This is a genomic window from Pseudomonas sp. FBF18 (genome assembly GCF_024261405.1).
In the GTDB taxonomy this organism is placed as follows: Bacteria; Pseudomonadota; Gammaproteobacteria; order Pseudomonadales; family Pseudomonadaceae; genus Aquipseudomonas; species Aquipseudomonas palmensis.
On the sequence record NZ_QKRS01000004.1, the window covers coordinates 115,344 to 229,176 of the forward strand.

The 113,833-nt window shown below is 65.8% G+C and carries 102 protein-coding genes and 1 tRNA gene (2 of these 103 only partly in view); 49 read left to right on the plus strand and 54 right to left on the minus strand.

Going from position 1 to position 113,833, the window contains the following annotated elements:
* The 8 genes from DN387_RS08520 to DN387_RS08555 form a co-directional block, all read left to right on the plus strand.
* Positions 1-774, plus strand: partial view of a LysR family transcriptional regulator gene (locus tag DN387_RS08520; protein WP_054914362.1) — the 3' portion only. The gene continues 45 nt to the left of window position 1, outside the view; only the last 774 of its 819 coding nucleotides appear in the window; its start codon lies beyond the left edge, outside the window; it ends in the stop codon at positions 772-774.
* 119 nt (positions 775-893) lie between these two features.
* Complete coding sequence (locus tag DN387_RS08525) at positions 894-1,571, plus strand: thermostable hemolysin (RefSeq protein WP_054914361.1); 678 nt, start codon at positions 894-896, stop codon at positions 1,569-1,571.
* Positions 1,561-3,042, plus strand: a complete 1,482-nt coding sequence (locus tag DN387_RS08530; protein ID WP_054914360.1) for an AMP-binding protein — start codon at positions 1,561-1,563, stop codon at positions 3,040-3,042. The genes DN387_RS08525 and DN387_RS08530 overlap by 11 nt, the downstream gene beginning before the upstream one ends.
* The gene (locus tag DN387_RS08535) at positions 3,039-3,710 is read left to right on the plus strand and encodes a TenA family transcriptional regulator (RefSeq protein WP_054914359.1); all 672 of its coding nucleotides are present in this window, start codon (positions 3,039-3,041) and stop codon (positions 3,708-3,710) included. The genes DN387_RS08530 and DN387_RS08535 overlap by 4 nt, the downstream gene beginning before the upstream one ends.
* The gene (locus DN387_RS08540; RefSeq protein WP_054914358.1) at positions 3,697-4,506 is read left to right on the plus strand and encodes an SDR family oxidoreductase; all 810 of its coding nucleotides are present in this window, start codon (positions 3,697-3,699) and stop codon (positions 4,504-4,506) included. The genes DN387_RS08535 and DN387_RS08540 overlap by 14 nt, the downstream gene beginning before the upstream one ends.
* Positions 4,503-5,147 carry a tetratricopeptide repeat protein gene (locus DN387_RS08545; RefSeq protein ID WP_054914357.1) on the plus strand — a complete coding sequence of 215 codons (645 nt, stop codon included), beginning with the start codon at positions 4,503-4,505 and terminating at the stop codon, positions 5,145-5,147. Before DN387_RS08540 ends, DN387_RS08545 begins: the two co-directional genes overlap by 4 nt.
* Positions 5,148-5,158: 11 nt before the next feature.
* Positions 5,159-5,821, plus strand: coding sequence for a response regulator (locus tag DN387_RS08550; protein ID WP_054914356.1), 663 nt, complete (start codon positions 5,159-5,161; stop codon positions 5,819-5,821).
* A complete protein-coding gene (locus DN387_RS08555; protein WP_054914355.1) occupies positions 5,818-7,185 on the plus strand; it encodes a sensor histidine kinase in 1,368 nt (455 codons plus the stop codon). Before DN387_RS08550 ends, DN387_RS08555 begins: the two co-directional genes overlap by 4 nt.
* 34 nt (positions 7,186-7,219) lie before the next feature.
* Here DN387_RS08555 and mqo read toward each other — a convergent pair whose 3' ends face one another.
* Positions 7,220-8,866 (minus strand): malate dehydrogenase (quinone), encoded by a 1,647-nt coding sequence (mqo, locus tag DN387_RS08560; protein ID WP_043864029.1) that lies wholly within the window; start codon positions 8,864-8,866, stop codon positions 7,220-7,222.
* 295 nt (positions 8,867-9,161) lie between these two features.
* Here mqo and DN387_RS08565 point away from each other — a divergent pair, with 295 nt between their 5' ends.
* The 4 genes from DN387_RS08565 (at position 9,162) to DN387_RS08580 (ending at position 15,286) form a co-directional block, all read left to right on the plus strand.
* The gene (locus tag DN387_RS08565) at positions 9,162-11,417 is read left to right on the plus strand and encodes an ATP-binding protein (protein WP_054914354.1); all 2,256 of its coding nucleotides are present in this window, start codon (positions 9,162-9,164) and stop codon (positions 11,415-11,417) included.
* A gap of 18 nt (positions 11,418-11,435) precedes the next feature.
* Positions 11,436-11,897: a response regulator gene (locus DN387_RS08570; RefSeq protein WP_043864031.1), complete on the plus strand. Its 462-nt coding sequence runs from the start codon at positions 11,436-11,438 to the stop codon at positions 11,895-11,897.
* Between the two features lie 9 nt (positions 11,898-11,906).
* Positions 11,907-14,306 (plus strand): hybrid sensor histidine kinase/response regulator, encoded by a 2,400-nt coding sequence (locus DN387_RS08575; RefSeq protein WP_054914353.1) that lies wholly within the window; start codon positions 11,907-11,909, stop codon positions 14,304-14,306.
* Positions 14,307-14,395: 89 nt separating this feature from the next.
* The gene (locus DN387_RS08580) at positions 14,396-15,286 is read left to right on the plus strand and encodes a LysR family transcriptional regulator (RefSeq protein ID WP_054914352.1); all 891 of its coding nucleotides are present in this window, start codon (positions 14,396-14,398) and stop codon (positions 15,284-15,286) included.
* A gap of 39 nt (positions 15,287-15,325) precedes the next feature.
* Here DN387_RS08580 and DN387_RS08585 read toward each other — a convergent pair whose 3' ends face one another.
* The 4 genes from DN387_RS08585 to DN387_RS08600 all read right to left on the minus strand — a co-directional run bounded on the left by DN387_RS08585 (position 15,326) and on the right by DN387_RS08600 (position 19,516).
* On the minus strand, positions 15,326-16,300 hold the full coding sequence (locus tag DN387_RS08585) for a tripartite tricarboxylate transporter substrate binding protein (RefSeq protein WP_054914351.1): 975 nt from the start codon (positions 16,298-16,300) through the stop codon (positions 15,326-15,328).
* Positions 16,301-16,336: 36 nt separating this feature from the next.
* Positions 16,337-17,839 carry a tripartite tricarboxylate transporter permease gene (locus DN387_RS08590; RefSeq protein ID WP_043864035.1) on the minus strand — a complete coding sequence of 501 codons (1,503 nt, stop codon included), beginning with the start codon at positions 17,837-17,839 and terminating at the stop codon, positions 16,337-16,339.
* 10 nt (positions 17,840-17,849) lie between these two features.
* Entirely contained in the window at positions 17,850-18,350 is a 501-nt protein-coding gene (locus DN387_RS08595) for a tripartite tricarboxylate transporter TctB family protein (protein ID WP_236171895.1), read from the minus strand.
* Between the two features lie 83 nt (positions 18,351-18,433).
* Positions 18,434-19,516, minus strand: coding sequence for an LLM class flavin-dependent oxidoreductase (locus DN387_RS08600; protein ID WP_054914350.1), 1,083 nt, complete (start codon positions 19,514-19,516; stop codon positions 18,434-18,436).
* 253 nt (positions 19,517-19,769) lie between these two features.
* On the opposite strand from DN387_RS08600, the gene DN387_RS08605 reads away from it, so the two are divergent.
* Together DN387_RS08605 and DN387_RS08610 are read left to right on the plus strand one after the other, a co-directional pair.
* On the plus strand, positions 19,770-20,378 hold the full coding sequence (locus DN387_RS08605) for a cysteine dioxygenase (RefSeq protein WP_054914349.1): 609 nt from the start codon (positions 19,770-19,772) through the stop codon (positions 20,376-20,378).
* On the plus strand, positions 20,375-21,958 hold the full coding sequence (locus tag DN387_RS08610) for a rhodanese-related sulfurtransferase (RefSeq protein WP_054914348.1): 1,584 nt from the start codon (positions 20,375-20,377) through the stop codon (positions 21,956-21,958). Before DN387_RS08605 ends, DN387_RS08610 begins: the two co-directional genes overlap by 4 nt.
* Positions 21,959-22,147: 189 nt before the next feature.
* Here DN387_RS08610 and DN387_RS08615 read toward each other — a convergent pair whose 3' ends face one another.
* Both DN387_RS08615 and DN387_RS08620 read right to left on the minus strand, forming a co-directional pair.
* Entirely contained in the window at positions 22,148-23,110 is a 963-nt protein-coding gene (locus tag DN387_RS08615; protein ID WP_054914347.1) for an aliphatic sulfonate ABC transporter substrate-binding protein, read from the minus strand.
* Positions 23,111-23,124: 14 nt separating this feature from the next.
* The gene (locus tag DN387_RS08620) at positions 23,125-24,081 is read right to left on the minus strand and encodes an ABC transporter substrate-binding protein (protein ID WP_156326199.1); all 957 of its coding nucleotides are present in this window, start codon (positions 24,079-24,081) and stop codon (positions 23,125-23,127) included.
* A gap of 255 nt (positions 24,082-24,336) precedes the next feature.
* Between DN387_RS08620 and DN387_RS08625 the strand changes: the two genes are divergently transcribed.
* Together DN387_RS08625 and DN387_RS08630 are read left to right on the plus strand one after the other, a co-directional pair.
* Entirely contained in the window at positions 24,337-25,521 is a 1,185-nt protein-coding gene (locus DN387_RS08625; protein ID WP_054914345.1) for an acyl-CoA dehydrogenase family protein, read from the plus strand.
* Positions 25,522-25,613: 92 nt separating this feature from the next.
* Positions 25,614-26,288, plus strand: a complete 675-nt coding sequence (locus tag DN387_RS08630) for an SOS response-associated peptidase (RefSeq protein WP_043864042.1) — start codon at positions 25,614-25,616, stop codon at positions 26,286-26,288.
* A 7-nt stretch (positions 26,289-26,295) separates the two neighbouring features.
* On the opposite strand, the gene DN387_RS08635 is transcribed toward DN387_RS08630, so the two are convergent.
* The 5 genes from DN387_RS08635 to DN387_RS08655 all read right to left on the minus strand — a co-directional run bounded on the left by DN387_RS08635 (position 26,296) and on the right by DN387_RS08655 (position 31,269).
* Positions 26,296-27,012: an ABC transporter ATP-binding protein gene (locus DN387_RS08635; protein ID WP_043864043.1), complete on the minus strand. Its 717-nt coding sequence runs from the start codon at positions 27,010-27,012 to the stop codon at positions 26,296-26,298.
* A 2-nt stretch (positions 27,013-27,014) separates the two neighbouring features.
* Complete coding sequence (locus tag DN387_RS08640) at positions 27,015-27,788, minus strand: ABC transporter ATP-binding protein (protein ID WP_054914344.1); 774 nt, start codon at positions 27,786-27,788, stop codon at positions 27,015-27,017.
* Positions 27,785-29,026: an ABC transporter ATP-binding protein gene (locus DN387_RS08645; RefSeq protein WP_043864045.1), complete on the minus strand. Its 1,242-nt coding sequence runs from the start codon at positions 29,024-29,026 to the stop codon at positions 27,785-27,787. The genes DN387_RS08640 and DN387_RS08645 overlap by 4 nt, the downstream gene beginning before the upstream one ends.
* Positions 29,027-29,038: 12 nt before the next feature.
* On the minus strand, positions 29,039-29,977 hold the full coding sequence (locus tag DN387_RS08650; protein WP_043864046.1) for a branched-chain amino acid ABC transporter permease: 939 nt from the start codon (positions 29,975-29,977) through the stop codon (positions 29,039-29,041).
* Between the two features lie 143 nt (positions 29,978-30,120).
* Complete coding sequence (locus DN387_RS08655; RefSeq protein ID WP_052504315.1) at positions 30,121-31,269, minus strand: branched-chain amino acid ABC transporter substrate-binding protein; 1,149 nt, start codon at positions 31,267-31,269, stop codon at positions 30,121-30,123.
* A gap of 363 nt (positions 31,270-31,632) precedes the next feature.
* On the opposite strand from DN387_RS08655, the gene DN387_RS08660 reads away from it, so the two are divergent.
* Entirely contained in the window at positions 31,633-32,358 is a 726-nt protein-coding gene (locus DN387_RS08660) for a FadR/GntR family transcriptional regulator (protein WP_043864047.1), read from the plus strand.
* A gap of 27 nt (positions 32,359-32,385) precedes the next feature.
* On the opposite strand, the gene DN387_RS08665 is transcribed toward DN387_RS08660, so the two are convergent.
* The 9 genes from DN387_RS08665 to DN387_RS08705 form a co-directional block, all read right to left on the minus strand.
* Entirely contained in the window at positions 32,386-33,837 is a 1,452-nt protein-coding gene (locus tag DN387_RS08665; protein WP_043864048.1) for an NAD-dependent succinate-semialdehyde dehydrogenase, read from the minus strand.
* Positions 33,838-33,901: 64 nt separating this feature from the next.
* Positions 33,902-35,587 carry a thiamine pyrophosphate-binding protein gene (locus DN387_RS08670; protein WP_156326189.1) on the minus strand — a complete coding sequence of 562 codons (1,686 nt, stop codon included), beginning with the start codon at positions 35,585-35,587 and terminating at the stop codon, positions 33,902-33,904.
* 27 nt (positions 35,588-35,614) lie between these two features.
* Entirely contained in the window at positions 35,615-36,811 is a 1,197-nt protein-coding gene (locus tag DN387_RS08675) for an FAD-binding oxidoreductase (protein WP_054914341.1), read from the minus strand.
* A gap of 33 nt (positions 36,812-36,844) precedes the next feature.
* Entirely contained in the window at positions 36,845-37,657 is an 813-nt protein-coding gene (locus tag DN387_RS08680) for an NAD(P)-dependent oxidoreductase (RefSeq protein ID WP_054914340.1), read from the minus strand.
* 33 nt (positions 37,658-37,690) lie between these two features.
* Positions 37,691-38,893, minus strand: a complete 1,203-nt coding sequence (locus DN387_RS08685) for an aminotransferase class I/II-fold pyridoxal phosphate-dependent enzyme (protein WP_054914339.1) — start codon at positions 38,891-38,893, stop codon at positions 37,691-37,693.
* A 3-nt stretch (positions 38,894-38,896) separates the two neighbouring features.
* On the minus strand, positions 38,897-40,549 hold the full coding sequence (locus tag DN387_RS08690) for a hydantoinase B/oxoprolinase family protein (RefSeq protein ID WP_236171901.1): 1,653 nt from the start codon (positions 40,547-40,549) through the stop codon (positions 38,897-38,899).
* A gap of 40 nt (positions 40,550-40,589) precedes the next feature.
* Entirely contained in the window at positions 40,590-42,665 is a 2,076-nt protein-coding gene (locus DN387_RS08695; RefSeq protein ID WP_054914337.1) for a hydantoinase/oxoprolinase family protein, read from the minus strand.
* 160 nt (positions 42,666-42,825) lie between these two features.
* Positions 42,826-43,584, minus strand: coding sequence for an SDR family oxidoreductase (locus DN387_RS08700; RefSeq protein ID WP_054914336.1), 759 nt, complete (start codon positions 43,582-43,584; stop codon positions 42,826-42,828).
* Positions 43,577-44,326, minus strand: a complete 750-nt coding sequence (locus DN387_RS08705) for an SDR family NAD(P)-dependent oxidoreductase (protein ID WP_043864056.1) — start codon at positions 44,324-44,326, stop codon at positions 43,577-43,579. The genes DN387_RS08700 and DN387_RS08705 overlap by 8 nt, the downstream gene beginning before the upstream one ends.
* Before the next feature lie 97 nt (positions 44,327-44,423).
* Here DN387_RS08705 and DN387_RS08710 point away from each other — a divergent pair, with 97 nt between their 5' ends.
* A complete protein-coding gene (locus tag DN387_RS08710; protein ID WP_054914335.1) occupies positions 44,424-45,026 on the plus strand; it encodes a TetR/AcrR family transcriptional regulator in 603 nt (200 codons plus the stop codon).
* Between the two features lie 5 nt (positions 45,027-45,031).
* Positions 45,032-46,261: a DUF3422 domain-containing protein gene (locus DN387_RS08715; protein ID WP_054914334.1), complete on the plus strand. Its 1,230-nt coding sequence runs from the start codon at positions 45,032-45,034 to the stop codon at positions 46,259-46,261.
* Between the two features lie 155 nt (positions 46,262-46,416).
* On the opposite strand, the gene DN387_RS08720 is transcribed toward DN387_RS08715, so the two are convergent.
* Both DN387_RS08720 and DN387_RS08725 read right to left on the minus strand, forming a co-directional pair.
* A tRNA-Gln gene (locus DN387_RS08720) sits at positions 46,417-46,491 on the minus strand.
* Positions 46,492-46,614: 123 nt separating this feature from the next.
* On the minus strand, positions 46,615-47,655 hold the full coding sequence (locus tag DN387_RS08725; RefSeq protein WP_236171907.1) for a GlxA family transcriptional regulator: 1,041 nt from the start codon (positions 47,653-47,655) through the stop codon (positions 46,615-46,617).
* Between the two features lie 176 nt (positions 47,656-47,831).
* Here DN387_RS08725 and DN387_RS08730 point away from each other — a divergent pair, with 176 nt between their 5' ends.
* The 6 genes from DN387_RS08730 (at position 47,832) to DN387_RS08755 (ending at position 53,602) form a co-directional block, all read left to right on the plus strand.
* Positions 47,832-49,622: a thiamine pyrophosphate-requiring protein gene (locus tag DN387_RS08730; protein WP_054914333.1), complete on the plus strand. Its 1,791-nt coding sequence runs from the start codon at positions 47,832-47,834 to the stop codon at positions 49,620-49,622.
* A gap of 225 nt (positions 49,623-49,847) precedes the next feature.
* The gene (locus DN387_RS08735; protein WP_043864060.1) at positions 49,848-50,321 is read left to right on the plus strand and encodes a hemerythrin domain-containing protein; all 474 of its coding nucleotides are present in this window, start codon (positions 49,848-49,850) and stop codon (positions 50,319-50,321) included.
* Between the two features lie 185 nt (positions 50,322-50,506).
* Positions 50,507-51,088, plus strand: a complete 582-nt coding sequence (locus tag DN387_RS08740; protein ID WP_156326188.1) for a hypothetical protein — start codon at positions 50,507-50,509, stop codon at positions 51,086-51,088.
* Positions 51,088-51,516 carry a phage holin family protein gene (locus DN387_RS08745; protein ID WP_078481157.1) on the plus strand — a complete coding sequence of 143 codons (429 nt, stop codon included), beginning with the start codon at positions 51,088-51,090 and terminating at the stop codon, positions 51,514-51,516. The genes DN387_RS08740 and DN387_RS08745 overlap by 1 nt, the downstream gene beginning before the upstream one ends.
* The gene (locus tag DN387_RS08750; RefSeq protein WP_054914331.1) at positions 51,513-52,307 is read left to right on the plus strand and encodes a DUF3618 domain-containing protein; all 795 of its coding nucleotides are present in this window, start codon (positions 51,513-51,515) and stop codon (positions 52,305-52,307) included. Before DN387_RS08745 ends, DN387_RS08750 begins: the two co-directional genes overlap by 4 nt.
* A gap of 74 nt (positions 52,308-52,381) precedes the next feature.
* A complete protein-coding gene (locus tag DN387_RS08755) occupies positions 52,382-53,602 on the plus strand; it encodes a zinc-dependent alcohol dehydrogenase (RefSeq protein WP_054914330.1) in 1,221 nt (406 codons plus the stop codon).
* 46 nt (positions 53,603-53,648) lie between these two features.
* Here the strand turns inward: DN387_RS08755 and DN387_RS08760 are convergent, their stop codons facing one another.
* From DN387_RS08760 to DN387_RS08795, 8 genes are all read right to left on the minus strand, one after another.
* Entirely contained in the window at positions 53,649-54,029 is a 381-nt protein-coding gene (locus DN387_RS08760) for a hypothetical protein (RefSeq protein ID WP_043864065.1), read from the minus strand.
* Between the two features lie 171 nt (positions 54,030-54,200).
* Positions 54,201-55,514: an MFS transporter gene (locus DN387_RS08765; protein ID WP_054914329.1), complete on the minus strand. Its 1,314-nt coding sequence runs from the start codon at positions 55,512-55,514 to the stop codon at positions 54,201-54,203.
* 86 nt (positions 55,515-55,600) lie between these two features.
* On the minus strand, positions 55,601-56,818 hold the full coding sequence (locus DN387_RS08770) for a fumarylacetoacetate hydrolase family protein (RefSeq protein WP_043864067.1): 1,218 nt from the start codon (positions 56,816-56,818) through the stop codon (positions 55,601-55,603).
* Positions 56,819-56,844: 26 nt separating this feature from the next.
* Positions 56,845-57,903, minus strand: coding sequence for an Ldh family oxidoreductase (locus DN387_RS08775; RefSeq protein WP_054914328.1), 1,059 nt, complete (start codon positions 57,901-57,903; stop codon positions 56,845-56,847).
* Complete coding sequence (locus DN387_RS08780; RefSeq protein WP_177332922.1) at positions 57,896-59,488, minus strand: aldehyde dehydrogenase (NADP(+)); 1,593 nt, start codon at positions 59,486-59,488, stop codon at positions 57,896-57,898. Before DN387_RS08780 ends, DN387_RS08775 begins: the two co-directional genes overlap by 8 nt.
* Before the next feature lie 30 nt (positions 59,489-59,518).
* Positions 59,519-61,069, minus strand: coding sequence for a UxaA family hydrolase (locus DN387_RS08785; protein WP_054914327.1), 1,551 nt, complete (start codon positions 61,067-61,069; stop codon positions 59,519-59,521).
* A 158-nt stretch (positions 61,070-61,227) separates the two neighbouring features.
* Positions 61,228-62,199 (minus strand): LysR family transcriptional regulator, encoded by a 972-nt coding sequence (locus tag DN387_RS08790; protein ID WP_054914326.1) that lies wholly within the window; start codon positions 62,197-62,199, stop codon positions 61,228-61,230.
* Positions 62,200-62,237: 38 nt separating this feature from the next.
* Positions 62,238-63,185, minus strand: a complete 948-nt coding sequence (locus tag DN387_RS08795; protein ID WP_054914325.1) for a LysR substrate-binding domain-containing protein — start codon at positions 63,183-63,185, stop codon at positions 62,238-62,240.
* A gap of 101 nt (positions 63,186-63,286) precedes the next feature.
* Here DN387_RS08795 and DN387_RS08800 point away from each other — a divergent pair, with 101 nt between their 5' ends.
* The 5 genes from DN387_RS08800 (at position 63,287) to DN387_RS08820 (ending at position 72,028) form a co-directional block, all read left to right on the plus strand.
* A complete protein-coding gene (locus DN387_RS08800; protein WP_043864071.1) occupies positions 63,287-64,597 on the plus strand; it encodes an L-fuconate dehydratase in 1,311 nt (436 codons plus the stop codon).
* Between the two features lie 70 nt (positions 64,598-64,667).
* Positions 64,668-65,981 (plus strand): MFS transporter, encoded by a 1,314-nt coding sequence (locus DN387_RS08805; protein ID WP_043864072.1) that lies wholly within the window; start codon positions 64,668-64,670, stop codon positions 65,979-65,981.
* 201 nt (positions 65,982-66,182) lie between these two features.
* Entirely contained in the window at positions 66,183-67,415 is a 1,233-nt protein-coding gene (mexE, locus tag DN387_RS08810; RefSeq protein WP_043864073.1) for a multidrug efflux RND transporter periplasmic adaptor subunit MexE, read from the plus strand.
* A gap of 12 nt (positions 67,416-67,427) precedes the next feature.
* Positions 67,428-70,607: an efflux RND transporter permease subunit gene (locus DN387_RS08815; protein ID WP_054914324.1), complete on the plus strand. Its 3,180-nt coding sequence runs from the start codon at positions 67,428-67,430 to the stop codon at positions 70,605-70,607.
* Positions 70,604-72,028, plus strand: coding sequence for an efflux transporter outer membrane subunit (locus tag DN387_RS08820; RefSeq protein ID WP_043864075.1), 1,425 nt, complete (start codon positions 70,604-70,606; stop codon positions 72,026-72,028). Before DN387_RS08815 ends, DN387_RS08820 begins: the two co-directional genes overlap by 4 nt.
* Before the next feature lie 180 nt (positions 72,029-72,208).
* Here the strand turns inward: DN387_RS08820 and nfuA are convergent, their stop codons facing one another.
* The 3 genes from nfuA to DN387_RS08835 all read right to left on the minus strand — a co-directional run bounded on the left by nfuA (position 72,209) and on the right by DN387_RS08835 (position 76,294).
* Positions 72,209-72,793, minus strand: coding sequence for a Fe-S biogenesis protein NfuA (gene nfuA / locus DN387_RS08825; protein ID WP_043864076.1), 585 nt, complete (start codon positions 72,791-72,793; stop codon positions 72,209-72,211).
* A 57-nt stretch (positions 72,794-72,850) separates the two neighbouring features.
* Positions 72,851-73,885: an acyltransferase gene (locus DN387_RS08830; RefSeq protein WP_054914323.1), complete on the minus strand. Its 1,035-nt coding sequence runs from the start codon at positions 73,883-73,885 to the stop codon at positions 72,851-72,853.
* A gap of 111 nt (positions 73,886-73,996) precedes the next feature.
* On the minus strand, positions 73,997-76,294 hold the full coding sequence (locus tag DN387_RS08835) for a fatty acid cis/trans isomerase (protein WP_054914322.1): 2,298 nt from the start codon (positions 76,292-76,294) through the stop codon (positions 73,997-73,999).
* A gap of 156 nt (positions 76,295-76,450) precedes the next feature.
* On the opposite strand from DN387_RS08835, the gene metH reads away from it, so the two are divergent.
* Positions 76,451-80,158 (plus strand): methionine synthase, encoded by a 3,708-nt coding sequence (metH, locus tag DN387_RS08840; RefSeq protein WP_236171903.1) that lies wholly within the window; start codon positions 76,451-76,453, stop codon positions 80,156-80,158.
* Positions 80,159-80,212: 54 nt separating this feature from the next.
* Complete coding sequence (locus DN387_RS08845; protein ID WP_043864080.1) at positions 80,213-80,431, plus strand: DUF2970 domain-containing protein; 219 nt, start codon at positions 80,213-80,215, stop codon at positions 80,429-80,431.
* Between the two features lie 97 nt (positions 80,432-80,528).
* Here DN387_RS08845 and DN387_RS08850 read toward each other — a convergent pair whose 3' ends face one another.
* Positions 80,529-81,149, minus strand: coding sequence for a TetR/AcrR family transcriptional regulator (locus DN387_RS08850; RefSeq protein WP_043864081.1), 621 nt, complete (start codon positions 81,147-81,149; stop codon positions 80,529-80,531).
* A gap of 159 nt (positions 81,150-81,308) precedes the next feature.
* On the opposite strand from DN387_RS08850, the gene dkgB reads away from it, so the two are divergent.
* Complete coding sequence (gene dkgB / locus DN387_RS08855) at positions 81,309-82,112, plus strand: 2,5-didehydrogluconate reductase DkgB (RefSeq protein WP_054914320.1); 804 nt, start codon at positions 81,309-81,311, stop codon at positions 82,110-82,112.
* Here dkgB and DN387_RS08860 read toward each other — a convergent pair whose 3' ends face one another.
* The 4 genes from DN387_RS08860 to DN387_RS08875 are packed head-to-tail and all read right to left on the minus strand — an operon-like array spanning position 82,113 to position 84,744.
* Positions 82,113-82,352 (minus strand): DUF2790 domain-containing protein, encoded by a 240-nt coding sequence (locus tag DN387_RS08860; protein ID WP_043864083.1) that lies wholly within the window; start codon positions 82,350-82,352, stop codon positions 82,113-82,115.
* A 55-nt stretch (positions 82,353-82,407) separates the two neighbouring features.
* Positions 82,408-83,625 carry a cyanate transporter gene (locus DN387_RS08865; RefSeq protein ID WP_054914319.1) on the minus strand — a complete coding sequence of 406 codons (1,218 nt, stop codon included), beginning with the start codon at positions 83,623-83,625 and terminating at the stop codon, positions 82,408-82,410.
* Positions 83,625-84,080: a nucleoside deaminase gene (locus DN387_RS08870; protein ID WP_054914318.1), complete on the minus strand. Its 456-nt coding sequence runs from the start codon at positions 84,078-84,080 to the stop codon at positions 83,625-83,627. Before DN387_RS08870 ends, DN387_RS08865 begins: the two co-directional genes overlap by 1 nt.
* Positions 84,081-84,099: 19 nt before the next feature.
* On the minus strand, positions 84,100-84,744 hold the full coding sequence (locus DN387_RS08875; protein ID WP_043864086.1) for an ankyrin repeat domain-containing protein: 645 nt from the start codon (positions 84,742-84,744) through the stop codon (positions 84,100-84,102).
* A 113-nt stretch (positions 84,745-84,857) separates the two neighbouring features.
* Here DN387_RS08875 and DN387_RS08880 point away from each other — a divergent pair, with 113 nt between their 5' ends.
* Entirely contained in the window at positions 84,858-85,781 is a 924-nt protein-coding gene (locus tag DN387_RS08880; RefSeq protein ID WP_082405691.1) for a LysR substrate-binding domain-containing protein, read from the plus strand.
* On the opposite strand, the gene DN387_RS08885 is transcribed toward DN387_RS08880, so the two are convergent.
* The gene (locus DN387_RS08885; protein WP_054914317.1) at positions 85,723-86,733 is read right to left on the minus strand and encodes an AraC family transcriptional regulator; all 1,011 of its coding nucleotides are present in this window, start codon (positions 86,731-86,733) and stop codon (positions 85,723-85,725) included. The two genes, DN387_RS08880 and DN387_RS08885, sit on opposite strands and share 59 nt — an antisense overlap.
* 180 nt (positions 86,734-86,913) lie before the next feature.
* Here DN387_RS08885 and DN387_RS08890 point away from each other — a divergent pair, with 180 nt between their 5' ends.
* The 3 genes from DN387_RS08890 to DN387_RS08900 are packed head-to-tail and all read left to right on the plus strand — an operon-like array spanning position 86,914 to position 89,575.
* Positions 86,914-88,098: an acetyl-CoA C-acyltransferase family protein gene (locus DN387_RS08890; protein ID WP_043861759.1), complete on the plus strand. Its 1,185-nt coding sequence runs from the start codon at positions 86,914-86,916 to the stop codon at positions 88,096-88,098.
* A 13-nt stretch (positions 88,099-88,111) separates the two neighbouring features.
* On the plus strand, positions 88,112-88,960 hold the full coding sequence (locus DN387_RS08895) for a 3-hydroxybutyryl-CoA dehydrogenase (protein ID WP_043861758.1): 849 nt from the start codon (positions 88,112-88,114) through the stop codon (positions 88,958-88,960).
* Positions 88,961-88,969: 9 nt separating this feature from the next.
* The gene (locus DN387_RS08900; protein WP_054914316.1) at positions 88,970-89,575 is read left to right on the plus strand and encodes a TetR/AcrR family transcriptional regulator; all 606 of its coding nucleotides are present in this window, start codon (positions 88,970-88,972) and stop codon (positions 89,573-89,575) included.
* 19 nt (positions 89,576-89,594) lie between these two features.
* Here DN387_RS08900 and DN387_RS08905 read toward each other — a convergent pair whose 3' ends face one another.
* From DN387_RS08905 to DN387_RS08925, 5 genes are read right to left on the minus strand one after another with little or no spacing between them, the layout of a single operon-like run.
* Positions 89,595-89,972: a response regulator gene (locus DN387_RS08905; RefSeq protein WP_043861756.1), complete on the minus strand. Its 378-nt coding sequence runs from the start codon at positions 89,970-89,972 to the stop codon at positions 89,595-89,597.
* Between the two features lie 55 nt (positions 89,973-90,027).
* Positions 90,028-91,254, minus strand: coding sequence for a hybrid sensor histidine kinase/response regulator (locus DN387_RS08910; protein WP_043861755.1), 1,227 nt, complete (start codon positions 91,252-91,254; stop codon positions 90,028-90,030).
* The gene (locus tag DN387_RS08915) at positions 91,248-91,823 is read right to left on the minus strand and encodes a chemotaxis protein CheB (RefSeq protein ID WP_043861754.1); all 576 of its coding nucleotides are present in this window, start codon (positions 91,821-91,823) and stop codon (positions 91,248-91,250) included. Before DN387_RS08915 ends, DN387_RS08910 begins: the two co-directional genes overlap by 7 nt.
* Positions 91,820-92,641 (minus strand): protein-glutamate O-methyltransferase CheR, encoded by an 822-nt coding sequence (locus tag DN387_RS08920; RefSeq protein ID WP_054914315.1) that lies wholly within the window; start codon positions 92,639-92,641, stop codon positions 91,820-91,822. The genes DN387_RS08915 and DN387_RS08920 overlap by 4 nt, the downstream gene beginning before the upstream one ends.
* On the minus strand, positions 92,638-96,129 hold the full coding sequence (locus DN387_RS08925; protein ID WP_054914314.1) for a response regulator: 3,492 nt from the start codon (positions 96,127-96,129) through the stop codon (positions 92,638-92,640). The genes DN387_RS08920 and DN387_RS08925 overlap by 4 nt, the downstream gene beginning before the upstream one ends.
* A 269-nt stretch (positions 96,130-96,398) precedes the next feature.
* On the opposite strand from DN387_RS08925, the gene DN387_RS08930 reads away from it, so the two are divergent.
* Both DN387_RS08930 and DN387_RS08935 read left to right on the plus strand, forming a co-directional pair.
* Positions 96,399-96,758 (plus strand): response regulator, encoded by a 360-nt coding sequence (locus tag DN387_RS08930; RefSeq protein WP_054914313.1) that lies wholly within the window; start codon positions 96,399-96,401, stop codon positions 96,756-96,758.
* Between the two features lie 118 nt (positions 96,759-96,876).
* On the plus strand, positions 96,877-98,190 hold the full coding sequence (locus DN387_RS08935) for a glycosyltransferase (protein ID WP_054914312.1): 1,314 nt from the start codon (positions 96,877-96,879) through the stop codon (positions 98,188-98,190).
* Here DN387_RS08935 and cobF read toward each other — a convergent pair.
* Together cobF and DN387_RS08945 are read right to left on the minus strand one after the other, a co-directional pair.
* Positions 98,159-98,896: a precorrin-6A synthase (deacetylating) gene (cobF, locus tag DN387_RS08940; RefSeq protein WP_043861749.1), complete on the minus strand. Its 738-nt coding sequence runs from the start codon at positions 98,894-98,896 to the stop codon at positions 98,159-98,161. The two genes, DN387_RS08935 and cobF, sit on opposite strands and share 32 nt — an antisense overlap.
* A gap of 65 nt (positions 98,897-98,961) precedes the next feature.
* Entirely contained in the window at positions 98,962-100,251 is a 1,290-nt protein-coding gene (locus DN387_RS08945) for an OprD family porin (RefSeq protein WP_054914311.1), read from the minus strand.
* Positions 100,252-100,609: 358 nt separating this feature from the next.
* Here DN387_RS08945 and DN387_RS08950 point away from each other — a divergent pair, with 358 nt between their 5' ends.
* The 3 genes from DN387_RS08950 (at position 100,610) to DN387_RS08960 (ending at position 102,062) form a co-directional block, all read left to right on the plus strand.
* Positions 100,610-100,969, plus strand: a complete 360-nt coding sequence (locus DN387_RS08950) for a histone-like nucleoid-structuring protein, MvaT/MvaU family (RefSeq protein ID WP_043861747.1) — start codon at positions 100,610-100,612, stop codon at positions 100,967-100,969.
* Positions 100,970-101,188: 219 nt separating this feature from the next.
* Positions 101,189-101,710: a lactoylglutathione lyase gene (gene gloA, locus DN387_RS08955; RefSeq protein ID WP_043861746.1), complete on the plus strand. Its 522-nt coding sequence runs from the start codon at positions 101,189-101,191 to the stop codon at positions 101,708-101,710.
* A gap of 103 nt (positions 101,711-101,813) precedes the next feature.
* Positions 101,814-102,062, plus strand: a complete 249-nt coding sequence (locus DN387_RS08960) for a hypothetical protein (protein ID WP_054914310.1) — start codon at positions 101,814-101,816, stop codon at positions 102,060-102,062.
* 84 nt (positions 102,063-102,146) lie between these two features.
* Here the strand turns inward: DN387_RS08960 and ahpF are convergent, their stop codons facing one another.
* The 7 genes from ahpF to DN387_RS08995 form a co-directional block, all read right to left on the minus strand.
* Positions 102,147-103,709 (minus strand): alkyl hydroperoxide reductase subunit F, encoded by a 1,563-nt coding sequence (gene ahpF / locus DN387_RS08965; protein ID WP_054914309.1) that lies wholly within the window; start codon positions 103,707-103,709, stop codon positions 102,147-102,149.
* A gap of 117 nt (positions 103,710-103,826) precedes the next feature.
* A complete protein-coding gene (ahpC, locus tag DN387_RS08970) occupies positions 103,827-104,390 on the minus strand; it encodes an alkyl hydroperoxide reductase subunit C (protein ID WP_043861743.1) in 564 nt (187 codons plus the stop codon).
* A gap of 218 nt (positions 104,391-104,608) precedes the next feature.
* Positions 104,609-105,964, minus strand: coding sequence for a glutathione-disulfide reductase (gene gorA, locus DN387_RS08975; protein WP_054914308.1), 1,356 nt, complete (start codon positions 105,962-105,964; stop codon positions 104,609-104,611).
* A gap of 98 nt (positions 105,965-106,062) precedes the next feature.
* On the minus strand, positions 106,063-106,902 hold the full coding sequence (gene galU / locus DN387_RS08980) for a UTP--glucose-1-phosphate uridylyltransferase GalU (protein WP_043861741.1): 840 nt from the start codon (positions 106,900-106,902) through the stop codon (positions 106,063-106,065).
* Positions 106,903-107,097: 195 nt separating this feature from the next.
* The gene (locus tag DN387_RS08985) at positions 107,098-108,012 is read right to left on the minus strand and encodes a c-type cytochrome (protein WP_043861740.1); all 915 of its coding nucleotides are present in this window, start codon (positions 108,010-108,012) and stop codon (positions 107,098-107,100) included.
* Positions 108,009-108,659, minus strand: a complete 651-nt coding sequence (locus tag DN387_RS08990) for a cytochrome c (RefSeq protein WP_054914307.1) — start codon at positions 108,657-108,659, stop codon at positions 108,009-108,011. The genes DN387_RS08985 and DN387_RS08990 overlap by 4 nt, the downstream gene beginning before the upstream one ends.
* 146 nt (positions 108,660-108,805) lie before the next feature.
* On the minus strand, positions 108,806-109,159 hold the full coding sequence (locus DN387_RS08995) for a hypothetical protein (RefSeq protein WP_043861738.1): 354 nt from the start codon (positions 109,157-109,159) through the stop codon (positions 108,806-108,808).
* 155 nt (positions 109,160-109,314) lie between these two features.
* Between DN387_RS08995 and DN387_RS09000 the strand changes: the two genes are divergently transcribed.
* The 7 genes from DN387_RS09000 to DN387_RS09030 all read left to right on the plus strand — a co-directional run.
* Positions 109,315-109,617, plus strand: a complete 303-nt coding sequence (locus tag DN387_RS09000; RefSeq protein ID WP_043861737.1) for a DUF1883 domain-containing protein — start codon at positions 109,315-109,317, stop codon at positions 109,615-109,617.
* A 4-nt stretch (positions 109,618-109,621) separates the two neighbouring features.
* The gene (locus DN387_RS09005; RefSeq protein ID WP_088514404.1) at positions 109,622-109,792 is read left to right on the plus strand and encodes a hypothetical protein; all 171 of its coding nucleotides are present in this window, start codon (positions 109,622-109,624) and stop codon (positions 109,790-109,792) included.
* Between the two features lie 26 nt (positions 109,793-109,818).
* Positions 109,819-110,892 carry a nitronate monooxygenase family protein gene (locus DN387_RS09010; RefSeq protein WP_054914306.1) on the plus strand — a complete coding sequence of 358 codons (1,074 nt, stop codon included), beginning with the start codon at positions 109,819-109,821 and terminating at the stop codon, positions 110,890-110,892.
* A 78-nt stretch (positions 110,893-110,970) separates the two neighbouring features.
* A complete protein-coding gene (gene modA, locus DN387_RS09015; RefSeq protein ID WP_054914305.1) occupies positions 110,971-111,729 on the plus strand; it encodes a molybdate ABC transporter substrate-binding protein in 759 nt (252 codons plus the stop codon).
* Positions 111,729-112,409, plus strand: coding sequence for a molybdate ABC transporter permease subunit (modB, locus tag DN387_RS09020; RefSeq protein ID WP_054914304.1), 681 nt, complete (start codon positions 111,729-111,731; stop codon positions 112,407-112,409). The genes modA and modB overlap by 1 nt, the downstream gene beginning before the upstream one ends.
* A gap of 3 nt (positions 112,410-112,412) precedes the next feature.
* On the plus strand, positions 112,413-113,501 hold the full coding sequence (gene modC / locus DN387_RS09025) for a molybdenum ABC transporter ATP-binding protein (protein ID WP_054914303.1): 1,089 nt from the start codon (positions 112,413-112,415) through the stop codon (positions 113,499-113,501).
* A gap of 52 nt (positions 113,502-113,553) precedes the next feature.
* Positions 113,554-113,833: the 5' end (the start) of a DNA topoisomerase IB gene (locus tag DN387_RS09030; protein WP_054914302.1), read on the plus strand. The gene runs 758 nt beyond the window's last position; the window shows 280 of its 1,038 coding nt (coding positions 1-280); its start codon is at positions 113,554-113,556; its stop codon lies off the right edge, out of view.

Here is a 113,833-nt window from a genome sequence, read left to right on the forward strand (position 1 = left end):
CGCAACATCACCAGCGCCGCCCAGCGCCTGTGCATCAGCCAGCCGACCTTGTCGGTGACCATCCGCCAGCTCGAAGAAGCCCTGGGCGCCACCCTGTTCAACCGCCAGTCGCGAGGGGTGGAGGTGAGCGAGGCGGCGCGTTCGCTGTACCCGCAGGCCTGCGCGCTGGTCAGCGAGGCCGAGGCCCTGCGCCAGCGCTTTCGCACCAGCGATGCGCGCCAGCACCTGAGCCTGGGCATCGAGCCGGACCTGAGCCCCGCGCAGGTCGCTGCGTTTCTGCGCTTTGCCCACCAGGTGGTGGCGCACCTGTACATCACGCTGCACGAGGGCTGTGCCGGCGATGCGCGCCTGGCGGTAGAAGAACAGTGCTGCGAAGACGAGCTGTTCCTGCCGGTGTGGGACGACCCGTTCGTGCTGGTGAGCGCAGCCGGCAGGCAGCCGGGCACGGTCACCAGCCTGTACCCCTGGGTCATCTGCCCCGAACACCCCTCCCACCAGCGCCTGATGGCGCTGTATGGCAACTCCACCGCGTCGGCGGTGGCCAGCAGCGGCTCGCTGCAGCAGTCTCTGCTGCTGGTGGCGGCCGGGGTCGGCGTGGCGGCGCTGCCGCACTCGCTGGTGAGCGCGGCACAAGGGGTGCAGGTGCATGCGCTCAACAGCCCGCTGCCCAGTCGCCGGGTGGGCCTGTGCTACAGCGGCACTGCGCTGGAGCACCCGGTGCTGCGCCTGCTGCACGCCGCGCTGCGCGACGCCCCGGCCGGTACCTGGCAATGATGCGACAGGCATCGAAAGCCGCGGTCTGAACGGACCGCTGGCTGTTTTCGCGATCTTCAGACTCCGTTAAGAATTGCCTCGGATACTCCTCCCGACACACACCCTGGGAGGCGTGATCGATGCCCGATTCTGACTGGAACATCCCCCTGCCCCTGCACTTCGCAGCCGCAGGCGGTTCGGTGATGAGCCTTGCCAGGGCCTTGCCCGGCGATAGCCTGCGCCCGGCCTACGAGGCCTTCATCCAGCAGCGCTTTCGCAAGGCCCATGGTGCGCATATCGCACAGTTCATGCCGCAGCTGTTCGGCATCAGCAATGCCTCTGGCGCGCTGTGCGCCGTGGCCGGTGTGCGGCTGGCCAGCAGTGAGGCGCTGTTTCTGGAGCGCTACCTGGACGAGCCGATCGCCCCCTTGATCAGCGCCACCGAGAACAACCCTGTCGATCGCAGCGCCATCGTCGAGGTCGGCAACCTGGCGGCCGCCGATACCGGCAGCGCGCGCCTGAGCATCATTGCCGTTACCTACCTGCTGGCCATGGGCGGTCTGGAGTGGGTAGCGTTCACCGGCAGCATCGGCCTGGTAAACAGCTTCCACCGCCTTGGGCTCAAGCCAGTGAGGCTGTGCACGGCCGACCCCCTGCGCCTGGGCGAAGAACGCCATAACTGGGGCAGCTACTACCAGAGCCAGCCCCAGGTGCATGTTGGCAACATCCGTGCAGGCTTCATCCATTTGCGCAACATGGGCGTGTTCACACGCCTGGGCCTGCCTACCGCCGTCGGGGAGGCCTGTCATGTCGCCTGAACTGCAGCATTTCGAACAGGTGCTGCGCAGGCACGCCGAACACACGCCCAACGCCATTGCGTTGTGGGGCGACCAGTTGAAGCTGGACTACGCCACGCTGCAGGCCGAGGTGCAGTACCGCCAGCAACGCCTGCGCGATGAGTCGGCCAGGGTCGTGGCACTGGCCCTGGATAACGGTGTGGAAGCCATGCTGTGGGATCTGGCATTGCTGTTTGCAGGCGTGACCTGCGTGCTGCTGCCGCCCTTTTTCAGCCCCGCACAGCGCAGCCATTGCCTGGCGCAGAGCCAGGCCAGCCTGGTGATTGCCGAGCCGGCCCTGGCCCCCGAACTGCTGGCGTGCGGCTATGTCGAAGACGGCGCGTTCTGGCGCAGGCAATGGTCGGGGCCCGACCTGATGCCCGAGGGCACCGCCAAGCTGACCTTCACCTCCGGCACCACCGGAACCCCCAAGGGCGTATGCCTGGGCGCCGAGAGCATGCTGCGCGTTGCCCGGGCGCTGGAGCAGGCCAGCCGAATCACCGCGCCACAGCACCACCTGACCCTGCTGCCGCTGGCGATCCTGCTGGAGAACCTGGGTGGCTACGCCGCGCTGATGGCCGGGGCCACGGTGAGTGTCCCCAGCCTGGCGGCTCTGGGCATCCAGGGCGCAAGTGGCGTCGATGCTGCGCGCCTGCTCGGCACCCTCGCCGACCGTGCGCCCCACAGCCTGATCCTGGTGCCGCAACTGCTGCTGGTGCTGGTCAGCGCCGCTGAACAGCGTGCCTTCGACCCGCGCACGTTGCGCTTTGCCGCGGTGGGCGGGGCCAGGGTCGCCACCGAACTGCTGATCCGCGCGCAGCGCATCGGCCTGCCGGTGTATGAAGGCTACGGCCTGTCGGAATGCGCCTCGGTGGTGTGCCTGAACCGGCCACAGGCCCATCGCCCCGGCAGCGTGGGTCAGCCACTGCCCCACCTGCAGGTCAGGCTGGCCGAAGACGGCGAGGTGCTGATCAAGGGCTCGGCCCTGCTCGGCTACCTGGGCCAACCGCCGCACACCGACGCCTGGTGGCCCAGCGGTGACCTGGGCGAGCTGGACGCCGAAGGGTTCCTGTACATCAAGGGGCGCAAGAAACACCAGTTCGTCACCAGCTTCGGCCGCAACATCAACCCCGAATGGGTCGAAGCCGAACTGACCCAGCGAGGGGTGTTCGCCCAGGCCTTCGTCTATGGCGAAGCCATGGCTTACAACCACGCATTGCTGTGGCCACATCAACCGGGCTGCACCGACACCGAACTGGCAGCGGCCGTGGCCCAGGCCAATCAGGCCCTGCCCGATTACGCCCAGGTGCATCGCTGGACGCGCCTGGAACAACCGTTCACGACCGCCAATGGCCTGCTCACGGCCAATGGCCGCCCGCGCCGCGATGCCATCGTCGAGCGCTACCGCTCCCAACTCACCGACCCCCTTGCCTGCGAGGCTACCCGACCATGAGCTTTTTCGACACGCTGCAACAAGCAACCCATCAGCAACGCCATGCGCTGTTCAGCCTGCCGGTGATTCGCGATGCCCTCGAAGGCAAGGTCAGCCTCGATAGCTACCAGGCCTTCCTGGCCCAGGCCTACTACCATGTGCGTCACACCGTACCCTTGATGATGGCATGCGGCGCCCGCCTGCCCTCGCGGCTGGAGTGGCTGCGCAAAGCCGTGTGCGAGTACATCGAAGAGGAGTATGGCCACGAGCAATGGATACTCAACGACATTGCTGCCTGCGGCGGTGACAGGGATGCCGTGCGCGAAGGTCGGCCTTCACTGCCGATCGAGCTGATGGTCGCCTACCTCTACGACCTGATCGCGCGGGGCAACCCGGTAGGGCTGTTCGGCATGGTCAATGTGCTGGAAGGTACCAGTATCGCCCTGGCCACCCATGCCGCGCACAGCATCCGCGCGCGCCTGGCGCTGCCGGAGGCCGCCTTCAGCTACCTCAGTTCCCATGGCTCGCTGGACCTCGAGCACATGCAGACCTATCGCCGTTTGATGAACGCCCTGCAGGCCCCTGATGACCAGGCCGCGGTGATCGATGCGTCGCGCGTGGTCTACCGCCTGTATGCCGACATGTTTCGCGGCCTGCCGCACGATGGAGCACAGCATGCGCCTGTCTGACGCCCGCGTGGTTCTGACCGGTGCCAGTGGCGGGATCGGCCTGGCCATAGCCGCCGCCCTTTGCGCCAACGGCGCCCGCGTGCTGGCGGTGGCCAGGCATGCCGAACCCCTGCAAACGCTGCTGCAGGAGTACCCCGCGCAACTGACCTGGATGGGCGCCGACCTGACCTTTCTCGTGGACAGGCGCAAGGTGCTCAACGCGGCCCAGGCCCTGGGCGGCGCGAACCTGCTGATCAATGCCGCGGGCGTGAACCATTTCGCCATGTTCGAGCAACTGGACGACAGTGACATCAATGCAATGCTGGCAGTGAACATCAGTGCCCCCATGTGTCTGACTAGGCTGTTGTTGCCGCTGCTCAAACAGGCCGACAGCGCCATGGTGGTCAATGTCGGGTCTACCTACGGCTCGATCGGCTACCCCGGCTACGCGGCCTACTGCGCGAGCAAATTCGCCCTGCGCGGGTTTTCCGAAGCGCTGCGCCGGGAACTGGCCGACACCCGGGTCAACGTTCTGTACGTCGCCCCGCGGGCCACCCGCACCCCCATGAACAGCCCGGCGGCGCAGGCCCTGAACGTTGCCCTCAAGGCCAATGTCGATGATCCGAAAACCGTGGCCAGCGCCGTGATTCACGCCATTGCCGGTGATCGGCGCGACCTTTACCTGGGTTGGCAGGAGCGTTTTTTCGTGCGCCTGAACAACCTGCTGCCGCACCTGGTGGACCGCGGTCTGCGCAAGCAGTTGCCACTGATCCGCCGCCTCAGCCACAAGACCGACCGCGAGCCGCCCAAACCATGAAAAAGATCGCCACCTGCCTGCTGGTCTGGGGCCTGAGCCAAGGCGCCTGGGCCCTGGACAATGCCGACCAGCAACGCCTGAACATGCTTCAGCAAAGCTGGGCACACATCCAATACCAATTGCCGCCAGACCAACGCGCGACAGCCTTCGAGCAATTGTCCAGCCAGGCCTCGGCGTTTACCCGGGAAAGTCCGACCACGGCTGAAGCCTGGATCTGGTCGGGCATCGTCACCAGCAGTTGGGCCGGTGCGCAGGGCGGGCTGGGCGCGCTGGGCAAGGCCAAGACGGCCAAGGCCGACCTCGAAAAGGCGCTGACGCTGGACCCCAGGGCGCTGCAGGGCTCCGCCTACACCAGCCTTGCAGCCCTGTATGATCGCGTACCAGGCTGGCCAATCGGCTTTGGTGACGCCGACAAGGCCGAACAGCTGCTCAAGCAGGCCTTGCTGATCAATCCCGATGGCATCGACAGCCTGTACTTCTGGGGCGATCACCTCTACCGTCAAAAGCGTTACCCCGAGGCCAGGGCAGCCTTGCTCAAGGCACTGCAAGCCACCCCGAGGCCAGGGCGTGAAATCGCCGATAGCGGACGTCGCCATGAAATCAACGCGCTGCTGGCGGACATCGACAAGAAACTCGACTGACAGGAGTCACCGTGCGCTTGCTGCTGATAGAAGATGACGTGGCCCTGGGTGAAGGCATTCATCAGGCCCTGGGGCGCGAAGGCTACACCGTCGACTGGCTCCGGGACGGCAGCAGCGCCCTGCATGCGCTGCTCAGTGAAACCTTCGACCTGGCGGTGCTCGACCTGGGGCTGCCGCGTATGGACGGCCTCCAGGTGCTGCGTCGCCTGCGTCATAGCGGCTCCACCCTGCCGGTGCTGATACTCACCGCGCGCGATGCCACCGAAGACCGCATTGCCGGGCTGGATGCAGGTGCCGACGACTACCTGATCAAACCCTTCGACCTGGCGGAGCTCAAGGCGCGCCTGCGGGCCCTGCTGCGCCGCAGCGCCGGGCGGGCCAAGGCAAGAATCGAGCATGCAGGCATCAGCCTGGACCCCGGCACTCAGCAGGTGTCCTTCCATGGGCAGAACGTGCCCCTGACGCCCAAGGAATATCAGCTGCTGCATGAGCTGCTTTCACCGCCGGGGCGTGTCATGACCCGCGAGCGGCTGACCCAGTTGCTTTACGGCTGGAACGAAGAAGCAGAAAGCAACACCCTGGAGGTGCACATCCATCACCTGCGCAGAAAATTCTCCGCCGACCTGATCCGAACCGTACGCGGCGTGGGTTATCTGGTGGAGGAGCGCCGATGATGTCGATCCGACGCCGTACCCTGACCCTGATCATCGGCCTGATGCTTACCGGCCTGATGATTCTCAGCGCCTTCAACCTGCATGACAGCAACCATGAAATAGCCGAGGTGTATGACGCACAACTGGCCCAGAACGCGCGGCTTCTGCAGGGCGTCATGCGCATGCCGCTGGCTGGCGACCAACACACCGAACTGTACCAGGCGTTCAACCAGGCCCTGAGCGAAGCCACACCCAGGCTTGACGGCCACCCTTATGAAAGCAAGATCGCGTTTCAGGTGTGGGATGCGCAGGGCCAGGTGCTGGTACATACCAACAGCGCCCCCGCCTTCACCTCGCCACCGTCGGCACCGGGCTTCAGTGACGTGCATGACCTGCATGGCCGGCAGTGGCGCGCCTTCCTGCTCGAAGACAAAATCAACCAGGTGCGGATCTGGGTGGGCGAGCGCGACGACGTACGCACTGACCTGGTCGACCGCATCGTACGCCACACCCTGTGGCCCAATATGCTCGGCAGCCTGATCCTGGCAGCAATGGTCTGGCTGGCCATTGGCTGGGGGCTCAAACCCCTGGCCAACATGGCAGTAACCCTGCGTGCCCGTCATTCAGGGTCGCTTGAACCTCTGCAACTGATGCCATTGCCTGCAGAACTCGAACCGATGCAGGCCGCGCTGAACCGCATGCTGGCGCAGATCCAGGAAGTGCTGGGACGCGAGCGCCGCTTCATTGCCGACGCGGCTCATGAAATGCGCACGCCCCTGGCGGTCCTGCGGGTGCACGCGCAAAACCTGCAGGAGGCCGGGACCGAACAGGAGCACCGTGAATCGCTGGCGCACCTGATACACGGGGTGGACCGCGCCAGCCGACTGGTCAACCAACTGCTCACCATGGCACGCCTGGAACCGCAGCCGGGTCATGCCCATGCCCCGCGAATCGACCTTGAACACACTGTGCGCGACAGCCTGGTGCAGATGACCCCATGGCTACTGGACCAGGGCCTTGAACTGGTGTTCGAGGCCGCCCCGGGCAACTACCTTGCCCGAGTGGATGGCGGGGCGATCGATATCGCACTCAACAACCTGGTGACCAATGCCGCGAACTTCTCCCCCGAGGGAGGGATCATCAGCGTTCGCCTGAGCCGCCAGCCGACGCATTTCGTGCTGTCGATACAGGACGAGGGGCCTGGTATCGACGAAGCCGAACGCGAGCGCCTGTTCGAGCGCTTCTACAGTCGTGGCAATGCACAGGGCGCCGGCCTTGGCCTGGCCATCGTCCAAGCGGTCGCCATGCGGCTGGGCGGTCAGGTCCGGCTGGAGAACATGGCCACCGGCGGGCTGTGCGCAACCCTGGAGATTGCGCTGGACTGAACCCGCCCCCCCGCTGACAGGTAGCCATCGACGGTCATGGCGCCAGGTCAGGGTCCGAGTCGCTGTGCTTCTGGCCGATCGGGTCGGTGGCCGGCGACTGCTGCGGCGCCTGGGTATCGATGCCCGGTGGCGGCGCAAGCTGCAGTATCTCGCTGGTGTAGGCCCACTCCTGCTGCACCCGGGCCGGGTCGTCGTTCAGGTGGGTGCCGTAGCTGGGCACGATCTGGTGCAGCTTCTGCTGCCAGGCCGGGCTGGCGACCTTGTCCTTGAACACCTTCTGCAGCACTTCGAGCATGATCGGCGCCGCCGTGGATGCGCCGGGCGATGCGCCCAGCAGCCCGGCAATGCTGCCATCGGCCGCGCTCACCACCTCGGTGCCCAGCTTGAGCACCCCGCCCTTTTCCTTGTCGCGCTTGATGATCTGCACCCGCTGCCCGGCCTGCCACAGGCGCCAGTCTTCCTTCTTGGCCTGGGGGAAGTAGGTCTGCAGCGCCTCGAAGCGGTCGTCGTCCGATTGCATCAGCTGGCCTGCCAGGTACTGCACCAGGTCGAACTGGTCGATCCCCACCTTGGTCATGGGCCACAGGTTATGGGTGGTCATGCTGGAGAACAGGTCCAGGTACGAGCCTTCCTTGAGAAACTTGGTGGAGAAGGTCGCGAACGGCCCGAACAGGATCACCCGCTTGCCATCGAGTACCCGGGTATCCAGGTGCGGCACCGACATCGGCGGCGCGCCCGTGGCGGCGATGCCGTAGGCCTTGGCCATGTGCTGCTGGGCGATGGTGGGGTTGTCGGTGACCAGGAACGAGCCGCCCACCGGGAAGCCCGCGTAGTCCTGGGCCTCGGGAATGCCGGACTTCTGCAGCAGCGGCAGCGCCGCGCCGCCGGCACCGATGAACAGGAACTTGGCATCGGCGGTCGACTTCTCGCCGCTCTTGAGGTTCTTGTACTCCACGTGCCAGGAGCCGTCGTCATTGCGACGGATGTCCTCGACCTCGCTGGACAGCTTGAGCGAGAAATTCTCCTGCTGCTGCAGGTGCGCCACGAACTGGCGGGTGATCTCGCCGAAGTTCACGTCGGTGCCGATCGGCGTCCAGGTGGCGGCGATCTTCTGGTTGGGGTCGCGGCCCTCCATCATCAGCGGCACCCACTTGCGGATCTGCGCCGGGTCTTCGGAATACTGCATCGGCCGGAACAGGGGGCTGGCCTGCAGCGCCTCGTAGCGGCGCTTGAGGAAACTGATGTTGTCGTCACCCCACACGAAGCTCATGTGCGGCGTGGAATTGATGAACGAGCGCGGGTTCTTCAGCACCCCGTTCTTGACCTGCCAGGCCAGGAACTGGCGCGTCACCTGGAACGCCTCGTTGATCTCCACCGCCTTGGTGATGTTGATATTGCCGTCCTTGTCCTCGGGCGTGTAGTTCAGTTCGGCCAGCGCCGAGTGCCCGGTGCCGGCGTTGTTCCAGCCGTTGGAGCTTTCCTCGGCCACCCCGTCCAGGCGCTCGACCATCTCCATCGACCAGCCCGGCTCCAGCTCGTTGAGCCAGATTGCCAGCGTGGCGCTCATGATGCCGCCTCCCACCAGCAGTACATCGACCTTCTTCGATTCCGCCCCCTGCGCCTGGCCGGCCGCCAGTGACACGGCCAGGCCCAATGTGGCCACGTTCCTTGCGAACTTCATGGCATATCCCCCCAATTGCATTACGAGACGATCCAGTGAGTGTGGCTCATGGATCGCGCATGACAAGCCGTACAAGCGACCCGGTGCAGTCAGTGGGGTTCCCTTGGATCGGGCCGCGGCGGCGCCAGGGCACGGGCAAAACGCTATCAAACTGAACCAATTCATCAGCTAAGGATCAGTTTTAGCATCGTGAAACCACAGGATTTGATACCTTGTCCGCGCTTTCTACACTTGGCCGGGATCGCTTGTGCCCTTCCCCTGCACGGCCTGCCAACACGCCTTCAGGAGGGATCTTGTGACCACCACCCACCCCAGCGACGCTTTCCAGATCGCCCTGGCCAACTGCGCCCGTGAACAGATCCGTACCCCCGGCAGCATTCAGCCCCAGGGGTTCATGGTCGTGGTGCAGGAGCCGGCCATGTTGATCCGCCAGGTCAGCGAGAACCTGCCGGACTGGCTGGGGGTGGAGATCGACGCCTTGCTGGGCGTGCATTTCGATGCGGTGGTGCAGGACGGTTGCAGTTTCGTCGAGCAGCTGGGCGAACTCGACGAAGACCAGTCCCAGCCCTATCACGTGGCCGACGTACAGTTTCTGATCGGCCAGCAGGCGCAGCGCCTGCCGATGATGCTGCACCGCCACGACCAGGTGCTGATCGCCGAATTCCAGCGCCCGGCCGCTGTGCCGGCGCCGAGCTCGCGCCTGTACCCGCTGGTGCGCTCCTTCGTTGGCGGCGCACCGGACAGCGAGAGCATCGACGAGCTGTGCGAGCGGGCGGTGCGCGTGATCAAGCGCCTGACCGGGTTCGGCCGGGTCAAGTCCTACCGCTTCGACACCGAGGGCAACGGGCTGGTCAACGCCGAGCTGGTCGACGACGACTACCCCAGCTACAAGGGCCTGTGCTTCCCTGCTTCGGACATCCCGGCGCAGGCCCGGGCGCTGTACTGTGCCAACCGCATCCGCGTGATCGAGGATGCCGACTACCAGCCGGCGCGCCTGCTGCCGGCCGCCAACCTGCTCACCGGCCAACCCCTGGACCTGAGCTTCTCGACCCTGCGCAGCGTCTCGCCCGTGCACCTGCAATACATGCGCAACATGCAGACCTGGGCCTCGATGTCGGTTTCCATCGTGGTCGAAGGCCGGTTATGGGGGCTGGTGTCGTGTCATCACCGCACGCCGCGCAGCGTGAGCTTTCAGGTGCGTACCGCCTGCGAACTGCTGGGCCGGGTGCTGTCGCTGCAGATCGAGACCCGCGAAGCCCACCTGCGCCACGCGCGCATGCTCGAGATCCGCCAGCGCATCGTGCAACTGCTGGGCGCCATCGCCGACCAGGACAGCGTGCGCCTGGGCCTGCGCGCCCTGCCCGACATCTTCACCGACTTCGTCGGCGCCGCCGGTGCCGCAGTGGTGTCCAGCACCGGCTGCGATACCTACGGGCACACCCCGCCCCAGGCGCGGATCATGGCCCTGGTGGGCTGGCTGACCGCCCGCGGCGACGCCGAGGTGTTCCATACCGACAACGCCGGGCGCGATATCCCGCACCTGGCAGGGCTGGCCGACATGGCCAGCGGCATCCTTGCCGTGTCCATTTCCGAACTGCACCCGCATTACCTGATCTGGTTCAAACCCCAGCAGTCCCAGGTGGTGCACTGGGCCGGCCGCCCGGAAAAAAGCATCGCCCAGAGCGGCTCGCTGAACCCGCGCGAAAGCTTCGAGCAGTGGCAGCAGATCGTCGAAGGCTTCTCGACCCCCTGGGACCCCAGCGAAATCGAGGGCGTGCAGGAGCTGCGCCAGGCCATCCTCGGCATCGTGCTGCGCAAGGCCGAAGAACTGGCGCAACTGTCCGAATCCCTGGAAAAGACCAACAAGGAACTGGAAGCCTTCTCCTACAGCGTCTCCCACGACCTGCGTGCGCCGCTGCGGCATATCGCCGGCTACGCCGAGCTGCTCAGCGATGCCGAAGGCGCCAACATGTCCGAGCGCAGCCTGCGCTTTCTGGGCACCATCGAGAACTCCGCCAAGTTCGCCGGCACCCTGGTGGACAACCTGCTGAGCTTCTCGCAGATGGGCCGGTGCGCCATGCACCTGTCCGACGTCAACCTGTCGGCGATGGTCGCCTCCATCAAGCTGGAGATGCTGCCCGACTACGAGGGCCGCGACATCCGCTGGACCTTCAACGCCCTGCCGATCGTGGTGGCCGACCCGGCCTTCCTGCACCTGGCCCTGCGCAACCTCATCGCCAACGCCATCAAGTACACCCGCGGCCGGCCGGTGGCGCTGATCGAGGTCGACGTGCAGGAACGCGACGACGCCCACGTGATCAGCGTGCGCGACAACGGCGTCGGCTTCGACATGCAGTACGCCAACAAGCTGTTCGGCGTGTTCCAGCGCCTGCACCGCATGGAGGAGTTCGAAGGCACCGGCATCGGCCTGGCCAATGTGCGGCGCATCATCGAGCGCCATGGCGGCACGGTATGGGCCCACGGTGTCCCGGACCAGGGCGCGACGTTCTATTTTTCACTTCCAAAGAAAACCCTCATGCCCACTGCATGACCCACACGAGGGCGCTCCATGCTCAAACCGATACTCCTGGTAGAAGACAACCCCAACGACCTCGAACTGACCCTGCTCGCGCTCGAGCGCAGCCAGCTGGCCAACGAGGTGATCGTGGTACGCGACGGCGCCGAGGCGCTGGACTACCTGTTCCGCAGGAACAGCCATGCCGACCGCCCGCAAGGCAACCCGGCAGTGCTGTTGCTCGACCTCAAGCTGCCCAAGGTCGATGGCCTGGAGGTGCTCGAACAGGTGCGCGACTCGGCCGACCTGCGCAGCATTCCGGTGGTGATGCTGACCTCGTCCCGCGAAGAGCCGGACCTGGACCGCGCCTATCAGCTGGGCGTGAATGCCTACGTGGTCAAACCCGTGGAGTTCAAGGAGTTCGTCGGCGCCATCTCCGACCTGGGGATTTTCTGGGCCGTGCTCAACGAGCCACCGCCCGGTTCCACCCGGGTCGTGCGTCGCCCCAAGTCATGATGACAAGACATGCCTAGACGAGAGCCCGGAGCGCCGACGCCGCTCCCCAGAATAAAGCTGCTGCTGATCGAAGACAGCACCCACGACGTCGAGCTCACGCTGTTGACGCTGGAGCGCTATGGCCTGCAGGTCGACCCGGTGGTGGTGCACGATCACATCGGCGCCTGCGAGGCCATGCAGCAGCACACCTTCGACGTGATCGTGTGCGACTACCTGCTGCCCTCCTCGTCGGGCATCCAGGTGCTCGAGGTGGCCCAGCGGGCGGCCCCGGAAACGCCGTTCATCTTCCTGTCCGGCATCTTCGGCGAACAGCAGGCGGTGGAGACCATGCGCCTGGGCGCGGTCGACTACGTGCTCAAGCAGAACCTCAAGGTGCTGCCCAAGGCCATCCGCCGCGCCGTGCTCGAAGTGCGCGAACGCGAGAAGCGCCGCGCTGCGGAAAACGCCCTCGAAGAGGTCGAGACCCGCGCCCGCCTGGCCATCCAGGCTGCGGAGATGGGCGTGTGGGAACTGAGCGTGCCCAGCGGCTCGGTGCTGTGGGACGAGCGCTGCCGCGCCCTGTACGAAGTCACGCCCAGCTGCAACCTGCACCTTGACCAGGTGCTGGAGCACTGCCACCCCGACGACCGGGCTATGCTGCGGGCCAAGGTCGAGCAGGCCCTGAGCTGCGAATCGGTGTTCCATGCCGAATACCGCGTGCAGTTGTCGGGCGGTCGCCTGCGCTGGATCAACTCCAACGGCCGTTCGCTGTTCAAGGATGGCCGTTGCGTGCGTTTCAGCGGGGTGATGCAGGACATCAGCGAGCGCAAGGTCGCCACCCAGGCCCTGGTGCAGTTGACCGAAACCCTGGGCGAGCGCGTGGAGCAACGCACCCGCGAGCGCGACCGCACCTGGGAGCTGTCGCGTGAACTGCTGGGGGTGCTGCGCTTCGACATGACCCCGATCAACTTCAACCCGGCCTGGGAGGCGGCACTGGGTTGGTCGCGGGACCAGATCGGCAGCCTGCGCCTGTGGGAGCTGATCCACCCCCTCGATCTGGACGCCACCATCAAGGAAACCCGCAGCATCGCCAGCGGCAACGTATCGACCCGCTTCGTCAACCGCATGCGCCACGCCAACGGCGACTACCGGTGGCTGTCCTGGACCATCGTGCCGGAGAACGGCCTGATGTACGCCGCCGTGCGCGACATCACCGATGAGCGTGCGGTGGTCGAGGAACTGGCCGCCACCAACAAGCGCCTGCGCGAACAGATCGACGAGAAGGAACGCGTGGAAGCCACGCTGCAGCAGATGCAGCGCCTGGAAGTGGTCGGCCAGCTGACGGCTGGAGTGGCCCACGACTTCAACAACCTGCTCACGGTGATCCTCACCAGCGCGACCTTTGCCACGCGCGACATTGCCCGCGGCAACCTGGACAAGGCCCGCACCCGGCTGGAACACATCACCGATGCCGGTGAACGTGGCGCCCGGCTCACGGCCCAGCTGCTGTCGTTCTCGCGCCGCCAGCGCCTGCAACCGCGCCCGGTGGACCTGAACGCCACCGTGCGCGGCATGCAGAGCCTGCTGAACAAGGCGCTGGGGGCCAATATCTGGGTAGAGATGTCGCTGGCCCCGGACCTGTGGACCGCCTCGGCGGACCTGACCCAGACCGAGATGATCATCCTCAACCTCATCATCAACGCCCGCGACGCCATGGCCAACGGGCCCGGCTCGGTGCTGCTGCGTACCCACAACGTCACCGTGGAGGCCGCGCCCCTGCGGCCCGAAGACCCGGAACCCGGCCACTACGTGGTGTTCTCCATCGTCGACTCGGGCAGCGGCATGAACGAGGACACCCTGCTCAGGGCGTTCGAGCCGTTCTTCACCACCAAGCCGGTGGGGTATGGATCGGGGCTGGGGCTGGCCCAGGTGTTCGGTTTCGCCAAGCAGTCCGGTGGTGGGGTGCGCATCGAAACCACCCTGGATGTCGGCACCACGGTCAGCGTGTACCTGCCGCGGATCCAGGGCGACGCGGTGGCCGTGCTGCCCAGCCCTGCGCCGGTGAGTGAACCGCATCAGCCGCTGGGCTCGACCATCCTGCTGGTGGACGATGACAGCACCGTGCGTACCCTCACGGCCACCTTGCTGGAATCGTTTGGCCTGAAGGTGGTGCAGGCGCGCAACGGCCCGGATGCACTGAACATGCTGAGCCCCGAGATCGACCTGCTGCTGACCGATTACGCCATGCCGGGCATGACCGGCGGCGAGCTGGCGGCCCTGGTCAAGCGCTCCTACCCGCAGTTGCCGATGGTGTTCGTGACTGGCTATGCCAATACCGACGTGCTGGGGCTGAGCCATTCGACGGTGATCCAGAAGCCGTTCAGCGAGCGCGACTTGCGCAGCAAGATCTGGGCAGCGCTGGCGCGTTGAAAAAACCTGTACACGCTTTCTACCTGGCCGAGCAAAAAAGATTATTCTTGAAAGACATTTTTCAACGCCAGACTATGTGAGAGCCGAATATGAAGATCGATGACATGGACGCCTTCGTCGCCGTCATCCGCTGCCAGTCGACCAACCTTGCGGCGCAGTCGCTGCAGTTGACGCAGCCGGCCATCACACGACGCGTGCAGAACTTCGAGGAAGACCTGGGCACCAACCTGCTCGACCGCAACACCAAGCCGCTCAAGCCCACGCCCATGGGCTGGCGCGTGTACGAACAGTGCAAGGCCATCCTGCGCGAGATCGACACCCTGCGCGAGCTGGTGGCCAGCCACGGCTCGCCCAGCGGCACCCTGCGCCTGGGCGTGCCGCAGACCATCGGCGATGTGGTGCTGCTCGATGCCCTGGCGCAGATTCGCCAGGCCTACCCCGAGCTGCGGACCCAGGTCGCCAGCGGCTGGGGCAGCGCGCTGATCGCCAGGATGGAAAACGGCGAGCTGGATGCGGCCGCCGCGCTGTTCCCCTCCGGCAAGATCTTCCCCGAAGGCATCGCCAGCCGTTCCATCGGCCGCATGCACCTGCGGGTGGTGGCCGCCAAGGGCAGCGCCAGCAAGCGCAGCTACAAGCTCAAGGACTGCTACAGCCAGGGCTGGGTGCTCAACCCCGACGGCTGCGGGTTTCGCGCCGGCCTGCAGCGCGCCTTGAGCGAACAGGGGCTGTCGCTGCAGATCAACCTGGAAACCTTCGGCACCGAACTGCAACTGGGCCTGGTCGCCAACGGCCAGGGCCTGGGGCTGGTGCCCGAGCCGCTGCTGGCCGCCAGCCGTCATCGCGACCTGCTTGAAGTGGTCAACGTCAGCGACTTCAAGCCCCAGGTCGACCTGTGGCTGTTTCACCCCAGCTACCTGGGCAACCTGCAGGAGCCGGTGGAGCTGTTCGGCAGCGTCACGGCGCAGCGGCTGGCGCTGTAGCAGCCCCGCCCTGCCCCGCATCAGCCAAGGCAGCGGGCCTCACTCCAGCGTGATGTTGCCCGCCCGGATCACCTCGCCCCACCGTGCGCCGTCATCGGCGATCAGCTTGGCAAACCCCGCCGGGGTACTGTGCTCGACGCTGATCCCGTTCTGCGCGAACCGCTCGGCGGTCTGCGGCGCCTGGGCAATCGCGGCAATCGCCGCGCTCAACTGCTCGACCAGCTGCGGCGAAGCGCCCTTGGGCAGCACCAGGCCGAACCAGCCCGATGCCTCGAACCCCGGCAGGCCTGCCTCGCTGGCACTCGGCACCCCTGGCAGCAACGGCGAGCGCTGCGCGCTGCTGAGCACCAGCCCCTTGAGCTTGCCGGCCTGGATCTGCGGGGCCAGCACGGTGAGGGTATCCACCGCTACATCCACCTCGCCGCCCAGCACCGCCGTGACCGCCGGCGCACTGCCCTTGTACGGCACGTGCAGCAGGTCGATGCCCGCCAGGTTCTTCAGCAACTCCCCGGACAGGTGGCACAGGGTGCCGTTGCCGCACGACGAATAGCTCAACGCGCCCGGGCGCGCCTTGGCCTGGTCGATCAGCGCCTGCAGCGTGTCGACCTTGCTGGCAGCCGGTACGGCCACCACGTTGGGCACCGAGGCCAGCACCGCCACGGGCGTGAAGTCCTGCAGCGGGTCGTAGCGCAGGCCCTTCTGCAGGTTGGGCAGTATGGTCAGCTGCCCGGCGGTGGCAAGCGACAGCGTGTAGCCATCGGGTTTGGCCTTGGCCACCGCCTCGGCGGCGATTGCGGTGCCGGCACCGGGCTTGTTGTCGACCACCACCGGCTGGCCCAGCGAGGCCGACAACTGCTCGGCGTAGTAGCGCCCCACGGTATCGGCAGCGCCGCCCGGCGGGAACGGCACCACCAGGGTCACGGCGCGGCTCGGGTAGGCATCGGCCTGAGCCAGTGCGGCAACGCCCAGGGCCAGTGCGGCCAGGGCAAACTTGAGCGGTAGGATGATTTTCATGCAAAGGTCCTGGAACAGTCAGGGTTGAAGCAGCCCTCAGTCTTCACTGAAGGCCACATGGCGCGTGGCGCGCACCCGCGGGATGAGCATCAGCCCCACCGCCAGCACGCACAGAATCAACAGGGTCAGGCTCAATGGCCGGGTGACGAACACCGTGGGGTCGCCCCGCGACAGCAGCATCGCCCGGCGCAGGTTCTCCTCCATCAACGGGCCGAGCAGATAACCCAGAAGCAGTGGCGCCGGCTCGCAGCGCAGCTTGATGAACAGGTAGCCCAGCAACCCGAACGCCACCGTGAGCAGCACGTCGAACAGGCTGTTGTTGACGCTGTACACGCCAATGCAGCAGAACAGCAGGATCGACGGGTACAGCAGGCGGTACGGCACCGACAGCAGCCGCACCCAGATCCCCACCAGCGGCAGGTTGAGCACCAGCAGCAACAGGTTGCCGATCCACATACTCACGATCAGCCCCCAGAACAGCTCGGGGCGCTCGTCGATCACCTGCGGGCCCGGCACGATGCCGTGGATCATCATGGCCCCGGCCATCAGCGCCATCACCGCGTTGGAAGGCAGGCCCAGCACCAGCATCGGGATGAACGAGGTCTGCGCCCCGGCGTTGTTGGCAGACTCCGGCCCGGCCACGCCCTCGATGGCGCCCTGGCCGAAGCGCTCGGGGTGCCTGGCGATACGCTTTTCGACCATGTACGAGGCAAACGCGCCCAGCATCGCCCCGCCCCCCGGCAGCACGCCCAGCACCGCGCCCAGGCCGGTGCCGCGCAGCATCGGCTTCCAGCTGCGCCGGTAGTCTTCGCGGGTCGGCATCAGGCTGCCGACCCGCGCTACCTGGGGCGGCTGGCCGCGGCTGCGCTCCAGGTTGGCGATGATTTCGGCGATGCCGAAGATGCCCATCGAGATCACCACGAAACTGATGCCGTCGCTCAACTGGGGCAGGCCGAAGGTAAAGCGCTCCACCCCGGAATTCACGTCGGTGCCCACCAGGCCCAGCAGCAGCCCCAGCAGGGTCATGGCCACGGCCTTGAGCACGTCGCCCTGGGCCAGCACCACGGCGGCCACCAGGCCCAGCAGCATCAGCGAGAAGTACTCGGCCGGGCCGAACTTCAGCGCCACCTCGGCCAGCGGTGCGGCAGCAGCGGCCAGCAGCAGGATCGACAGGCTGCCGGCGATGAACGAACCGATCGCGGCAATGGCCAGGGCCGCCCCGGCCCGGCCCTTGCGTGCCATGGCATGGCCGTCCAGGCAGGTCACCACCGAGGACGACTCGCCCGGCAGGTTGACCAGGATCGCCGTGGTCGAGCCGCCGTACTGGGCGCCGTAATAGATGCCCGACAGCATGATCAATGCCGCGGCCGGGCTCAGGCCGTAGGTGATCGGCAGCAGCATGGCGATGGTGGCCACCGGCCCCAGGCCGGGCAGCACCCCCACCAGCGTACCCAGGGTCACACCGATCAGGCAGTACAGCAGGTTGTTCAGGGTGAAGGCGGCTTCAAGGCCGATACCCAGGTGTGCCAACAGCTCCATGGGTCGCTCCTCAGACAGGCCAGGCCGGCAGGTTCAGGCCCAGCCCGTAGCCGAACACCAGCACGCTGAACAGCCCCAGCGCGCTGCCCACCGCCAGCAGTTCGCCCAGGTGCGCCTTGTGCCGGCCCAGGCCGCTGAGCAGCGTCATGCACAGGGTCGCCAGCGCCAGGCCAAGGCTGGGCAGCAGCAGCGCGAACGCCACCACGCTGGCACTGATGGCCAGCGCCGGGCGGACGATGAACAACCCGTCCAGCGTGACCTTCTCGCGGCCCAGCCACAGGCCGCGCACCAGCAAGGCGATGCCCAGCCCGCACAGGGCCAGGCTCACCAGCCAGGGAAAGTAGCCTGCGCCCATGCGCATCGCCGTGCCGCTGGCATAGGCGCTGCCCACCAGCAGCCCGGTCAGGCCGAAGCCCAGGAACAGGCAGCCGGCCAGCACTTCGCGGGCATCGAGGTTCAGGGTCAGGGAATGCGGGCGCGCAGTGGCGGCCCGTTGCAGAGCATCTCGCACGCAGGTCTCCAGGTGCCGGTACGGCACAAGGCAAGGCGATCCGCGCGTGCGGTCTCGGGGTGGGGTTGGGGTAGCTGCGCCGTTCAGGCGCTGCGTTGTGCCTGGCGCGCCGCGACCTTGGCGTGGGTCAGCGGGATCAGCTCGCGGCCGTAGTCGGCGGCGTCGTTGATCGGGTCGAACCCGCGAATCAGAAAGGTGGTCACGCCCAGGTCGTAGTACGCCAGCAAGGCATCGGCCACCTGCTCGGGGGTTCCCACCAGCGCGGTGGAGTTGTGCCCCCCGCCAACCAGTGCGGCCATTCCGGTCCACAGGCGCTCATCCACGCGCTCGCCTTGCGCCACGGTGTCCAGCAGGCGCTGCGCACCGACGCTCTGCGGCTTGTTGGCCACCACCGGGCCGGCGCGCTCCAGGCGCTGGCGAGCGGTATCGAGAATGGCATCGGCCTTGGCCCAGGCCGCAGCTTCGGTATCGGCGATGATCGGCCGGAACGACACGCTGAACTGCACCTGGCGCCCGTGCAAGGCCGCCTGGGCACGTACCGCCTGAATGGTTTCGCGGGTCTGCTCCAGCGACTCGCCCCACAGCGCGAACACATCGGCATGCTTGCCGGCCACTTCCAGGGCCGCCGCCGAAGAACCACCGAAGAACACCGGCAGGTGCGGCTTTTGCACAGGCTTGATGGCAGAGAAGGCGTTCTGCGCCTGGTAGAAGGTGCCGTGATGATCGAAGGGGGTGTCTTGGGTCCAGACCTTGCGCACCACCTCCAGAAACTCGTCGCTGCGCGCATAGCGTTGGTCGTGGTCGAGGTAGTCGCCGTCCTTGCGTTGCTCGCCGTCATTGCCGCCACTGATCACGTGCAGCGCCAGGCGTCCGTCGAGCAGGTGATCGAGGGTTGCCAGCTTGCGCGCGGCCAGGGTCGGCGCCACGAAGCCGGGGCGATGCGCCAGCAGAAAGCCGATACGCGGCGCCGCCAGCCCGGCCAGGGCCGTGACCAGAAAGCCGTCGGGCTGATCCGACCAGTAGCCCACCAGAATCCGGTCGAAGCCTGCCTGCTCGTGCACCTGGGCAAAACGGGTGATGTACGCCTTGTCGAAGATCGGGCCAGTCGGATCGAGGGTCTCCGAAGACAGGCGGTGGCCGATCATGCCGATGAATTGAACGCTCATGGGGGGCTCCTTGAAGAGGGCGAAGAAAGCTTATTGGTTATAGAAGGTTCTTTCTTCAAAACGAACGCTTATAAGCTACCGAGCCCGCCACCCCTTGTGAAATTCATTTTAGGCATAACCTAATATAAAAAATGATTTATATCGAAACAGCTTTAAAATTCACTTTGCGCATATTAGCTTATGCTCAATTTGAATTTTGAGAATCATCAGGCGGTTGCTAGGGTGATTCGAAAACGTAGCCAGAGCCCCGACCATGACCGACCCCCTTCGCCTGGACCGCTTGCGTCAGTTCATCGACGAACTGGCCAGCCTGCTCGACCGAGAAACCGATGAAGCGGCCCTTCTCGATGATGGCCAGCGCCTGTTGCAGCAACTGGTGGCCCATGACGACTGGCTGCCGCCAGAGCTGGCCCAGCCCAGCCCCGAACGCTATCAGCAGTACCTGCTGCACTGCGATTCGCGCCAGCGCTTCTCCATCGTCAGCTTCGTGTGGGGGCCTGGGCAGACCACGCCGGTCCACGACCACCGGGTATGGGGCCTGATCGGCATGCTGCGCGGCGCCGAATACGCCCAGGGTTTTGCCCGCAGCGAGCACGGCGCGCTGCTGCCGTCCGGCAACCCGGTGCGCCTCGAGCGCGGCCAGGTCGAGGCGGTGTCGCCGCGCATCGGCGACATCCATCAGGTCAGCAATGCCTTCGACGACCAGGTGTCGATCAGCATCCACGTGTACGGCGCCAACATCGGCGCGGTCAGGCGTGCCGTGTACCTGGCCGACGGCAGCGAGAAACCCTTCATTTCCGGTTATTCCAACACCCAACTGCCCAATCTGTGGGACCTGTCAAAAGAGAACCTTGCGCCATGAGCACCCCGACCACCCGCACCTACGCCCACCTGCGCCAGCACTTGCTGGCCAGGCATGAACTGGCCCTGATCGATGTGCGCGAAGAAGCGCCCTTCGCCGTGGAACATCCGCTGTTCGCGGCCAACATCCCGCTGTCCAGGCTTGAAATCGAAATCTACGCGCGAGTGCCGCGGCGCGATACACCGATCACCGTGTATGACGATGGCGAGGGCCTGGCGCAGATTGCGCTCCAGCGCCTGGGTCAACTTGGCTACAGCGACGTGGCCCTGCTCGAAGGCGGCCTGGCCGGCTGGCGCGAGGCCGGCGGCGAGCTGTTCCAGGATGTGAACGTACCGAGCAAGGCGTTTGGCGAACTGGTGGAAAGCCAGCGCCACACCCCTTCGCTGGCGGCCGAAGAAGTGCAGGCGCTGCTGAACGAAAAGGCCGACGTGGTGGTGCTGGATGCGCGTCGCTTCGACGAATACCAGACCATGAGCATTCCGGGCGGCATCAGCGTGCCGGGTGCCGAACTGGTGCTGCGGGTGGCCGAGCTGGCACCGAACCCGACCACCCGCGTGATCGTCAATTGCGCCGGGCGCACCCGCAGCATCATCGGCACCCAGTCGCTGGTCAACGCCGGCATTCCCAACCCGGTATCGGCTTTGCGCAACGGCACCATTGGCTGGACATTGGCGGGGCAGACCCTGGCCCATGGCCAATCGCGGCGCTTTGGCGACGTGAGCCCGGCCAACCGGCAGCGCGCCGCCGAACAGGCCCGCGCCGTGGCCGACAAGGCCGGCGTCGTGCGTGCGGACAGCCAGACGCTGGCGGCGTGGTGTGCCCAGGCCGATCGCAGTACTTATGTGTTCGATGTGCGCACCCCCGAGGAATTTGCCCGGGGCCACCTGCCAGGCAGCCGCTCGACGCCGGGTGGTCAGCTGGTGCAGGAAACCGACCATGTGGCCAGTGTGCGCGGGGCGCGCATCGTACTGATCGATGACGATGGCGTGCGTGCCAACATGAGTGCGTCGTGGTTGGCGCAGATGGGTTGGGAGGTGGCGGTGCTCGATGGCTTGGGCGCAGGCGACTTCAGCGAAACGGGTGATTGGCAGCCGCCGTTGCCGGCGTTGCCGCAGACTTCGACCATCGACCCCGAACAGTTGGTGCAGTGGCAGGCAGACGCCGACACGGTGCTGCTCGACTTCACCACCAGTGCCAATTACGTGCAGCGGCACATACCGGGTGCGCACTGGGCGATCAGGGCACAGCTGGAGCAGGCACTGGAGCGCTTGCCGGTGGCGGGACGTTACGTGCTGACCTGCGGCAGCAGCTTGCTGGCACGGTTTGCGGCGCAGGACCTGCAACGCCTGACCCGAGTGCCGGTGTTCGTGCTGGAGGGTGGTACGGGCCGCTGGATTGCCGAGGGGCGGCCGCTGGAGTCGGGCGAGACGCACCTGGCGGTGCCGCGCAGCGACCGTTACCGCCGGCCGTATGAAGGCACCGACAACCCGCGTGAGGCGATGCAGGGGTACCTGGATTGGGAGTTCGGGTTGGTGGCGCAGCTGGGGCGTGATGGCACCCATGGGTTCCGGGTGATCTGAACCTCTTGAGCAGACCGTATGGTCTGCCCCTGGCCGACAGGCCGCATACGCAGGTGCGGGCAAGGCCCGCTCCTGCGCCCTTCGGGCACAAGCACAGGAGGCGCCGGCCTTGCCGGCGAATCGAGCGCGAAGCGCTCGTACAACCTGAACCCACCGTGGATCAGGCAGCCCTCACCCGCCGAGCCGCAATCAACGCCCTGCCACCGGCTCGAACAAAGACACCGCCGCCGCATCCACCTTGCGCGGCAACAGGCCCTGGGCAAAGAACACATCGGCAATCTGCTGCTGTTCGGCCAGATGCTCCGGCTTCACCAACTGCACGTCGTAACTGCGCCGCGCATTGGCCTGCTCCACCGTGGCCACATCCAGGTTGCCCCACAACGGCCCCAGCACCTGCGCCGCCTGCGTGGGGTTGGCCTTGGTCCACTGCCCTGCCTTCTGCAACGCACCGAACACGGTCTCAAGCACCTGCGGATGCGCCTTGGCGTAATCGCTGCCCGCCAGGTAGTAACGCTGGTAACTGGCCAGCCCCTGCCCGTCGCTCAGCACCCGCGCATGCTGCTGGCGCTGGGCGCTGGCCACGAACGGGTCCCAGGTGACCCAGGCATCGACCTTGCGGTTCTCGAACGCCGCACGGCCATCGGCCGGGATCAGGTAGGCCGGCTGGATATCGCTGAAGGTCAACCCGGCCCTGGCCAGGGCCTGTATCAACAGGTAATGGCTCCCCGCGGCCTTGGTCACCGCCACCTTCTTGCCCTTGAGGTCCGCCAGGCTGTGCAGCGGCGAATCCGCCGGCACCAGAATGGCCTGGGCCAGTGGCGATGGTGTCTCGCGGGCAAAATAGGTCAGCCGCGCCCCCGCCGCCTGGGCGAACACCGGCACGGTGTCGGCCACATCCGCCGACACATCGACATTGCCCAGGTTCAGGGCCTCCAGCAGCGGCAGGCCGCTGGCGAACTCATGCCAGCTGACCTGTATGCCCTGCTGCGCCAGCTGCTGCTCCAACGTACCCTGGGCCTTGAGCAGAATCAGCAGCGTCGAGGATTTCTGGTAACCGATGCGCAGGGTTTGCCCCGCGCTGGCGCTACCGATCAGGCTGGCGCCAAGCAGCGCGCCGATGGCCAGTTGTCGCAGACGTTTGAACGGTTGCATGGGGTCAGCTCCTGTCAGTGGGCCTGGGTCACGGCGACGCTGGCGGGCAGCACGAAGCCGCCGGCAAAGGTCGGCGCCACGTCCAGACGTTGGGCAATCAGGCCGTGGGCCTGGTAGAAGTCGGCGGTTTCCTGCTGCTCGGCGATGGTGCCGGCGTCCACGACCTGCCAGCGCAACTGGCGACGCTCGAACTGCAGCCGGGCCGCGTCCTGTGGGAAGCCGATGATCTGCGCCAGGGTCTTGGAGTAGCTGTCCAGGTTCTGGTTGGCCCACACCTGGGCCTTGGCCAGGCGCGCCAGGTAGTCCTGCAGGGCCGCGCGCCGGGCCGGGTCGGCCAACGCCTTGTCAGTCGCCGCCAGAAAGCTGTTGCCACTGGACAAGCCGCGACCATTGACCAGCACCCGGCCCTGGCCGGTGGTTTCGGCCAGCGCGGTGTAGGGCTCCCACGTCGCCCAGGCATCCACCGAACCGCTGGCCAGGGCCATCCTGGCATCCACCGGGCCAAGGAAGCGGAACTCGACGTCCTTCTCGCTCAGCCCCGCGCTGGCCAGCGCCTTGAGCGCCACGTAATGGCCAATCGAGCCGCGCCCGGTGGCGATGCGCTTGCCCTTGAGGTCGGCCGCCGCGTGCAGCGCCGACCCGGGGTCCACCAGCACCGCTGTGCCATAGGCGTCGGACTTGTCCACGGCAATCGCCTTGACCTGCGCGCCGGACGCCAGGGCGAACAGCAGCGGCGCATCACCGATGATGCCGGCGTCCACCGCGCCGGCATTGAGCGCCTCGGCCAGCGGCGCGGCAGCCGGAAACTCCGCCCACTTGATGTCATACGGCAGGTCGCGCAGCCCGTCTGCGGCCTCCAGCTGGGCACGCATGTTGCCCTTCTGGTCGCCGATACGCAGTTCGATACGCGGTTCGGCCAGCACCTGCCCGGCCAGCAGCAAGGCGCCAGCGAGGGCGAGAAGTCGTGAAATGGGTGGCATGCAGTGCACTCCTGAAGGCGATTGTAGGGCGACTCTACCGGCTCGCCATAAATCAGTGAAGTGCATTTTATGAATATACTAATATGCAAATAACGTTTAATTATCGCCATTAGCTTATAACCATAAAGAATTTTACAGCAGAAAATTTAACGCATACGGTCATAAGCCCGCCGATCTGCACACACAACTCGGGGCGGGACGACGGCACCCCCGGGTGCTCCCTGGATTTTCTGCGATGAGTGCCTGATGAGCCTGTCTTCTATTGCCGCGCCGTACCGTTCGATCGAGTCGGCCCCTGCCCTGGCCGACCTGGACCCACTGCTGTTTACCCTGACCCGCGAGCTGGCCGCCAGCGCCGCCGAGGTGGACCGCAGCGGTGCCTTCCCCGCCGCCAACTTTGCCCTGCTGCAACGCCATGGCCTGCTCGCGCTCACCGTGCCGCGCGAGCTGGGCGGTGCCGGTGCCGACCTCGCCACCGCGCGCAAGGTGGTGGCCGCCGTGGCCAAGGGCGAGCCCTCCACCGCACTGATTCTGGTCATGCAGTACCTGCAGCACGTGCGCCTGCAGGATGACCAGCGCTGGCCGGTGTCGCTGCGCCAGCGCCTGGCCCGCGAAGCGGTGGAGCACGGCGCGCTGATCAATGCCTTCAGGGTCGAACCCGAGCTGGGCACCCCGGCCCGTGGCGGCCTGCCCGCGACCCTCGCGCGGCGTACCGCCGAAGGCTGGCGCCTGTCCGGCACCAAGCTCTACTCCACCGGCAGCCACGGCCTGAGCTGGTACCTGGTGTGGGCGCGCAGCGACGATGCCGACCCGCTGGTGGGCGGCTTTCTGGTGCACAAGGACAGCCCCGGCATCCGCATCGTCGATGAGTGGGATCACCTGGGCATGCGTGCCACCTGCAGCCACCGCGTCGAGTTCGACGATGTGCTGCTGCCGCTGGAGCATGCCGTGGCCGTCAGCCCGGCCAGCGCACCGCGCGCCGAGCTCGATGGCGAAGCTCAGCTGTGGATGGCGGTGCTGCTGGCCAGCCTCTACGACGGCGTGGCCCAGGCCGCACGCGACTGGCTGGTGAGCTTCCTGCGCGAGCGGGTGCCGTCCAACCTCGGCCAGCCGCTGGCCAGCCTGCCGCGCTTTCAGGAGCGGGTCGGGCGCATCGATACCCTGCTGTTCGCCAACCGCAACCTGCTCGACTCCGCGGCCAGCGGCCAGGTCACCGCGCAGCACGCCGGGCAGCTCAAGCAACTGGTCACGCACAACGCCATCCAGGCCGTGGAGCTGGCCATCGAGGCCAGCGGCAACCCAGGGCTTTCGCGGCACAACCCGCTGGAGCGGCACTACCGCAACGTGCTGTGCAGCCGCATCCACACCCCGCAGGATGACGTGGTGTTCCACAGTGCCGGGCGCTCGGCGCTGAGCCAGGAAGCGCCGTGACCCTCGCCCCCGGTTGACAGCGGCCGACCGGCCACGCACAGCCACTCTCCAAATCGGCCTATGCTCAAACAGGCCTGCCGGCGGAGGTGCACATGTGCGGACGACTGAGCCAGTACCACGGCATCCACGAGTTCGTGGACGCCCTGAGCATGCCCAACCCACTGGTCAACCGCGTGGGCGATGCGCCGCTTGGGCACTACAACGTGGCCCCCACCACCCAGCTGGCGGTACTCGGCCTGCAGCATGACACCCTGCACGCCGACCTGCTGCGCTGGGGCTGGCGGCCACACTGGGCGCAGGACAAGCCGGCACCGATCAATGCCCGCGTCGAGAAGGTGGCCCACGGCCCGTTCTTTCGCGCCATCTGGCCGCACCGGCTGATCGTGCCGGTCGACAACTGGTTCGAATGGGTCGATGAAGGTGGGCCGAAGAAGCAGCCCTACCTGATCCGCCGCCGCGATGGACGCCCTGCCCTGTGCGCGGCCATCGGCCAGCTGGGCGACCCACCCGGCGAACAGGACGGCTGCGTGATCATCACGGCCGACAGCCAGGGCGGCCTGCTGGATGTGCATGACCGGCGCCCGGTGGTGCTGGCTGCAGATGCGGCACGCCACTGGCTGGACCCCGCCACCTCCAAGGCATACGCCGAACAGCTGCTGCTGGACCTCGCCGAGCCCGCCCAGGTGTTCGAGTGGTACCCCGTGGACAGCGCCGTGGGCAACAGTCGCAACCAGGGCCCGGCCCTGGTGCAGCGCCGGCACCCCTGAACGGCGCCTACTCGCCCAGGTACGCCTTCTGCACCTGCTCGTTGTGCAGCAGGTCGCTGGCCTGGCCTTCCAGCGCGATGCGCCCGCCATCGATCACATAGGCGCGCTGGCAGGTCTGCAAGGCAAGCCTGGCGTTCTGCTCCACCAGCAGCAGGGTCACGCCGCCCTTGACCACCTCGACGATGGTTTCGAAGATCTTCTGCACGATGATCGGCGCCAGGCCCATCGACGGCTCGTCGAGCAACAGCAGCTTGGGCCTGCCCATCAATGCCCGGGAAATCGCCAGCATCTGCTGCTCCCCGCCCGACATGGTGCCGGCCAGCTGAAAGGCGCGCTCCTTGAGCCGCGGGAAGATGCCGAACATGCGTTCGATATCGGCCTGGATCGCGTCCTTGCCGTCGGTTCGCGAGAACGCGCCCATCTCCAGGTTCTCGTACACCGTCAGCTTGGGGAAGATCCCGCGGCCTTCCGGCACCAGCGCCAGGCCCTGGCGGATCAGGTCGTAGCTCTTGATCGCCGCATGCGCCTTGCCATCGAAGGTGATCTGCCCGGCCACCGGGCTGAGCAGGCCGGCCAGGGTCTTGAGGGTGGTGGTCTTGCCGGCGCCGTTGGCGCCGATCAACGCGACCATTTCGCCCTCGCGGATGTGCAGGTCGATGCCCTTGATCGCCTGGATGGCCCCGTAGGCCACCTGCAGGTCGCGTACTTCAAGAATGTTCTTCATGTTCAGGCCACCGCCTCCGAACCCAGATAGGCCTCGATTACCCGAGGGTCCCTTTGCACATCGGCCGGCAGGCCATCGGCGATCTTCCTGCCGAATTCCAGCACGGTGACGTGATCGCACAAGCCCATCACCAGCTTCACGTCATGCTCGATCAGCAGCACCGTCTTGCCGTCGGCCTTCATCTTGCACATCAGCTGGCGCAGGCCTTCGGTCTCGGAGGCGTTCATGCCGGCCGCCGGTTCGTCCAGGGCAATCAGCAAGGGTTCGGTGGCCAGCGAGCGGGCAATTTCCAGACGCCGCTGGTCGCCGTAGGAGAGGTTCTTGGCCAGCTCCCCGGCCAGGTGCCCGATGCCCACGTAGGCCAGCCAGTGCCGCGCAGCCTGGCGAATCTCGCGCTCTTCGCGCACGCAGGCCGGGGTGCGGAACACGGCCCCGAACACCCCGCAGCGGGTGCGTACATGGCGACCGATCATCACGTTTTCCAGCGCGGTCATGTTGTGGAACAGCCGGATGTTCTGGAAGGTGCGCGAGATACCCGCCTCTACCACCTTGTGCGGCTTGCTGATGTTCAGCGGCTTGCCGTCGAACTCGACCTTGCCCTCTTCGGCCCGGTACAGCCCGGTAAGCACGTTGAACAGGGTGGTCTTGCCCGCGCCGTTGGGGCCCAGCAGGCCGCGGATCTCGCCGCGCCGGATCGACAGGTCGATGCCGTGCAGGGCCTGCAGGCCGCCAAAGAACTTGCTGACCGAACGCAGCTCCAGTAATACGTCGCTCATACCTTGTCCGCCTGTTGGGCCGGGTGATCGAAGGCCGGCGTGCTCGCGGGCACCGTGGTGCTCAGCGCGGTCGCCGCCGGGGTGGGCTCGGGGTCGCCGTCATGCAGCTCGGCGCGGCGCCGGTTGGACGGCCACAGGCCCTCGGGCCGGTAGCGCATCACCAGAATCAGCGCCAGGCCGAACACCAGCATTCGCAGGGTCGAGGCATCCAGCACGTTGCGCAGCACCTCGCGGCTGACGAAGGTCACGTTGTCCATCACGAACGGCTGTATCCAGTTGACCAGGTCGCGGAACACCTCGGGCATCACCGACAGGATCAACGCCCCCAGCACCACGCCGCGAATCGAGCCCATGCCGCCGAGCACCACCATCGCCAGCACCATGATCGACTCCATCAGGGTGAACGACTCGGGGCTGACGAAGCCCTGGTAGCTGGAGAACAGCACCCCGGACACCCCGCCAAAGGTCGCGCCCATGGCAAATGCCAGCAGCTTGAGGTTGCGCTTGTTCAGGCCCATGGCCTCGGCCGCCACCTCGTCCTCGCGCAGGGCCATCCAGGCCCGCCCGATGCGCGAGACTTCGAGGCGCTTGGACAGCACGATGGCGAAGATCACCACCACCAGGAAGAACAGGTAGTAGCTGATCACCGGGGTGACCTTGAGCCCGAACAGGCTCCATGAGGTCTGCAGCGACAGCAGCGCCTCGGGCGCCTGCCCTGCGGCATGCGACCAGGCCCCGCCGTCGATGTGCAAGGGTGCGATGTTGCTGATGCCCTGCGGTCCGTTGGTGATGTTCACCGGCTGGTCGAGGTTGTTCATGAAGATGCGGATGATCTCGCCAAAGCCCAGGGTCACGATGGCCAGGTAGTCGCCGCGCAGCTTGAGCACCGGGGCGCCGATCAGCACCCCGCAGATGGCCGCGGCAATCGCTGCCAGCGGGATGATCACCCACAGCGGCCAGTTCAGCACGCCGTCCACCAGGCCGGCCATGTTCAGGTGCGGCGAGGCCAGCAAGGCATACAGGTAGGCGCCGATGGCGTAGAAGCCGATGTAGCCCATGTCGAGCAGGCCGGCGTAGCCGATCACGATGTTCAGGCCCAGTGCCAGCAGCACATAGAGCATGGCAAAGCCGAGGATGCGTACCCAGGTGGGCCCCAGGAACGGAATGCTGTCGACGACGAAGGGCAAGGCCACGAACGCCAGGATCAGCAGCAGGTACTGTGCGGTTTGGTTTTTCATGTGCGTTGCCTCCTAGGCCCGGTCGGCCTGGCGTTCGCCCATCAGGCCGTTGGGTCGGAACAGCAGCACCAGAATGAGCACGGCGAACGCGAAGATGTCCTGGTAGTTGGCGCCCAGGAAGCCCCCGGTGAGGTGGCCGGTGTAGCCGGCGGCCAGCGACTCGATCAGGCCCAGCAGCAGCCCGCCGGCCATGGCCCCGAACAGGTTGCCGATGCCGCCCAGCACCGCCGCCGAGAAGGCCTTGAGCCCCAGCAGCAGGCCCATGTAGGCGTCGGCCTGGCCGTAGTTGACCGCGCGCATCACCCCGGCGATGGCGCCAAGCCCGGCACCGATCAGGAAGGTCGCGGAAATCACCCGGTTGATGTTGATGCCCATCAGCCCGGCCACTTCCTGGTTCTGCGCGGTGGCGCGCATGGCCTTGCCCAGGCGCGTCTTGTCGACCAGCAGCCACAGCCCCAGCATGATCACCACCGAGATGATCATGATGCTCATCTGCACGTTGGTGACGGTGGCGCCGAACACCTCGATCGGGCGGGTTTCGACCACTTCGGGGAAGGTCTTGTAGCCACGCCCCCAGATCATCATCGCCAGGTTCTGCAAGGCGATCGAGATGCCGATCGCGAGGATCAGCGGGGTCAGGCGCGGGGCCTTGCGCAAGGGCCGGTAGGCGAACTTCTCCATGCCCTGGGCCATCAGCATGCACACCGCCGCCGCCACCATGATCGCCAGCAGCAGGGTCAGGATGCCGGGCGCAAAGCCCATGCCCGCGAGCATGCTCAGCACCGAGATGGTCACCATGGCGCCCACCATCACCACCTCGCCGTGGGCGAAGTTAATCAGGCCGATGATGCCGTAGACCATGGTGTAGCCCAGGGCTACCAGGGCATAGATGCTGCCCAGCACCAGGCCGTTGAGGACCTGCTGCAACAAGATATCGAAATTGCCTTCCACGAGCTGAATCCTCAAAACTGCGTTGTCGCTCACCGCGTGCGCTGGCAACAGCAACGCGGCGGCATGCCTGGCAGGTCAGAAATGAACGCTTCTTATTGTTGCGAGCCGGGCGGCCCGCTTGTTATTCGAGGTAGAGCAACGGCTCAGTCGCGCTCGACCGAGAGGGTTTTCCAGCCGCCGTCGGCAAACTGGAACACCGTGGCGGCCGGGCTTTTCAGGTTGCCGAATTCATCGAATGCGATGGTGCCGGTGACGCCCTCGTAGCTTTCGCTCTTGAGTACCGGCAGGTACACGGCAGGGTCGGCCGACTGCGCCTTGACCATGGCGGTGATCGCCGCCCAGGTGGCGTCGTACGCCGCCGGCGAGGACTGCACCACGCCCGTGCCGAACTTGGCCTTGAGCTTCTGCTCGAACGCCGCGCCCTTGGGCATCTCCAGCAACGGGGTGCCGTAGTTCCAGGCGTACACGCCCTCGGCGGCGCTGCCGGCCATCTTCTTGAACTCGTCGTTGGGCAGGTTGCCGATGTTCATGAACCTGGCCTTCAGGCCCAGGTTCTTCATCTGCTTGGCCATGGGGGCGGCCTGGTAGTCGAGGGCGGCGAAGAACACCGCATCGACCTTCTGCGACTTGGCGGTGGTGAGGATGGCATTGAAGTCGGTGGACTTGTCGTTGGTGTATTCGCGTACCACCACGTTGCCACCGGCGGCCTTGACCGCCTTGGTCACTTCGTCGGCCAGGCCCTGGCCGTAGGCGGTGCGGTCGTCGAAGATCGCGATGCGCTGGGCCTGCAGGGTCTTGACCAGGTAGTTGCCGGCATAGCGGCCGAGGGTGGCGTCGTCGTTGACCACGCGAAACACGGTCTTGATGCCCTGGCGGGTCAGCGCCGGGTTGGTCGCCGACGGCGAGATCTGCGGGATGCCGGCATCGGCGTAGATCTTCGAGGCCGGGATGCTGGTGCCCGAGTTGTAATGCCCGATCACCACCGCCACCTTCGAATCCACCAGGCGTTGCGCCACGGCGGTACCGGTACGCGGGTCGGCCACATCGTCCTCGGACACCAGCTTGAACTGGGCCACCTTGTCGCCCAGCTTCAACTGCTGCTGGTTGGCCTCTTCGATGGCGATGCTCACGCCATGTTCCACATCCAGCCCCTGGTGTGCAGAGGGCCCGGTCAGCGGGCCGGCAAAGCCGATCCGTACCAGTTGGGTGTCCGCCGCGTTCGCCGTGCCAGCCCCTATCAGTGTTGCCATCAGTGCAGCAAGGGCGGTCAAACCCCGGTTGTTCTTATTCATTCTCAGCTCCCAGTAATCATTGGACGAACTGCACACGCCTGGCCAACCTCGCCGGCGCACTTGTAAGATAACAGTCAGCAGGCAACTGTCAATGGGTGTATGCTTGAGGAAAATGAAAATGCTGACAAAAGCCACGCACGCCTTGATCCATGCACCTTAACGAGGCATGGGATTGCAGTAGAATCAGGCGCTTGCACCATAACAAGTCAGTTGTTTGATAACATATGGCTACATTTTCGCCGCTACTTCGGGTTTTTAGCGGGTCGGGTGAAATCGACGCAGATCGCGTTTGACGGATGCGCCAACCTGTTCAACCATTCAATCCATCGTGATGAGCACATCAGTTTCAGGAGCTACACAACTATGAATGCGTCGTTTGGAACGCGCAGGGCCAATCTGGCGGAGACAGTGATCCACGAGCTGTCCAACCGGATCGACAATGGCACATACGGGCCGGGGCAGAAGCTTCCGTCCGAACAGGAGCTGTGCAAGGAATTCGGCGTCAGCCGCCCTGTGATTCGCGAGGCCGTGGCCTCGTTGCGTCTGGGCGGTCGGCTGATCGCCCGCCAGGGTGTAGGCGTATTCGTGGTCGAGCAGGACGTCAAGCGCCTGGGCTTTGCCCTGAGCACAGCAGTCGATGACGTGCGCGCCGCCGCCCACGTGCTGGAACTGCGCCTGGGCATCGAGACCGAGTCGGTCGCGCGTGCCGCCGAGCGCCGCAGCCCCACCAGCGTGGCGCAGATCACCGAGGCCTTCGACCGCTTCAACGCGCTGGACGGCTCCAACCTCGAGGAAGAGGCCCGTGCCGACTTCGAGTTCCACCTGGCGATTGCCCGCGCCACCAACAACCCGCACTTCCCGCAGCTGCTCGAAGCCCTGGGCCCGGACATCATCTTCGACCTCAACCTCAAGCACGGCCAGTCCACCGGCAAGAACCGCCTGGCGCACATCAAGAAGATCGGCCGCGAACACGGCGCGATTCTCTCGGCCATCAGCATGGGCGACGTCAACGCCGCCCGTTCGGCGGTGCGCAAGCACCTGGAAGAAAGCCTGTCGCGTTACCAGCGCCTGGTCGACAGCGGCGACTGAGCGGCGCTGTCGCCCTGCCCTCGCGGGTCAGCCCAGGCCCAGGCACACGTACTTGATCTCGAGGTAATCCTCGATCCCGTAGCGCGAGCCTTCGCGCCCCAGCCCCGATGACTTCACACCGCCAAACGGTGCGACCTCGGTGGCCAGCACGCCGACATTGACGCCGACCATGCCGTACTCCAGGGCCTCCGAGACCCGCCAGATCCGCCCCACATCCCGTGCATACAGGTAGCAGGCCAGGCCGAACTCGGTGGCATTGGCCTGGGCGATGACCTGTTCTTCGCTGTGAAAGCGAAACAGCGGCGCCACCGGCCCGAAAATCTCCTCGCGGGCCACGCGCATGTCCGGTGTCACCTCGGCCAGCACGGTGGGCTGGTAGAACGCCTCGCCAAGGGGGTGGCGCCGGCCACCGGCGACCAGTCGCGCACCGCCTTCCAGTGCGTCGCTCACCATCGCCTCGACCCCGGCCACGGCCTTGGCATCGATCAGCGGGCCGACGGTGGTGCCGGCCTGGCTGCCCTCGCCCACCACCAGCTCGCCGACCCGCTGGGCAAAACGCTCGACAAAGCGCTCGTAGATGCCGTCCTGGATGTAGAAGCGATTGGCGCACACGCAGGTCTGCCCGCTGTTGCGGAACTTGGCCACCAGTGCGCCCTCCACCGCCGCCTCAAGGTCCGCGTCGTCGAACACGATGAAGGGCGCGTTGCCGCCCAGCTCCAGGGTCACCTTCTTCACCGTGGCCGCGCTTTGCTGCAGCAACTGGATGCCGATGGGCGTAGAGCCGGTGAACGACAGCTTGCGCACCACCGGGTTGGCGGTCAGTTCGCCACCGATGGCGGCCGAGTCGCCGGTCACCACGTTGAGCACGCCACGCGGTATGCCGGCGCGTTCGGCCAGCACGCACAGCGCCAGGGCGCTGAACGGGGTCTGCGAGGCGGGCTTGAGCACCAGCGTGCACCCGGCCGCCAGGGCCGGGGCGGCCTTGCGCGTGATCATCGCCGCCGGGAAGTTCCACGGCGTGATCGCCGCGCACACGCCAATCGGCTCCTTGGTCACCAGCAGGCGCCGGTCGGCCTGCGGCGAGGGGATCACGTCGCCATACAGGCGCTTGCCCTCCTCGGCATAGAACTCCACATAGGCTGCGGCGAAGGCGATCTCGCCACGGGCCTCGGCCAGGGGCTTGCCCTGCTCGGCGGTCATGATGCGCGCCAGGTCTTCCTGGTGCAGGAGAATTTCGCGAAACCACGCCTGCAAGCGGCTGGCGCGTTCCTTGGCGGTGAGGGCGCGCCAGGCCGGCAGCGCCGCCTGGGCGGCGAGCACGGCGCGGCGGGTTTCGTCGGCGCCCATGCGCGGCACGCCACCCAGGCGCTGGCCGGTGGCCGGGTTGGTCACGTCAATGCTGCGGGCGCTGTCGGCGCCCACCCAGGTTCCATCGATATAGCAACGTTCACGCAGCAGATCAGGGTCGGCAAGGTTCATGCTGATGGGCTCGCAGGGGAATGAAGGAAACGGCGGGAGGCAGACCCTGCCCCCGCCTGGAGGGTCAACGCGACGCCAGGGCCTTTTCGCGGATCTGGCTGAGGGTCATGCGCGGGGTCAGCGCCTCGGGGTCGATCTGCACCTCGATCAGCGCCGGCTTGCCCGACGCCTCGCAACGCTCGAACGCACCCGCGAACTGCTCGGTGGCGCTCACCGTTTCGGCATGCAGGCCATAGGCCCGTGCCAGCGCGGCGAAGTCGGGGTTGTGCAGGTCGGTACCCGACACCCGCCCCGGGTAGCTGCGCTCCTGGTGCATGCGGATGGTGCCGTACATGCCGTTGTTCACCACCACCACGATGACCCGGGCGTCATAGTGCGCGGCAGTGGCCAGCTCCTGGCCGTTCATCAGAAAGCAGCCATCACCGGCGAACGCCACCACGCTGCGCTGCGGCGCGGTGAGCTTGGCCGCAATCGCCGCCGGCACGCCATAGCCCATCGAGCCGTTGGTGGGCCCCAGCAAGGTGCGAAACGCCTGGTGCTGGTAGCCGCGGTGCACCCAGCCGGTGTAGTTGCCGGCACCGCAGGTGATGATGCTGTCGGCGGCCAGGTGCTGGTTGAGCCAGGCGATCACCTCGCTCATCTGCACCTCGCCGGGCGAACGCGGGCATTCGAAGTTGGCCCGGTAGCCGCTGTTCAGGCGCTGTACCCACTCGGCGAATGCCTGCGGCTTGACCGGCGCCAGCGCCGCCAGTTGCGCGGCGATGGTCGGCATGCCGGCGTTGATCGCCAGGGTCGGCTGGTACACCCGGCCCAGTTCCTCGATGCCGGGGTGAATGTGCACCAGCGCCTGCCTGGGCACCGGAATGTCCACCAGGGCATAGCCGCCGGTGCTCATCTCGCCCAGGCGTGCACCGATCACCAGCAGCAGGTCACTGCTTTTCACCGCCTCCACCAGCTCGGGGCCGGCGGCAAGGCCCAGGTCGCCGGCGTACTGGGGCAAGGTGTTGTCGAACAGGTCCTGGCAGCGGAACGAGGCCGCTACAGGCAGGTTCTGGGCCTGGATGAAGCGCCGCGCATCGGCCACCGCCTCGGCGGTCCAGCCGCCACCGCCCAGCACCACCAACGGGCGCTGTGCCTCGCTCAGCAGAGCCTGCAGGCGCTGCAGGTCGGCAGATGCCGCCGCCGCTTCGATCCGCCGGGCCGGGCCGGCATCGGCCACTGCCACCCGATCCGTCAGCATGTCTTCGGGCAGGGCCACCACCACCGGGCCGGGGCGGCCGTTGGTGGCGCGGTGGAACGCCTGGCTGAGCAGCTCGGGCAGGCGCGCGGCATCGTCGACCTCCACCACCCACTTGGCCATCTGGCCGAACATGCGGCGGTAGTCGATCTCCTGGAAGGCTTCGCGCTCCACCTGGTCGCGGGCCACCTGGCCGATGAACAGGATCATCGGCGTGGAGTCCTGGAAGGCGGTGTGCACGCCGACCGAGGCATTGGTCGCCCCCGGCCCGCGGGTGACGAAGCAGATACCCGGCTTGCCGGTGAGCTTGCCGTAGGCTTCGGCCATGTAGGCGGCGCCGCCCTCCTGGCGGCACACGATCAGCTCGATGTCGTCCCTGGCATCGTGCAAGGCATCAAGCACCGCCAGGTAGCTCTCGCCGGGCACGCAGAACGCGCGTTCCACGCCATTGATGCGCAAGGCATCGACCAGCACCTGCCCGCCCGTGCGCAGCCCGTTGTTGTCAGTGTTCATCTTGTTGTTCTCCATCAGGCGGTGCGGTCAGATGACCGAGTCTTCCAGGAAAGGACGGTTCTCGATCACCCGTTGATAACTCAGGGCACTCAGGTCCAGGGTGCGGTAGCCCCCGTAGATGATCAGCTCGCTCAGGCCGCGGCCGATGGCCGGTGCCTGCTGCAGGCCGTGGCCACTGAAACCGTTGCAGAACAGGAAGTTGCGCACCTGGTCATGGGGGCCGACGATGGCGTTGTGGTCGAGCACGCAGAAGTCGTAGTGCCCGGCCCAGGAGTTGACCACCTTGATCGCCTCGAACGCCGGCACACGCTCGGCCAGCACCGGCCACACCTCTTCCTCGAATTCGTCGTGCATCACGTCGAAGTCGCTGAAATCCACCTCCGGGTCGTGGCGTGGGTAGGTGCCGCCCAGGTACAGGTGGCCTTCGGGGCGGAAGAACACCCCGGTGGGGTCGATGGTCAGCGGCACGGTGCCGGGCAGCGGCGTATGGCAGTCGAACACGAACAGCGAACGGCGCCGCGCCTCCACCGGTATGTCCAGCCCGGCCAGGCGCGCCACCTGGCGTCCACGGGTGCCGGCGGTGTTGACCAGCTGGCCACAGCCGATCAACTGGCCATCGCCCAGGCGCACACCGGTGATCACATCACCCTCGCGCAGCACCTGGACCACTTCGTTCTCGACATACTCCACGCCCAGGCTGCGGGCCTTTCTGCGAAAGCCGTTCATGATCCCGTAGTTGTCGAACCAGCCCTCGTCCTTCTCGCCATAGGTGCCGCCGGCCAGGCTGTCGGGGTTGACCCACGGGAAGCGGCGGATCAGCGCCTCGGTGTCCAGCAACGTGACGTCGGCACCGTTGTCCAGTTGGGTCTGGTGCAGACGCTTGAGCACGTCGAAGCCTTTCTGGTCGGCCAGGAACAGGTAGCCGTTCTCCTTGAAGGCCAGGTCGGGCCTGTCGCCATTGACCGCCATCAGTTCGGGGAAGTCGCGGATGAACTGCGCGCCAAAGCGCGAGATCTGGATGTTGATCGGGTTGGAGAACTGCACCCGGATCGAGCTGCTGGACAACGCCGTGGCCGATTGGGCATAGGTCCAGTCGCGCTCCACCACCAGCACCGAGCCGGTGAAGTCCGGGTTGCTGGCCAGAAAGTACGCGGTGGCGCTGCCATTCACCGCACCGCCGACGATCACCACATCGTAATGCTGCTTTGTTGCTGTCGAAGCCATGGCTGGGGTCTCTTCAAAAGTGCTCGGAAAAGGTCATTTCGGGTCTTCGAAGTGGCCGGCGCCGGCGAAGTTGCCGCCGTGGTAGCGCGCCGCCGGCTCGTTCGGGTCCAGCGGCGGGTGCTCGGCCAGGACCTTCTCGCGGTAGTCGTCGGCGCTGTCCCTGGGCACGTAGCCGAGGGAGGACGCCAGGCGGTTGTCCCACAGGGTTTCGCGGTTGTCGGACATGCCGTACACGATCATGTGGCCGACCCGTGGCGCCAGCAGCGAGCGCTCGCACAGCTGCGCGAAGTCGGCAAACGACAGCCAGGTGGCGAGCATGCGCCGGTCCAGCGGCTCGGGGAACGAGGAGCCGATGCGCAGGTTCACCGACTCGATGGCGAACTTGTCCCAGTAGTAGCGGCCCAGGTCCTCGGCAAAGCACTTGCTCACCCCGTACAGGCTGTCGGGGCGGTGCGCCGCGCTGGCGTCGATGGTTTCGGTGCGGTCATAGAAACCGATGGCGTGGTTGGAACTGGTGTAGATCACGCGCTTGACGCCATGCTGGCGCGCCGCTTCATAGATGTTGTAGGTGCCCACGATGTTGCCGTTGAGGATCGCCGCGAAGGTGTCCTCCACCGGCACGCCGCCGGCATGGATGATGGCATCCACGCTCTCGGCCAGCGGCAGCACATCGGCCAGGTTGCCCAGGTCGCAGCGCACCAGCTCTTCGTGCGGCGCGGCGCTGCCCATGTCGGCGATATCGGTCAGGCGCAGCTCGTCGGCAAAGTCCTGCATGTGCTTGCGCAACACGCTGCCCAGGCGGCCGGCTGCACCGGTGATCAACAAACGTTTGAACGGCTTGCTCATGCTTGAAACCTCGTGAAAGTCGGTTTGTCGTTACTAGGCCAGCGCCGCGAACGCATCGCGCAGCTGCCCCAGGGCCTGCTCCAGCTCCTGGCGCGAGGTGGCGAACGACAGGCGAATGTAGGGTTCGAGGCCAAAGGCCGAGCCCGGCACCGTGGCCACCTTGCCCACCCGCAGCAGGTAGCTGGCAAGGTCGGCGTCGGTTTCGATCACCTGCCCGTCCGGCGTGCGCCTGCCGATGAACGCGGCGCATTGCGGGAAGGCATAGAACGCGCCCTCGGGCATCTGCAGGCTCAGCCCCTCGATGGCCGCCAGGCCCTCGACCACCAGCGCCCCTCGGGCCTGGTACTCGCGATTGGCCTGGTGCACGAAATCCTGCGGGCCGTTGAGCGCCGCAGCAGCCGCCAGTTGCGAAATGGTCGACGGGCAGGTGGTGGTCTGCGACTGGGTCTTGTTCATTGCCACGATCAGCTCGCGTGGCCCGGCCGCATAGCCCAGGCGGTAGCCGGTCATGGCGTAGGCCTTGGACACGCCGTTGATCAGCAGGGTGCGCTCGCGCAGGTGCGGGCAGGCGCTGACGAACGACACGAACGGCTGCCTGCCCAGCACGATGTGCTCGTAGATCTCGTCGGAGATCACCAGCACCCGGGGGTGGCGCTCCAGCACGGCGCCCAGGGCCGCGAACTCTTCACGGCTGTAGATGGCCCCGCAGGGGTTGTTCGGCGAGTTCAGCATCAGCCAGCGGGTACGCGGGGTGATGGCGGCCTCAAGGCGCGCGGCATCCAGCTTGAAGCCGTGTTCGGCGCCGCACGGCACCACCTTCGGCACGCCGCCGTTGAGCATCGCCATGTCGGTGTACGACACCCAGTACGGCGCTGGCGTGAGCACTTCATCGCCCTGCTCCAGGGTGGCGAGAAACGCATTGAACAGCAGTTGCTTGGCGCCATTGCCCACGCAGATTTCGTCCAGTGCGTAGCGCAGGCCGTTTTCCCGCTCGAACTTGTCGACGATGGCCTGGCGCAGCACCTCCAGGCCATTGGGCGCGGTGTAGTGGTTGTTGCCCTCGAGCATCGCCTGGTGCGCGGCCTCGATCACGTGGGCCGGGGTGTTGAAGTCCGGTTCGCCCAGGCTCAGGTTGATCACCGGCTCGCCCTTGGCCAGCATCTGCTTGGCCAGCACCGATACCGCCATGCTCGGCGAGCTTTTCACCGCCCGCACACGGGCACTCTGAAAGTCCATGGGTCAGCCCTCCTGGCCGGGTTCGAAGGCGTAGTCGTCGCGTGCCTGGCTGGCACTGATGTAGCCAAAGCGCAGGTCGCGCGCCACCTCGTGGCGTGGCCGCTGGCGCGGGTCGCCGTAACCGCCGCCACCCGGCAGGCGCAGCACCAGGCGCCGATCGGCCGGCACGAACTGCTGGCCCTTGCCGCGCAGCAGGGTGCCGTCGTCCAGGCCCACGTAGCCCTGGGCCCCCTCCTTGCCCCCCTCGAGCCCACGCGCCGGGTACTGGATGCGGTCGAACATGGCGCTGAAGCGGAAGCTGTAGCCTTCGGCGGCCGACACCTCGATTTCCTGGCCCAGGCCGCCGCGCAGCAGGCCGGCACCGCCGGAGCCTTCGCGCAGTTCCTTGCGCCACACCACCACCGGGCCGGCCTGTTCGGTGGCTTCCACCGGCATGGTGTGCACGCCGCTGGGGAACGCGGTGGCGCTCAGGCCGTCCATGCCGGAGCGCGCGCCCATGCCGCCGCTGTTGAACATCAGCATCTCGGCGTTGCGCCCGGTCGGGTTGCTGTCCAGCGGGCGCACGCTCAGGTGCAGGTTCCACAGTGCGCTGGCGCCCTCGGCCGGCACCTGGCCGGGCAGGCATTTGTGCAGCGCACCCAGCACCAGGTCGGGCACGAAGTGGCCCAGTACATGGCGTACCGATACCGGCGCCGGGTGCTTGGCATTGAGAATGCAGCCTTCGGGCGCAGTGACCGCAAAGGGCTCCAGCGAGGCGCTGTTGTTGGGGATCTCCGGCGCCACGATGCACTTGAGCCCGTAGCAGGCATAGGCCTTGGCGTAGCCCAGCGGCACGTTGATGCCGAACTGGCTCATGCCCGAGGTGCCGCTGAAGTCGGTGAGAATGCCGTCCGGGCCCACCGTCAGGGTCACCGCCAGCGTCACCGGCACGTCGTAGCCGTCCAGGGTCATGCTGTTGTGGTAGGTGCCATGGGGCAGCGACTTGAAGCATTCCAGGGTGGCGCGGCGGCTGTGCTCCAGGATGAACCCGCCGATGTGCTCCAGGTCGTCCAGGGCAAACTCGTCGAGCATGCTCAGCAGGCGTTTGTGCCCGGTCTCGTTGCAGGCCGACAGTGCGTAGAAGTCGCCGACCACGCGGTCGTTCTCGCGCACGTTGTTGCGCAGGATGTTGATCAGGTCGCGGTTCACCTGGCCGCGCTCGAACAGCTTCATGATCGGGATGAACAGGCCTTCCTCGTACACCTCGCGGGCATCCGGGCCGAAACCGCGCCCGCCGATGTCCACCACGTGGGCGGTACTGGCGAAGTAGCCGATCAGCCGGCCCTTGTAGAACGAGGGCGAGACGATGGTGATGTCGTGCAGGTGCCCGGTGCCCTTCCACGGGTCGTTGGTGACGTACACGTCGCCTTCGAAGATGTTGTCCGGGCCGATGTCGTTGATGAAGTGCACCACCGCCTCGGCCATGGTGTTGACGTGGCCGGGGGTGCCAGTAACGGCCTGGGCCAGCATGTTGCCGGCGCGGTCGAACACCCCGGCCGAGAGGTCGCCGGCTTCGCGCACGCTGGTGGAGAACGCGGTGCGGATCAGGGTCAGGGCCTGTTCTTCGACCACCGACACCAGGCGGTTCCACATCACCTGCATTTGAATATCGATCATTGTTTCGCTCATGGGTTATCGCCTTCCAAACGAATGCGGCTTAGCGCCGGACGACCAGCAGGCAGCCGTCGGGCTGGACCGTGGCGGTGAACGAGGACGACACGAAGGTCGAGGTTTCGCGCTCGGCGATGATCGCCGGGCCATCGATGCGCGCACCGGCCTGCAGCGCTTCGCGCTGGTAGATGCCGGCATCGACGAAACCGCCGGCGACCACGTCGAACACCTGGCGACGCGCCACTTCGTGGGCGCGGTGCGAGGCCTTGACCTGGCTGGCCAGCGCCACGGGCGGCAAGGGCGAACTGGCCTTGACCGACCAGCTGACGATCTCCACGTCCGGGCCTTCGATCGGGCGGCCGAAGAACACCGTGTAGGCCGCCTCGAACAGCGTCTTGAACTGCGCCGTGTCGCTGTTGCTGAAAGCCTTGAACGGCAGGCTCACGGGGATCTCCCAGCCCTGGCCGACGTAGCGCATGAACGCGGTGCACTCCATCTCCGGCTCGCCCTCGGGCATGCCCTGGCGCAGGAAGCCCAGGGCCTCGGCCTTCATGTCGTCGATCAGTGCATTGACCTGCCCCGCCTCGAACTCGGCCAGGCGCACGAAGGCGCTGCGTACCGCTTCATAGCCGAACGGCGCACGCAGAAAACCGATGGCCGACCCTACCCCGGCGCCGGCCGGCACCAGAAAGCGCGACACACCCATCTTTTCGCACAGACGCGCAGCGTGCAGCGGGCCACCGCCACCAAAGGTGATCATGGTGTAGTCGGCAATGTCCTTGCCGCTCTCCACCGCGTGCACCCGGCCGGCGTTGGCCATGTTCTCGTCGACCACTTCGCAGATGCCGAAGGCGGCGGTGCGCGGGTCCATGCCCAGCGGCTGGCCGATCACCCGGTCCACCGCGCTGGCGGCGTTGTCGACCGACAGGCGCAGCGCGCCGCCGGCGAAATTGTCGGCATCCAGGCGGCCCAGCAGCAGGTTGGCATCGGTGATGGTCGGCTCAAGGCCACCGCGGTCATAGCAGGCCGGGCCCGGCTCGGACGCCGCGCTGTGCGGGCCCACACGAATCTGGCGCATGCTGTCGATGCTGGCGATGGAACCGCCGCCGGCGCCGATCTCGACCATCTCCACCACCGGGATGGAAATCGGCATGCCGCTGCCCTTCTTGAAGCGGTAGGTGCGCGCCACTTCGAAGGTCTTGGCGGTCTTGGGCACCTGGTTCTCGATCAGGCAGATCTTGGCCGTGGTGCCGCCCATGTCGAACGACACCACCGCGTCGAGCGCGTATTTGCGCGCAATGTCGGCGGCGAAGATCGCCCCGCCCGCCGGGCCCGACTCCACCAGGCGCACCGGAAACTCGGCGGCGCTCTGCACCGAGATGATGCCGCCGCCGGAATGGATCATGAACACCGGGCAATCGGCGCCGGCGGCCTTGAGGGTGATCACCAGGCGGTCCAGGTACGACTTGATCAGGGGTTTGACGTAGGCGTTGGCGCACACGGTGTTGAAGCGTTCGAACTCGCGCATCTGCGGCGAGACTTCGCTGGAGATCGAAATCGACAGGTGTGGCAGGCGCGCCTGCAGGGCGTCGCGCAACAGGCGCTCGTGGGCACCATTGATGTAGCTGTGGATCAGGCCGATGGCCACGCTCTGGTAGTCGCCCTCGCCGATGCGCTGCACCAGTGCGTCGATATCGGCCTGTTGCGGGGCGATCAGCACGTTGCCGCGCACGTCCAGGCGCTCGCGCAGGGTGTAGCGGTGCTCGCGCTCGATCAGCGGCGGTGGCAGGGCAATGTTGATGTCGTACTGCTCGAAACGGTTTTCGGTGCGCATCTCCAGCGTGTCGCGAAAACCTTCGGTGGTGATGAACGCAGTGCGCGCGCCGCGGCGCTCGATCAGGGCGTTGGTGGCCAGGGTGGTGCCGTGGATCAGTTGCTCGATATCCGACAGCTTCAGGCCTGCCGCGTCGACGACCGCCTGCACACCCGTGAGGATCGCACGCTCGGGCAATGCGTAGTCCGTCAGAATCTTGGTCGAGTGCAACACCCCGCCGACATCCAGCGCGATATCCGTAAAGGTCCCACCTATGTCCACGCCGACTCGGCATGCTGTAGCAGTCATCGTCGTTCCCCTGAATTCTTGTGCTTGTCACACCCGACTGGTTGGCGGGTTTAATGTAAGTTATATGTTGTCTTACAGGTGGTCAAGCACTAACACCACGCTTTTCCACCCTCGCCCGGGCTGGCGTGCCGATGCGCCGTGCGCACCGGCACCGCCTGCCTCAGCCGAGCGTCTTGACCATCCGCGCGCCGCCCACGGCCTGGGCCGTGGGGAACACCTCCAGACGCGAAACGTCCACCTGCTCGGGCAGGCGCAAGGCCGCCAGCAGCAGCTGGGCGATGTCCTCGGGCATGATCGAGGCGTAGCCGTCATACAGCTCGCTGCCCGCGGCCTGCATGCCCATGGCGGTGCGGTACAGCTGGGTCTGCACGCGACCCGGGGCGATTTCGGTCACCCGCACCCCGCTGCCCAGCAGGTCGCAGCGCAGCGCGTCGCAGAACAGGCTGATGCCGGCCTTCGACGAACCATACACCGCCGCCCCGGGGTGCGGCGCACGCCCGGCACTCGAGCCGATGAAGAACAGGTGGCCATGGCCGCGCTGCACCATGCCCGGCAGCACCTGACGGGTCAGGTGCAGGGGCGCCTTGAGGTTGATGTCGAGCATGGTGTCGATCTCGGCCGGGGCCATGTCCTGGAACGCGGCGCGGCTCGACAGCACCCCGGCATTGTTGACCAGCACGTCCACCGGGTACTGACTCAGCACCTGGGCAAAGGCGTCGGCCTGGCGCACGTCGGCCTCCACCGTCACCACGCCCTGCTCCTGGCCCAACGCCTGCAGCGCCTCGCGGCTGCGGCCCACGGCAATCACCTGCAGGCCGGCATCGCGCAGGGCCAGCACGATGGCCTTGCCGATGCCGCTGGTGGCACCGGTCACCAGTGCACAGCGGTAGGAGGCCGGTAATGCGGCTGCTTCAGGCATAGATGTAACCCCCGCTGACAATCACGTTCTCACCCGTGGCATAGCTGTTGCGGCTGCTGCCCATCATCACGATCCATTCGGCGATCTCTGCAGGTTCCGCCGCGCGGCCCAGCGGGTTGGCGGCGGCCAGCTCGCCGAGAAAACCCAGCTGGCGGGCGCGCTCGGTGGCAAAGCCGGCCGGCGCCACCGAGTTGACCAGGATCTGGTCCTTGGCACAGGCCTGGGCGAAGGATTTGGTCAGGCTCACCACCGCCGCCTTGGTGGCGGCATAGTGGGCGTTCTGCGGGTGCGCCTTGAAGGCGTCCACCGAGGTCACGTTGACGATGCGCCCGGTCACCTGCGGCGCCGCGACGAAGCCCTGCATGTGGCGCACGGCGGCGACCATCATGTGGTAGGTGCCTTTGATGTTGACCGCGTTTTCCAGGTCCCACTCTTCGTCGGTGATCTCGAAGATGTCCTGGCGCGGGTAGATCGCCGCGCTGTTGACCAGGCAGTGCACCCGCCCCAGTGCCTCGACGACCTGCCCGAAGGCTGCATGGGCGCTGGCCTGGCGCGAAATGTCCGCCGCCGCCGTGGCCACCTCGCAATCCAGGGCGCGCAAGGTGCTTGCCGCCTCGGCCATCAACTGCTCATTGCGATCGATCAAGCCGATTTTTCGTGCCCCACGCTTGACCATCAACCTGGCGGTCTCCAGGCCCAAACCCGAAGCCCCGCCAACGATTACGACCGTCTGACCTTCCATAACCACCTCCGCGCATTAGTCTTTACGTAAGATGCCTGTTGTCTTACATTTGGTCAAACCGAATTTGCCCCGCTCGATGCTCATACAGGACTGCGCCATGCCCGCTGCCGCTACTGCCTGCTCGCCCCGGGACCGCCTGCTCGACGCGGCCACCGAACTGTTCGCCACCCGCGGCTACCAGGCCATCGGCCTGCGCGACCTGGCCAGCCATCTGGGCCTGCGTGCCGGCTCGCTGTACCACCACATCGAGAACAAGCAGTGCCTGCTGTTCGAGCTGATCGAGTCGACCCTGGCCGACCTGGTGTTCGACACAAAACGCTGCATGAAAGGCGCCAGAACCCCCGAAGAACGCCTGCAGCGCTTCGTCCAGGCGTTTGTGCGGTTCAACCTGGCGCACGCCCATCGCGTGCAATTGGTGACTCGCGAGTACGTCAACCTGTCCCACGAACAGCAGTTGCAGATCGACGCGCTCAACCGCAGCCATGCGTCGATCCTGAGCGGCATCATTGCTAGCGAGTGTGCACGCGACGGGCGCCAGGGAGGCGCGATCGGCCTCGTCACCCATGCCGTCATCGGCATGCTGTACGGGCACGCGCAGTGGCGCGGGGTGCAGGTCAGCGAACAGGGCCTGACCCAGGCCCTGATCACCTTCGTCACGGGCATCATCGAAAGCGCCAAGAACAATTCCAACATGGCCTGATCTACATGCACCCACAGCGCAAGACCTTGCACAACGAGCTGCACGCCCGCCCCTCGCTGTACTTCGACGAGCCCGCCCACGTCTACCACCTGGCCTTTCTCAGCGACGACGCACGTTGCGAGGCGCTGCTGCAGCAGTGCTGCCCGGAGCCGGTGAGCCCCGGCGCCGTGCAGGGCATCACCCGACTGCAAGGCCACGCCCTGAAATGGGAACGGCACGCCGAGTTCGTCACCCTCACCCTGGTGGTCACCACCACCGAGCAGACGCCGGCCTGGCAGCCCCTGCCCGCGCTGCTGATGGACAGGGTCGATGCTTTTTTGCCCTACCTGATCAATGCCGTGCAGATCATGGTGCACAACGACGCGGCATTTGCCGGCGAGCTGTCGCGCTACGGTTTCAAGGACCCGTGCGGCTCGTGCATTGGCGGGGGCGATGCGCGGGTATGGAGCGATTTTCGCCTGGGCGAGGACGGCACCAACCGCTTCCTGTTCGTCAACAGGCGCCTCAATGCCTACCGCCAGGGCCGCATGATCCGGCGCCTGCTGGAGATCGAGACCTACCGCATGATGGCCTCGCTGTCGCTGGACACCGCCAAGGCCCTGAGCGTGGAGCTCAATGCCTACGACAGAACCCTGGTGAGCCTGTCCGAGCGCAACGCCGACCCGCAGCCGGGCAACGCCAAGGCACTGCTGGGCGACATTGCCGGGCTGTCGGCGCAGATGGTGCGCAGCGCCGCGAAGACCCGCCACCGCTTCAGCGCCACCCAAGCCTATGCGCAACTGGTGTTCGAGCGCCTGGGCGAGCTGCGCGAAAGCCACCTGGGCGATTGCCAGCGGTTGGGTATCTTCATCGAACGGCGCTTCAAGCCCACGGTGCGCTACTGCGCCGTGACCGAACAGCGCCTGGACCAGCTGGCCAAGAGCGTGGCCAACCTGGGCGACCTGCTGCAGGCACGGGTGCAGGTGGAAATGGAGGAGCAGAACGCGGAGATCCTCAAGAGCCTGAGCACCCGCGCCGATACCCAGATCAAGATCCAGCGTGCAGTGGAAGGGTTGTCGATCATCGCCATCACCTACTACCTGCTCAACCTGTTCAAGCTGATCTATTCAGGCCTGACGGTGATGGGGCTGCAGGTCAGCGCACGGGACGCACTGCTGGGCATGGCGCCGCTGGCCATCGGCGTGCTGGGGTTGATTCTGGTGCGGGTGCGCAAGGTCAAGCACAACGATCACTAGCCCTGCGGCCAGCGCTTGAACCTGCATTGCTTAAACCGAGCGCCATGGCCTGCATGCCTTGGCGCCGCTGGCCCGGCAGCGAAACGCAACACGAACGGAAGCCGACCGCAATCAAGCAGCTTTTGATAGTTGGGGAAGGTTGATACGAGAAAAAATGGCAGGGGCGGCTGGATTCGAACCAACGCATGGCAGGATCAAAACCTGCTGCCTTACCGCTTGGCGACGCCCCTGTGATGCAACTGGAAGCCCATGAAAGGCCTCGGCAGGAATGAGCGGAAATGTACCAAGTTTCGCTTCGCCAGGGAAGCCCCCACGCTAAAAAATAACGAAAAAACAGGTGGTTACCGCATGGCTTACGGCATGTCCGGCTTTTGCGGCCCGTTCACGCAGCCAAATCGCGCCTCCTTCGACGGGCCGTACCCATAAAAAGAGGTGTAGCACTTGCTGAAATGGCTGGGCGAAACAAAGCCGCACGCCAGGGCCACATCGATCAACGCCAGGTCCGAGTGCTGCAACAACCGGCGACTCTCGGTAATGCGCAACTCCAGGTAGTAACGGACCGGCGTGGTCCCCAGCTGCGACTGGAACAGCCGCTCGATCTGACGCCGGGACAACCCCACATACTGCGACAACTGCACCTGGCTCAGCGGCTCTTCAAGGTTGGCCCCCATCAGCTTGATCGCTTCGCGCAGCGGCGCACTCATGTTCTGGTGCACGGTCGGCTGCACCCGGCGAAAGCGCGAGGCCTCGTAGGCCAGGATATCGACCACGGCATCCACCAGGCCACGCCCATGACGCTGGCCGATCCATTCCAGCACCATGTTGAACGCCCCCGCCGGGCTGCCCGCCGTCAGGCGGTCTCGGTCCACCGTGTAGCTCTCCCCTGTCACCTGGCTATGCCTGGCCAGCTCGGCCAGCGCCGCACGGTTCTCCGGGTGCACCGCACACTGGTAGCCATCGAGCAGGCCGGCCTGGGCCAGAAACCAGGCACCATTCCACAGCCCCGCCAACGCCACCCCCGCCTGCGCAGCCCGTTGCAGCAACAGGGCCAGCTCCGGCAGCGGGCGCAGCACGGTGCGCAGGCCACCGCACACCACCAGCAGGTCCAGGCCTTCGAGCGTCTTCAAACCCAGCGGGGCATCCGGGCAGATCACCAGCCCCAGGTCGCTGACCACCGAGGCACCGTCAAGGCTGAAGGTGGTGGTGGCGAAGGCATCGGCCTGGATAAGGTTGGCGGTGACCAGGGTATCGAGCGCCTGGGTGAAGGCCGGCAACGAAAAATGTTCGAGCAGCACAAAGCCCACCCGCGCCCGGGGCCCGCTGCCGTGACCCTGCCCGCCTACAAAACGCAGGTTCGAGCCCTGCAGGGCACCGCTGAACTGCCGCCGTTGCACCACGTTCTGCCTCTTCTGGTTGTTCTGGTAAAGCGTGCAGAGCACGCCGGGTGGCACGGCAATATGCCTTCAAATGCCCCCGCCGCGATAGTCGTCGCCACGCTCGACAGTTGAAACTTTCTGCGCGCGCGCCCGGTCCAGACCTCTGACTATCACTTGTAAACGTGAGGGATCGAATGACGACGACAGTGGGCGACTTCCTGGTTGAGCGGCTGTATCAATGGGGCGTGCGACGTATCTACGGCTACCCTGGCGATGGCATCAACGGCGTGTTCGGCGCGCTCGACCGGGCCCGGGGCAAGATCGAATTCATCCAGGCGCGGCACGAGGAAATGGCCGCGTTCATGGCCGCAGCCCATGCCAAGTTCACCGGCGAGCTGGGGGTATGCATCGCCACCTCCGGCCCCGGCGCCTCGCACCTGCTCACCGGCCTCTACGATGCGCGCATGGACCACATGCCGGTGCTCGCCATCGTCGGCCAGCAGGCCCGCACCGCGCTGGGCGGCCATTACCAGCAGGAACTGGACCTGTTGTCGATGTTCAAGGACGTGGCCGGCGCCTTCGTGCAGCAGGCCTCCGAACCCTCCCAGGTACGCCACCTGATCGACCGTGCCGTGCGTACGGCGGTGGGCGAGCGCCGCGTCACGGCGGTGATCCTGCCCAACGACCTGCAGGACCTGCCCTATAAAGAACCCGCCCGTGCCCACGGCACCCTGCATTCGGGCGTCGGCTACAGCAAGCCCAGGGTGGTGCCCTACGAGGCCGACCTGCAGCGCGCCGCCGACATCCTCAATGCGGGCAAGAAGGTCGCCGTGCTGGTTGGTGCGGGCGCGCTGAACGCCACCGACGAGGTCATCGCCGTGGCCGAAAAACTCGGCGCCGGCGTGGCCAAGGCGCTGCTGGGCAAGGCCGCCCTGCCCGACGAACTGCCCTGGGTCACCGGCGCCATCGGCCTGCTCGGCACCGAGCCCAGCTACAAGCTGATGCAGGAGTGCGACACCCTGCTGATGATCGGCTCGGGCTTCCCCTACGCCGAGTTTCTGCCCAAGGAGGGCCAGGCCCGCGCGGTGCAGATCGACATCCAGCCCGACATGCTCAGCCTGCGCTACCCGATGGAGGTCAACCTGGTGGGCGATGCGGCCGAAACCCTGAGCGCCCTGCTGCCGCTGCTCGACAGCAAGACCAGCCGCAGCTGGCGCAAGAAGGTCGAAGGCTGGCGCGCCCGCTGGGACAAGACCCTGGAAAAACGCGCCCTGGTCAGCGCCAACCCGATCAACCCGCAGCGGGTGGTGCACGAGCTGTCCCCTCGCCTGCCCGACCAGGCCATCATCACCAGCGACTCGGGTTCGTGCGCCAACTGGTACGCCCGCGACCTGAAGATCCGCCGCGGCATGCAGTGCTCGCTGTCCGGCGGCCTGGCCTCGATGGGTGCGGCCGTGCCCTACGCCATCGCGGCCAAGTTCGCCCACCCCGAGCGCCCGGTGATCGCGCTGGTGGGCGACGGCGCCATGCAGATGAACAACATGGCCGAGCTGATCACCGTGGCCAAGTACTGGCGTCAGTGGCAGACCCCGAACTGGATCTGCGCGGTGTTCAACAACGAGGACCTCAACCAGGTCACCTGGGAGCAGCGGGTAATGGAGGGCGACCCCAAGTTCGAGGCGTCGCAGAACATTCCCGACGTGCCCTACCACCTGTTTGCCATCTCCATCGGGCTCAAGGGCATTTTCGTCGAGCGTGAAGAAGACGTTGCCGCCGCCTGGGAGCAGGCCCTGGCCAGCGACTGCCCGGTGCTGATCGAGTTCAAGACCGACCCCAACGTGGCGCCCCTGCCGCCGCACATCACCGTGCAACAGGCGAAGAACTTCGCCACCACCCTGCTCAAGGGCGACCCCGACGAAGCCGGCGTGATCACCCAGACCGCCAAGCAGGTGCTCAGCGCGGTGCTGCCCAAGCGCAAGCGCTGATTGCATGCCCACGCCGCTTCGCTGAGGCGGCGTGGGCGTGGGCAGTGTGCCTTCATCCAAACTGCATGATCCGATGGCCGTTTCGGGCAATTTGCAAGCCTGACGCTGCCCATGCGCGGGCGACGCCGTTGATTCAGCGAGGTTTTTCCAGCGGTGCAGGCTGGCACCGTTGATGCAACGACTACCGAGGCGAACACGCCACCGTACCCGCCACCGGAGATCACCATGAATGCCATTGAACTGCTCGAAGCCGATCACAAGCGCGTAAAGGCCCTGTTGGCAAAACTGAGCGCATCCACCGAGCGCGGCGTCAAGACGCGCACCCAGCTGCTTGCCGAACTGGAGATGGAAATCACCGTGCACACCGAGATCGAGGAGCAGATCCTCTACCCGGCGTTCAAGCAGGCCGGCGGGAAGGAACAGGACGTGATGTACTACGAGGCCAAGGAAGAGCACCGCACCGTCGACTCCCTGGTGCTGCCCGACCTCAAGACCACCGACCCGTCGACCCCGGAGTTCACCGGCCGCGTGAAGGTGGTGAAGGAGCTGCTCGAACACCATATCGAGGAAGAAGAGTCCGAGATGTTCCCGCAGGCCCGCAAGCTGCTGAAAAAGGCCGAACTCGAGGCCCTTGGCGAACAGATGCAGGCGTTCAAGGCCAACTACATGAAGGCCCTCAAGAATACCACCAGCCACTGACCCCTTCCCCAGGCCCGCCGCCGGGCGGGCCCGCCCCACCTTTGGTCGTGCCCTTGGCAGTCACCTGTCACTTGCCTTGAACTCTGCCGCCACGTCCATCGTCATCCGCCTGAGAGTCCGTAAAACAGTGCTTGGCAATCAGCGCAGTGTGCCCGGCGTTTATCCGAACGTAAGGGAGAACCACAATGAACGGGACTGATCAGTCGGCTCACGGCGACGCCTCGCAGTCGCCCCAGGGCACCCCGCAGGAACACCTGCACACCCTGGCCGAAGACGCCGGGGCATTGCTCGACGACGCCAGGGAACACGGCGCCAGACAGTACGAGCAGTATCGCGACCTGGCCGCCGAACAACTCGACTCGCTGGTCGAAGGCGCCCAGTCGGCAGCCTCGGCCCTTGAAGGCAAGGATTCCCTCGGGCTGGCGCAGTACATGGCGCAACTGGCCAGCGGGCTGGGCGATTTTGCCGACCAGGTCCGCGACAACAGCATCGAGGACCTGGTGCACAAGGGCGCGCAACTGGCCCGCGACAACCCCACGCTGTTCCTGGCCGGCAGCGTCGCCATCGGCTTTGGCCTGTCGCGCTTTCTGCGCGCCAGCAGCAGCCACCCGACCGCGTCGGGCACCCCCACGCAGGCCTACGGCGCCAGCGCGCCCTACCAGAGCTCGGTACCGCAGCTGCGCGACAACCCCGTGCCCGCCGACCCGCTGGGCCGCACCCTGGCCGATGGCCCCAACACCCAGGACAGCTTCAAGGGAGGTGTGTGATGGAACGCGACCCACTCGATACCCTGCCCCCCGCGCCACCGGGCGAGCACGACAACACCAGCATCGGCAGCCTGCTGCGCCAGCTCACCCGTGAAGTGCCCGAGCTGTTCACCAAGGAGCTGGCACTGGCCAAGGCCGAACTGCAACGCAGCCTGACCACCCTCAAGGCCGGTACAGCCGCCGTGGCCGGCGGCGCCATGGTGCTGCTGGCGGGCCTGATCATCCTGCTGATGGCGGCGGTGTACGGCCTGGCCTACGTGGTCGCGCCCTGGCTGGCGGCGCTGATCGTGGGCGCGGTGACCCTGGTCATCGGCTTCATGATGCTGCAGGCCGGCAAGAAGCAGTTCGACCCGTCCAACCTCACCCCCGACCGCACCCTGCATGCCCTGCAACAGGACAAGGACGCACTGAAGAGGAAAGTCTCATGAGCACCTCATTCGAAGCCGAATCGCACAAGAGCCCCGAAACCCTGGAGCAGGAGATCGACGCCAAGCGCGCCAGCATCAGTCACCTGGTGGACTCGCTGGAACACCGCCTCACCCCCGGCCAGCTGATCGACCAGGGCATGGCGTACTTCAAGGGCAACGGCGGCGAGTTCTTCCAGAACCTGGGCACCACCCTGAAGAACAACCCGGTGCCCACCGTGCTCACCGGCGTGGGCCTGGCGTGGCTGGCGCTGAACCAGAACCGCCCCTTCTCACCCGGCTCGCCGACCTTTGGCGGCAGCGGCCTGGCCGACACGCTGGGCGACGCTGCCAGCGGCATCAAGGGCGCCATGGCCCAGGCCGGCGAGCACCTGCACCACGCCTCGGACGTGGCCCACGACAAGGCGCGCGACGCCAGCGACAGCCTGGGCAGCTCGGCCGACAAGGTGCGCCAGGCAGCGCACCACGCCAGCGACCGGGTGCAGGCCCAGGCCGCGCAGCTCAAGGGCCAGTTCGACCACCTGCTCAAGGACCAGCCGCTGGTGCTGGCCGCCATCGGCATCGCCCTCGGCGCGGCCCTGGGCGCGGCATTGCCCGGCACGCGCAAGGAGGACGAACTGATGGGCGAAACCCGCGATGCCCTGGCCGACAAGGTTACCCGCACCGGCAAGGCGCTGTACGCCGACGCCACCCAGGCCGTGCACAACGCCGACGCCAGCGCGCCGGCAGCTGCCGCGCAGGCCCCCCGCGAGGGGCCTGCCGACCTGTCCGACGGGCTGGGCTTCAGGCCCTGAGTGTCGCCCCGGCGCCCTGTGCGCCGGGGCACGCCCCTCTGTGTTGCACCTACCTACGCGAAGCTGGAGAGACCATGAGAGCACTCACCTACCACGGCGCCCACGACGTCAGGGTCGATACCGTAATCGACCCCATTCTGGAAGAATCCGACGACCTGATCCTGCGGGTGACCGCCACCGCCATCTGCGGCTCGGACCTGCACCTGTACCGCGGCAAGATCCCGGCGGTCGAAGACGGCGACATCTTCGGTCACGAGTTCATGGGCGTGGTCGAGGAAGTCGGCACCGGGGTGACCGCAGTGCAGCCGGGCGATCGCGTGGTGATCCCGTTCGTGATTGCCTGCGGCAGCTGTTTCTTCTGCCAGCAGGACCTGTTCGCCGCGTGCGAGACCACCAATACCGGGCGCGGGGCGATCCTCAACAAGAAGCTCATCCCCTCTGGCGCAGCGCTGTTCGGCTACAGCCACCTGTACGGTGGCGTACCCGGCGGCCAGGCCGAGTACGTGCGCGTACCCAAGGCCAACACCGGTCCGTTCCGCGTGCCCGGCACGCTGAGCGACGAGAAGGTGCTGTTTCTGTCCGACATCCTGCCCACGGCCTTCCAGGCGGTGAAGAACACCGAGATCGGCCAGGGTTCGAGCCTCGCCATCTACGGCGCGGGGCCGGTCGGGCTGCTGTGCGCGGCGGTGGCGCGGATGCTCGGCGCCGAACGCATCTTCATGGTCGACCACCACCCCTACCGGCTGGCCTATGCGCAGCAGGCGTATGGCGTGATCCCGATCAATTTCGACGATGACGACGACCCGGCCGATACCATCATCCGCCAGACCCCGGGCATGCGCGGGGTGGATGGTGTGGTCGATGCGGTGGGCTTCGAGGCCAAGGGCAGCACCACCGAAACCGTGCTGGCCGCGCTCAAGCTCGAGGGCAGCAGCGGCAAGGCCTTGCGCCAGTGCATCGCGGCAGCACGGCGCGGCGGTGTGGTCAGTGTGCCGGGGGTGTATTCGGGGTTCATCCACGGCTTCCTGTTCGGCGATGCGTTCGACAAGGGCCTGACCTTTCGCATGGGCCAGACCCACGTGCAGCGCTACCTGCCCGAACTGCTGGGCTACATCGAAACCGGCGCGCTCACGCCGGAAACCATCATCACCCACCGCCTGTCGCTGGAGCAGGCGGCCGAGGGCTACAGGATCTTCGACAAGAAGGAGCAGGAGTGCCGCAAGGTCATCCTCACGCCTGGCGACAGCAGCATCGAGTTGCCGATGGCCATCGTCGACGACGGCGTGGTGGCCTGAGCCCGTGACGCTGGCCGGCAGCCTCGCCGGTCAGCGTCGGGCGGGGTCAGTGGTGGGCGTGCAGCGCTTCGATCAGCTGCGCCTTGGTCATGCTCGAGCGCCCCTTGATGTCCTTGCTGCGCGCCTCCTTGAGCAGGCTTTGCTTGGTCTGGCTGGCCAACGAGGTGGTGGAGGTGCGCGCGTGGCCGGCGCGGGTGCTGGCGGCGCGTTTGGCCGAGTCGGAGGCAGCGGCGTGCTTTTCGCCGGCCGGGGTGCTGCGACCTGAGCCGCCCTTTTTCTCGCCCCCGCCAGACTGCTTGTTCACCGTGGCCCAGGCACGCGCCTCGGCCTCGGCTTTGGGCGTGCCTTTTTGCTCGTAGCTTTCTTCGATGTGCTGCGCCTTGCGTTTCTGCTCGGCGGTGTACTTGGCTTTGCTTCCCTGGGGCATGGTGCTCACCCTCGATCCGGTTGAATGCGGGCCCGTGTCACGGGCCATTCAGGGGTTTGAGGGCGCGCGTGCGCCAGGGTGCGATTGGGTGGATGAATGGCAGAGGAGCGAAGACCACCGGCCTCTTCGCTGGCACGCCAGTGAACGAGCGCGAAGCGCTCGCCACCTGTCCTACTGGGTAGCCCCGGCCATCTGCCCCGCCGGCTCATCCGCCCCGCCGATCGGCGCCTTGAGCAACAGGAAGTACGCCAGCGCCGAGCACAGCGCCACCACCGCACTGATCATGAACGCGGTATTGAACGAGCCCGAATACTGGATGCTGAACCCGGTCACGATCGGCGCCACGGACCCTGCAATGTAGCCGCCAAAGTTCTGGATCGAACCAAACGAGGCCACCCGCGGGCTGTCGACGATGGTGTTGACGATCATCCACGCCGTGGCACTGGCCATGTTGATGCTGAACAGCGCCAGGCACAGCAGTATCACGCACCCGGTCAACCCGCTCACATACGACAGCGGCAAGGTGAACAGCGCCGCCAGCACCAGCCCGGTGATCACGCTGAACTTGCGGCTGGCCAGCACGCTCATGCCACGCCGTACCAGCAGGTCGCAGAACCGCCCCGCCACGATGGTGCCCACCGCGCCGAAACCATAGGCCAGCGATACCACCCACGCGGTGTCGTACAGGTTCAGCCCGTGCTCGCGCTCGAAGTAGCCCGGCAGCCAGGTCAGGTGCAGCCACAGCATGTAGATCACGCCCATGAAGCCCAGCACCGCGCCCCAGGTGCTGCGGTGCTTGAACAGGTCGAGCCAGCCGGCAAAGTACGACGCCTTGGGCGCCTGCACCGCGTCAGCCCGCGGCGCCGGCTGTTCGCTTGGCAGCGCCTGGCCCTGCGCCGCCAGTTCCGCCAGGTACCTGGCCTTGCTCTTGTAGAACGTCAACCAGCACAGCGCCAGCACGATGCCGATCACGCCGGTGATGATGAACATCCCGCGCCAGCCGAAGTTGACCATGAACAGCGTCAGCAACGGTGGCGCCAGGCACGGCCCCAGGCAGGTCGACGACCACACGATGCCGGTCGGCGTGCCCCTCTCGTTGGCGTCGAACCATTCCGACAGCGCCTTGGCCGCCGAGGGGAACATCGGCGCCTCGCCGATCCCCAGCAGCACCCGCAGGCCCATGAAGCCGCCAAAGCTGTTGACCAGCCCGCACAGCGACTGCGCCACCGACCAGGCCAGCAACGAGGCGCCCAGGGCGATCTTGCTGCCCAGGCGGTCGATGATCAGGCCCAGTGGCAACTGCGCAAAGGCGTAGGCCACGGAGAAGGCCGACAGCAGGATGCCCATCTGCGAAGGGCTGATGAGCATGTCGCGCTGGATCGAGGTGTTGGCAATCGACAGCGCGCTGCGGTCCAGGTAGTTGACGATGCCGATCAACAGCAGAAACACGACGGTGATGCGTTGGTACTTCTTCAGTGCGTTCATCTGATGGCCTTTATTATTGTTGTTGCAGCGTCAAACGCCGAGGCGATCCTTCATCCACACGTCATCCCTGGAATACGCACGCCCGCTCAGGGCTGGCGTGCAGTCACTGCCACCTCCAGCAAGCCACGACGGCTCAGGCTTTCGATCAGCGCACGCAGGCCGAATGCCCATTGTGGCGCCTGGTCGCTGGTGGTCACGCGGTTGCACAGGCTGCCCAGCAGCGGGTTGCTGATGGTGACCACATCGCCCAGCTTGTGGGTGAAACCGCTGCCGGGCTGGTCACGGTCCTGCTTGGGCGCGAACAGGGTACCCAGAAACAGCACCAGGCCGTCGGGGTACTGGTGGTTCTCGTTGAGGGTCTGCTGCACCAGGTCGACCGGGTCGCGGCTGATCTGGCGCATCGAGCTGCGCCCCTGCAGCACGAAGCCATCCCGGCCTTCGACGCGCAGGTCGACTTCGGCGGCGCGCACGTCCTCCAGGCTGAAGGTCTCGTCGAACAGGCGCAGCAGCGGGCCGAGGGCGGTCGAGGCGTTGTTGTCCTTGGCCTTGGACAGCAGCAGCGCGCTGCGCCCTTCGAAGTCGCGCAGGTTCACGTCGTTGCCCAGCATGGCGCCGTGGATGGTGCCGTTGCTCGACACCGCCAACACCACCTCGGGCTCGGGGTTGTTCCAGCTGGACTTGGGGTGCAGGCCGATATCGGCGCCGTGGCCGACCGCCGACAACGGCTGGGCCTTGGTGAACACTTCGGCGTCCGGGCCGATGCCCACTTCCAGGTACTGCGACCACATGCCCTGCTCCACCAGCAGCACGCGCAGTTCTTCGGCCTGGGCCGAGCCGGGCACGATACGCGACAGGTCGGCGCCGATACGGCTGACCAGGGTGTCGCGAATCGCGTCGGCCTTGGCCGGGTCGCCCTTGGCCTGCTCTTCGACCACACGCTCCAGCAGGCTGGCGGCGAAGGTCACGCCGGCGGCCTTGACCGCCTGCAGGTCGATGGGGGCCAGCAACCATGGCAGGCGCGCATCGCGCTGCTGCGGGTCGCTGTTGGCCAGCAGCGCGGGCAGCTCGATCAACGCCTCGCCCAGCGGCAGTGCGCGCAGGTAGGCGGCCGGGTCGGGTTGTTCGAGCAGGGCCGAGACGGTGGCCACATGGGCACTGATGTCATGCACCGCGCCCGCCCTGACCAGCACCACGGCCGGGCCCTGCTCGGGCAGCCACACCCGCCCTACCCAGCTGCCGGTGGCGAACACGGCGAGATCGTTGCTCAGTGCGAGAGGCGCGTGCGCCTGGTTATGGTTGGTCATGTGTGCACTCTTGTTGTGGTGGTCGGTCATTGCGAAAGCGGCGCAAGTTGCAACTGCGCAGCGGTCTGGTTCAGCGCATCGAGCACCGCCGGCGACAGGCCCAGGCCTTCGCGCAACGCCTGCTCGCGCAGTTTCAGCCCGGCCTGGCCCGGCAGGCGCACCGGGCGCTGCGGGTCGAGCGGACGGCTGGCCAGCACCAACTGGCCAAGGAAGCTGCTCTCGGCGGTAAAGGCCTCAAGCCCGCCGAAGAAGCGCGGGTCGATCACCACTGCGGTGGCCGAGGCGCCCCACTGCTGCGGCGCGTCCTTGCGCCCGTGCCCGGCCAGGCCCGAGGTCAGCGCCTCGACCAGCAGGGCCAGGGCAAAGCCCTTGTGCCCGAAGGCCTGCCCGCCCAATGGCAGCAGGCTGCCCTGGGGCGTGGTGAAGAAGTCGCGCGGGTCGTTGCTCGGCGTGCCGTCGTTACTCATCAGCACGGCGTGGGGCAAGGTGGTGCCGGCATCGCGGCACTGGCCCACCAGGCCGAGGGTGACGCTGGACATGCTCACATCCAGCAGGATCGGCTCGCCCTGGGTCGGAATACCCGCTGCAATCGGGTTGGGGGTGTAGATCGGGTCGATGCCGCCCTGGGCGCACACCAGCCCCACCGACGGGTCGGAGGAATACAGCAGGGCCACCAGGCCACGGTCGGTGTAGGGCTTGAGGTAGGCCGCCAGGCAGCCGATGTGCGAGGCACGGCGCACCACCGAGATGCCGATACCCTGCGCCTGGGCACCCTGCGCGGCGCATGCCAGGGCACGCTCCACGCAGTACGGCCCGAGCACGTAGTGGCCGTCGAACAGCGTGGCGATGCCGCTGCCCTGCAGGTGTTCGAGGTCGGCGGCACGTGCCTTGACCTCACCGCGCTGTACGCCACCGACATAGCGGCTGACCAGGTTCAGGCCGTGGGTGCGGTGCCCCAGCAGCTCGCCCTCGAGCAGCACGCGGGTCACCACCCGGGCCACCTCGGCGTCGGCCCCGGCACCCTCGAACAACTGTTCGACGAACCGGGTCAGCGTGGCCGTGTCGTAGCGCCGGGCTTCAGACATCGCTCAGGCCCTGGCGACTGTACTGGCCATCGACCAGGCGCTGGATACCCAGCGGGTTGGCGTCCTTCAGGGCATCCGGCAGCAACGCGTCGGGCACGTTCTGGTAGCACACCGGGCGCAGGAAGCGGTCGATGGCCAGGGTGCCGACCGAGGTGCCGCGGGCATCGGAGGTGGCCGGGTACGGGCCGCCGTGCACCATCGCGTCACACACCTCCACACCGGTGGGGTAGCCGTTGACCAGCACGCGGCCGACCTTGTCTTCGAGCACGCCGAACAGCTGGGCGAAGGCCGGCAGGTCGTCACCGTCGGCCAGCAGCGTGGCAGTGAGCTGGCCACGCAGGGCGCTGACGGCGCGCAGCAGCTCGGCGTCGTCGGCCACCTGGATCACGATGGTGCAGGGGCCGAACACCTCTTCCTGCAGCAGTTCGTCGTGTTCCAGCAGCAGGCTGACATCGGCGCCGAACAGCTGCGCCTGGGCCTGGTTGCCGGCTTGTGCCTGGCCGCTCAGGTGCTGGATGCCGGGGTGCGCCAGCAGTGCCTGCAGGCCCTTGCCATAGCTGGCCAGGGTGCCGGCGTTGAGCATGGTCTGCGGCGCCTGTTCGGCCAGGTGGCCGCCCAGTTGCTCGATGAAGGTGGTGAAGGCCGGCGAGCGGATGCCCAGCACCAGGCCCGGGTTGGTACAGAACTGGCCACAGCCCTGCACCACCGAGGCGGCCAGTTCCCTGGCCATCTGCGCACCACGGCTGGCCAGTGCCTGCGGCAGCGCCAGTACCGGGTTGATGCTCGACATCTCGGCAAACACCGGGATCGGCTGCGGCCGCGCCGCCGCCATGTCGCACAGGGCACGGCCGCCCTTGAGCGAACCGGTGAAGCCCACGGCCTGGATGCCGGGGTGCTTGACCAGCGCCTCGCCCACACCGCCACCGAAGATCATGTTGAACACGCCGGCCGGCATGCCGGTTTTGTCGGCCGCACGCAGCAGTGCTTCAGCCACGCGCTCGGCAGTGGCCATGTGGCCACTGTGGGCCTTGAACACCACCGGGCAACCGGCTGCCAGCGCTGCGGCGGTGTCGCCGCCAGCGGTGGAGAATGCCAGCGGGAAGTTGCTGGCGCCGAACACCGCCACCGGGCCCACGCCGATGCGGTACTGGCGCAGGTCCGGACGTGGCAGCGGCGTGCGCTCGGGCAGCGCCTGGTCGATGCGCGCACCGTAGAAGTCGCCACGGCGCAGCACCTTGGCGAACAGGCGCATCTGGCCGCTGGTGCGACCGCGCTCCCCCTGGATGCGTGCGCTTGGCAGCGCGGTTTCGCGGCAGGTCAGCGCCACGAAGTCCTCGCCCAGGGCGTCGAGTTCATCGGCAATGGCGTCGAGAAATTCGGCCCGGCGCACGGCCGGCAGGCTGCGAAACAACGGGAAGGCCGCGCTGGCACCGGCAACGGCGCTGTCGACTTCGCCCAGGGTGGCCTGGTGGAAACCGCCCGGCAGGCGTTCGCCGGTGTGGGCGTCGACGCTGTAGACCAGGGTGTCGCCCAGGGCGCTGCGCTGGCCTGCGATGAAGTTGTGTCCGGAAAAGCTCATGTGCATTTCGCCTCTGTAAGGGTGCGGAAAGGTCAATCAGGTCACGGCGCCGATCTGCCACGGCACGAACTCGTTCTGCCCGTAGCCGTGTTGCTCGCTCTTGCTGCGCTGGCCCGATGCGATGCGCAGCATCTGTTCGAAGATGTAGGCGCCGCGTTCTTCAATGCTGGTGGAACCGTCGGCAATGCCGCCGCAGTTCACGTCCATGTCTTCTTCCTGGTGCTCGAACACCCGGTTGTTGGTGGCCAGCTTGATCGACGGCGCCGGGGCGCAGCCGTAGGCCGAACCGCGACCGGTGGTGAAGGCGATCAGGTTGGCGCCGCCGGCGACCTGGCCGGTGGCCGACACCGGGTCGTAGCCGGGGGTGTCCATGAACACCAGCCCCTTGGCGCGCACGGCCTCGGCGTACTGGTACACGTCCACCAGGTTGCTGGAGCCGGCCTTGGCCACGGCGCCCAGGGATTTTTCGAGAATGGTGGTGAGGCCACCGGCCTTGTTGCCGGCCGAGGGGTTGTTGTTGAGCTCGGCGTTCATGCGCTGGCAGTAGTCTTCCCACCAGTGGATGCGCGCGATCAGCTTCTCGCCCACTTCGCGGCTGACCGCACGGCGCGTCAGCAGGTGCTCGGCGCCGTAGATTTCAGGGGTTTCGGACAGGATCGCGGTGCCGCCCGCAGCCACCAGGCGGTCTACCGCATTGCCCAGCGCGGGGTTGGCGGTGATGCCCGAATAGCCGTCGGAACCGCCGCATTGCAGGCCCACGATCAGGTGCCGGGCGCTGACCGGCTCGCGGCGCACCTGGTTGGCGTCGGCCAGCAGCGCCTTGACCTGCTCGATACCGGCGGCGATGGTCTTGGAGGTGCCGCCAATGCCCTGGATGGTGAACGCGCGCAACTGGGCGCCGGCGGTCAGCCCCTGGGTCTGCATCAGGCTTTCGATCTGGTTGGTCTCGCAGCCCAGGCCGATGATCAGCACGGCGGCGAAGTTGGGGTGCACGGCATAGCCGCCCAGGGTGCGGCGCAGCAGGCCCAGGGCTTCGCCGCTGGGATCGACCGCGCAACCGGCACCGTGGGTCAGGGCCACCACGCCATCGACGTTGGGGTAGTCGGCCAGCGCCTCGGGGTGGATATCGCGGCGAAAATGGTCGGCCACGGCACGGGCAACGGTCGCCGAGCAGTTCACCGAGGTCAGGATGCCCACGTAGTTGCGGGTGGCCACCCGCCCGTCGGCACGCACGATGCCTTCGAAGAAGGCTGCCCTGGCCGGCACGCTGTGGGCGTCTTCGCCAAAGGCGTAGTCACGGGCGAAGTCGCCCATCTCCACGTTGTGCACATGCACGTGTTCGCCGGCCTCGATGGGCTGCGAGGCAAAGCCGATGATCTGGCCATAGCGGCGCAGCGCCTCGCCCTGCTCCACGCGCTGGCTGGCCACCTTGTGCCCCGAAGGGATCGACTGGCGCACGGTGACCGCCTCGGCGTCCAGGTGCAGGCCCTCGGGCAGCACCTGGCGGGCAATCAGCACGTTGTCCAGCGGGTTGAGGCGGATGACCGCAGGGTCTTCGCTGCTGCGGGTTCTGGCAATCAGGTGCATGGGACCTCTCAGGGCGCTACGGCAAGCTTCTTGTTATGGCATCACGCCCGTCTTGTGCGGGCGAATCTGCACCAACTGTAAGGAGCCGGCCGGCGTATTCCCAATGAGATGATCCGATCAAGCGATAACCCTGGGTTATCGAAGTGCGAATTCTCGTTTCATTTATAGATCGTTTTATGACCCTCGGCCTGACGGCGCTGGCGGGCGAAGTCCAGCAGGATATCGGCGAACACCTGCGCCGAGCCGGTCAGCGGCTGGTCCTTGCGGGTGATGATGCCGTACTCCAGCGGTGCCAGGTGCAGCGGGGTCTGCAGCTCGCGAAACTGACCGCTGGCCAGCTGCGCCGCCACCATCGAGCGCGGCAGCATGGCGATCATCGGCCCCGACTGCAGCAGTTGCAGGAACATCGGCATCGAGATGGTATCCACGCTGTCGGCGGGGGTGGCGATGTTGGCAGCGCGAAACGCCCGCTCCAGGCGGTCGCGGATCGGCGTGCCGACCGGGTACAGCACCCACGGCCAGTCGCCCAGGGCCTCCAGCGGCGTGACCTCGAGCTGGTTGAGCGGGTGGCTGCTGTTGACCACCAGGCAGAAGGGCTCGGGCTCCAGTGCCTGGAAGTCGAACAACTGGGCGAAGCGCGGTTCGGTGAAGCGCCCGATCATCAGGTCGAGCTTGTTCTGTTCGAGCATCGCCAGCAGGTAGTCGCTGGACTGCTCCACCACTTCTATCGACAGCAGCGGGCTGCGCGCCTTGATCGCGGCAATGGCCTGGGGCAGCACCACCGAGGTGGCGGCGAAGATGCCGCCCACCTTGATGAAGCCGTGCCCGCCCTTGCGCAGGCGATTGACCTGGTCGACGAAGGTGTGCGAGTCGGCCAGCGCGTTCTGCGCATAGCGCACCACGTACTCGCCCAGCTCGGTGGGCGGCATGCTGCGCGGCAGGCGTTCGAACAGGGCAAAGCCGAACTGCTCCTCGAGGTCGCGCAGCATCTTGCTCAGGGCCGGCTGGCTGAGGTTCATGCGCGAGGCGGTGGCGTGCATGTTGCGCGTGCGCGCCAGGGTGTCGATCAGCACCAGGTGCTTGAAGCGCACCCAGTTGCAGAAGCTGGAATGGGTAATGTCCGAGGGCATCGGCTCAGTGCCTCCTGAAGGTGGCGGCGCAGGTCATGTCATTGCGCCCGCAGGTAATGCAGCAGGGTGTTCAGCGCCACCGAGCGTGGGCGCGAACGCAGGGTCAGCAGGCCCAGGTTGACCATGCTGATGGGCAGCTCCACCGGCAGGATGGCGACCATGCCATAGCGCGCATAATGCTCGGCCACGTCGTTGGGCACCACCGCGATCATGTCGGAGGCTTCGAGCATGGCGGTGGTGGCCAGGATCGAGGCGGTCTCGACGATGTCCAGCGACTGCACCATGCCGCCGGCCTGCAGCGCGCTTTCCACGCGCCGGCGCATGGGGCTGCCGAGCGGGTGCAGGATCCAGGTGAGGCTGACCAGGTCGGCCAGTTGCAGCGCCGCGGCGCCGGCCAGCGGGTGCCCTGCCCTGGCGATCACGCGCATCTGCTCGCCGATGTCGAACAGCTCGATGTCCAGGTCCTGGCTGTCACCCTGGTCGGGCAGGCGCCCGAGCACCACGTCGAAGTCGCCGCGCAGCAGCGCCGGCAGCAAGGTGTCGCTGGTGCCCACCTCGATGCTGATGCGCACCTTGGGGTGGTCGCGCTTGTAGGCCAGCACCGCGCCGGTCAGCAGGCGCGGCACCGGGCCCATCACCGTGCCCACCCGCACCAGGCCCATGGCACCGCGGGCCAGTTCGGCGATCTGCGCCTGGGCGTGCTCGAACTCGTGCAGCGCGCCCTGGGCATAGCGGATCATCACCTCGCCATACAGGGTGGGCTGCATGCCCCGGGGCAGGCGCTCGAACAGGCGCACGCCCAGGCGTTCCTCCAACTGCTGCAACAGCAGGCTCGCCGCCGGTTGGGTGGTGTGCATGGCCGCTGCGGCGCGGCGCAGGTTGCCGAACTCGCCCAGGGCGTTGAGCAAGGTGATCTGGCGGCTGGAAATTTTCAGCGCGCCAAGGCTGCGTGGCAGCAGCGGATCGGCTTCAGGGCTCGCAGACATATCGAATTCGGTATCCCTGGTTAGGAAACCGCGATTATGCACGTATCGCTCGGCAACCTACAGTCGGGTCTCCAAGTGGTCACCGAGAACAAGAGCCCGCCATGAGCATTCGAATTACCCACCTGAGCGTTCGCGATATCCGTTTCCCTACCTCGCTGTCGCTCGACGGCTCCGACGCGATGAACAGCGCACCGGACTATTCGGCGTCCTACGTGGTGCTGCACACCGACAGCCCCCTGGAAGGCCACGGCCTGACCTTCACCATCGGCCGCGGCAACGAGATCTGCGTGGCCGCGATCCAGTCGCTGGCACCGATGGTGGTGGGCCTGACCCTGGAAGAGATCACCGCCGACATGGGCGCCTTCTGGCACAACTTCACCGTGGGCGACAGCCAGCTGCGCTGGCTGGGCCCGGAAAAAGGCGTGATCCACCTCGCCACCGCCGCCATCATCAATGCCGTGTGGGACCTGTGGGCCAAGCACGAAGAAAAACCGGTGTGGAAGCTGCTGGCCGACATGAGCCCCGAGCAGCTGGTGCGCTGCCTGGACTTCAGCTACGTCACCGACGTGATCACCCCCGAGGAAGCCATCGCCCTGCTGCGCCGCAATGCGCCGGGCAAGGCCGAGCGCGAGGCGCAGATGCTGCGCGAAGGCTACCCGGGCTACACCACCGCACCGGGCTGGCTGGGCTACAGCGAAGAGAAGATGCGCCAGCTGACCCGCGAGGCCGTGGCCGATGGCTGGACCCACGTGAAGCAGAAAATCGGCGCCAACCTGGAAGACGACATTCGCCGCGCCGGTATCCTGCGTGACGAGCTGGGCTGGGAACGCACCCTGATGATGGACGCCAACCAAGTGTGGGGCGTGGACGAATCGATCGAGAACATGCGCCGCCTGGCCGCCTTCGCACCGCTGTGGATCGAGGAGCCGACCAGCCCCGACGACATCCTCGGCCATGCCACCATTCGCCAGCGCATCGCGCCGATCGGCGTGGCCACCGGCGAGCACTGCCACAACCGTGTGATGTTCAAGCAGATGTTCCAGGCCGGTGCGCTGGACTTCTGCCAGCTCGACGCGGCGCGCCTGGGCGGGCTGAACGAGGTGCTGATCGTGCTGCTGATGGCGGCCAAGTACGACGTGCCGGTGTGCCCGCATGGCGGGGGTGTGGGTTTGTGCGAATACGTGCAGAATATCGCGCTGTTCGACTACATCGGCGTTTCGGCCTCGCTGCACAACCGCGTGCTGGAATACGTCGACCACCTGCACGAGCACTTCATCGACCCGGTGGTGATCCGCCGCGGCCGCTACATGCCACCACTGCGCCCCGGCTACAGCATCGAGATGCACGCCGACACCCTGGAGCGCTACCAGTACCCGAACGGCCCGGTGTGGCTGGACATCGCCCGCACCTGATCGACACCCAAGCCCGCCGCCGCGCCCTGCGCGTCGGCGGGCCGCACCATCAATACCGGGGTTAACAATAATGACAATCCTCAATACCGCGACAGCGGCGGCCGCGCCCGCCGTGCCTGCCGAACAACGCCTGAACAGCCTGCTGCTGCGCAAACTGCTGCCGCTGCTGGTCATCGTCTACGTGATGAGCTTTCTGGACCGCACCAACATTGCCCTGGCCAAGGCCAGCATGGGCATCGACCTGGGGCTGTCGGCCGCTGCCTACGGCCTGGGCGCCGGGCTGTTCTTTCTGACCTACGCGCTGGCCGAGGTGCCAAGCAACCTGATCATGCACCGGGTGGGCGCACGTTTCTGGATCACCCGCATCATGATCACCTGGGGCCTGCTGTCGGCAGGCATGGCGTTCGTGCAGGGCGAGACCTCGTTCTACATCATGCGCCTGCTGCTGGGCGTGGCCGAGGCCGGGCTGTTCCCGGGGGTGATGCTGTACCTGACCTACTGGTTCGACCGCGAACAGCGGGCACGCGCCACCGGTTACTTTCTGCTGGGCGTGTGCCTGGCCAACATCCTCAGCGGGCCGCTGGGCGGTGCGTTGCTGCAGATGGACGGTTTGCTGGGCTGGCATGGCTGGCAGTGGCTGTTCGTGATCGAAGGCCTGCCGGCAGTGGCGCTGGCGTATGTGGTGTGGAAGAAACTGCCTGACGGGCCGGCCTCGGCCAAATGGCTGTCGGAGGCCGACAAGCGCGACATCGAGCAGCGCCTGAGCGCCGAAAAAGCCGCCGCGCCGCCACAGACCCGCCTGAGCCAGATGTTTCGCGACAAGCAGATCTGGCTGGCGATCGCGGTGTACTTCGTGCACCAGATCACCATCTACACGGTGATCTTCTTTCTGCCGGGCATCATCGGCACCTATGGCAACCTGTCGCCGTTCCAGATCGGCCTGCTGACCTCGGTACCGTGGATTGCCGCCGCCATTGGCGCCGCGACCTTCCCGCGCCTGGCCACCACCCCCACCCGCTGCCGGATGATCATGTTCTTCGGCTTGCTGACCATGGCGGCGGGGCTGGTGATTGCCTCGTTCTCCAACTCGTTCATCGGGCTGGTGGGCTTTTCGCTGACGGCGCTGATGCTGTTCGTGGTGCAATCGATCATCTTCGTGTTCCCGTCCAGCCGCCTGAGCGGCAGTGCACTGGCGGCGGGGCTGGCGTTCGTGACCATGTGCGGGCTGTTCGGCGGGTTCGTCGGGCCGTCGGTGATGGGGTTGATCGAGCAGACCACCGGCAGCACGCGCAACGGGCTGTGGGTGATCGCCGGCCTGCTGGTGCTGGCGGCGCTGATCAGCACGCGGTTGCGTCAGGGGCAGGAGGAGAAGGCTCAGGCCTGAGCCCATCTCGAATCGGCGCTGCCTGCATCGCGGGTCAAGCCCGCTCCCACAAGGATCATCGCGGTCCGTGTAGGAGCGGGCTTGACCCGCGATGGCGTTCATATCATTCCGAATGATAGTTACCTTCGCCCCATTCGATTCGTTGTTAATAGTTACAAATCGCAGAATCCGCCCACTCTCAATACATTGGCGGATCTATCCATGGAACACTCACTCAAACCCTTGCGCTATCCCCTTGCTGCCCTGGCACTGGTGGTGATGAGTGCCTGTGGTCGTACCCCGGAGGCCCCGCAAGCGCCCGGTGCGCCGAAAGTCACGGTGGCCAAGGTGCTGGAGCAGCCCATCAACGAATGGGACGAGTTCACCGGCCGCCTCGAAGCCCCCGAAACCGTCGAAGTACGCCCGCGCGTGTCCGGCCAGATCGACCAGGTAGCCTTCACCGAAGGTGCCCAGGTCAAGAAAGGCGACCTGCTGTTCCAGATCGATCCGCGCCCGTTCCAGGCTCAGGTACGCCAACTTGAAGCCCAACTGCAACAAGCCCGCGCCACCGCCACCCGCAGCCAGACCGAAGCCCAGCGCGGCGAGCGCCTGCGCAGCAGCAACGCGATTTCCGCCGAACTCGCCGAGTCGCGCACCAGTGCCGCCGCCGAAGCCCGCGCCGGGGTGGCCGCGATCCAGGCGCAGCTGGACCTGGCCAGGCTGAACCTGAGCTTCACCCGCGTGACCGCGCCCATCAGCGGCCGTGTCAGCCGCGCCGAGTTCACCGCCGGCAACATCGTCACCGCCGATGTCACCGCGCTCACCAGCGTGGTGTCCACCGACAAGGTCTACGCCTACTTCGACGCCGACGAGCGCGTGTACCTCAAGTACACCCAGCTGGCCCGCGACGGCCAGCGCGGCCAGAGCACCCCGGTGTACCTGGGCCTGTCCAACGAAACCGGCAACCCGCACCTGGGCCAGATGAACTTCGTCGACAACCAGGTCAACCCCAAGACCGGCACTATTCGCGGTCGCGCGGTGTTCGACAACAGCGACGGCCAGTTCACCCCCGGGCTGTACGCACGCCTGAAACTGGTCGGCAGCGCCACCTATTCGGCCGTGCTGATCAACGACGAGGCCGTGGGCACCGACCTGGGCAAGAAGTTCGTGCTGGTGATGGACAAGGACAACAAGGCCGATTACCGCGCCGTGGAGCTGGGCCCCAAACTCGAAGGCCTGCGTATCGTGCGCAGCGGCCTGAGCAAGGAAGACCGCATCGTGGTCAAGGGCCTGCAGCGTGTACGCCCTGGCTCGCCGGTCAGCCCTGAAGAAACCCCGATGGCCAGCGACACCACCCTCGCCGCCCTCGCCCAGCAACGCCAGGCCCTGGAAGCCAGCACCCCGAGCAAGCCGGTCACGGTCAAGCTCGCCAGTGCCGCGGCACCACGCGGTTAAGGGACCAGACCGATGAATTTTTCCCAGTTCTTCATTACCCGGCCGATCTTCGCCGCCGTGCTGTCGCTGCTGATCCTGATCGCCGGCAGCATCTCGCTGTTCCAGCTGCCGATCAGCGAATACCCCGAGGTGGTACCGCCCACCGTGGTGGTGCGCGCCAACTTCCCCGGTGCCAACCCCAAGGTGATCGGCGAAACCGTGGCCGCGCCGCTCGAGCAGGCCATCACCGGTGTCGAGAACATGCTGTACATGTCCTCGCAGTCCACCGCCGACGGCAAGATCACCCTGACCATCACCTTCGCCCTGGGCACCGACCTGGACAACGCGCAGGTGCAGGTGCAGAACCGTGTGACCCGCACACAGCCCAAGCTGCCCGAGGAAGTCACGCGTATCGGTATCACCGTCGACAAGGCCTCGCCCGACCTGACCATGGTGGTGCACCTGACCTCGCCGGATAACCGCTACGACATGCTCTACCTGTCCAACTACGCGATCCTCAACATCAAGGACGAGCTGGCTCGCCTGGGTGGCGTGGGTGACGTGCAGCTGTTCGGCATGGGCGACTACTCGCTGCGCGTGTGGCTGGACCCGAACAAGACCGCCTCGCGCAACCTGACTGCCAGCGACGTGGTGGCTGCCATTCGCGAGCAGAACCGCCAGGTGGCCGCCGGCCAGCTCGGTTCGCCGCCCGCCCCCGGGGCCACCAGCTTCCAGCTGTCGGTCAACACCCAGGGCCGCCTGGTGAGCGAAGAGGAATTCGAGAACATCATCATCCGCTCCGGCGCCGACGGTGAAATCACCCGCCTCAAGGACATCGCCCGGGTGGAGCTGGGCTCCAGCCAGTACGCCCTGCGTTCGCTGCTCAACAATCAGCCGGCGGTGGCGATCCCGATCTTCCAGCGCCCTGGCTCCAACGCCATCGAGATCTCCGACGAAGTACGCGCCAAGATGGCCGAGCTGAAGAAGGACTTCCCCGAGGGCATGGACTACAGCATCGTCTATGACCCCACCGTGTTCGTGCGCGGCTCGATCGAAGCGGTGGTGCACACCCTGTTCGAGGCGCTGATCCTGGTGGTGCTGGTGGTGATCCTGTTCCTGCAGACCTGGCGCGCCTCGATCATCCCGCTGGTGGCGGTACCGGTCTCGCTGATCGGCACCTTTGCGGTGATGCACCTGTTCGGCTTCTCGCTCAACGCGCTGTCGCTGTTCGGGCTGGTGCTGGCCATCGGTATCGTGGTGGACGACGCCATCGTGGTGGTGGAGAACGTGGAGCGCAACATCGAGCTGGGGCTCAACCCGCTGGAGGCGACCAAGCGCGCCATGAGCGAAGTGACCGGGCCGATCATCGCCACCGCGCTGGTGCTGTGCGCGGTGTTCATCCCGGCGGCGTTCATCTCCGGCCTGACCGGGCAGTTCTACAAGCAGTTCGCCTTGACCATCGCGATTTCCACGGTGATCTCGGCGTTCAACTCGCTGACCCTGTCGCCGGCGCTGGCTGCGGTGTTGCTCAAGGGCCATCACGCCCCCAAGGACCGCTTCTCGAAACTGCTCGACCGCCTGCTCGGCGGCTGGCTGTTCAAGCCGTTCAACCGCTTCTTCGAGCGTGCCAGCCATGGCTACGTGGGCACCGTGGGCCGCGTGATCCGCAGCAGCGGCATCGCCCTGTTCGTGTACGCCGGGCTGATGGTGCTGACCTGGATGGGCTTTGCCGCCACCCCGACCGGTTTCGTGCCCGCCCAGGACAAGCAGTACCTGGTGGCCTTCGCGCAACTGCCGGATGCGGCCAGCCTTGACCGCACCGAATCGGTCATCAAGAAGATGAGCGAGTTCGCCCTCAAGCAACCGGGTGTGGCCGACTCCATCGCCTTCCCGGGCCTGTCGATCAACGGGTTCACCAACAGCCCCAACAGCGGCATCGTGTTCGTCGCACTCAAGTCGTTCGACCAGCGCAAGGACCCCAGCCAGTCGGCCGCGGCGATTGCCGCCACGTTGAACGCGCAGTACGCCGACATCCAGGAAGCCTACATCGCGATCTTCCCGCCACCGCCGGTTCAGGGGCTGGGTACCATCGGCGGTTTCCGCCTGCAGATCGAAGACCGTGGCAACCTGGGCTACGAGGCGCTGTACAAGGAAACCCAGAACATCATCGCCAAGAGCCACAACGTGCCGGAGCTGGCCGGGCTGTTCACCAGCTACCAGGTGAATGTGCCGCAGGTGGATGCCGCCATCGACCGTGAGAAGGCCAAGACCCACGGTGTGGCGATCAACGATATCTTCGACACCCTGCAGATCTACCTGGGCTCGCTGTACGCCAACGACTTCAACCGCTTTGGCCGTACCTACCAGGTCAACGTGCAGGCCGAGCAGCAGTTCCGCCTGGATGCCGAGCAGATCGGCCAGCTCAAGGTGCGCAACAACCAGGGCGAGATGATCCCGCTGGCGACCTTCATCAAGGTCAGCGACACCTCCGGGCCGGACCGCGTGATGCACTACAACGGCTTCATCACCGCCGAGATCAACGGTGGCGCAGCACCCGGCTACAGCTCCGGCCAGGCCGAACAGGCCATGGCAAAACTGCTCAAGGAAGAGCTGCCCAACGGCATGACCTTCGAATGGACCGAGCTGACCTATCAGCAGATCCTGGCCGGCAACACCGCGCTGTTCGTGTTCCCGCTGTGCGTGCTGCTGGCGTTCCTGGTACTGGCTGCCCAGTACGAGAGCTGGAGCCTGCCGCTGGCGGTGATCCTGATCGTGCCGATGACCCTGCTGTCGGCCATTACCGGGGTGATCCTGTCCGGTGGCGACAACAACATCTTCACCCAGATCGGCCTGATCGTACTGGTGGGGCTGGCGTGCAAGAACGCGATTCTTATCGTCGAGTTCGCCAAGGACAAGCAGGCCGAAGGGCTCGACCCGCTGGCTGCGGTGCTGGAAGCCTGCCGGCTGCGGCTGCGCCCGATCCTGATGACCTCGTTCGCCTTCATCATGGGTGTGGTGCCGCTGGTGTTCTCCTCCGGGGCCGGCGCCGAAATGCGCCATGCCATGGGTGTGGCGGTGTTCTCCGGGATGATCGGGGTGACGATTTTCGGCCTGTTGCTGACCCCGGTGTTCTTTGTGTTGATCCGTCGTTATGTAGAGCGCAGCGAGGCCCGCAAGGCGGCCCGCCAGCTGCAGCTGGAGAACCAGGCATGAACCACTTGAAACTGTGGGCACCGAGCCTGCTGGTGCTGGCCCTGGCCGCCTGTGCGGTCGGCCCGGACTACCAGGCCCCGCACACCGACGCCGCGCACCTGGCGGCGGCCGATGCGCAGGAGGCCAAGGCGGCCTTCGACCGCACCCGCTTCGATGCGATCTGGTGGCGTCAGTTCGACGACCCGGTCCTCAACCAGCTGGTGAGCCAGTCGCTGGCCGACAACCGCGAGCTGCGCGTGGCGTTTGCGCGCCTGAAGGCGGCGCGGGCGATCCGTGACGATGTGAGCAACGATGCGCTGCCCACCGTCACCAGCCGCGCCAGCAGCGACCTGGGCAAGGGTCAGATACCTGGCCAGACCGACCGCCGGGTCAACAGCGAGCGCTACGACCTGGGCCTGGACATGGCCTGGGAGCTTGACCTGTTCGGCCGCATTCAGCGCCAGCTGGAAGCCAGCGAGGCGCAGGAGGCCGCGGCCCAGGCCGACCTGCAACAATTGCAGGTGAGCCTGATTGCCGAGCTGGTTGATGCTTATGGACAACTGCGCGGTGCGCAGTTGCGCGAGAAGATAGCCCTGGCCAACCTCAAGACCCAGCAGGATTCGCGCGGCATTACCGAAACCCTGCGTGATGCGGGGGTTGGCAACGAACTGGACGTGGTGCGCGCCGATGCGCGCCTGGCGGCGGTAGAGGCCAGCGTGCCGCAGCTGCAGGCCGAGCAGGTGCGTGCGCGCAACCGCATCGCCACCTTGCTGGGGCAGCGGCCGGATGCGTTGAGTGTCGACCTGTCGCCGGCGCAGTTGCCGGCGATTGCCAAGGCCCTGCCGATTGGCGACCCGGGCGAACTGCTCAAGCGTCGCCCGGATGTGCGCAGTGCCGAGCGCCAGCTGGCGGCGGCCACGGCGAATGTTGGGGTGGCCACGGCCGACCTGTTCCCGCGGGTGAGCCTGAGCGGCTTCCTGGGCTTTACCGCAGGGCGTGGTTCGCAGTTGGGGTCGAGTGCGGCGCAGGCGTGGGCACTGGGCCCGAGCATCACCTGGGCGGCGTTCGACCTGGGCAGTGTGCGGGCGCGTCTGCGCGGCGCGAATGCCGAGGCCGAGGGTGCGTTGGCGACCTATGAGCAGCAGGTGCTGCTGGCGTTGGAAGAGTCGGAGAATGCGTTCAGCGATTACGCCAAGCGTCAGCAACGGCTGATGGCGCTGCTGCGCCAGAGCGAGGCGAGCCGCAAGGCCGCGGACCTGGCGTCGATTCGTTACCGTGAAGGTACGGTGGATTACCTGGTGCTGCTGGATGCCGAGCGTGAACGGCTTACTGCCGAGGACGCGCAGGCGTTGGGCGAGGTGGACCTGTATCGCGGGATCGTGGCGATCTACAAGGCACTCGGTGGTGGCTGGCAGACCGACAGCGTGGCTGCGGCGAACTGATTCAGAGCTCCTTTGGTTGGTTAGCACCGACCACTTTGCCCCGCCATTGGCGGGGCTTTTTTTTGTGGCCTGAACGCAGTTTGCCTGTCGCCGTACGGCAAATCGCGGGTCAAGCCCGCTCCCACAACGGCTACGGTGATCCTTGTGGGAGCGGGCTTGACCCGCGATTGGGCATAACTGTCAGTAGTAGGCGTTTTCTTTCTGCGAATGGTCGGTCACGTCACGCACGCCCTTGAGCTCCGGAATGCGTTCGAGCAAGGTGCGCTCGATGCCTTCGCGCAAGGTCACGTCGGCCTGGCCGCAACCCTGGCAACCACCGCCGAACTGCAGCACCGCAATGCCGTCCTCGACTACTTCGATCAGGTTGACCTGACCGCCGTGGCTGGCCAGCCCCGGGTTGATCTCGGTTTGCAGGTAGTAGTTGATGCGCTCGTTGATCGGGCTGTCGGCATTGACCATTGGCACCTTGGCGTTCGGCGCCTTGATGGTCAGCTGGCCGCCCATGCGGTCGGTGGCGTAGTCCACCACCGCATCCTCCAGAAACGGGATGCTGACCGCATCCAGGTAGGCGGTGAAGGACTTGAGCCCCACCGCTTCGTCTTCCGGCTTTTCTTCACCTGGCTTGCAGTAGGCAATGCAGGTTTCGGCGTAGCTCGTACCCGGCTGGGTAATGAAAATGCGAATGCCAATGCCTGGGGTATTCTGCTTTTCCAGCAGATCGGCCAGGTAATCGTGCGCGGCGTCGGTAATCGTTATGGCGCTCATGTAAGTTCCTCACAGACTTGTGCGCAGTTTACGCCAACACGGCCGGCGAACAAAGTCCTAGTAATTCTGTCGGGAAAGTGCCACCGGCACCGCCGGGCCCAGACGCGCCTCGAACCAGCCGCTCATGCGCCGGTACAGGCCCTTTTCCAGCCAGCGGTAACTGGCCCACGACGCCCCGCCGATCAGCGGCACGCACAGCGCGAACACCAGGTAGGGGTTGAGCCCCAGACGCTTGCTGGCAAACCAGCCGCCGTACAGCACCAGCACATGGATCAGGTACACCGAATAGGAGCAGTCGCCCAGTGCCTTGAGCACCCGGTTGCCCTTGAAATACGGCTCCAGCGAGATGCACGCCAGCACGATCAGCGCGCTCGGCAGGCCCCAGTGCAGCAGGCGCGACGAATTATCCAGGCGATAGATCGCCACCGATGCGGCCGCCAGGGTCAGCAATGGCAGCCACAGCCCCTGGGCAATCCAGCCGCGTCGGTAGAGCACGCCGATGGCTACGCCCAGCAGGAACTCGTAGATGATGTTGTTGCTGTAGAACCGCCCCAGCACGCCCAGGCCGGTGAGCACCTCGCTGACCGCGAACAGCGCCAGCGCCACCAGCCACAGGTGATGGCGCTGGCGCACCAGGAACACCAATGAGAACAGCAGGTAGAAGAACATCTCGTAGTTCAGCGTCCAGCCCACGTTGAGCGTGGGGTACAGGCCATAGCCGCCGGGGTTTTCCGCCGGAATGAACAGCAGCGACAGCAGCAGGTGCGACAGCTCCAGGGTCTGGTGCGGCATCCACTGGCTGGCCACCACCAGCAGCAGCGCCATCAGGCCGGTATAGAACCAGTAGGCCGGCACGATGCGCAGCACCCGGTTGAGCAGAAAGCGCCGGGGCGCCATGGGTTTGTCGCGGGTCGAGAGGTAGATCACCAGCCCGCTGATGACGAAGAAGATGTCCACCCCGACCGCACCGCGATCGGCCAGAAACTGCCCTACCGGGCCGCTGGCCTTGAAGTCGAAGAAGATCTGCATGAAGTGGTGACAGACCACCACCCAGGCGGCGAGCGCCCTCAATGCCTGAAGCGAAAACAGCATGTCGATTCCCGTCTCTCGTTACCCCACCCTGGCCCCGCACAAATCGGGACCGCTTGCGGGTGGGACTACGAAAGGCCGGGAAAGATCAGCCCGATCTGCCCGGCGGTTGCCTCAGAGGTTCTCGTAGCGGTTCATGTCGAGCACGCCGGCCTCCACCGGATCGGTCTGCTGGATGTAGCGGCTCAGGTCATGAAAGTACTGCCAGAACTGCGGGTGGCTGCGGCGCACGCCCCAGCGCATGACGATGCGCTCGAAGCGGGCCGGATCGTCCCGCGCCGCCTCCATGTCCTCGACCCACTCGGGCACGTCGCTGGCCGGAATGTTGAACATGAAGTTGGGGTAGCTGCTCATCACCCCCGGGTAGAGGGTCAGGGTGTCCAGCCCCGGCTGGTAGCGGTAGGCCTCGCCGAGCATGAACGCCACGTTGCTGTGGGCGCGGTTGCGCAGCAGGCTGTAGACCTTGCGCTGGCCGCCCTGCCCTTCGATGCGCAGCATGGTCGCCTCGGGCAACTGGCCGATCACCTTGAGCCCGGCCGCCGGGCGCGAGGCCAGCCGGCTCAGGGCCTGCTCCACGTCACGGAACTCCTCGCTGCCGGGCAGCGAGCAGTACGCGCCCTGGCAGCGGTTGATCGGGTCGGGCGCGGCGTTCAGGCTGCCGGTGCGCTCCACCAGCTTGAGGCCGAAGTCGCGCTTGGGGTCGCGCGGGTCGAGCTTGAGGGCGGTCGGGGTCTTGCTGTCGATCGCCTCGTAGTCCAGCCACATCTTGACCTTGCCGCTGTTCTGGTACCAGTCGCCGAGGATGTCGCTGCGCTGCTTGGCCGGCATCAGGCGCAGGAAGTTGACCTCGGCCCCGTTGCGGATCAGGTCGAAGTACAGGCGCGTCTGCGCCTGGTGCGAGACGTTGCCGTACACGTCGAAATTCACCGCCAGCTGGTAATAGGTGCGCTCGAACAGCGGGTAGTCGAACAGCCACAGGGTCTTGGGCACATCACCGATCAGGCCCTTGCTCACCGAGGCGCTGTCGAAGTGGCGGAAGATGGTCAGCAAGGCATTGTCGTTGCCGGCCCACAGGCTCGACCAGCTCGGTGGCGGCAGGTCGGCATAGGCGTCGCGGCGCAGTTTTTCGTACTCGTTGCGCTTGTCGCGGTAGGCGTGCCACAGGGTCAGGATGCTGCCCACGTCGTCGATCTGACCGGGCATCGCCAACAGGGGCGTGGCCTTGCCGCGGTACTCGGCATCGGTGATGTAGCGGTCGTGTGCCGGCTCCTGGAACAGGGTCCAGAAGTTGTCGCGGATCACGTCGGTGGCGATCTGCCCACGGCATACCGGGCCGCGAATGAAGGTGCGCACGAAGTACTCGGCGTTATCGAGCATGAACTGGTAGCGCGCTATCGCCGGGATCGCCTCGAAGGTCTCGAACGGGTTGGCGCGGTGGCGCGGGCCGTAGCCAGGCAAGGCCGTGGCATGCCAGTCGCCGCTGTAGAACAGCTGCTTGACGCGCTTGAGCTTGTTCGGCCCCATCGGGTAGGTGATGTGGGTCTTGTGCACGATCACGCCCTGCACGGGCATCAGGCGGTAGTAGAAGTCGGTGCCGGGCGGATCGTTGGGGCGGCGTGTGGCGATCAGGTCGATCGGCTGGCCGCTGGGCGTGCGCGAGCGTACCCACTGGAAGAAGTGGCCCTGCTCGCCGCCGACAAAGTAGATGTGCGCCAGGAACAGGTGCTCGTACAGCCAGCGCCCCACCAGCGCCTCGGTGGACCCGGGGCGGTTGAGCAGCGCCTCCCATTCGGTGATCTGCGCGGCCTCGCTGGCACTTGGCTGGATCGGGTTGTACTCCACCGGCGCACCGGCGGCGAACCAGCGCTGCAGGGTCTGGTACTCGGCATCGGTAAGGCCGGTGACGGCCAGCGGCATGCCCTCCCTGGGGTGGGCGCCGGCGTAGGCGTCGAACTCGCCGGGCAGCGGGCACATGTTGTTGCGGTTGAGCCCCAGCACGATCTCCTCGGGCAGCTTGGCGTTGGGGGTGAGCGGCGTGTTGTGGCCCAGCTCGAGCATGCGCGCCATCAGCGCGGCCTGGCTGCCCTGGCTGTCGAGCACCGAACTGAAGCCCTTGCGCTGCCAGGCCTCGACGCTGTGCGCGTCGTAGAACAGCCGGGTCGGCGCGACCGCCGTACTGCGGTCGCCCTGATACACAGGCACCTTGGAGGCACCGCGCGCGGCGCCCTCGGCACTGCCCAGGTTCAGCTGGCAGGCCGCGTCGTTGCAGGCATGGCAGGCAACGCACTTCTCGGTGAAGATCGGTTGGATGTCCCGGGTATAGGAAATAGCCGGGCTTGTGACGGGGGCTTGTCCGAGCGCCGCGCCGCTGATGAGCAGTGCGAAGGCGCCGGCAAGTAAACGATGCACCATGTGCCGAATGTCCTGGGTATTGATAGCTTCACGATTCTACCGGTGGCGGCAGCGTGCCAACATGAATCAAATTCATGCAAACCGGCAACACGCCTAAAAACCGCGCAGGTTTGTTATTATTCCGCAACTTTTGTATTTGCCCGACCAGGTAGTCCTATGTCTGACCGCAGCGCCCGTTACCAAGCACTTCAGCAAGCCCTCAAAGAGCGCATACTGATCCTCGATGGCGGCATGGGTACTATGATCCAAAGCTACCGCCTGGAGGAACACGACTATCGTGGCACGCGCTTTGCCGACTGGCCTAGCGACGTCAAGGGTAACAACGACCTGCTGCTGCTTTCGCGCCCCGACGTGATCGCGGCCATCGAGAAAGCCTACCTGGATGCCGGCGCCGACATCCTCGAAACCAACACCTTCAACGCCACCCAGGTATCCCAGGCCGACTACGGCATGGAATCGCTGGTGTACGAACTCAACGTGGAAGGTGCGCGCATCGCCCGCCAGGTGGCCGATGCCAAGACCCTCGAAACCCCCGACAAGCCGCGCTTCGTCGCCGGGGTGCTGGGCCCCACCAGCCGGACCTGCTCGATCTCCCCGGATGTCAACGACCCCGGCTACCGCAACGTCACCTTCGACCTGCTGGTGGAAAACTACATCGAGGCCACCCGCGGCCTGATCGAGGGCGGCGCCGACCTGATCCTGATCGAGACCATCTTCGACACCCTCAATGCCAAGGCGGCGATCTTCGCCGTGCAGCAGGTGTTCGAGGACGACGGCATCGAGCTGCCGATCATGATCTCGGGCACCATCACCGACGCCTCGGGCCGTACCCTCTCGGGCCAGACCACCGAGGCGTTCTGGAACTCGGTGCGCCACGCCAACCCGATCTCGGTGGGCCTGAACTGCGCACTGGGCGCCAAGGATCTGCGCCCCTACCTCGAAGAGCTGTCGAACAAGGCCGGCACCCACGTTTCGGCGCACCCCAACGCCGGCCTGCCGAACGCCTTCGGCGAGTACGACGAGACCCCGGCCGAAACCGCCGCGGTGATCGAAGAGTTCGCCGCCAGTGGCTTTCTGAACATCATCGGCGGTTGCTGCGGCACCACCCCGGGGCATATCCAGGCCATCGCCGAGGCAGTGGCCAAGTACCCGCCACGGGCGATCCCCGAGATTCCCAGGGCCTGCCGCCTGTCGGGCCTGGAGCCGTTCACCATCGACCGCAGCTCGCTGTTCGTCAACGTCGGCGAACGCACCAACATCACAGGTTCCGCCCGCTTCGCGCGGCTGATCCGTGAAGAGAACTACACCGAGGCGCTGGAAGTGGCCCTGCAGCAGGTCGAGGCCGGCGCCCAGGTGATCGACATCAACATGGACGAAGGGATGCTCGATTCCCAGGCGGCCATGGTCAAGTTCCTCAACCTGATCGCCGGCGAACCCGACATCTCCCGGGTGCCGATCATGATCGACTCCTCCAAGTGGGAAGTGATCGAGGCCGGCCTCAAGTGCATCCAGGGCAAGGGCATCGTCAACTCGATCTCGATGAAGGAAGGCGTCGAGGCGTTCAAGCACCATGCCCGCCTGTGCAAGCGCTACGGCGCCGCCGTGGTGGTGATGGCCTTCGACGAGGTCGGCCAGGCCGATACCGCCGCCCGCAAGCGCGAGATCTGCAAGCGCAGCTACGACATCCTGGTCGATGAGGTGGGCTTCCCGCCCGAAGACATCATCTTCGACCCGAACATCTTCGCCGTGGCCACCGGCATCGAGGAACACAACAACTACGCGGTGGACTTCATCGAGGCCTGTGCCTACATCCGCGACCACCTGCCGTATGCACTGACCTCCGGCGGGGTATCCAACGTGTCGTTCTCGTTCCGTGGCAACAACCCGGTGCGCGAGGCGATCCACTCGGTGTTCCTCTACCACGCGATCCAGAACGGCCTGACCATGGGCATCGTCAACGCCGGCCAGCTGGAGATCTACGACGAGATCCCGGCGCTGCTGCGCGAGAAGGTCGAGGACGTGGTGCTCAACCGCACCCCCGACGGCACCGATGCGCTGCTGGCGATTGCCGACGACTACAAGGGCGGCGGCGCGGTCAAGGAGGTCGAGAACGAGGAGTGGCGTTCGCTGCCGGTGGACAAGCGCCTCGAGCACGCCCTGGTCAAGGGCATCACCGCGTTCATCGTCGAGGACACCGAGGAGTGCCGCCAGCAGTGCGCGCGCCCCATCGAGGTGATCGAGGGGCCGCTGATGAGCGGCATGAACGTGGTGGGCGACCTGTTCGGCGCAGGCAAGATGTTCCTGCCCCAGGTGGTCAAGTCGGCGCGGGTGATGAAGCAGGCGGTGGCTCACCTGATCCCGTTCATCGAACTGGAAAAAGGCGACAAGCCCGAGGCCAAGGGCAAGATCCTGATGGCCACGGTCAAGGGCGACGTGCACGACATCGGCAAGAACATCGTCGGCGTGGTGCTCGGCTGCAACGGCTACGACATCGTCGACCTGGGCGTGATGGTACCGGCCGAGAAGATCCTGCAGGTGGCGCGCGAGCAGAAGTGCGACATCATCGGCCTGTCGGGGCTGATCACCCCGTCGCTGGACGAAATGGTGCACGTGGCCCGCGAGATGCAGCGCCAGGACTTCCACCTGCCGCTGATGATCGGGGGGGCAACCACCTCCAAGGCGCATACCGCGGTGAAGATCGAGCCCAAGTACAGCAACGACGCGGTGGTCTACGTGACCGACGCCTCGCGTGCGGTGGGCGTGGCCACGCAGTTGCTGTCCAAAGAGCTCAAGCCGGCCTTCGTGCACAAGACCCGCGAGGACTACGTGGAGGTGCGCGAACGCACCGCCAACCGCAGCGCGCGCACCGAGCGCCTGAGCTATGCGCAGTCGATCGAGGCCAAGCCGAAGTACGACTGGTCTGACTACCAGCCGGTGGCACCGACCTTTACCGGTACCCGCGTGCTGGAGAACATCGACCTCAAGGTGCTGGCCGAGTACATCGACTGGACGCCGTTCTTCATCTCCTGGGACCTGGCTGGCAAGTACCCGCGCATCCTCAACGACGAGGTGGTGGGCGAAGCGGCCACCGCCCTGTTCGCCGATGCACAGGAAATGCTGGCCAAGCTGATCGACGAGAAGCTGATCAGTGCCCGCGCGGTGTTCGGCTTCTGGCCGGCCAACCAGGTGGCGCACGACGACATCGAGGTGTACGGCGATGACGGCCAGCCCCTGGCCCTGCTGCACCACCTGCGCCAGCAGACGATCAAGCCCGACAGCAAGCCCAATTTCTGCCTGGCCGACTTCGTGGCGCCCAAGGACAGCGGCATCACCGACTACGTGGGCGGCTTCATCACCACCGCCGGCATCGGCGCCGAGGAAGTGGCCAAGGCCTACCAGGACAAGGGCGACGACTACAGCTCGATCATGGTCAAGGCCCTGGCCGACCGCCTGGCCGAGGCCTGCGCCGAGTGGCTGCACGAGCAGGTGCGCAAGGAGTACTGGGGCTATGCCAAGGACGAGCACCTGGACAACGAGGCGCTGATCAAGGAGCAGTACGCGGGTATCCGCCCTGCCCCGGGCTACCCGGCGTGCCCGGACCACACCGAGAAGGAAACCCTGTTCCGCCTGCTCGACGGCACGGCGATCGGCGAGACCGGCCCGAGCGGCGTGTTCCTCACCGAGCACTTCGCGATGTTCCCGGCGGCGGCGGTCAGCGGCTGGTACTTTGCCCACCCGCAGGCGCAGTACTTTGCCGTGGGCAAGGTCGACAAGGACCAGGTCCAGAGCTACACCGCGCGCAAGGGGCAGGACCTGGCGGTAACCGAGCGCTGGCTGGCGCCCAACCTGGGGTACGACAACTAAGCGCTGGTGAGGTAAGGGTCTACACTGAGCTGAAGCCTTTTACAGGAGCAGATCATGGAAGACCCGGCCGAACACAAACCGCCGACCTTCTGGCAAATGCTGCACAGCGTGCTGGCTGCAGCCTTTGGCGTGCAGACCGGCAAGAACCGCGCCCGCGACTTCACCCACGGCAAGCCCGCGCACTTCATTGCGCTGGGCACGGCCTTCACGCTGGTGTTCATCCTGGTGCTGATAGGGCTGGTTCAGCTGGCGATGCACCTGACGGCACGCTGAATCTGTTCTGCCCCCATCGCGGGTCAAGCCCGCTCCCACACGGGCATTGCTGATCCGTGTGGGAGCGGGTTGACCCGCGGTAGGCCGCAATCGACCTTCAGGGCTCCAGCCCGATCCCGCGCAGTATCACACTGGTCACCGTCTGCAACGCCCGCTCGAACTGCGGTTCGCTCAGCGGCTGGTGCGCGTTGAGCAGGTTCACCTGGTGGCTGAAGTCGGCGTAGTGCTGGGTCGAGGCCCAGATCATGTACAGCAGCCCCGAGGGCTCCACCGGCAGAATCCGCCCGTCCTCGACCCACTGGCGAATCTTGCCCTCCTTGAGCTTGGCCCATCCGTACAGGCTGTCATCCAGCGCCGCCCCCAGGTGCGGCGCACCGTGGATGATCTCGTTCGCCCACACCTTGGAACCGTGCGGGCGGGTCCAGGAATGGTTCATCTTGGCGCGGATATAGGTGCTGAGCACGATGCGCGGGTCATCGTAGAGCTCGAAGCACAGGGCGTCCTGCTTCCACACTTCCAGCAAGCCGAACAGCACCGCCTGGTACAGCTCGGCCTTGGTGCTGAAGTAATAGTGCACGTTGCTGCGCGGCAGCGCGGCGGCCTCGGCGATGTCGGCCATGGCCGTGCCGGCAAAGCCCTTCTCGGCAAAGACCTTTTCTGCTGCCAGCAGGATGCTGTCGACATTGCGCTGGCGAATGCTGTGCTTGTGCGCGGCCATGGGCGGGTCCGTTGCGGATGACCCTGCAAGGCTACCACCGCCAGGGCAATTCGTGCCGCACGCTCAAAAAAGTTGTGCCGCGGGCGGTGTTTTTCAGCGCCGTGCGCTGTCCGATACTGCGCATCACGGCATTACATCCCAAAGAAGAGGACGCACTCCATGACTATTCCCCTGCTCGGCCTGGGCACCTTCCGGCTCAAGGACCAGGTGGTCATCGACTCGGTCAGCCAGGCCCTCGAACTGGGCTACCGGGCCATCGACACCGCGCAGATCTACGGCAACGAGGCCGACGTCGGGCACGCCATCGCCACCAGCGGCGTTGCACGCAACGAGCTGTTCCTGACCAGCAAGATCTGGACCGAGAAGCTGGGCGCCGACAAGCTGATCCCCAGCCTGAAAGAGAGCCTGCACAAGCTGGGCACCGACTATCTGGACCTGACCCTGATCCATTGGCCGTCGCCCAAGGGCGCCGTGCCGGTGGCCGAGTTCATGGGCGCCCTGCTCGAAGCGAAGCGCCAGGGCCTGACCCGCCAGATCGGCGTGTCCAACTTCACCATCGCCTTGCTGCGTCAGGCCATCGAGGTGGTGGGCGCCGAACAGATCGCCACCAACCAGATCGAGCTGCACCCCTACCTGCAGAACCGCACGCTGGTGGATTTCATGCACGAACAGGGCATCGCGGTGACCTCCTACATGACCCTGGGCTATGGCAAGGTGCTGCACGATCCGCTGATCCAGCAGATCGCCGAACGTCATGGCGCCACCCCGGCGCAGGTGGCCCTGGCCTGGGCGATGCAGCTGGGCTATGCGGTGATCCCCTCCTCGACCCGGCGTGAAAACCTGGCCAGCAACCTGAAGGCAGCAGAGCTGCGCCTGAGCGAACAGGACATGGCACAGATTGCCGGCCTGGACAAGGGCGAGCGCCTGGTCGACCCCGAGTCGCTTGCACCCGCCTGGGACTGATCAACCGCGGTCGGTGCACACCTTGGCCAGTTTCAGGTACTGCACGGTGTGCTGCCGGCCGGCAGAGTCCACGTAGGTCATGTACGCCTTCACCACGTCGCAGACCTCGGTGGCCGGCTCGTCCAGTTGCACCACGCGCGCCACGTCCAGTGGCATGCCGTACTGATAGACCGTGGTCGTCTGGGCCTGGGCGGCACCGGCCAGCAACAGCGCCAGGGGCAGCAGCATTCGCAGCGTCATGACAGTTCTCCCGTGAAATGGAAGGCACGCCCGGCACCGGCGCGCGCCGACCCTTTCAGTGTGGTGCCATGCCTGCCCTGGCGTCGCTTTCGCGGATCAACGGCATGCCCATCGCCTGCGCATAGCCGCTGGGGGCGAAGCGCCAGGTCACCAGCAGCATCAGCAGCACCGTCACGCTCAGCAGCAGCCAGGAGGCCTGGAAGTCGCCGCTGACGTCGCGCAACCAGCCGGTGACGTAAGGCACGATGCCGGTGATGATGAAGCCCACGCCCTGCACGAACGCCGCCAGCGCCCCCGCACTGGCGGGGGCCTTGAGGTGCTCGAGGGTCAGCGTGAGGCTGAGGCTGAAGCACGCGCCCAGGCCGAAGCCGATCAGGGCCACCCATAGCCCGGCGATCGCCGGGGCCAGCAGCAGGCCGACAAAGCCTGCCAGTTGCACGGTCAACGCCAGCCACAGGCCGGGGCGCCGATCCACCAGGCGACGCAGCAGCAAGGGCAGCCCGAGGGCGCCGGCCACCTGGAACACGGTCATCAGCCCCACCAGCTCGCCACCGCCCTGGGCACTGCCGCCGACCTGCTGGTAGTAGGCCGGCAGCCACGCCACCATGCTGGTGTAGCCGCCATTGATCAGCCCGAAATAGACCGCCAGCAGCCATGCCCGACGGCTGCCGAACAGGTGCCCGCTGGCACCTGCGCCGCCGACCGCCGCTTCGAGCTGCGGGCGCACCCAGGCCCATACCGCGAACGCCAGCAAGGCCGGCAACAGCCAGATGCCCAGGCCTGCCTGCCAGTGCGAGAACTGCTCGGCCACCCGCGGCCCGAGCACGGCGGCGGCCCCGCCGCCGCTCATCAGGGCTGCCGAATACACACCCATGGCCATGGCCAGGCGGTGAGGAAACCAGCGGTTGACCAGCCCCGGCATCAGCGCCTGAATGCAGGCCACCCCAAGCCCGGCCAATGCCGCGCTGGCAATCAGCGCAGCGGCGGAGTCGAGGGTCAGGCGCCAGGCGCAGGCCAGCGCGATGGCGGCCAGCCCGGCGAGCATCGCGCCCTGCTCGCTGACCCAGCGGCGCAACCAGGGTTGCAGCAAGGGCACCAGCCCCATGCACAGCACGGGCAAGGCGGTCAGCAGCGCGGCCTGCTGGTAGCCGATGCCGGTGCTCTGGCGGATGGCCTCCAGCAATGGGCCGATGCTGGTGAGGATGGGGCGCAGGTTCAGCGCCATCACCACCACCAGCAACAGCAGCAAGGTACTGCGAGCCTGCTCGCGCATCACCCCTGCACCTGCCGCCAGGCGGCGTACAGGCCCTGCTCGCCGGCTGGCTTCAGGGGTGCCAGGGGCAGCGACTGCTGCTGCGGCGGGCGTGCCATCTGCGCGTACACCGCTGCCGTCGACAGGCCATAGGGCTCGCCGTCTTCGTTGCTGTAGGCGAACCAGGCGCGCTCGATACCGCACAGGTGCATGGCGGCCAGGCACATCGGGCAGGGGTGGCCGGTGGCGTAGATTTCGCAGCCTTCCAGGCGCGGGCTGCCGAGCACCTGGCTGGCCAGGCGGATGGCCTGCAGTTCGGCGTGGGCGGTCGGGTCCTGGGTCAGGTGGATCTGGTTGACCGCCTCGGCGATCACCCGGCCCTGGTGCACCAGCACCGCCGCGAACGGGCGGCCGCCGGCCTGGATGTTCGCCCGGGCCAGCCCCAGCGCTTGCTGCATGAAATGTTCGTTGGCCATGGTCAGGCTCCTGTCAGGTTCAATGGGCATCGTGGGCCAGCAGCAACTCGACGATCCGCTGCTGGCCGCGTTCCCGGGCGTGCTGCAGGGGCGTCACGCCCTGGCGGTCGGCAAGGTTGACGTCGGCACCGGCGTCGATCAGCAGTTGCACGATGGCCTGGTGGCGCGGGCCGCCATCGCTGAGCAGGATGGCTTCGAGCAGCCCGGTCCAGCCCAGCGAGTTCACGTGGTCGGGTGCAACGCCGGCGGCCAGCAGGCGAGCGACCACCTCGACATGGCCGCGCTCGCATGCGGGGATCAGCGCCGTGCCGCCATAGCGGTTGGTGCTCTTGAGGTCCGCGCCATGGGCCAGGGTCATCTCCAGAATCTGCAACTGGCCTTCGGCGCCGGCCAGCAGATACGGGCTGTCGTGCATCCAGTTGCTGGCGTTGACGTCGGCGCCGGCGTCGATCAACCGGCGCGCCGCCGCCACATGCCCACCGGCGGTGGCCAGCAGCAGCGGCGTATTGTTGCGCGAGTCGCGCTGATCGACGTCGGCGCCCTGGGCCAGCAAGGCGCCGACGCGGGTGGGGTTGCCGCTGGCGGCGGCTTCGAGCAAGGTGTCGGCCGCCCCGGCGGCCCCGGCGATGCCGAGGCTGGCGCACAGCCCGGCAACCCCGTACATCCAGTGTCTGAGCAATGACATGGCGCCTCCTTTGGTGCAATGAAGCGGGATTATCCGAGGCTTGGGGTGTAGCATGAAATTAATTGATTTCATGCATACCAGTGGGTAATCGAATGCTTGACCCTGTACTGCTGCGCAGCTTCGTGACCGTGGTGGAAACCGGCAATTTCACCCGCGCCGCCGAGCGCCTGCACCTGACCCAGTCGACCATCAGCCAGCAGATCATCCGGCTGGAGCAGCACCTGGGGGTGCGCCTGCTGGATCGCAGCCAGCGCCAGGTGTGGCCGACCGAAGACGGCGAGCGCCTGCTGGGGTATGCCCGGCGCCTGCTGCGCCTGGACGAAGAGGCGCGCCAGGCGTTCAGCCCGGTGCAGGCGCAACGGGCGCTACGTCTGGGGGTGCCGGAAGACCTGGCCGGGGAAGTGCTGACCGAGCCATTGAGCCGGTTCATCGGCGAGCGCCCGCATGTGCGCCTGGAGGTCGAGAGCGGGCTGAGCAGCCCGCTGCTGCGCCTGTACCGTGATGGCGAGCTGGACTTGCTGCTGGTCAAGCAATGGGGTGCGGACCGCGACCGCCATGCCGGCTGGCACGAGCCGTTGTCGTGGGTGTGCAGTGCCGGGCAGACGCAGCTGGCCGACCCGGTGCCGCTGGTGGTGTTTCCGGTGGGGGCGCTGTACCGGCAGGAAATGATCAATGCGCTGGAGGCCCGTGGGCGCAGCTGGCGTATCAGCTATTCGAGCACCAGTCTGGCCAGCCTGGGGGCGGCGGTGAGTGCGGGGTTGGGCGTGAGCCTGATACCGACCCGCAGCGTGTTGCCGACCCATCGGGTGCTGGGTGAGGCGCAGGGGTTTACCCCGGTCCAGGGCCTGGAGCTGGCGTTGTACGGGCGCAAGGGGCTGGATGCCGATGGCCTGGCGCTGCGCGAGCTGCTACAGGCCCTGTGCGAGCAGCGCGCAGGGTGTCGAGGGGGCCAGCCCCCTACTCCCCCGCCACCCGCGCCCGGTAGCTCCCCGGGCTCTCCCCCGTCCATTTCTTGAACGCGCGATGAAACGCGCTGGGCTCCTGGAAGCCGGTCTGCTCGGCAATCTGCGCCACGCTCAACACACCATCGCGCAAGCATTCGAACGCCAGTGCACGGCGCACCTCGTCCTTGATCTGCTGGTACGAACACCCTTCACGCTCCAACTGCCGGCGAAAACTGCTCGGGCTCTGGCCCTCGGCTGCCGCCATGCCCAGCAAGGTTGGCCACTGCCCGTACTGACGCCCGCGCAGATGCCGGTATACCCGCGCCGCCAATCCGTTCTGGTTGCGGTAGCGCACCACCAGCCACTGCGGCGCACTGCGCAGGAAGGTCTTGAGCGCACCCAGGTCCTGCACCACCGGCAAGCGCAGGTAGTGCGCCGAGAACTCGACCTGGGTGCGGCCACTGCCCAACTGCAGGTTCGGCCCCCACAGCAACGCGTCGTCCTCCAGCACCGCACGCCCGTCACGCAGTTCGGTACGGTCGATGGCGATGCGCCGCCCCCCCAGCCAGCACAGCAGGCTGACCACCAGCACCAGGAAGGTCTCCTCGGCATATACCCGCGTCTGCGCATCGTCGAAATGCGACTCCAGGCTTATCACCGCACGCTGCCCGCGCACCACCAGACGCCCGCGCACGTCACGCAGGAACAGGCCGAAGTTGCTCAGGCACTGGCGCAAGGCCTTTTCCAGCGTCGGCTCCTGGATCAGCCCACGACAGATCAGGGCGAAACTGCCCAGCGGCATGCCGTGGCTGTCGAGGTTGAAGAATTCGTCGCCCAGGTCTTCAATGAGCAGCAGCCACAGCCGTGCGAACGCCCTGGCCGGCACCCGTGCATCGGGTGCGTCCACCACTGCCGGGTCGATGCCCGCCTGCACCAGCAACGCACTGGCGCGCGCCGGCTGTTGGCGCAGTGTGTGCAGCATGATGTGCACGAAGTACACCGCGACCGAATCGTTTTCCCGCATGACTGTTTCCGCTATGCAGCGTAAGAATATGGCAAAAAGTGCCAGCCTCGCTGGGCAGTTATGGCATAGGCCCAGGCGTGGCCTTTGCCTAGACTCGAACCCATCCCGAGCGTGGCCCCGGGCGCCATTCTGGCAGAGCCAGGCAGCGCCCCGCCACGCTTTCGCACACTGGAGTCGCGTATGAACACCCCGCAAATCTATGTAGTGAGCGCCGTTCGCTCGGCCATCGGCACCTTCGGCGGCTCGCTCAAGGACCTGCCCCTGGCCGACCTGGCCACCCAGGTGACCCGCGCCGCCATCGAACGCTCCGGCATTGCCCCCGAACAGATCGGCCACATGGTCATGGGCAACGTGATCCCCACCGAGCCGCGTGACGCGTACCTGGGCCGCGTGGCCGCGATGAACGCCGGCGTGCCCAAGGAAACCCCGGCATTCAACGTCAACCGCCTGTGCGGCTCGGGCCTGCAGGCCATCGTCTCGGCCGCGCAGAGCCTGCTGCTGGGCGAGGCCGAGGCGGTGATTGCCGCCGGCGCCGAATCCATGAGCCGCGGCCCGTACCTGCTGCCGCAGGCGCGCTGGGGCGCGCGCATGGGTGACCTGAAGGGTGTCGACTACATGCTGGGCATTCTGCAGGACCCGTTCGAAGGCTTTCACATGGGCATCACCGCCGAGAACGTGGCGGCGAAAAACGGCATCACCCGCCAGATGCAGGACGAGGTGGCCCTGACCAGCCAGCAGCGCGCCGCCCGCGCCATCGCCGAAGGCCGCTTCACCAGCCAGATCGTGCCCATCGAGATCCCGAGCCGCAAAGGTCCGGTACGTTTCGAGGTGGACGAGCATGTGCGTGGCGATGTGAGTGCCGAGCAACTGGCCGGCATGAAGCCTGCCTTCAAGAAGGACGGCACCGTCACCGCCGGCAACGCCAGCGGCCTCAACGACGGCGCCGGCGCCCTGGTGCTGGCCACCGGCGAAATGGTCGAGCGCCTGGGCTTGCGCCCACTGGCGCGCCTGGTGGCCTATGCACATGCAGGCGTCGAGCCCGAGCTGATGGGCCTGGGCCCGGTGCCGGCCACGCGCAAGGTGCTGGAAAAGGCCGGCCTGAGCGTCGCCGACCTGGACGTGATCGAGTCCAACGAAGCCTTCGCTGCCCAGGCCTGCGCCGTGTCGCGGGAACTGGGCCTGGACCCCGAAAAGGTCAACCCCAACGGCTCGGGCATTTCCCTGGGCCACCCGGTGGGAGCCACCGGGGCCATCATCGCCACCAAGGCGATCCATGAGCTGCAACGTATCCAGGGCCGCTACGCGCTGGCCACCATGTGCATCGGCGGCGGTCAGGGTATCGCCGTCGTGTTCGAACGTGTTTGAGTCGGAGTTAACCGTGAGTATTGAAAACATCGCCGTGATCGGCGCCGGCACCATGGGCAACGGGATTGCCCAGGTGTGTGCAGTGGCCGGCTACCAGGTCACCCTGATCGACGTGTCCGAGGCCGCGCTGGAGCGTGGCCTGGCCACCCTGCGCAAGAACCTGGAGCGCCAGGTCAGCAAGCAGACCCTGCAGGCCGAACAGGCCGAGGCAGCCCTGACGCGCATCGCCACCAGCACCGACTACGCGCAGCTCAAGGGCGCGCAGCTGGTGATCGAGGCAGCCACCGAGAACCTCGCCCTGAAGGTGAAGATTCTGCAGCAGGTGGCCGCCAGCGTGGCCGACGACTGCGTCATCGCCACCAACACCTCGTCGCTGTCGATCACCCAGCTGGGCGCATCGGTGAGCCAGCCCGAACGTTTCATCGGCGTGCACTTCTTCAACCCGGTGCCGATGATGGCGCTGGTCGAGATCATTCGCGGCCTGCAGACCAGCGATGCCACCTACGCCAGCGCCATGGCCCTGACCGAGCGCGTGGGCAAGACCGCCATCAGTGCCGGCAACCGCCCGGGCTTCGTGGTCAACCGCATCCTGGTGCCGATGATCAACGAGGCGATCATGGTGCTGCAGGAAGGCCTGGCCAGCGCCGAGGACATCGACACCGGCATGCGCCTGGGCTGCAACCAGCCCATCGGCCCGCTGGCCCTGGCCGACCTGATCGGCCTGGACACGCTGCTGGCGATCATCGAGTCGTTCCACGACGGCTTCAACGACAGCAAGTACCGCCCCGCTGCCCTGCTCAAGGAAATGGTCGCCGCCGGCTACCTGGGGCGCAAGAGCGGCCGCGGCTTCTTCACCTACTGAGGTACGGGCATGCCGCAGACCTGCGCCGAACGTTGCGCCAACTTTGAAGAACGTCGGGACAAGGCACTCGAACTCTTTGCGGTCAAGGGGTTCGGCCAGGTCAGCATGCGTGAACTGGCCAGCCACCTGGGGCTGACGGCGGGCTCGCTGTATCACCACTTCCCGAGCAAGCAGCACCTGCTGTTCGACCTGATCGAAGAGCTGTTCGAGGAGTTGCTGGCCACCCTGCAGCCCCGTGGGCGCTGCAAGCCCGAGGCCACGGCGTTGAGCCGGGTGATAAAGGCACACTGGGCGCTGCATGCCGAGCGCCCGTTGCAGTTTCGCCTGGCCGAACGTGACCTGTGCTGCCTGAGCGAGGAACAACAGGCACGCATCGCCCAGCTGCGCCGCGAATACGAAACCCACCTGTTGCAGCTGATCGCCCCTCACGCGGCCCTGCCGCCGCCGGCCCGGGAGGCGACCGGCCATGTCATCGCCACGCTGCTCAACAGCCTGCCCGGCTGGTTGCAGGCCTCACCGCTGGGGCAGCCACAACGCCTGGCGCTGATGGAAAACATGCTGCTGGGGGCGATAGAGCGCACCCTGCAGACCGGTGCGCTGGACGCTGCCGCTTGAACTCACGCCAACGTCAGGCCTATTTCAGGAGTTCCTGAATCTGGTCGCGCAAGCTGTCCAGGTCGAACGGCTTGGCCAGGATCGGTGCCTTGAACGCGATCGGGCTGCCCGACTCGCGGATCTCCGCCGGGTAGCCGCTGATGAAGATCACCTTCAGGTCCGGGCGCAGCTTGACCGCAGGTTCGGCGATCTGTACCCCTGAAATGCCGCCCGGCAGGCGGAAGTCGGTCACGATAAGGTCCAGGTGCGGCTTGCTGGCCAGGATCTTGAATGCCTGCTCGCCATCTTCGGCCACCAGCACGTGATAGCCCTCGCCTTGAAGATAGTCCTTCAGGATCATGCGAATGACCGGTTCGTCTTCGACGACCAGTACTACATCTTGCGCATCTTCACTCATGCCAATGCCTTCAACTCGTATTTGATTCATGGGGGATCGCTATACGACCCCGGCCTCACGCAGAGGTTGCCTGCTGCGCGCCACTTTCTTGCGGGCTGCGTACCAGTGGCAGGCGCACGCTGAATGTCGCGCCCTGGCCCTCGGTACTGCTGACCGTGATGCTGCCGCCATGGGCCAGCACGATCTGTTCGGAAATATACAGGCCCAGCCCCAGGCCGGCACTGCTCTGGTTGGAGCATACCCGCTCGAACTGCTGGAAGATGCGCTGCTGGTTCTCGGCACTGATGCCGATGCCATGGTCGCGCACCTGCACGCAGGCCATGCCCTGCTCCTCGAACACGCGCACCTGCACCGGCGACTTGGCGCCATAGCGCAGGGCGTTGGTGAGCAGGTTGGCGATCACCTGCTCGATACGAAACTCGTCCCAGTAGCCGACCAGTTCGGCGCCGGCCTGCAGGCTGATGCTCGAGTCGACCGCAGCCGCCTGGGCGGCAAAGTTCTCGACCAGGCCGCTGACCAGCTGGCACAGGTCGAACGATGCGGGCCGGATCGACAGCTTGCCGGTACGGATGCGCGACACGTCGAGCATGTCTTCGATCAGCCGGATCAGGCTGTTGATCTGGCGCTCGTCACGCTCGACCATGGCGTGCATCTTGTCCAGGGTGAAGGCATCGGCGTTGTTGCGCGCCAGGTGCAGCTTGCGCAGCTGGGTCTCCAGTATCAGACCGTTGAGCGGTGTGCGCACCTCGTGGGAGACGATCGACATGAAGTCGTCGCGCATGCGTACCGCGTGCTCCAGCTCGCTGCGCGTGACCTGCAGCTGCGCCAGCAGCAGCTCCTGCTCCTGGCGGCTGCGCTCCAGGGCCTCCAGCTGCTGGCCGAGGGCCTTGCGCTGGCGGTACAGGTCGATGAACACCGCCACCTTGCTCTTCACCGCCTGGGTGTCCAGCGGCTTGTGCAGGAAGTCCACCGCGCCGCTCTCGTAGCCCTTGAAGGCGTAGTTCATCTCGCGCGCCGCAGCGCTCACGAACACGATGGGAATGTTCTTGGTCTTTTCCGTACCGCGCATCATCTCGGCCAGTTCGAAACCGTTCATTCCGGGCATCTGGACGTCGAGGATGGCCAGCGCGAACTCGTGCTCGAGCAACAGCGACAACGCATGGTCGGCCGATTGCGCCTGGTACACGTTGCGGTCCGGCCCCTTGATCAGCGCCTCGAGCGCCAGCAGGTTTTCCGGCAGGTCGTCGACGATCAGCAGGTTTGCTTGGATATGGCTTAGCATGCACGTGGTTCCAGCTTGGCGAGCAATTGCCCGATGCCATTCAATGGGAGTATGTGGTCGGGCCGGTGCAGCGCCAGCGCCGCCTCGGGCATGACCGCGACTTGCGCCTCATGCGGGTCCTGAATCAGGGTAGTACCGCCGTGCTCCTTGATGCGCGCCAGCCCGCGCGCTCCGTCTTCGTTGGCGCCGGTCAGCAACACGCCGACCAGGCCGTCGCCATAGGCATCGGCGGCCGACTCGAAGAGGATGTCGATCGAGGGGCGGGAAAAGTGCACGCGGTCCTCCTGGCTCAGGGACAGGCTGCGGTCACGCTCCACCGACAGGTGATAGCCGGGGCCGGCCACGTAGATCATCCCCGGCACCACGCTTTCCTTGTCGCGGGCCTCCTGCACGGGGCGCTGCAAGCGGCGGCTGAAGACTTCGGCCAGCTGGCTGTGGCGGTCGTCGGGCAGGTGCAGCACGCACAGCAGCGCAATGGCGTAGTCGGCGGGCAAGGCGGCAAACACCGTGAGCAGCGCCGACACGCCCCCGGCTGAAGCCCCCACCACGATCGCATCGGTGCCTTTCATGACTTTCGGTAGATCCGTTCTGGCCTGACCAGCGCGTCGAAGCGGTTGGCGTAAGCGGAAAAATCCAGGGTTTCCTTGCTGCCCAGCACCAGAAAGCCACGGTGGCACAGCGAGTCGTGAAACAGGCCGAAGGCCCGGTCCTGCAGGGTCTTGTTGAAGTAGATGAGCACGTTGCGGCACGAGATCAGCTGGGTTTCGGAGAACACGCTGTCGGTGGCCAGGCTGTGGTCGGCGAAGGTCACGTTTTCGCGCAGGCTGCTGTCGATGATCGCGTTGCCATAGGCGGCAGTGTAGTAGTCGCTGAAGGCCCGGCGCCCGCCGGCCTTCTGGTAGTTCTCGGTGTACTCGCGCATGTTCTGCATCGAGTAGATGCCCTGCTTGGCCTTTTCCAGCGAGCTGGGGTTGATGTCGGTGGCGTAGATGATGGTGCGTTCGAGCAACCCTTCTTCGCGCAGCAGGATGGCCATGGAGTAGACCTCCTCGCCCGTGCTGCAGCCGGCAATCCAGATCTTGATCGAGGGCCAGGTCTTGAGGTGCGGCACCACCTCCTCGCGCAGCGCGAGGAAGTGACCGGGGTCGCGAAACATCTCGCTCACCGGGATGGTGAGGTACTGCAGCAACTGCATGAACACACTCGGGTCGTGCAGCACCCGTTCCTGCAGGGCCGACACCGTGGCACATTCGAACTGGCGCACGGCATGCAGCACCCGGCGCTTGATCGAAGCGCCGGAATAGTCGCGAAAGTCGTAGCTGTACTTGAGGTAGATCGCCTCGATCAGCAGCCGGATTTCAATGTCGGTGTTACGTTCGATACTCAAATTCGCTCCAGTTGCGGCAGCCATACCCGAATCAGGGAGAACAGCCGGTCCAGCTCTATCGGCTTGGCCAGGTAGTCGTTGGCGCCGGCCTGCAGGCAGCGCTCCTGGTCATCCTTCATGGCCTTGGCGGTGACGGCGATGATCGGCAGCTTGCGCCAGCGCGGGTCCTTGCGAATGCGCCGGGTGGCTTCATAGCCGTCCATCTCCGGCATCATCACGTCCATCAGTACCAGGTCGATATCGCTGACCTGCTCGAGTTTTTCGATGGCCTCGCGGCCATTGCGACCGATCTCCACGATCGCGCCCTTGTGCTCCAGCGCACTGGTGAGGGCGAAGATGTTGCGCACGTCGTCGTCCACCAGCAGGATCTTGCGCCCCTCGAACACCTTGTCGCGGCTGCGCGCGGTCTTGAGCATGCGCTGACGTTCATGGGACAGCGTCGACTCGACTTTGTGCAGAAACAGCGTGACTTCATCCAGCAACCGCTCGGGTGAACGCGCGCCCTTGATGATGATCGAGCGCGAGTACTTGAGCAGGTCGGCCTCTTCGTCGCGGGTCAGGTTGCGCCCGGTGTAGACGATCACCGGCGGGAACGAGCGGATATCGTCGGCGGTCATGCGCTTGAGCAGCTCGTTGCCGAGCATGTCGGGCAGCTTGAGGTCGATGATCATGCAGTCGTAGATGTTCTCGCGCAGCAGCTCCAGGGCTTCCTGGGCCATGCCCACCGCGGTGATCTTGATGTCTTCGTCGCCGATCAGGCGGGCGATGCTTTCGCGCTGCAGGTCATCGTCTTCCACCAGCAGGATGTGCTTGAGTTTCTGGGTCAGCTTGGCTTCCAGGCGGCCGAACACGGCCTTGAGCTCCTCGCGGCTGGTGGGCTTGACCGCATAGCCGATCGCGCCCATGTGCATGGCCGCCTCGACACGGTCCTCGACCGAGATGATGTGTACCGGTATGTGCCGGGTGGACGCCTGCTCCTTGAGCCGCTGCAGCACGGTAAGGCCGGAATGGTCGGGCAGGCGCATGTCCAGCAGGATGGCGTCGGGGATGTAGCTGGCCGCCAGTTCGAAGCCTTCGTCGGCGGCCTGGGCCACCAGGCAGCTGTAGCCCAGTTCGTGGGCCAGGTCGAAGAGGATGCGGGCAAAGTTGGGCTCGTCCTCGATCACCAGGATGCAGCGGTTGCTGAACGGTGCCAGGTGACGGTCGTCGGCGAAGCTGGCCGCCGGACGCGGGGCTTCGGCGGCCGGCAGCACGACGGGGGCCGCCACGGGCAACGGCGCGGCGGCGCGGGCCACCAGTGCCAGCGGCTGCGCCTCGACGCTCGGCTCGTACGACTCGGGCAGTATCAGGCTGAACACGCTGCCCTGGCCCAGTTGGCTTTCGACACGGATCTGGCCGCCCAGCAACTGCGCCAGGTCACGGGAAATCGACAGCCCCAGGCCCGTGCCTCCGTAGCGCCGGTTGGTGGTGCCGTCGGCCTGGTGGAAGGCTTCGAAGATGCTCTGCTGCTGGTCGTCGGCAATGCCGATGCCACTGTCGCGCACCGAGAACACGATGCCGGTGCCGGCCTGGTAGCCGATGGTCAGCGCCACCTGGCCGCGCTCGGTGAACTTCAGCGCGTTGGACAGCAGGTTCTTGAGGATCTGCTCCAGGCGCTGTCGATCGGTGAACAGGGTGGCCGGCACCTGCGGCTCTACGGTGACGCTGAAGGCCAGCTGCTTCTGCTGCGCCAGCGGCTCGAACAGGCTGCGCAGGCCTTCGGCCATGCGGCTGATGTGGGTGGTTTCGGCGCGTACATCGAGCTTGCCGGCCTCGACCTTGGCGATGTCGAGAATGTCGTTGATCAGGTTGAGCAGGTCGTTGCCGGCCGAATAGATCGACTCGGCGAACTTGACCTGCTCGGCGCTGAGGTTGTCCTGCGGGTTCTCGGCCAGCAGCTTGGCCAGGATCAGCGAGCTGTTGAGCGGGGTGCGCAGCTCGTGGGACATGTTGGCGAGGAATTCGGACTTGTACTTGCTCGAGCGCTGCAGTTCCTCTGCACGCTCCTGCAACTCGACCTGCACCCGGTTCAGCTCGCCGTTCTTGCGGTCCAGCGCATCGCGCTGCTCGGCCAGCGCGTCGGTACGCTCGGCCAGTTGCTCGTTGGTCTGCTCCAGCTCGGCCTGCTGCGTCTCCAGATGGGCCTGGGACTCCTTGAGCACCCGGGACTGTTCCTCGAGCTCTTCGTTGGCGGTCTTGAGCTCTTCCTGCTGCACCTGCAGCTCTTCGTTGAGCTGCTGGGTTTCGGCCAGCACTTCCTGCAGGCGCTGGCGATAGCGCGCACTCTCGATGGAGGTGCCCAGGTTGTCGGCCAACCGCTCGAGAAACTCGATGTCGCGGTCCTCCACTGCACGCAGAAAGCCCAGCTCGACCACGCCATTGACCTGGCCGTCGTTGATCGCCGGAATCACCAGCACGTTGCGCGGGCACCCCTCGCCCAGCCCGGAGCTGACCTTGAAGTAGTCCTGCGGCACCTCGTCCAGGCGCATCAGGCGACGCTGCGCCACGGCCTGGGCAAGGATGCCCTCCTGGGCGCCGACGACCTGCTCCTGCCCCTGCTGCTCGCGGGAGAAGCCGTAGCTGGCCACGCGGCGCAGGCTGCCATGCTCGTCGCGCACGTACACGGCCGCCACCACGCTGCCCAGGTAATGGGCGAAGAACTGCAGGATGTTGTTGCCCAGCATCGGCAGGGTCAGTTGCCCCAGCACCTGCTCGGCCAGACGCGATTGCCCGGCGCGCTGCCAGGCCTGCTGTTCGAGGCGCTCGGCAGCGCGCTGCTGGGCCTCCAGGTTGGCCGCGTAGTTGCTGGACAGGTTGAGCAGGTCGCGGCGGCCGATGTAGGCCAGCAATGCGCTGAGCAGCACCACGAAGGCCAGGTAAAGGGAAATGGACCACTTCGTGGTGTTGCTGACCTGATCGTTGCGGGCAAGACGCAGCTGTTGCTCCATCGCGACGAAATCGTCGAACTCCTTGCGGATCTCGTCGGTCAGGCGCTTGCCCTGACCGAGCTTGATAGGCGTGCGGTAGTCGTCGTTGGCGCGGCGCAGGGCGATCATGTCCTTGCCGAAGTTGTTCCAGGCGGCCTGCAGGGCTTGCAGGCGGCTCAGGCGGTCGACCTGCTGCGGGTTGTCGGCCACCAGTTCCTTGAGCGTCTCGAGTTCGGCCTGTATGCGTGGCTTGGCCACTTCATAGGGGTCGAGGAACTGCTCGTCGCCAGTAAGCAGGAACCCGCGCATGCCGGTTTCCATGTCGATGGACAGCTTGACCGCCTCGTTGGCGTTGTTGATCACCCGGTCGGTGTGGGCGACCCACTGGATGACCGACAGCAGGTAGGCAATCACGGCGACGAAAACCACCGCACTGATCAGACCGACCCCCAGGGGCAGGCCGATGTTGCGGCTCAGCAGCTTGCGAAAGCTCTGCTGATCGGTCGAGGCTGGTTGACTCATTGGAAAGGCCCGAGCAAGTAGACGAACGAAAGAGTGTGACGGATTTTCGAGCAATTGTTCCAGTTTTCCGCCAGTTCAATGCCCGCAGCGTGGCGCCGTGCCCGTGTTGGCCGGGCATCGAGCCCGTATTTGAGCCAGTGCTGCGCCAAACGTTCCCTGTTTGGCCAGAGCCCGCTATGCTCACTGGCTGGTACGTTTGACGATCCAGGGAACTAAGCACCGCGTGCTGTTTACAGATAGTGTGTCACCCATTTTCACAGGATCCTGCCATGCCCGATAATCACCCTCTTCTGGTCGTCGAAGACGACGCCATCGTGCGCATGCTGATGGTGGATGTGCTCGATGAACTGGGTTACCAGGTGGTGGAGGCCAAAGATGCCGAACAAGCGCTGCAAGTGCTGGGCAACCCGGACAAACCCCTTGCCCTGATGATGACCGATGTCGGCTTGCCCGACATGGACGGCAAGCAACTGGCGGGCAAGGCCCGCGAACTGCGGCCGCTGTTGCCCATCCTGTTCGCCAGTGGCTATGCCGACAGCTTCGATGTGCCCGAGGGCATGCACATGATCGGCAAGCCGTTCAGCATCGACCAGCTGCGCGACAAGGTGACCTCGATTCTGGCCCTCTAGGCGCGCCAGCTCCCGCACCGCTTTACCTGCGGGAGCCGGCCTGCCGCCGAAGCGGCCGAAACGGGTGGCCTGGATTCTGGTTTAATACGCCTTTTTTGCCCAAAGGCCCGCCCTCCCCATGCACCCAACCGCCCTCCACGTCCTGGTCATCGGCTATGTCTGGCCCGAACCCCGCTCCTCGGCCGCCGGCGGGCACATGATGCAGCTGCTGGAGTGTTTTCTGGAGCGCGGCTGGCGCATCACCTTCAGCAGCCCCGCAGCCATCGGCGAACACAAGGCCGACCTCGCGAGCCTGGGCATCGCCGAGCAGGCCATCGAGCTGAACAACGCCAGTTTCGACCGTTTCATCGCCGACCTTGCCCCCGACGTGGTGCTGTTCGATCGCTTCATGATGGAGGAGCAGTTCGGCTGGCGCGTCGAGAAGCATTGCCCAGCGGCCCTGCGCGTGCTCGAGACCTCCGACCTGCAGAGCCTGCGCGATGCCCGTCATCAGTTGCTGCGCCGGCGCCTGGCCGAGGGCCTGGACAGCAACGACTTTCGCGCGCTGTTCAACACCTCGGGCCCCGACCTGTATCGCCAGATGGCCGGTGCCGACCTGGCCCAGCGCGAACTGGCGGCGATCTACCGCAGCGACCTGAGCCTGATGATCTCGGATGTCGAGATAGACCTGCTGGTCAATGGCTTCGGCGTGCCCGAGGCGTTGCTGCACTGGTGCCCGCTGATGCTGGCGCCGCCCACCGAAGCCTTCAGGCCGTTCGCGGAACGCGAGCACTTTCTCAGCATCGGCAACTTCCGCCACGCGCCGAACTGGGATGCGGTGCTGTGGATGAAGCACAGCCTGTGGCCGATGATCCGCCGTCGCCTGCCCAAGGCGCAGTTGCACATCTATGGTGCCTACACGCCGCCCAAGGCCACCGCGCTGCACAATGCTGCCGAAGGATTTCACGTGATGAACTGGGCTGAGGACGCCCTGCAGGTGATGAGCGGCGCACGGGTGTGCCTGGCCCCGCTGCGCTTTGGCGCCGGCATCAAGGGTAAGCTGACCGATGCGATGCTGTGCGGCACGCCCAGCGTGACCACCCCGATTGGCGCCGAGGCCATGCACGGCGACCTGCCCTGGCCAGGCCTGGTGGCCGACACCGCCGAAGGGTTGGCCGATGCCGCGGCGCGGCTCTACAGCGAGCAACCGCGCTGGGAGCAGGCCCAGCGCGACGGGCGCCAGCTGCTGAGCGCCCGCTACGACAGGCGCTGGCACGGCCAGGCCCTGGTGCAGCGCATCGAACACACGCTGGCGCACCTGGATGAACAGCGCCTGTACAACTTCACCGGGGCCATGCTGCGCCACCATCACCACAAGAGCACCCAGTACATGGCCCAGTGGATCGAGGCCAAGAACCGGCCTAGCGGCGGCGCAGCAGATACGTGTCCATGATCCAGCCCTTGCGCGCGCGGGCCTGCTCGCGCTGCGCCAGGATCTGCGCCTTGACCTGCATCAGCGGCCCCTCGATCAGCAGCTCGTCGGCAGTGCCCAGGTAAGCGCCCCAATAGATGTGCAGGTGCGGATCGTCCAGTTCGGCAAAGGCGCATTGCCCGTCCAGCATCACCACCACGTTGTCGATGCCTGACTCATCAGCCAGGCGTCGGCCCGGCAGGATATGCAGCGGCTCGCCGATACGGTTCAGTGCAATGCGGTGAGCGGCCGCCAGGGCCTGGACGCTGCTGATGCCGGGGATGACTTCAAGGCTGAACGCCGGCTGCGCCACCCGCTCCAGAATGCGCAGGGTGCTGTCGTAAAGCGTCGGCTCGCCCCACAGCAGGAACGCGCCGCATTGCCCCTCGGCAAGCTCGTCGTGCAGCAGGCGCCCATACAGCGCAGCGCGCTGGCGGTGCCAGTCCTCCACGGCACCGACGTAGTCTGCAGCCGCCGCGTCGCGTTGCGGGTCTTCGACCTGCACCAGGCGATAGGGCCGGGTGACGTGGCGCTCCAGCAGCTCCTTGCGCAGGCGCAGCAGGTCGTCCTTGGCGGCGCCCTTGTCCAGCACGAAGAACACGTCGGCGCGGTTCAGGCTGTCGATGGCTTCGAGGGTGATCTGCCGGGGGTTGCCCGGGCCTATTCCAATCAGCAGCAGGTGTTTCATCGCAAGCTCTCCCAGGGGCGCGCGGCCATTGTCGACCGGCCCGCGCCACTTGGCAAAGCCTGCGCCTACAGTACGGAGAAGTTGTAGCTGACGATCACCCGGGTCTCATCCATGTCGCGGGCGAATTTCTCGTAGTTGCTGCGGTAGGTGGAGTTGCGCAGGCGCACGCTGACGTCCTTGAAGGTGCCGCTCTGCACCTGGTACTTGAGTTCGCTGTCGCGCTCCCATTCCTTGCCCTGTGCCGGGCTGCCCGGCACCTTGACGTGATCGCCGCTGATGTAGCGGGTCAGGAAGCTCAGGCCTTCGAGCCCTACTGCCTTGAAGTCGTAGTCGTAGCGCACCTGCCAGGACCGCTCCTGGGCCGCAGCGAAGTCGTTGACCTGGGCGTAGTTGACCAGGTAGGGGTTGCTGCCATCGAGGTACGGCATGGCGTTCTCGCCGTACATGCGCTGCCAGCCGGCGCTGAGCTTGTGCCCGCCCAGGCTGTAGCCAAGCATGGCGCTGAAGGCACGGTGGTCGATGTCGCCGGCACGGGCACGACCGATGTCGTCGCTCTTGATCAGGCGCAGGTCGGCCGAGAGGCGGCCCACGCTCAAGGGCTGGCTGGCCACCAGCCCGAGGAAATGCTGGCGATAGATGTTTTCGAGCTTGGCCACCTGGTACTGCGCGCTCAGGCGCTCGTTGAAGCGGTACTCCAGCCCGGCCGTGTCGAAGTGGTCGGCGCGGGTGTCGCAGGCATAGCGCTTGTTCTTGCAGTGCACGCGGATGTCTTGCTGGTCGGTCGAATCGCGGGCGGTGTACTTGTCGAGCCGCGCGGCGCTGAAGGTGAGGTTGTCGACCTCTCTGGACGTCAGCATCGCGCCATGAAACATGGTGGGCAACAGGCGCCCGTCGTTGTACTTGAGCAGCGGCATGTCCGGCAGCATGGCACCGTATTTCAATACGGTCTGCGAGTAACGCACCTTGCCGGCCACACCCAGTTTTGCGTACTGATCGGCCGAATGGCGCGGGTTGTGGCCGCTGGACGGGAGCAGCCCGCTGTTGCTGTCGGCCGGGCTGGAATCGAGTTTGAAACCCAGCATGCCCAGCGCATCGATACCAAAGCCCACGGTGCCCTGGGTATACCCGGACTGCGCGTTGAGTATGAAGCCCTGCGCCCACTCTTCACGTTTCGACGCGCCCTGGGAGGAGGCGGTGTGACCGTCACGAAAGTCACGATTGAAATACACATTGCGCGCCTCGATGTTGACACTGCTGTCTTGCAGGAAACCACTGGCCTGGGCCGAAACAGTAACGAAGGACAACAACGCGCCGACCACCGGGCGTTGGGCAATGAAGGGAGTTGGGGCACGCATGAAAAGCAGTATCCAGAACGAAGGGCAAGGTATCCATCAGCCCCGACGGGGCTGGGCAAGGGCCGCTGCACACAACTAGGCAGCGACCGCTTATTGTCTCCAAAGCGCTCTGGCACGGGCCATTGGACCATGGTCTAGAACAGATGCCGATGCGGTAATTAATTCTTTAGTGTGGCGAGCACTGTGCAATAAGAAAGTTCCGTAGTGTGTTGTCGTAAAAGTTTGATGTTTATCGCAGGGCGATTGACTACACTCTTTTTACTGTGTTGTTTGTTTTCTACCCGGTGACGCGGCATCAATAGCGGCCTCAAGCGGTTGCGCCGCGCACGGCCCTTACCGACCAACAGGAGAGATGACAGTGTCCAGACTTGCAGAGTTTCGTGCTGCCGAAAAAGCCCTTCAGGAACAGCTTGCTCAACTGGAGGCACTGAAAAAAGACGCCGGCCTCAAACGGGAAATCGAATTCGAGCAGAAACTTGTCAGCCTGATGAAAACCTATGACAAGGGCTTGCGCGACATCATCAATATTCTCGACCCGGCGGCCACTACGCGCCGGCCTGCCAGCGCGCCCAAGCAACGCCGTGCGCGCGTGGTGAAAGTCTATGAAAACCCGCATACCGGCGAGCTGATCGAAACCAAGGGCGGCAATCATCACGGCCTCAAGGCATGGAAGCAGGAGTACGGCGCACAGACAGTCGACAGCTGGTTGCGCAAGTGAAACAGTACTTCACACTTTTTTCACATGTACTGGCTCAGGATGAAGACTGCTAAAGGATTAGCGCCCCATACGCCCGCTTCGGCGGGCTTCTAATTCTTGCGCCCCGTCAGGCCTGGTCGACGGGGCGCAAACCGTTTGCGCAATCGCTTCAGTTCCGTATCATTGCTCCCTGACTGTTTTGCTGGCGCGCCAAGCGCCGGCCCTATCTGCGGAGTGCCCATGAGCCTGCAAAACCTCGACACCCTCCCCGGCGTCACCGCGCAACCGGATGCCGCGACCCACAACTTCGTGTTCAACCACACCATGCTGCGGGTCAAGGACGTCGCCAAGTCCCTGGACTTCTACACCCGCGTTCTGGGCTTCAGCCTCGTGGAAAAACGCGACTTCCCGGAAGCCGAATTCAGCCTGTACTTCCTGGCGCTGGTGGACAAGGCGCAGATTCCGGCCGACCCGGCCAAGCGTACCGAGTGGATGAAGTCGATCCCGGGCATCCTCGAGCTGACCCACAACCACGGCACCGAAAACGATCCCGCGTTCGCCTACCACAACGGCAACACCGACCCGCGCGGTTTCGGCCATATCTGCATTGCCGTACCGGACATCCGTGCGGCCTGCGAGCGTTTCGAGCAACTGGGCGTGAACTTCCAGAAGCGCCTGAGCGACGGGCGCATGAAGCACCTGGCCTTCATCAAGGACCCGGACGATTACTGGGTAGAGATCATCCAGCCGACCGAGTTCTGACAGCGGCCCCGGGGGCGCGCTCGTCGGCGCGCCGCCCCGGCGCACCTGGCTGTGGTATACCGGAGCTGATACCGGTTGAAGCCACCACAGCGAGGTAGCGCTCATGCACACCCTTGAATGTGTCCACCGCAACTACACGGTCACGGCAAACGTGGTCCCGCATGCCGGCATTCCCCTGCCGTTCGAAGTCGGATGCCGCATCACCTCCCCAGACAAGCACAGCACCCGGCGATTGTGTGCCCACGCGCCGCTGTTTCTGGCCGACCTGGAAAACGCCCAGCGCGCGTCGATTGCACTGGGCAAGTCGCTGGTCGACCAGCAACTGGACAAGGGCCGGTCGCTGTTCGAATAGGCCACGCAAAAGCCCTGACAGGCTGACCTGTCAGGGCTTTTGCGTTGTTGCACCGTCACAGGCCGGCAAGGCCGGCGATGCGCCTCAGGCCGGAGCGCTGGTACGGATCAGGTGGTCGAACGCTGCCAGCGATGCCTTGGCCCCCTCACCCACCGCGATCACGATCTGTTTGTAGGGCACCGTGGTCACGTCACCGGCGGCAAACACGCCCGGCACGCTGGTCTGGCCCCGCGCATCGACAATGATCTCGCCACGGGGCGACAGTTCGAGGGTACCCTTGAGCCAATCGGTGTTGGGCAGCAGGCCGATCTGGACGAAGATCCCTTCCAGCGCGATGTCATGCTGCACGTCGCTGTTGCGGTCCTTGTAGCGCAGCCCGTTGACCTTCTGGCCGTCGCCCAGCACTTCGGTGGTCAAGGCGCTGGTGATCACGGTCACGTTGGCCAGGCTGTGCAGCTTGCGCTGCAGCACCGCGTCAGCACGCAACTGGCTGTCGAACTCGATCAGCGTGACATGGGCGACGATGCCGGCCAGGTCGATGGCCGCCTCCACGCCGGAGTTGCCACCACCGATCACCGCCACACGCTTGCCCTTGAACAGCGGGCCGTCGCAGTGCGGGCAGTAGGCCACGCCACGGCTGCGGTACTCCTTTTCGCCCGGCACGTTCATCTCGCGCCAGCGTGCGCCGGTGGCCAGGATCACGGTCTTGGCCTTGAGCGTGGCACCGTTGGCCATGCGCACCTGGTGCAGCGCGCCGTCCTGGCCCGGCACCAGCGCATCGGCGCGCTGCAGGTTCATGATGTCGACGTCGTACTGCTTGACGTGCTCTTCCAGCGCCATGGCCAGCTTCGGCCCTTCGGTCTCCTGCACGGAGATGAAGTTCTCGATGGCCATGGTGTCCAGCACCTGCCCGCCGAAGCGCTCGGCAGCCACGCCGGTGCGAATGCCTTTGCGGGCCGCGTAGATCGCTGCTGCCGCGCCTGCCGGCCCACCACCGACCACCAGCACGTCGAAGGCGTCCTTGGCGTTGAGTTTCTCGGCCTGGCGCTCGCTGGTGCCGGTGTCGAGCTTGGCGACGATCTCCTCCAGGCCCATGCGGCCCTGGCCGAACACCTCGCCATTGAGGTAGACGCTGGGCACTGCCATCACCTGGCGCGCCTCGACTTCGGCCTGGAACAGCGCGCCGTCGATGGCCACATGGCGCACGCTGGGGTTGAGTACCGCCATCAGGTTCAGCGCCTGCACCACGTCCGGGCAGTTCTGGCACGACAGCGAGAAGTAGGTTTCGAAGTTGAACTCACCCTTGAGCCCGGCGACCTGTTCGATCAGCTCGGCGCTCGCCTTGGAGGGGTGGCCACCGACTTGCAGCAGCGCCAGCACCAGCGAGGTGAATTCGTGGCCCATGGGGATGCCGGCAAAGCGCAGGCTGATATCGCCCCCCGGGCGATTGAGCGAGAACGACGGGCGACGAGCGTCGGCACCGTCCTCGCGCAAGGTAATCAGATCCGACAGGCTGGCGATTTCCCGCAGCAGGTCGTGCATTTCACGGGACTTCGCGCCGTCGTCGAGGGAGGCAACGATCTCGATCGGCTGGGTGACCCGCTCCAGGTAGGCTTTCAACTGAGTTTTAAGCGTGGCGTCCAACATACGGGCGATTCCTTTTCAAACGGTAGAAAAAACAACGCCCGGGCAGAGTCGCCCGGGCGTTTTGCGGGGCGGGACAGACTTCAGGTGCGGTGGCCCGCCCTCGGCTGGTTCACGGTCTTAGATCTTGCCGACCAGGTCCAGCGATGGCGCCAGGGTAGCTTCGCCTTCTTTCCACTTGGCCGGGCAGACTTCGCCTGGGTGGGCAGCGACGTACTGGGCAGCCTTGACCTTGCGCAGCAGCTCGCTGGCATCACGGCCTACACCGCCGTCGTTGAGTTCGACGATCTTGATCTGGCCTTCTGGGTTGATCACGAAGGTACCGCGGTCGGCCAGGCCGGCTTCTTCGATCAGCACGTCGAAGTTGCGCGAGATGACGTGGGTCGGGTCACCGATCAGCGGGTACTGGATCTTGCCGATGGTTTCCGAGGTGTCGTGCCAGGCTTTGTGGGTGAAGTGGGTGTCGGTCGACACACCGTAGATTTCCACGCCCAGCTTCTTGAATTCAGCGTAGTTGTCGGCCAGGTCGCCCAGTTCGGTCGGGCAGACGAAGGTGAAGTCGGCCGGGTAGAAGAACACCACGGACCACTTGCCCTTCAGGTCGGCTTCGGAAACAGGGACGAATTCGCCGTTGTGGTAGGCAGTAGCGTTGAACGGTTTGACCTGGCTGTTGATGATAGGCATCGGTGACTCTCCTCAGGGTTGAAAAACTTGATGGGAGAATCCTAACCATTCATCGCCGATAGCGCTCATTGGCAAAGCTGATGCTGGTGATTGGTTTTGGCTATAAAGCTCAGTACAGATAGACGATTTATGTTGATGCGATCGCGGGCCAAGCCCGCTCCCACAAAGACCGTTGCAATCGCTGTGGGAGCGGGCTGGACCCGCGCTGGAAGCACCGCTTAGCGCGTAGGCGTACGCAGCGTCACGAACTCCTCGGCGGCTGTCGGGTGCACACCGATGGTTTCGTCGAACTGCTGCTTGGTCGCCCCGGCCTTGAGCGCGATGCCCAGGCCCTGGATGATCTCGCCGGCATCCGGCCCGACCATGTGACAGCCCAGCACGCGGTCGGTGTCGGCATCGACCACCAGTTTCATCAGGGTCTTCTCCTGCACGTCGGTGAGGGTCAGCTTCATTGGCCGGAAGCGGCTTTCGAAGATCTGCACCTTGTGCCCCGCCTCCAGCGCCTGCTCCTCGGTCAGGCCCACGGTGCCGATCGGCGGCTGACTGAACACCGCCGTCGGGATGTTCCGGTAATCCACCGGGCGATACTGCTCCGGCTTGAACAGGCGCCGCGCCACGGCCATGCCTTCGGCCAGGGCCACCGGAGTGAGCTGCACGCGGCCGATCACATCGCCAATGGCCAGGATCGAAGGCTCGTCGGTCTGGTACTGGTCATCGACCTGCACGTAGCCGCGCTTGTCCAGTTGCACTTCGGTGTTCTCAAGCCCCAGGTTGTCGAGCATGGGGCGCCGGCCGGTGGCGTAGAACACGCAGTCGGCAATCAGCTCGCGACCATCCTTGAGGGTCGCCTTGAGGCTGCCATCGGGCTGCTGGTCGATACGCTGGATATCGCTGTTGAACTGCAGGTCGAGACCGCGTTTTTCCAGCTCTTCCTTCAGGTGCGTGCGCACTGCGCCATCGAAGCCGCGCAGGAACAGGTCGCCCCGGTAGAGCAAGCTGGTCTTGGCGCCCAGCCCCTGGAAGATTCCGGCGAACTCCACCGCGATGTAACCACCCCCCACCACCAGCACACGCTTGGGCAGGGTCTTGAGGTAGAACGCCTCGTTGGAACTGATGGCCAGCTCGCGCCCGGGGATGTCCGGAATCTGTGGCCAGCCGCCGGTGGCGATCAGGATGTTCTTCGCGCTGTAGCGCGTGCCGTCCACCTCGACCTCATGGGGCCCGGTGAGGCGGCCGTGGCCTTCGAGCAGGGTCACGCCACTGTTGACCAGCAGGTTGCGGTAGATGCCGTTGAGCCGCTCGATTTCACGGTTCTTGTTGGCGATCAGTTGTGCCCAGTCGAACTGTGCATCTTCCAGCGACCAGCCGTAGCCTGCCGCCTGCTCGAAGTCATCGGCAAAATGCGCGCCGTACACCAGCAGTTTTTTCGGCACGCAGCCGACGTTGACACACGTGCCGCCCAGGTAGCGGCTTTCGACCACCGCCACTTTTGCGCCGAAACCGGCAGCAAAACGTGCTGCACGCACACCGCCGGAACCGGCGCCAATCACGAACAGATCAAAATCGTAGGCCATATCAGTCTCCTTGGCAGGCCGCCAGCATACCGCCAGCCAGGCCCATAAACAAAAAAGCCACCCGAAGGTGGCTTTGTGACGCAACCGACCGAGTGAACTCAGTAGGCCTTGCCAGTCTTGTAGAAATTTTCGAAGCAGAAGTTGGTCGCGTCGATGTAACCCTCGGCGCCACCGCAGTCGAAACGCTTGCCCTTGAACTTGTAGGCAATCACGCAGCCGTCCTGGGCCTGCTTCATCAGGGCGTCGGTGATCTGGATTTCACCGCCCTTGCCCGGCTCGGTCTCTTCGATCAGCTTGAAGATGTCCGGGGTCATGATGTAGCGGCCGATGATCGCCAGGTTCGACGGGGCGTCTTCCGGCTTTGGCTTCTCGACCATGTTGCGTACACGGTACAGGTCGTCGCCGATCAGGTCGCCGGCGATCACACCGTACTTGCTGGTTTCCTGCGGGTCGACTTCCATGATCGCAACGATGGTGCAGCGGTACTGCTTGTACAGCTTGACCATCTGCTTGAGCACGCCGTCACCGTCGAGGTTGACGCACAGGTCGTCGGCCAGCACCACGGCAAACGGCTCGTCACCGATCAGCGGGCGACCGGTCAGGATCGCGTGGCCCAGGCCTTTCATTTCGGTCTGGCGGGTGTAGGAGAACGAGCACTCGTCGAGCAGGCGACGAATACCGACCAGGTACTTTTCCTTGTCGGTGCCCTTGATCTGGTTTTCCAGCTCGTAGCTGATGTCGAAATGGTCTTCCAGAGCGCGCTTGCCGCGGCCGGTGACAATGGAGATTTCGTTCAACCCAGCGTCCAGCGCTTCTTCAACGCCGTACTGGATCAGTGGCTTGTTCACCACTGGCAGCATTTCCTTTGGCATGGCTTTGGTTGCTGGCAGGAAGCGGGTGCCGTAACCGGCTGCCGGGAACAAGCATTTCTTGATCATAAACGTCCTTAACAAGGGGCTGTGCAGTACGAAATTCGGCGCAGTCTAATCAGGCGGCGATGCGCTTACAATGCCCCCGTGGCCCGGCCGAATGAATGATAGAGAAAAACTCAGTGTAGATAGTTCCCGCAGGTTGCAAATAATCCGCGTATCCAGGCCCGCAGGCAGGCGTGGATACGCGGATGGGCGAGCGTTCTAGCCGCCTGTGCCCTGCCCGATCAGCACCCCGTCGACCTTCTGGCCATAGAGGTTGACGCCGTCATTGGCGTGGAACTTGAGCCGGGTTTTTTCCACCGAGCCTTCGACCAGGCGCGGGTCCTGAGGGCGCTCATGCGCGTTGATGAAGGCCGCCACGTCCCAGGCCTGCTGGTCGGTCAGCGTGCCTGGCTTGCCCAGCGGCATGTTGTGCTTGATGAACGAGGCCGCCGTGTTGATGCGGTGCATGCCGGCACCCCAGTTGTAGGAGTCCTTGCCCCACAGCGGTGGCATCACATAGTCCTTGGCCACCTTCTGGCCCTGGCCGCTGTCGCCGTGGCAGATGGCGCACTGCTGCTGATACACCTGGGCACCGCGCTTGATGTCATAGCCCTGCGCAGGCTTGTCGACCTCCGGGTAGCCACGCCCCGGTGTCTCGACGCCGATCGGTGCCTTGCTCGCCAGCCAGTAGGCATACACCGACAACGCCGTCATCTCGGGGCTGTCGGCCGCCGGCGGCTTGCCGTTCATGCTGAACTGGAAGCAGCCCTGGATACGCTCGGCAAAGGTGTTGACCTTGTCGTTTTTCTTGCGATAGGCAGGGTACATCGGGTAAGCCCCCCACAGCGGCGCCGAATGCGCCAGCCGTCCCTGATCCAGGTGGCAGTTGCTGCAGTTCAGGCCGTTGCCCACATACTCGGGGGCCAGGCGCTTGGTGTCGACGAACAGCGCATAGCCGTCGCGCACCATCTTGCCGAAGGCGTTGTCGGGCAACTCGCTTTCGGCGGGGGGCTTGAAGCTGGCCGGCGTGCTGGCCGGCGCCACTTTCAGTTGCGACTGGTCTTCCATGGCGATCGGGGCCGCCTGAACGCCGCCCATGAACAGGGTCAGGGTAGTGAGTAGCAAGCGATTCATTGGGCGGCCTCCTGGCTGGCGCGGGTGGCAAAGTATTCAGCCAGCGCCTTGACCTCGGTATCGGTCAGGGCCTTGGCGACACCGACCATCAACTTGTTAGGGTCGTTGCTGCGCCGGCCGTCGCGCCATGCGTCAAGTTGCCCGGCCAGGTAGCTGGCAGGCTGGTGGGCCAATGGCGGAAAGTGCTCGCCTACCCCCACACCACCCGGCCCGTGACATTGCACGCACCCGGGGATGCCTCGGCTCCAGTCGCCGTAAAGCGCCAGCGACTCGACCGGGTCGGTTGCCATCTGCTGGCGACGGGTATCAGGGGTGGGCGCCACCGGCATTGCCGCCAGCGTGGCGCTGATGGCGCTGATCTCGGCGTCGCTCAGGGCCTTGGCCAGCGGCTCCATGATCGGCTGCTTGCGGCTGCCGTCACGAAAGTCCTTGAGCTGTTTGCTCACATAGGCGGCCGGCAGGCCAGCCAGGCGTGGGAAGCCGGCGGCGGCCATGCCCAGGCCATCGGGGCCATGGCAGCTCATGCAGGCCATGGCAGAGGGGTTCTCCCCTCCCTGGGTGAATATCTTCTGGCCATCGGCGGCAGTGGCGGCTTGCATTGAAAGCAACAGCAGGCTGCCTATCAGGATTCGATCCAGTGGGATCATCACGGACTCCATTTTTCTTGTTATAAGCTTAGACTTATAAAATATAAGCCTACCGATACTAGGCCTATCCGGCCAGCGCTACAACGCGGGCAGGCACAGAAAAATGCAGGGACAACCACTGAATCGTTTAAACGCGGCTCACGCAATCACTTGGAGATGCACACGCTCACAGCCGCTTTGACATCCCCCGGGCGCAGGGGAAAATTGCTCAACCGCTCATGCAACTTGACCGCGCTGCCACTCGAGCGCTCGCTGATCTCCAGCACTGCAGCCGGGGACTTGTCCGAGAGCTTCTGCGGAACCACCACGCGCAGGCCGCTACCCCGCTCCTCGATGGTCAGCGGGCCACGGCTATCAGCCAGTTTTTGCTGAACGCAGGTGGCAAACTCGCGTGGCGACTTGCCCGAGATCACGCTCATGGTCTCGGGGCTCTGTTCGATTTCGGCTACATTGGCACAACCGGTCAGCGCAACTGCCAGCGCTGGTACAACCCATTTCATCGGTACCCCTCCATAAAAAACCGTTGGACCATGGCCAGGCCGATTTGCTCCCTGGATTGGCAGTTTTATCTCTGGCCTTGGCACTCAGCCCCACAGTGTAACCCGACATCGTGCTATCGTTTTGATTTGCCAAAAGATCCCTTGCGGAGAGCGACATGAAATTCGTACACCAGCGCGAGCACCTCAATGAAGACGACATCGTCGTCATCCACTGCTCCCAGCGCTGCAATATCCGCCTGATGAACGATGCCAACTTCCGCAGCTTCAAGAATGGCGGCCGGCATACCTATCACGGCGGCGCCTTCGTCGACTTCCCGGCGAAGATCACCGTGCCCAGCGACGGCTTCTGGAACATCACCATCGACACCGTCGGCCCGCGTGCCCTGTCGGCGGTAAGCAAGCCGACCTTCACCCACACGATCAAGATCATCCGCCGTTCGTCGTCGAAGCTGAGATAACCCCATGAGCGAAAACATCAAGTACGTCATCAAGTACAACCTCGACGGCGAGCGTCGTTTCGACTTCGCCGTGCTCAGCAGCACGGCGCCACAGCAGGTCGAGGAAGCCTTGCGCAAACTGCACGGCGAAGACTTCAGCAAGATCACCGACATCAAGGTAAGCAAGGCGCTGTAACCCACGCCCACACAAGGAGCCCCGCGATGAGCCAATGGCCGGACCCACGTATCCTCGACCTGCTCGGTATCGAGTTGCCCATCATCCAGGCACCGATGGCGGGCGCCACGGGGTCGGCCATGGCCATCGCGGTCAGTAACGCCGGGGGGCTGGGCTCGCTGCCATGCGCGATGCTCACCCCCGAGCAGATACGCCAGGAGATCGCGACCTTCAGCCAGGCCAGTCGCGGCCCGCTCAACCTCAATTTCTTCTGCCATCGGCCACCCGCCACCGATGGCGAACGTGCAATCCGCTGGAAGCAGGCACTCAAGCCGTACTACGAAGAAGTGGGTGCCGACTTCGGCGCCACCACCCCGGTCTCCAATCGCGCGCCCTTCGACGAAGCGGGCTGTGCCTTGGTGGAAGACTGCAAGCCTGCAGTGGTGAGCTTTCACTTCGGCCTGCCTGCGCCCGAGCTGCTGGCGCGGGTCAAGGCCAGCGGGGCCAAGGTACTGTCCAGTGCCACCACGGTCGAGGAAGCACGCTGGCTCGAAGCCCATGGCTGCGACGCGATCATCGCCATGGGCTATGAAGCAGGTGGGCACCGCGGCATGTTCCTGAGCGATGACCTCACCACCCAGATCGGCACCCTGGCGCTGGTGCCCCAGGTGGCCGATGCGGTCAAGGTTCCGGTGATCGCGGCTGGCGGCATCGGCGATGCCCGCGGTGTTGTGGCGGCCTTCGCACTGGGCGCCTCGGCCGTTCAGGTGGGCACCGCCTACCTGTTCTGCCCCGAGGCCAAGGTGTCGGCCGCGCATCGCCAGGCACTGCACAGCGCACAGGCCAGCGATACCGCGCTCACCAACCTGTTTACCGGGCGCCCGGCACGCGGCATCAATACCCGCATCATGCGTGAGTTGGGCCCGATGAGCCCCCTGGCCCCTGCCTTCCCCCTGGCCGGCGGCGCCTTGATGCCCCTTCGCGCCATCAGCGAGCCGCAGGGCAACAGCGATTTCAGCAACCTGTGGGCCGGCCAGGCGCTGCGCCTTGGCCAAGCCCTGCCGGCAGCCGAACTGACGCGCCAACTGGCAGAAAAGGCGCTGGCATTGATGTCACGGTAAAACAGATCTTTCCGTTTGTCGGGCAATCGCTATATATTCCAATGCATAACGATTACCTCATGCACATGGAGCTGTTTGATGAGAATGCGCGCCCCTCGTTTTGCCCTGACCGCCGTATTCGGCATGCTGACCCTCAACAGCGCCTGGGCCGATGAAGTCCAGGTGGCCGTCGCGGCCAACTTCACCGCGCCCATCCAGGCTATTGCCAAGGATTTCGAAAAGGACACCGGCCACAAGCTGGTCGCCTCCTTCGGCGCTACCGGGCAGTTCTACGCGCAGATCAAGAATGGCGCGCCCTTCGAGGTGTTCCTGTCGGCCGACGACACCACCCCCGAAAAACTCGAGAACGAAGGCGAAACCGTCAAGGGCTCGCGCTTTACCTACGCCATCGGCACCCTCGCGCTGTGGTCGCCCAAAGCGGGCTATGTGGATGACAAGGGCGAAGTCCTGAAGAAAAACGACTACAAGCACCTGTCCATCGCCAACCCCAAGGCCGCGCCCTACGGCCTGGCCGCCACGCAGGTACTGGCCAAGCTGAACCTGGCCGAGGCCACCAAGGGCAAGCTGGTCGAAGGCCAGAACATCACCCAGGCGTTCCAGTTCGTTTCCACCGGCAACGCCGAGCTGGGCTTCGTGGCGCTGTCGCAGATCTACAAGGACGGCAAGGTCAGCAACGGCTCGGCCTGGATCGTGCCGGCCAACCTGCACGACCCGATCAAGCAGGACGCTGTGATTCTCAACAAGGGCAAGGACAACGCCGCCGCCAAGGCGCTGGTCGATTACCTCAAGGGCCCCAAGGCCGCTGAAGTGATCAAGTCGTTCGGCTACGAACTCTGATGCCACTGGACGCCAGCGACCTGGGCGCCATCTGGCTGACGTTCAAGCTGGCGTCGCTGACTACCCTGATCCTGCTGCTGATCGGCACCCCGATCGCCTGGTGGCTGGCGCGCACGCGCTCCTGGCTGCGCGGGCCGATCGGGGCGATCGTGGCCCTGCCCCTGGTGTTGCCGCCCACGGTGATCGGCTTCTATCTGCTGATCGCCCTGGGCCCCCACGGCTGGCTTGGCCAGGCCACCCAGGCGCTGGGCCTGGGCACCGTGGTGTTCAGTTTCACAGGCCTGGTGATCGGGTCGGTGGTGTACTCGATGCCGTTCGTGGTGCAACCGCTGCAAAACGCGTTCAGCGCCATTGGCGAGCGCCCGCTGGAGGTGGCTGCCACCTTGCGCGCCAGCCCGTGGGACTGCTTTTTCAGTGTGGTGCTGCCCCTGGCCCGCCCTGGCTTCATTACCGCGAGCATCCTGGGCTTTGCCCACACCGTCGGCGAGTTCGGCGTGGTGCTGATGATCGGCGGCAATATTCCCGACAAGACCCGTGTGGTTTCCGTGCAGATCTTCGACCATGTCGAGGCCATGGAGTACATGCAGGCCCACTGGCTGGCCGGCGCCATGCTGGTGTTCTCGTTCCTGGTGCTGCTGGCGCTGTACGCCAGCCGCCGCGGCAAGCCGGCCTGGAGCTGACCGATGAGTGCATTGATCCAGGCCCGGTTGCAGGTGGCCTTCGACGATTTCCGGCTGGATGTCGACCTGCAACTGCCCGGGCGCGGTGTCAGCGCCCTGTTCGGCCATTCGGGCTCGGGCAAGACCACCTGCCTGCGCTGCCTGGCAGGCCTGGAGCGGGCCGACCAGGCCTACATCGAGGTCAATGGCGAAGTCTGGCAGGATTCCGCACGCCAGTACTTCATGCCGCCCCACCAGCGCCCCATCGGCTATGTGTTCCAGGAAGCCAGCCTGTTCCCCCACCTGAGCGTGAAGAACAACCTGATCTTCGGCTGGCGACGCATCGCCCAGCACCAGCGCAAGGTCGGCCTGGAGCACGCCTGCGAGCTGCTGGGCATCAGCCACCTGCTCGCGCGCAAGCCGGACACCCTGTCGGGCGGTGAACGACAGCGCGTGGGGATCGCCCGTGCGCTGCTCACCAGCCCCAAGGTGCTGCTGATGGACGAACCCCTGGCAGCCCTGGACGGCCCGCGCAAACGCGAGATCCTGCCGTACCTGGAGCGCCTGCACGACCAGTTGCAGATCCCGCTGATCTACGTCAGCCATGCGCAGGACGAAGTGGCGCGCCTGGCCGATCACCTGGTGCTGCTCGAACAGGGCAAGGTGCAGGCCAGCGGGCCGATCAGCCAGACCCTGGCCCGCCTGGACCTGCCGCTGGCCCTGCAGGAGGACGCCGGGGTGGTCATCGAGGGCGAGGTGGACGCCCACGACGCGGCCTACCAGTTGCTGGACCTGAAACTGCCGGGCAGCGACCTCAGGTTGCGCCTGACCCACGAGGCGCTGGCCCCGGGGGCGCGCCTGCGGGTCAAGGTCCAGGCACGCGACGTGAGCCTGAGCCTGGCCGACGACAGCCGTTCGAGCATTCTCAACCGCCTGCCGGTGCGCGTGTGCGCGCTGCGCGCCGGTGACAACCCGGCGCAGATGCTGGTGAGCCTGGACGCCGATGGCACAGCCCTGCTGGCGCGGGTGACGCGCTACTCGAGCGACCAGTTGGGGCTGCACGAAGGCCAGCAGTTGTGGGCGCAGATAAAATCGGTGGCATTGCTGGGCTAACTTGCGCGAACGGCTGCTGTCCATCGTCAGAGCCCCTACGCGAGCGCCCAGCATGAGTGTCGACCTGCCCCCTTTGCCCAGTGGCCTGCATTACGTGGATGACAGCCGCCCCGGTTTCCATCGGCGCCTGCTGCGCAAGCACTTCGCCTATTTCGACGCCCACGGCCAGCGCATCACCGCACCGGATACCCTGGCCCGCATCAAGGCGCTGGCCATACCGCCGGCCTATACCGATGTATGGATCTGCGCCGACCCGCGCGGCCACCTGCAAGCCACCGGACGCGACGCACGTGGTCGCAAGCAGTACCGCTATCACCCCGACTGGCGCGAAC

Excerpts from the sequence above, each read along its gene's own strand:
- DN387_RS08525 (WP_054914361.1), top strand. The coding sequence starts at position 894 with ATGCCCGATTCTGACTGGAACATCCCCCTGCCCCTGCACTTCGCAGCC.
- DN387_RS08530 (WP_054914360.1), top strand. The coding sequence starts at position 1,561 with ATGTCGCCTGAACTGCAGCATTTCGAACAGGTGCTGCGCAGGCACGCC.
- DN387_RS08535 (WP_054914359.1), top strand. The coding sequence starts at position 3,039 with ATGAGCTTTTTCGACACGCTGCAACAAGCAACCCATCAGCAACGCCAT.
- DN387_RS08540 (WP_054914358.1), top strand. The coding sequence starts at position 3,697 with ATGCGCCTGTCTGACGCCCGCGTGGTTCTGACCGGTGCCAGTGGCGGG.
- DN387_RS08545 (WP_054914357.1), top strand. The coding sequence starts at position 4,503 with ATGAAAAAGATCGCCACCTGCCTGCTGGTCTGGGGCCTGAGCCAAGGC.
- DN387_RS08555 (WP_054914355.1), top strand. The coding sequence starts at position 5,818 with ATGATGTCGATCCGACGCCGTACCCTGACCCTGATCATCGGCCTGATG.
- mqo (WP_043864029.1), bottom strand. The coding sequence starts at position 8,866 with ATGAAGTTCGCAAGGAACGTGGCCACATTGGGCCTGGCCGTGTCACTG.
- DN387_RS08570 (WP_043864031.1), top strand. The coding sequence starts at position 11,436 with ATGCTCAAACCGATACTCCTGGTAGAAGACAACCCCAACGACCTCGAA.
- DN387_RS08575 (WP_054914353.1), top strand. The coding sequence starts at position 11,907 with ATGCCTAGACGAGAGCCCGGAGCGCCGACGCCGCTCCCCAGAATAAAG.
- DN387_RS08580 (WP_054914352.1), top strand. The coding sequence starts at position 14,396 with ATGAAGATCGATGACATGGACGCCTTCGTCGCCGTCATCCGCTGCCAG.
- DN387_RS08585 (WP_054914351.1), bottom strand. The coding sequence starts at position 16,300 with ATGAAAATCATCCTACCGCTCAAGTTTGCCCTGGCCGCACTGGCCCTG.
- DN387_RS08590 (WP_043864035.1), bottom strand. The coding sequence starts at position 17,839 with ATGGAGCTGTTGGCACACCTGGGTATCGGCCTTGAAGCCGCCTTCACC.
- DN387_RS08600 (WP_054914350.1), bottom strand. The coding sequence starts at position 19,516 with ATGAGCGTTCAATTCATCGGCATGATCGGCCACCGCCTGTCTTCGGAG.
- DN387_RS08605 (WP_054914349.1), top strand. The coding sequence starts at position 19,770 with ATGACCGACCCCCTTCGCCTGGACCGCTTGCGTCAGTTCATCGACGAA.
- DN387_RS08610 (WP_054914348.1), top strand. The coding sequence starts at position 20,375 with ATGAGCACCCCGACCACCCGCACCTACGCCCACCTGCGCCAGCACTTG.
- DN387_RS08615 (WP_054914347.1), bottom strand. The coding sequence starts at position 23,110 with ATGCAACCGTTCAAACGTCTGCGACAACTGGCCATCGGCGCGCTGCTT.
- DN387_RS08625 (WP_054914345.1), top strand. The coding sequence starts at position 24,337 with ATGAGCCTGTCTTCTATTGCCGCGCCGTACCGTTCGATCGAGTCGGCC.
- DN387_RS08630 (WP_043864042.1), top strand. The coding sequence starts at position 25,614 with ATGTGCGGACGACTGAGCCAGTACCACGGCATCCACGAGTTCGTGGAC.
- DN387_RS08635 (WP_043864043.1), bottom strand. The coding sequence starts at position 27,012 with ATGAAGAACATTCTTGAAGTACGCGACCTGCAGGTGGCCTACGGGGCC.
- DN387_RS08640 (WP_054914344.1), bottom strand. The coding sequence starts at position 27,788 with ATGAGCGACGTATTACTGGAGCTGCGTTCGGTCAGCAAGTTCTTTGGC.
- DN387_RS08645 (WP_043864045.1), bottom strand. The coding sequence starts at position 29,026 with ATGAAAAACCAAACCGCACAGTACCTGCTGCTGATCCTGGCGTTCGTG.
- DN387_RS08655 (WP_052504315.1), bottom strand. The coding sequence starts at position 31,269 with ATGAATAAGAACAACCGGGGTTTGACCGCCCTTGCTGCACTGATGGCA.
- DN387_RS08660 (WP_043864047.1), top strand. The coding sequence starts at position 31,633 with ATGAATGCGTCGTTTGGAACGCGCAGGGCCAATCTGGCGGAGACAGTG.
- DN387_RS08665 (WP_043864048.1), bottom strand. The coding sequence starts at position 33,837 with ATGAACCTTGCCGACCCTGATCTGCTGCGTGAACGTTGCTATATCGAT.
- DN387_RS08670 (WP_156326189.1), bottom strand. The coding sequence starts at position 35,587 with ATGAACACTGACAACAACGGGCTGCGCACGGGCGGGCAGGTGCTGGTC.
- DN387_RS08675 (WP_054914341.1), bottom strand. The coding sequence starts at position 36,811 with ATGGCTTCGACAGCAACAAAGCAGCATTACGATGTGGTGATCGTCGGC.
- DN387_RS08680 (WP_054914340.1), bottom strand. The coding sequence starts at position 37,657 with ATGAGCAAGCCGTTCAAACGTTTGTTGATCACCGGTGCAGCCGGCCGC.
- DN387_RS08685 (WP_054914339.1), bottom strand. The coding sequence starts at position 38,893 with ATGGACTTTCAGAGTGCCCGTGTGCGGGCGGTGAAAAGCTCGCCGAGC.
- DN387_RS08690 (WP_236171901.1), bottom strand. The coding sequence starts at position 40,549 with ATGATCGATATTCAAATGCAGGTGATGTGGAACCGCCTGGTGTCGGTG.
- DN387_RS08695 (WP_054914337.1), bottom strand. The coding sequence starts at position 42,665 with ATGACTGCTACAGCATGCCGAGTCGGCGTGGACATAGGTGGGACCTTT.
- DN387_RS08700 (WP_054914336.1), bottom strand. The coding sequence starts at position 43,584 with ATGCCTGAAGCAGCCGCATTACCGGCCTCCTACCGCTGTGCACTGGTG.
- DN387_RS08705 (WP_043864056.1), bottom strand. The coding sequence starts at position 44,326 with ATGGAAGGTCAGACGGTCGTAATCGTTGGCGGGGCTTCGGGTTTGGGC.
- DN387_RS08710 (WP_054914335.1), top strand. The coding sequence starts at position 44,424 with ATGCCCGCTGCCGCTACTGCCTGCTCGCCCCGGGACCGCCTGCTCGAC.
- DN387_RS08715 (WP_054914334.1), top strand. The coding sequence starts at position 45,032 with ATGCACCCACAGCGCAAGACCTTGCACAACGAGCTGCACGCCCGCCCC.
- DN387_RS08730 (WP_054914333.1), top strand. The coding sequence starts at position 47,832 with ATGACGACGACAGTGGGCGACTTCCTGGTTGAGCGGCTGTATCAATGG.
- DN387_RS08735 (WP_043864060.1), top strand. The coding sequence starts at position 49,848 with ATGAATGCCATTGAACTGCTCGAAGCCGATCACAAGCGCGTAAAGGCC.
- DN387_RS08740 (WP_156326188.1), top strand. The coding sequence starts at position 50,507 with ATGAACGGGACTGATCAGTCGGCTCACGGCGACGCCTCGCAGTCGCCC.
- DN387_RS08745 (WP_078481157.1), top strand. The coding sequence starts at position 51,088 with ATGGAACGCGACCCACTCGATACCCTGCCCCCCGCGCCACCGGGCGAG.
- DN387_RS08750 (WP_054914331.1), top strand. The coding sequence starts at position 51,513 with ATGAGCACCTCATTCGAAGCCGAATCGCACAAGAGCCCCGAAACCCTG.
- DN387_RS08755 (WP_054914330.1), top strand. The coding sequence starts at position 52,382 with ATGAGAGCACTCACCTACCACGGCGCCCACGACGTCAGGGTCGATACC.
- DN387_RS08760 (WP_043864065.1), bottom strand. The coding sequence starts at position 54,029 with ATGCCCCAGGGAAGCAAAGCCAAGTACACCGCCGAGCAGAAACGCAAG.
- DN387_RS08765 (WP_054914329.1), bottom strand. The coding sequence starts at position 55,514 with ATGAACGCACTGAAGAAGTACCAACGCATCACCGTCGTGTTTCTGCTG.
- DN387_RS08770 (WP_043864067.1), bottom strand. The coding sequence starts at position 56,818 with ATGACCAACCATAACCAGGCGCACGCGCCTCTCGCACTGAGCAACGAT.
- DN387_RS08775 (WP_054914328.1), bottom strand. The coding sequence starts at position 57,903 with ATGTCTGAAGCCCGGCGCTACGACACGGCCACGCTGACCCGGTTCGTC.
- DN387_RS08780 (WP_177332922.1), bottom strand. The coding sequence starts at position 59,488 with ATGCACATGAGCTTTTCCGGACACAACTTCATCGCAGGCCAGCGCAGC.
- DN387_RS08785 (WP_054914327.1), bottom strand. The coding sequence starts at position 61,069 with ATGCACCTGATTGCCAGAACCCGCAGCAGCGAAGACCCTGCGGTCATC.
- DN387_RS08790 (WP_054914326.1), bottom strand. The coding sequence starts at position 62,199 with ATGCCCTCGGACATTACCCATTCCAGCTTCTGCAACTGGGTGCGCTTC.
- DN387_RS08795 (WP_054914325.1), bottom strand. The coding sequence starts at position 63,185 with ATGTCTGCGAGCCCTGAAGCCGATCCGCTGCTGCCACGCAGCCTTGGC.
- DN387_RS08800 (WP_043864071.1), top strand. The coding sequence starts at position 63,287 with ATGAGCATTCGAATTACCCACCTGAGCGTTCGCGATATCCGTTTCCCT.
- DN387_RS08805 (WP_043864072.1), top strand. The coding sequence starts at position 64,668 with ATGACAATCCTCAATACCGCGACAGCGGCGGCCGCGCCCGCCGTGCCT.
- mexE (WP_043864073.1), top strand. The coding sequence starts at position 66,183 with ATGGAACACTCACTCAAACCCTTGCGCTATCCCCTTGCTGCCCTGGCA.
- DN387_RS08815 (WP_054914324.1), top strand. The coding sequence starts at position 67,428 with ATGAATTTTTCCCAGTTCTTCATTACCCGGCCGATCTTCGCCGCCGTG.
- DN387_RS08820 (WP_043864075.1), top strand. The coding sequence starts at position 70,604 with ATGAACCACTTGAAACTGTGGGCACCGAGCCTGCTGGTGCTGGCCCTG.
- nfuA (WP_043864076.1), bottom strand. The coding sequence starts at position 72,793 with ATGAGCGCCATAACGATTACCGACGCCGCGCACGATTACCTGGCCGAT.
- DN387_RS08830 (WP_054914323.1), bottom strand. The coding sequence starts at position 73,885 with ATGCTGTTTTCGCTTCAGGCATTGAGGGCGCTCGCCGCCTGGGTGGTG.
- DN387_RS08835 (WP_054914322.1), bottom strand. The coding sequence starts at position 76,294 with ATGGTGCATCGTTTACTTGCCGGCGCCTTCGCACTGCTCATCAGCGGC.
- metH (WP_236171903.1), top strand. The coding sequence starts at position 76,451 with ATGTCTGACCGCAGCGCCCGTTACCAAGCACTTCAGCAAGCCCTCAAA.
- DN387_RS08845 (WP_043864080.1), top strand. The coding sequence starts at position 80,213 with ATGGAAGACCCGGCCGAACACAAACCGCCGACCTTCTGGCAAATGCTG.
- DN387_RS08850 (WP_043864081.1), bottom strand. The coding sequence starts at position 81,149 with ATGGCCGCGCACAAGCACAGCATTCGCCAGCGCAATGTCGACAGCATC.
- dkgB (WP_054914320.1), top strand. The coding sequence starts at position 81,309 with ATGACTATTCCCCTGCTCGGCCTGGGCACCTTCCGGCTCAAGGACCAG.
- DN387_RS08860 (WP_043864083.1), bottom strand. The coding sequence starts at position 82,352 with ATGACGCTGCGAATGCTGCTGCCCCTGGCGCTGTTGCTGGCCGGTGCC.
- DN387_RS08865 (WP_054914319.1), bottom strand. The coding sequence starts at position 83,625 with ATGCGCGAGCAGGCTCGCAGTACCTTGCTGCTGTTGCTGGTGGTGGTG.
- DN387_RS08870 (WP_054914318.1), bottom strand. The coding sequence starts at position 84,080 with ATGGCCAACGAACATTTCATGCAGCAAGCGCTGGGGCTGGCCCGGGCG.
- DN387_RS08875 (WP_043864086.1), bottom strand. The coding sequence starts at position 84,744 with ATGTACGGGGTTGCCGGGCTGTGCGCCAGCCTCGGCATCGCCGGGGCC.
- DN387_RS08880 (WP_082405691.1), top strand. The coding sequence starts at position 84,858 with ATGCTTGACCCTGTACTGCTGCGCAGCTTCGTGACCGTGGTGGAAACC.
- DN387_RS08885 (WP_054914317.1), bottom strand. The coding sequence starts at position 86,733 with ATGCGGGAAAACGATTCGGTCGCGGTGTACTTCGTGCACATCATGCTG.
- DN387_RS08890 (WP_043861759.1), top strand. The coding sequence starts at position 86,914 with ATGAACACCCCGCAAATCTATGTAGTGAGCGCCGTTCGCTCGGCCATC.
- DN387_RS08900 (WP_054914316.1), top strand. The coding sequence starts at position 88,970 with ATGCCGCAGACCTGCGCCGAACGTTGCGCCAACTTTGAAGAACGTCGG.
- DN387_RS08905 (WP_043861756.1), bottom strand. The coding sequence starts at position 89,972 with ATGAGTGAAGATGCGCAAGATGTAGTACTGGTCGTCGAAGACGAACCG.
- DN387_RS08910 (WP_043861755.1), bottom strand. The coding sequence starts at position 91,254 with ATGCTAAGCCATATCCAAGCAAACCTGCTGATCGTCGACGACCTGCCG.
- DN387_RS08915 (WP_043861754.1), bottom strand. The coding sequence starts at position 91,823 with ATGAAAGGCACCGATGCGATCGTGGTGGGGGCTTCAGCCGGGGGCGTG.
- DN387_RS08925 (WP_054914314.1), bottom strand. The coding sequence starts at position 96,129 with ATGAGTCAACCAGCCTCGACCGATCAGCAGAGCTTTCGCAAGCTGCTG.
- DN387_RS08930 (WP_054914313.1), top strand. The coding sequence starts at position 96,399 with ATGCCCGATAATCACCCTCTTCTGGTCGTCGAAGACGACGCCATCGTG.
- DN387_RS08935 (WP_054914312.1), top strand. The coding sequence starts at position 96,877 with ATGCACCCAACCGCCCTCCACGTCCTGGTCATCGGCTATGTCTGGCCC.
- cobF (WP_043861749.1), bottom strand. The coding sequence starts at position 98,896 with ATGAAACACCTGCTGCTGATTGGAATAGGCCCGGGCAACCCCCGGCAG.
- DN387_RS08945 (WP_054914311.1), bottom strand. The coding sequence starts at position 100,251 with ATGCGTGCCCCAACTCCCTTCATTGCCCAACGCCCGGTGGTCGGCGCG.
- gloA (WP_043861746.1), top strand. The coding sequence starts at position 101,189 with ATGAGCCTGCAAAACCTCGACACCCTCCCCGGCGTCACCGCGCAACCG.
- DN387_RS08960 (WP_054914310.1), top strand. The coding sequence starts at position 101,814 with ATGCACACCCTTGAATGTGTCCACCGCAACTACACGGTCACGGCAAAC.
- ahpF (WP_054914309.1), bottom strand. The coding sequence starts at position 103,709 with ATGTTGGACGCCACGCTTAAAACTCAGTTGAAAGCCTACCTGGAGCGG.
- ahpC (WP_043861743.1), bottom strand. The coding sequence starts at position 104,390 with ATGCCTATCATCAACAGCCAGGTCAAACCGTTCAACGCTACTGCCTAC.
- gorA (WP_054914308.1), bottom strand. The coding sequence starts at position 105,964 with ATGGCCTACGATTTTGATCTGTTCGTGATTGGCGCCGGTTCCGGCGGT.
- galU (WP_043861741.1), bottom strand. The coding sequence starts at position 106,902 with ATGATCAAGAAATGCTTGTTCCCGGCAGCCGGTTACGGCACCCGCTTC.
- DN387_RS08985 (WP_043861740.1), bottom strand. The coding sequence starts at position 108,012 with ATGAATCGCTTGCTACTCACTACCCTGACCCTGTTCATGGGCGGCGTT.
- DN387_RS08990 (WP_054914307.1), bottom strand. The coding sequence starts at position 108,659 with ATGATCCCACTGGATCGAATCCTGATAGGCAGCCTGCTGTTGCTTTCA.
- DN387_RS08995 (WP_043861738.1), bottom strand. The coding sequence starts at position 109,159 with ATGAAATGGGTTGTACCAGCGCTGGCAGTTGCGCTGACCGGTTGTGCC.
- DN387_RS09000 (WP_043861737.1), top strand. The coding sequence starts at position 109,315 with ATGAAATTCGTACACCAGCGCGAGCACCTCAATGAAGACGACATCGTC.
- DN387_RS09005 (WP_088514404.1), top strand. The coding sequence starts at position 109,622 with ATGAGCGAAAACATCAAGTACGTCATCAAGTACAACCTCGACGGCGAG.
- DN387_RS09010 (WP_054914306.1), top strand. The coding sequence starts at position 109,819 with ATGAGCCAATGGCCGGACCCACGTATCCTCGACCTGCTCGGTATCGAG.
- modA (WP_054914305.1), top strand. The coding sequence starts at position 110,971 with ATGAGAATGCGCGCCCCTCGTTTTGCCCTGACCGCCGTATTCGGCATG.
- modB (WP_054914304.1), top strand. The coding sequence starts at position 111,729 with ATGCCACTGGACGCCAGCGACCTGGGCGCCATCTGGCTGACGTTCAAG.
- modC (WP_054914303.1), top strand. The coding sequence starts at position 112,413 with ATGAGTGCATTGATCCAGGCCCGGTTGCAGGTGGCCTTCGACGATTTC.